The organism is Veillonella parvula (genome assembly GCF_001553335.1).
Classification (GTDB): Bacteria; Bacillota; Negativicutes; order Veillonellales; family Veillonellaceae; genus Veillonella; species Veillonella parvula_S.
The window spans coordinates 214925-330267 of record NZ_KQ960791.1 but is presented as its reverse complement, the minus strand read 5'-3'; the positions used below and the strand labels follow the sequence as shown (position 1 = coordinate 330267).

General features: G+C 39.0%; 107 protein-coding genes, 1 tRNA gene, 1 pseudogene and 2 riboswitches (1 of these 111 cut by a window edge). Of the genes and pseudogenes, 20 read left to right on the top strand and 89 right to left on the bottom strand.

Annotated elements, in window-relative coordinates:
* The 15 genes from menB to HMPREF1865_RS05305 form a co-directional block, all read right to left on the bottom strand.
* Positions 1–544, bottom strand: partial view of a 1,4-dihydroxy-2-naphthoyl-CoA synthase gene (gene menB, locus HMPREF1865_RS05375; RefSeq protein ID WP_004693709.1) — the 5' portion only. The gene continues 299 nt to the left of window position 1, outside the view; the window shows 544 of its 843 coding nt (coding positions 1–544); it begins with the start codon at positions 542–544; the stop codon falls past the left edge of the window.
* Between the two features lie 4 nt (positions 545–548).
* Positions 549–1409, bottom strand: coding sequence for a 2-succinyl-6-hydroxy-2,4-cyclohexadiene-1-carboxylate synthase (gene menH / locus HMPREF1865_RS05370; protein ID WP_060919450.1), 861 nt, complete (start codon positions 1407–1409; stop codon positions 549–551).
* Positions 1406–3295 (bottom strand): 2-succinyl-5-enolpyruvyl-6-hydroxy-3-cyclohexene-1-carboxylic-acid synthase, encoded by a 1890-nt coding sequence (gene menD, locus HMPREF1865_RS05365; RefSeq protein WP_060919449.1) that lies wholly within the window; start codon positions 3293–3295, stop codon positions 1406–1408. The genes menH and menD overlap by 4 nt, the downstream gene beginning before the upstream one ends.
* A 40-nt stretch (positions 3296–3335) precedes the next feature.
* Positions 3336–4478, bottom strand: a complete 1143-nt coding sequence (locus HMPREF1865_RS05360) for an isochorismate synthase (RefSeq protein WP_060919448.1) — start codon at positions 4476–4478, stop codon at positions 3336–3338.
* Between the two features lie 262 nt (positions 4479–4740).
* The gene (gene purD, locus HMPREF1865_RS05355; protein WP_060919447.1) at positions 4741–6003 is read right to left on the bottom strand and encodes a phosphoribosylamine--glycine ligase; all 1263 of its coding nucleotides are present in this window, start codon (positions 6001–6003) and stop codon (positions 4741–4743) included.
* Between the two features lie 145 nt (positions 6004–6148).
* Complete coding sequence (gene purH, locus HMPREF1865_RS05350) at positions 6149–7678, bottom strand: bifunctional phosphoribosylaminoimidazolecarboxamide formyltransferase/IMP cyclohydrolase (protein WP_060919446.1); 1530 nt, start codon at positions 7676–7678, stop codon at positions 6149–6151.
* A 24-nt stretch (positions 7679–7702) separates the two neighbouring features.
* Positions 7703–8326 carry a phosphoribosylglycinamide formyltransferase gene (gene purN, locus HMPREF1865_RS05345; protein ID WP_060919445.1) on the bottom strand — a complete coding sequence of 208 codons (624 nt, stop codon included), beginning with the start codon at positions 8324–8326 and terminating at the stop codon, positions 7703–7705.
* Complete coding sequence (purM, locus tag HMPREF1865_RS05340; protein WP_060919444.1) at positions 8307–9380, bottom strand: phosphoribosylformylglycinamidine cyclo-ligase; 1074 nt, start codon at positions 9378–9380, stop codon at positions 8307–8309. Before purM ends, purN begins: the two co-directional genes overlap by 20 nt.
* Complete coding sequence (gene purF / locus HMPREF1865_RS05335; protein ID WP_008602814.1) at positions 9367–10785, bottom strand: amidophosphoribosyltransferase; 1419 nt, start codon at positions 10783–10785, stop codon at positions 9367–9369. The genes purM and purF overlap by 14 nt, the downstream gene beginning before the upstream one ends.
* Positions 10786–10796: 11 nt before the next feature.
* On the bottom strand, positions 10797–11525 hold the full coding sequence (purC, locus tag HMPREF1865_RS05330) for a phosphoribosylaminoimidazolesuccinocarboxamide synthase (RefSeq protein WP_004693728.1): 729 nt from the start codon (positions 11523–11525) through the stop codon (positions 10797–10799).
* A gap of 102 nt (positions 11526–11627) precedes the next feature.
* A complete protein-coding gene (purE, locus tag HMPREF1865_RS05325) occupies positions 11628–12119 on the bottom strand; it encodes a 5-(carboxyamino)imidazole ribonucleotide mutase (protein WP_060919443.1) in 492 nt (163 codons plus the stop codon).
* 434 nt (positions 12120–12553) lie between these two features.
* Positions 12554–12994, bottom strand: coding sequence for a hypothetical protein (locus HMPREF1865_RS05320; RefSeq protein ID WP_004693734.1), 441 nt, complete (start codon positions 12992–12994; stop codon positions 12554–12556).
* 11 nt (positions 12995–13005) lie between these two features.
* On the bottom strand, positions 13006–13452 hold the full coding sequence (locus HMPREF1865_RS05315) for a hypothetical protein (RefSeq protein ID WP_060919442.1): 447 nt from the start codon (positions 13450–13452) through the stop codon (positions 13006–13008).
* A 27-nt stretch (positions 13453–13479) separates the two neighbouring features.
* On the bottom strand, positions 13480–14055 hold the full coding sequence (locus tag HMPREF1865_RS05310) for a xanthine phosphoribosyltransferase (protein WP_004693737.1): 576 nt from the start codon (positions 14053–14055) through the stop codon (positions 13480–13482).
* Positions 14056–14309: 254 nt separating this feature from the next.
* Complete coding sequence (locus tag HMPREF1865_RS05305; RefSeq protein ID WP_004693739.1) at positions 14310–15215, bottom strand: LysR family transcriptional regulator; 906 nt, start codon at positions 15213–15215, stop codon at positions 14310–14312.
* A gap of 267 nt (positions 15216–15482) precedes the next feature.
* Between HMPREF1865_RS05305 and HMPREF1865_RS05300 the strand changes: the two genes are divergently transcribed.
* The 3 genes from HMPREF1865_RS05300 to HMPREF1865_RS05290 all read left to right on the top strand — a co-directional run bounded on the left by HMPREF1865_RS05300 (position 15483) and on the right by HMPREF1865_RS05290 (position 20931).
* Complete coding sequence (locus HMPREF1865_RS05300; RefSeq protein ID WP_060919441.1) at positions 15483–19223, top strand: phosphoribosylformylglycinamidine synthase; 3741 nt, start codon at positions 15483–15485, stop codon at positions 19221–19223.
* Positions 19224–19388: 165 nt separating this feature from the next.
* Entirely contained in the window at positions 19389–20624 is a 1236-nt protein-coding gene (locus HMPREF1865_RS05295; protein ID WP_060919440.1) for an FprA family A-type flavoprotein, read from the top strand.
* A 216-nt stretch (positions 20625–20840) separates the two neighbouring features.
* A tRNA-Ser gene (locus HMPREF1865_RS05290) sits at positions 20841–20931 on the top strand.
* Between the two features lie 96 nt (positions 20932–21027).
* On the opposite strand, the gene mmuM is transcribed toward HMPREF1865_RS05290, so the two are convergent.
* The 3 genes from mmuM to HMPREF1865_RS05275 all read right to left on the bottom strand — a co-directional run bounded on the left by mmuM (position 21028) and on the right by HMPREF1865_RS05275 (position 25204).
* Entirely contained in the window at positions 21028–22053 is a 1026-nt protein-coding gene (gene mmuM / locus HMPREF1865_RS05285) for a homocysteine S-methyltransferase (protein ID WP_081094606.1), read from the bottom strand.
* A 76-nt stretch (positions 22054–22129) separates the two neighbouring features.
* Positions 22130–22915, bottom strand: a complete 786-nt coding sequence (locus tag HMPREF1865_RS05280) for a basic amino acid ABC transporter substrate-binding protein (protein ID WP_038125788.1) — start codon at positions 22913–22915, stop codon at positions 22130–22132.
* A gap of 351 nt (positions 22916–23266) precedes the next feature.
* The gene (locus tag HMPREF1865_RS05275; protein WP_060919439.1) at positions 23267–25204 is read right to left on the bottom strand and encodes an OPT family oligopeptide transporter; all 1938 of its coding nucleotides are present in this window, start codon (positions 25202–25204) and stop codon (positions 23267–23269) included.
* A gap of 248 nt (positions 25205–25452) precedes the next feature.
* Between HMPREF1865_RS05275 and pepT the strand changes: the two genes are divergently transcribed.
* Positions 25453–26676 carry a peptidase T gene (gene pepT / locus HMPREF1865_RS05270; RefSeq protein WP_060919438.1) on the top strand — a complete coding sequence of 408 codons (1224 nt, stop codon included), beginning with the start codon at positions 25453–25455 and terminating at the stop codon, positions 26674–26676.
* Between the two features lie 79 nt (positions 26677–26755).
* On the opposite strand, the gene HMPREF1865_RS05265 is transcribed toward pepT, so the two are convergent.
* From HMPREF1865_RS05265 to HMPREF1865_RS05210, 12 genes are all read right to left on the bottom strand, one after another.
* Positions 26756–28042 (bottom strand): MFS transporter, encoded by a 1287-nt coding sequence (locus tag HMPREF1865_RS05265; protein ID WP_330987042.1) that lies wholly within the window; start codon positions 28040–28042, stop codon positions 26756–26758.
* Between the two features lie 223 nt (positions 28043–28265).
* Entirely contained in the window at positions 28266–28859 is a 594-nt protein-coding gene (locus HMPREF1865_RS05260) for a hypothetical protein (RefSeq protein ID WP_060919436.1), read from the bottom strand.
* A gap of 148 nt (positions 28860–29007) precedes the next feature.
* Entirely contained in the window at positions 29008–29946 is a 939-nt protein-coding gene (locus HMPREF1865_RS05255; protein ID WP_060919435.1) for a hypothetical protein, read from the bottom strand.
* Between the two features lie 54 nt (positions 29947–30000).
* Positions 30001–30732 carry a hypothetical protein gene (locus HMPREF1865_RS05250; RefSeq protein WP_021147756.1) on the bottom strand — a complete coding sequence of 244 codons (732 nt, stop codon included), beginning with the start codon at positions 30730–30732 and terminating at the stop codon, positions 30001–30003.
* Between the two features lie 251 nt (positions 30733–30983).
* Positions 30984–31640: a hypothetical protein gene (locus HMPREF1865_RS05245; RefSeq protein ID WP_060919434.1), complete on the bottom strand. Its 657-nt coding sequence runs from the start codon at positions 31638–31640 to the stop codon at positions 30984–30986.
* Between the two features lie 8 nt (positions 31641–31648).
* Positions 31649–32605 carry a flotillin-like protein FloA gene (floA, locus tag HMPREF1865_RS05240; RefSeq protein WP_004693762.1) on the bottom strand — a complete coding sequence of 319 codons (957 nt, stop codon included), beginning with the start codon at positions 32603–32605 and terminating at the stop codon, positions 31649–31651.
* Positions 32606–32641: 36 nt separating this feature from the next.
* Complete coding sequence (locus HMPREF1865_RS05235; RefSeq protein ID WP_060919433.1) at positions 32642–33106, bottom strand: NfeD family protein; 465 nt, start codon at positions 33104–33106, stop codon at positions 32642–32644.
* A 197-nt stretch (positions 33107–33303) separates the two neighbouring features.
* Positions 33304–34587 carry a uracil permease gene (uraA, locus tag HMPREF1865_RS05230; RefSeq protein WP_008715436.1) on the bottom strand — a complete coding sequence of 428 codons (1284 nt, stop codon included), beginning with the start codon at positions 34585–34587 and terminating at the stop codon, positions 33304–33306.
* Between the two features lie 128 nt (positions 34588–34715).
* The gene (locus HMPREF1865_RS05225) at positions 34716–36041 is read right to left on the bottom strand and encodes an FtsW/RodA/SpoVE family cell cycle protein (protein WP_060919432.1); all 1326 of its coding nucleotides are present in this window, start codon (positions 36039–36041) and stop codon (positions 34716–34718) included.
* A 1-nt stretch (position 36042) separates the two neighbouring features.
* Positions 36043–36702 (bottom strand): tRNA (guanosine(46)-N7)-methyltransferase TrmB, encoded by a 660-nt coding sequence (gene trmB / locus HMPREF1865_RS05220; RefSeq protein WP_060919431.1) that lies wholly within the window; start codon positions 36700–36702, stop codon positions 36043–36045.
* A gap of 201 nt (positions 36703–36903) precedes the next feature.
* Entirely contained in the window at positions 36904–37590 is a 687-nt protein-coding gene (locus HMPREF1865_RS05215) for a carboxymuconolactone decarboxylase family protein (protein WP_038125785.1), read from the bottom strand.
* 329 nt (positions 37591–37919) lie between these two features.
* The gene (locus HMPREF1865_RS05210) at positions 37920–39677 is read right to left on the bottom strand and encodes a 1-deoxy-D-xylulose-5-phosphate synthase (protein ID WP_060919430.1); all 1758 of its coding nucleotides are present in this window, start codon (positions 39675–39677) and stop codon (positions 37920–37922) included.
* Between the two features lie 187 nt (positions 39678–39864).
* Here HMPREF1865_RS05210 and HMPREF1865_RS09570 point away from each other — a divergent pair.
* Positions 39865–40034: pseudogene (locus HMPREF1865_RS09570) on the top strand (MerR family DNA-binding transcriptional regulator); the annotation flags it as partial.
* The gene (locus HMPREF1865_RS05205; RefSeq protein ID WP_196484505.1) at positions 40023–40385 is read left to right on the top strand and encodes a MerR family DNA-binding protein; all 363 of its coding nucleotides are present in this window, start codon (positions 40023–40025) and stop codon (positions 40383–40385) included. The pseudogene HMPREF1865_RS09570 and the gene HMPREF1865_RS05205, both read left to right, overlap by 12 nt.
* Positions 40386–40473: 88 nt before the next feature.
* Here the strand turns inward: HMPREF1865_RS05205 and rpsR are convergent, their stop codons facing one another.
* From rpsR to HMPREF1865_RS05175, 6 genes are all read right to left on the bottom strand, one after another.
* Positions 40474–40704, bottom strand: coding sequence for a 30S ribosomal protein S18 (gene rpsR / locus HMPREF1865_RS05200; RefSeq protein ID WP_004693795.1), 231 nt, complete (start codon positions 40702–40704; stop codon positions 40474–40476).
* 39 nt (positions 40705–40743) lie between these two features.
* On the bottom strand, positions 40744–41142 hold the full coding sequence (locus tag HMPREF1865_RS05195; RefSeq protein ID WP_004693797.1) for a single-stranded DNA-binding protein: 399 nt from the start codon (positions 41140–41142) through the stop codon (positions 40744–40746).
* A gap of 19 nt (positions 41143–41161) precedes the next feature.
* The gene (gene rpsF / locus HMPREF1865_RS05190) at positions 41162–41446 is read right to left on the bottom strand and encodes a 30S ribosomal protein S6 (protein ID WP_004693799.1); all 285 of its coding nucleotides are present in this window, start codon (positions 41444–41446) and stop codon (positions 41162–41164) included.
* Positions 41447–41588: 142 nt separating this feature from the next.
* Positions 41589–42773: a multidrug effflux MFS transporter gene (locus HMPREF1865_RS05185; protein WP_038149718.1), complete on the bottom strand. Its 1185-nt coding sequence runs from the start codon at positions 42771–42773 to the stop codon at positions 41589–41591.
* A gap of 321 nt (positions 42774–43094) precedes the next feature.
* Positions 43095–44270, bottom strand: coding sequence for an MBL fold metallo-hydrolase (locus tag HMPREF1865_RS05180; RefSeq protein ID WP_060919429.1), 1176 nt, complete (start codon positions 44268–44270; stop codon positions 43095–43097).
* 9 nt (positions 44271–44279) lie between these two features.
* Positions 44280–45377, bottom strand: coding sequence for a hypothetical protein (locus HMPREF1865_RS05175; RefSeq protein WP_081094605.1), 1098 nt, complete (start codon positions 45375–45377; stop codon positions 44280–44282).
* 338 nt (positions 45378–45715) lie between these two features.
* On the opposite strand from HMPREF1865_RS05175, the gene HMPREF1865_RS05170 reads away from it, so the two are divergent.
* Positions 45716–46945: an LL-diaminopimelate aminotransferase gene (locus tag HMPREF1865_RS05170; RefSeq protein ID WP_060919428.1), complete on the top strand. Its 1230-nt coding sequence runs from the start codon at positions 45716–45718 to the stop codon at positions 46943–46945.
* Positions 46946–47198: 253 nt separating this feature from the next.
* Here the strand turns inward: HMPREF1865_RS05170 and HMPREF1865_RS05165 are convergent, their stop codons facing one another.
* On the bottom strand, positions 47199–49421 hold the full coding sequence (locus HMPREF1865_RS05165) for an autotransporter outer membrane beta-barrel domain-containing protein (protein WP_060919427.1): 2223 nt from the start codon (positions 49419–49421) through the stop codon (positions 47199–47201).
* A gap of 291 nt (positions 49422–49712) precedes the next feature.
* Between HMPREF1865_RS05165 and HMPREF1865_RS05160 the strand changes: the two genes are divergently transcribed.
* Positions 49713–50684 carry a diaminopimelate dehydrogenase gene (locus HMPREF1865_RS05160; RefSeq protein WP_060919426.1) on the top strand — a complete coding sequence of 324 codons (972 nt, stop codon included), beginning with the start codon at positions 49713–49715 and terminating at the stop codon, positions 50682–50684.
* Positions 50685–50794: 110 nt separating this feature from the next.
* Here the strand turns inward: HMPREF1865_RS05160 and HMPREF1865_RS05155 are convergent, their stop codons facing one another.
* On the bottom strand, positions 50795–51967 hold the full coding sequence (locus tag HMPREF1865_RS05155) for an SAM-dependent methyltransferase (protein ID WP_060919425.1): 1173 nt from the start codon (positions 51965–51967) through the stop codon (positions 50795–50797).
* Positions 51968–52321: 354 nt separating this feature from the next.
* Here HMPREF1865_RS05155 and ychF point away from each other — a divergent pair, with 354 nt between their 5' ends.
* Positions 52322–53428 (top strand): redox-regulated ATPase YchF, encoded by a 1107-nt coding sequence (gene ychF, locus HMPREF1865_RS05150; protein WP_060919424.1) that lies wholly within the window; start codon positions 52322–52324, stop codon positions 53426–53428.
* Positions 53429–53506: 78 nt separating this feature from the next.
* On the opposite strand, the gene HMPREF1865_RS05145 is transcribed toward ychF, so the two are convergent.
* From HMPREF1865_RS05145 to HMPREF1865_RS05105, 9 genes are all read right to left on the bottom strand, one after another.
* Positions 53507–53743, bottom strand: coding sequence for a CsbD family protein (locus HMPREF1865_RS05145; protein WP_008715418.1), 237 nt, complete (start codon positions 53741–53743; stop codon positions 53507–53509).
* 64 nt (positions 53744–53807) lie between these two features.
* On the bottom strand, positions 53808–54047 hold the full coding sequence (locus HMPREF1865_RS05140; protein WP_004693817.1) for a GlsB/YeaQ/YmgE family stress response membrane protein: 240 nt from the start codon (positions 54045–54047) through the stop codon (positions 53808–53810).
* 156 nt (positions 54048–54203) lie between these two features.
* Positions 54204–54911, bottom strand: a complete 708-nt coding sequence (locus tag HMPREF1865_RS05135) for an NAD(P)H-dependent oxidoreductase (protein WP_060919423.1) — start codon at positions 54909–54911, stop codon at positions 54204–54206.
* A gap of 40 nt (positions 54912–54951) precedes the next feature.
* Positions 54952–55278, bottom strand: a complete 327-nt coding sequence (locus HMPREF1865_RS05130) for a winged helix-turn-helix transcriptional regulator (protein ID WP_024061401.1) — start codon at positions 55276–55278, stop codon at positions 54952–54954.
* 56 nt (positions 55279–55334) lie between these two features.
* Positions 55335–55862, bottom strand: a complete 528-nt coding sequence (locus HMPREF1865_RS05125) for an SRPBCC family protein (RefSeq protein WP_024061402.1) — start codon at positions 55860–55862, stop codon at positions 55335–55337.
* Positions 55863–56002: 140 nt separating this feature from the next.
* The gene (locus HMPREF1865_RS05120; protein ID WP_008602895.1) at positions 56003–56260 is read right to left on the bottom strand and encodes a putative Se/S carrier protein; all 258 of its coding nucleotides are present in this window, start codon (positions 56258–56260) and stop codon (positions 56003–56005) included.
* Between the two features lie 110 nt (positions 56261–56370).
* Positions 56371–56970 (bottom strand): sulfurtransferase-like selenium metabolism protein YedF, encoded by a 600-nt coding sequence (gene yedF / locus HMPREF1865_RS05115; protein ID WP_060919422.1) that lies wholly within the window; start codon positions 56968–56970, stop codon positions 56371–56373.
* 135 nt (positions 56971–57105) lie between these two features.
* The gene (gene selD / locus HMPREF1865_RS05110) at positions 57106–58137 is read right to left on the bottom strand and encodes a selenide, water dikinase SelD (RefSeq protein ID WP_060919421.1); all 1032 of its coding nucleotides are present in this window, start codon (positions 58135–58137) and stop codon (positions 57106–57108) included.
* 9 nt (positions 58138–58146) lie between these two features.
* Complete coding sequence (locus HMPREF1865_RS05105) at positions 58147–58350, bottom strand: DUF951 domain-containing protein (RefSeq protein WP_004693828.1); 204 nt, start codon at positions 58348–58350, stop codon at positions 58147–58149.
* A 750-nt stretch (positions 58351–59100) separates the two neighbouring features.
* Between HMPREF1865_RS05105 and rbr the strand changes: the two genes are divergently transcribed.
* Positions 59101–59646: a rubrerythrin gene (rbr, locus tag HMPREF1865_RS05100; protein WP_004693830.1), complete on the top strand. Its 546-nt coding sequence runs from the start codon at positions 59101–59103 to the stop codon at positions 59644–59646.
* Positions 59647–59801: 155 nt separating this feature from the next.
* Here rbr and thiM read toward each other — a convergent pair whose 3' ends face one another.
* From thiM to thiW, 3 genes are read right to left on the bottom strand one after another with little or no spacing between them, the layout of a single operon-like run.
* Positions 59802–61322: a hydroxyethylthiazole kinase gene (gene thiM / locus HMPREF1865_RS05095; RefSeq protein WP_060919420.1), complete on the bottom strand. Its 1521-nt coding sequence runs from the start codon at positions 61320–61322 to the stop codon at positions 59802–59804.
* Between the two features lie 13 nt (positions 61323–61335).
* Positions 61336–62169, bottom strand: coding sequence for a bifunctional hydroxymethylpyrimidine kinase/phosphomethylpyrimidine kinase (gene thiD, locus HMPREF1865_RS05090; protein WP_060919419.1), 834 nt, complete (start codon positions 62167–62169; stop codon positions 61336–61338).
* The gene (gene thiW / locus HMPREF1865_RS05085) at positions 62169–62648 is read right to left on the bottom strand and encodes an energy coupling factor transporter S component ThiW (RefSeq protein ID WP_038125779.1); all 480 of its coding nucleotides are present in this window, start codon (positions 62646–62648) and stop codon (positions 62169–62171) included. The genes thiD and thiW overlap by 1 nt, the downstream gene beginning before the upstream one ends.
* 63 nt (positions 62649–62711) lie before the next feature.
* A riboswitch (TPP riboswitch) is annotated at positions 62712–62806 on the bottom strand.
* Positions 62807–62887: 81 nt separating this feature from the next.
* Positions 62888–62993, top strand: a riboswitch (TPP riboswitch).
* A 52-nt stretch (positions 62994–63045) separates the two neighbouring features.
* Between thiW and cytX the strand changes: the two genes are divergently transcribed.
* Positions 63046–64245, top strand: a complete 1200-nt coding sequence (gene cytX / locus HMPREF1865_RS05080; protein WP_060919418.1) for a putative hydroxymethylpyrimidine transporter CytX — start codon at positions 63046–63048, stop codon at positions 64243–64245.
* A 135-nt stretch (positions 64246–64380) separates the two neighbouring features.
* Here cytX and HMPREF1865_RS05075 read toward each other — a convergent pair whose 3' ends face one another.
* The 3 genes from HMPREF1865_RS05075 to modA form a co-directional block, all read right to left on the bottom strand.
* Positions 64381–65010 carry an ATP-binding cassette domain-containing protein gene (locus HMPREF1865_RS05075; protein ID WP_038125778.1) on the bottom strand — a complete coding sequence of 210 codons (630 nt, stop codon included), beginning with the start codon at positions 65008–65010 and terminating at the stop codon, positions 64381–64383.
* An 8-nt stretch (positions 65011–65018) separates the two neighbouring features.
* A complete protein-coding gene (gene modB, locus HMPREF1865_RS05070) occupies positions 65019–65687 on the bottom strand; it encodes a molybdate ABC transporter permease subunit (RefSeq protein ID WP_060919417.1) in 669 nt (222 codons plus the stop codon).
* Between the two features lie 239 nt (positions 65688–65926).
* Positions 65927–66715, bottom strand: a complete 789-nt coding sequence (modA, locus tag HMPREF1865_RS05065) for a molybdate ABC transporter substrate-binding protein (protein WP_008715397.1) — start codon at positions 66713–66715, stop codon at positions 65927–65929.
* A 383-nt stretch (positions 66716–67098) separates the two neighbouring features.
* Here modA and HMPREF1865_RS05060 point away from each other — a divergent pair, with 383 nt between their 5' ends.
* Positions 67099–68088, top strand: a complete 990-nt coding sequence (locus HMPREF1865_RS05060) for an AEC family transporter (RefSeq protein WP_008715395.1) — start codon at positions 67099–67101, stop codon at positions 68086–68088.
* 57 nt (positions 68089–68145) lie between these two features.
* Here the strand turns inward: HMPREF1865_RS05060 and HMPREF1865_RS05055 are convergent, their stop codons facing one another.
* The 10 genes from HMPREF1865_RS05055 to glmS all read right to left on the bottom strand — a co-directional run bounded on the left by HMPREF1865_RS05055 (position 68146) and on the right by glmS (position 77652).
* Positions 68146–69021 carry a DMT family transporter gene (locus HMPREF1865_RS05055; protein WP_230949601.1) on the bottom strand — a complete coding sequence of 292 codons (876 nt, stop codon included), beginning with the start codon at positions 69019–69021 and terminating at the stop codon, positions 68146–68148.
* A gap of 110 nt (positions 69022–69131) precedes the next feature.
* Entirely contained in the window at positions 69132–69422 is a 291-nt protein-coding gene (locus HMPREF1865_RS05050; RefSeq protein ID WP_060919415.1) for an ArsR/SmtB family transcription factor, read from the bottom strand.
* 185 nt (positions 69423–69607) lie between these two features.
* A complete protein-coding gene (locus HMPREF1865_RS05045) occupies positions 69608–70054 on the bottom strand; it encodes a universal stress protein (protein ID WP_004693853.1) in 447 nt (148 codons plus the stop codon).
* Positions 70055–70223: 169 nt separating this feature from the next.
* The gene (locus HMPREF1865_RS05040) at positions 70224–71495 is read right to left on the bottom strand and encodes a hypothetical protein (protein ID WP_060919414.1); all 1272 of its coding nucleotides are present in this window, start codon (positions 71493–71495) and stop codon (positions 70224–70226) included.
* A gap of 8 nt (positions 71496–71503) precedes the next feature.
* Positions 71504–72259, bottom strand: a complete 756-nt coding sequence (locus tag HMPREF1865_RS05035; protein ID WP_004693856.1) for an amino acid ABC transporter ATP-binding protein — start codon at positions 72257–72259, stop codon at positions 71504–71506.
* 152 nt (positions 72260–72411) lie between these two features.
* Complete coding sequence (locus HMPREF1865_RS05030) at positions 72412–73068, bottom strand: amino acid ABC transporter permease (protein WP_004693858.1); 657 nt, start codon at positions 73066–73068, stop codon at positions 72412–72414.
* A 123-nt stretch (positions 73069–73191) separates the two neighbouring features.
* Positions 73192–74004 carry an amino acid ABC transporter substrate-binding protein gene (locus HMPREF1865_RS05025; protein WP_012863876.1) on the bottom strand — a complete coding sequence of 271 codons (813 nt, stop codon included), beginning with the start codon at positions 74002–74004 and terminating at the stop codon, positions 73192–73194.
* Between the two features lie 259 nt (positions 74005–74263).
* Positions 74264–74740, bottom strand: coding sequence for a hypothetical protein (locus HMPREF1865_RS05020; protein ID WP_008602920.1), 477 nt, complete (start codon positions 74738–74740; stop codon positions 74264–74266).
* Positions 74741–74776: 36 nt separating this feature from the next.
* Positions 74777–75763 carry a tryptophan--tRNA ligase gene (gene trpS, locus HMPREF1865_RS05015; RefSeq protein WP_008715380.1) on the bottom strand — a complete coding sequence of 329 codons (987 nt, stop codon included), beginning with the start codon at positions 75761–75763 and terminating at the stop codon, positions 74777–74779.
* 56 nt (positions 75764–75819) lie between these two features.
* Positions 75820–77652 carry a glutamine--fructose-6-phosphate transaminase (isomerizing) gene (gene glmS, locus HMPREF1865_RS05010; RefSeq protein ID WP_060919413.1) on the bottom strand — a complete coding sequence of 611 codons (1833 nt, stop codon included), beginning with the start codon at positions 77650–77652 and terminating at the stop codon, positions 75820–75822.
* 524 nt (positions 77653–78176) lie between these two features.
* On the opposite strand from glmS, the gene HMPREF1865_RS05005 reads away from it, so the two are divergent.
* Positions 78177–79697, top strand: coding sequence for a proline-rich domain-containing protein (locus HMPREF1865_RS05005; protein WP_060919412.1), 1521 nt, complete (start codon positions 78177–78179; stop codon positions 79695–79697).
* Positions 79698–79818: 121 nt separating this feature from the next.
* Here the strand turns inward: HMPREF1865_RS05005 and HMPREF1865_RS05000 are convergent, their stop codons facing one another.
* From HMPREF1865_RS05000 to HMPREF1865_RS04940, 13 genes are all read right to left on the bottom strand, one after another.
* Complete coding sequence (locus tag HMPREF1865_RS05000; RefSeq protein ID WP_060919411.1) at positions 79819–80841, bottom strand: tetratricopeptide repeat protein; 1023 nt, start codon at positions 80839–80841, stop codon at positions 79819–79821.
* Between the two features lie 383 nt (positions 80842–81224).
* The gene (gene glmM, locus HMPREF1865_RS04995; protein WP_060919410.1) at positions 81225–82577 is read right to left on the bottom strand and encodes a phosphoglucosamine mutase; all 1353 of its coding nucleotides are present in this window, start codon (positions 82575–82577) and stop codon (positions 81225–81227) included.
* Positions 82578–82763: 186 nt separating this feature from the next.
* Complete coding sequence (locus HMPREF1865_RS04990) at positions 82764–84362, bottom strand: NAD(P)/FAD-dependent oxidoreductase (protein WP_060919409.1); 1599 nt, start codon at positions 84360–84362, stop codon at positions 82764–82766.
* A 216-nt stretch (positions 84363–84578) separates the two neighbouring features.
* Positions 84579–85505: a CdaR family protein gene (locus HMPREF1865_RS04985; RefSeq protein ID WP_060919408.1), complete on the bottom strand. Its 927-nt coding sequence runs from the start codon at positions 85503–85505 to the stop codon at positions 84579–84581.
* Positions 85502–86314, bottom strand: a complete 813-nt coding sequence (gene cdaA / locus HMPREF1865_RS04980) for a diadenylate cyclase CdaA (protein ID WP_004697909.1) — start codon at positions 86312–86314, stop codon at positions 85502–85504. The genes HMPREF1865_RS04985 and cdaA overlap by 4 nt, the downstream gene beginning before the upstream one ends.
* A gap of 117 nt (positions 86315–86431) precedes the next feature.
* Positions 86432–86746: an XdhC family protein gene (locus HMPREF1865_RS04975; protein WP_004693881.1), complete on the bottom strand. Its 315-nt coding sequence runs from the start codon at positions 86744–86746 to the stop codon at positions 86432–86434.
* On the bottom strand, positions 86736–87464 hold the full coding sequence (locus HMPREF1865_RS04970) for an XdhC family protein (protein WP_008602931.1): 729 nt from the start codon (positions 87462–87464) through the stop codon (positions 86736–86738). Before HMPREF1865_RS04970 ends, HMPREF1865_RS04975 begins: the two co-directional genes overlap by 11 nt.
* Complete coding sequence (gene yqeB, locus HMPREF1865_RS04965; RefSeq protein WP_008602932.1) at positions 87448–88260, bottom strand: selenium-dependent molybdenum cofactor biosynthesis protein YqeB; 813 nt, start codon at positions 88258–88260, stop codon at positions 87448–87450. Before yqeB ends, HMPREF1865_RS04970 begins: the two co-directional genes overlap by 17 nt.
* A complete protein-coding gene (locus HMPREF1865_RS04960; RefSeq protein ID WP_060919407.1) occupies positions 88257–88979 on the bottom strand; it encodes a nucleotidyltransferase family protein in 723 nt (240 codons plus the stop codon). Before HMPREF1865_RS04960 ends, yqeB begins: the two co-directional genes overlap by 4 nt.
* A gap of 6 nt (positions 88980–88985) precedes the next feature.
* A complete protein-coding gene (yqeC, locus tag HMPREF1865_RS04955) occupies positions 88986–89744 on the bottom strand; it encodes a selenium cofactor biosynthesis protein YqeC (RefSeq protein ID WP_060919406.1) in 759 nt (252 codons plus the stop codon).
* 41 nt (positions 89745–89785) lie between these two features.
* The gene (locus tag HMPREF1865_RS04950) at positions 89786–92083 is read right to left on the bottom strand and encodes a xanthine dehydrogenase family protein molybdopterin-binding subunit (protein WP_060919405.1); all 2298 of its coding nucleotides are present in this window, start codon (positions 92081–92083) and stop codon (positions 89786–89788) included.
* Positions 92083–92535, bottom strand: coding sequence for a (2Fe-2S)-binding protein (locus tag HMPREF1865_RS04945; RefSeq protein ID WP_004693892.1), 453 nt, complete (start codon positions 92533–92535; stop codon positions 92083–92085). The genes HMPREF1865_RS04950 and HMPREF1865_RS04945 overlap by 1 nt, the downstream gene beginning before the upstream one ends.
* The gene (locus HMPREF1865_RS04940) at positions 92535–93317 is read right to left on the bottom strand and encodes an FAD binding domain-containing protein (RefSeq protein ID WP_004693894.1); all 783 of its coding nucleotides are present in this window, start codon (positions 93315–93317) and stop codon (positions 92535–92537) included. The genes HMPREF1865_RS04945 and HMPREF1865_RS04940 overlap by 1 nt, the downstream gene beginning before the upstream one ends.
* A 155-nt stretch (positions 93318–93472) precedes the next feature.
* On the opposite strand from HMPREF1865_RS04940, the gene HMPREF1865_RS04935 reads away from it, so the two are divergent.
* The gene (locus HMPREF1865_RS04935) at positions 93473–94357 is read left to right on the top strand and encodes an epoxyqueuosine reductase (RefSeq protein ID WP_008715359.1); all 885 of its coding nucleotides are present in this window, start codon (positions 93473–93475) and stop codon (positions 94355–94357) included.
* A 147-nt stretch (positions 94358–94504) separates the two neighbouring features.
* On the opposite strand, the gene yfbR is transcribed toward HMPREF1865_RS04935, so the two are convergent.
* From yfbR to HMPREF1865_RS04920, 3 genes are read right to left on the bottom strand one after another with little or no spacing between them, the layout of a single operon-like run.
* Complete coding sequence (gene yfbR, locus HMPREF1865_RS04930) at positions 94505–95095, bottom strand: 5'-deoxynucleotidase (protein ID WP_038125773.1); 591 nt, start codon at positions 95093–95095, stop codon at positions 94505–94507.
* A gap of 25 nt (positions 95096–95120) precedes the next feature.
* Positions 95121–95978, bottom strand: coding sequence for a D-alanyl-D-alanine carboxypeptidase family protein (locus HMPREF1865_RS04925; protein ID WP_050756202.1), 858 nt, complete (start codon positions 95976–95978; stop codon positions 95121–95123).
* A 25-nt stretch (positions 95979–96003) separates the two neighbouring features.
* Positions 96004–96933 (bottom strand): mechanosensitive ion channel family protein, encoded by a 930-nt coding sequence (locus HMPREF1865_RS04920; protein ID WP_008602951.1) that lies wholly within the window; start codon positions 96931–96933, stop codon positions 96004–96006.
* 175 nt (positions 96934–97108) lie between these two features.
* Between HMPREF1865_RS04920 and HMPREF1865_RS04915 the strand changes: the two genes are divergently transcribed.
* Positions 97109–97885, top strand: coding sequence for an adenosylcobinamide amidohydrolase (locus HMPREF1865_RS04915; RefSeq protein ID WP_004697710.1), 777 nt, complete (start codon positions 97109–97111; stop codon positions 97883–97885).
* A 275-nt stretch (positions 97886–98160) separates the two neighbouring features.
* Here HMPREF1865_RS04915 and HMPREF1865_RS04910 read toward each other — a convergent pair whose 3' ends face one another.
* The 3 genes from HMPREF1865_RS04910 to HMPREF1865_RS04900 are packed head-to-tail and all read right to left on the bottom strand — an operon-like array spanning position 98161 to position 101404.
* Positions 98161–99138 carry an asparaginase gene (locus HMPREF1865_RS04910; RefSeq protein ID WP_060919404.1) on the bottom strand — a complete coding sequence of 326 codons (978 nt, stop codon included), beginning with the start codon at positions 99136–99138 and terminating at the stop codon, positions 98161–98163.
* Positions 99139–99176: 38 nt separating this feature from the next.
* Positions 99177–99944 (bottom strand): NAD(+) synthase, encoded by a 768-nt coding sequence (gene nadE, locus HMPREF1865_RS04905; protein WP_060919403.1) that lies wholly within the window; start codon positions 99942–99944, stop codon positions 99177–99179.
* 8 nt (positions 99945–99952) lie between these two features.
* A complete protein-coding gene (locus tag HMPREF1865_RS04900; RefSeq protein ID WP_060919402.1) occupies positions 99953–101404 on the bottom strand; it encodes a nicotinate phosphoribosyltransferase in 1452 nt (483 codons plus the stop codon).
* Between the two features lie 301 nt (positions 101405–101705).
* Between HMPREF1865_RS04900 and HMPREF1865_RS04895 the strand changes: the two genes are divergently transcribed.
* The 4 genes from HMPREF1865_RS04895 (at position 101706) to HMPREF1865_RS04880 (ending at position 106803) form a co-directional block, all read left to right on the top strand.
* Complete coding sequence (locus tag HMPREF1865_RS04895) at positions 101706–103154, top strand: aminoacyl-histidine dipeptidase (protein ID WP_021147705.1); 1449 nt, start codon at positions 101706–101708, stop codon at positions 103152–103154.
* A 424-nt stretch (positions 103155–103578) separates the two neighbouring features.
* The gene (locus tag HMPREF1865_RS04890; RefSeq protein ID WP_008602960.1) at positions 103579–104448 is read left to right on the top strand and encodes a CobW family GTP-binding protein; all 870 of its coding nucleotides are present in this window, start codon (positions 103579–103581) and stop codon (positions 104446–104448) included.
* Positions 104445–105980 carry a permease gene (locus tag HMPREF1865_RS04885; protein ID WP_060919401.1) on the top strand — a complete coding sequence of 512 codons (1536 nt, stop codon included), beginning with the start codon at positions 104445–104447 and terminating at the stop codon, positions 105978–105980. Before HMPREF1865_RS04890 ends, HMPREF1865_RS04885 begins: the two co-directional genes overlap by 4 nt.
* 58 nt (positions 105981–106038) lie before the next feature.
* Positions 106039–106803: a TIGR03943 family putative permease subunit gene (locus HMPREF1865_RS04880; protein ID WP_060919400.1), complete on the top strand. Its 765-nt coding sequence runs from the start codon at positions 106039–106041 to the stop codon at positions 106801–106803.
* 177 nt (positions 106804–106980) lie between these two features.
* Here the strand turns inward: HMPREF1865_RS04880 and HMPREF1865_RS04875 are convergent, their stop codons facing one another.
* Entirely contained in the window at positions 106981–107547 is a 567-nt protein-coding gene (locus HMPREF1865_RS04875) for a biotin transporter BioY (protein WP_060919399.1), read from the bottom strand.
* Between the two features lie 394 nt (positions 107548–107941).
* Between HMPREF1865_RS04875 and HMPREF1865_RS04870 the strand changes: the two genes are divergently transcribed.
* Entirely contained in the window at positions 107942–108529 is a 588-nt protein-coding gene (locus HMPREF1865_RS04870; protein WP_060919398.1) for a PepSY domain-containing protein, read from the top strand.
* A 481-nt stretch (positions 108530–109010) separates the two neighbouring features.
* Here the strand turns inward: HMPREF1865_RS04870 and HMPREF1865_RS04865 are convergent, their stop codons facing one another.
* The 6 genes from HMPREF1865_RS04865 to HMPREF1865_RS04840 form a co-directional block, all read right to left on the bottom strand.
* Positions 109011–110282, bottom strand: coding sequence for an O-acetylhomoserine aminocarboxypropyltransferase/cysteine synthase family protein (locus tag HMPREF1865_RS04865; RefSeq protein WP_060919397.1), 1272 nt, complete (start codon positions 110280–110282; stop codon positions 109011–109013).
* A gap of 289 nt (positions 110283–110571) precedes the next feature.
* On the bottom strand, positions 110572–111531 hold the full coding sequence (metA, locus tag HMPREF1865_RS04860; RefSeq protein WP_004697897.1) for a homoserine O-acetyltransferase MetA: 960 nt from the start codon (positions 111529–111531) through the stop codon (positions 110572–110574).
* A 43-nt stretch (positions 111532–111574) separates the two neighbouring features.
* The gene (locus HMPREF1865_RS04855) at positions 111575–112759 is read right to left on the bottom strand and encodes a MalY/PatB family protein (protein ID WP_060919396.1); all 1185 of its coding nucleotides are present in this window, start codon (positions 112757–112759) and stop codon (positions 111575–111577) included.
* A gap of 10 nt (positions 112760–112769) precedes the next feature.
* Positions 112770–113903 (bottom strand): trans-sulfuration enzyme family protein, encoded by a 1134-nt coding sequence (locus tag HMPREF1865_RS04850; protein WP_060919395.1) that lies wholly within the window; start codon positions 113901–113903, stop codon positions 112770–112772.
* A gap of 152 nt (positions 113904–114055) precedes the next feature.
* Positions 114056–114559, bottom strand: a complete 504-nt coding sequence (locus HMPREF1865_RS04845; RefSeq protein WP_060919394.1) for an ECF transporter S component — start codon at positions 114557–114559, stop codon at positions 114056–114058.
* A gap of 59 nt (positions 114560–114618) precedes the next feature.
* A complete protein-coding gene (locus tag HMPREF1865_RS04840; protein WP_060919393.1) occupies positions 114619–115023 on the bottom strand; it encodes a PACE efflux transporter in 405 nt (134 codons plus the stop codon).
* Positions 115024–115343: the final 320 nt, after the last annotated feature.

Below are 115343 nucleotides of genomic sequence, written 5' to 3'. Positions count from 1 at the left end.
ACAAGAACCATACTTCGCGAGCGCGTTTGTGACCGATCATACGAGCCAAGTAACCTGCGCCATAACCAGCGTCGAAGGAGCCTACACGAGGACCAGTTTGACCGAACTTAGCATTTTCAGAAGCGATTGTAAGGTCACATACGATGTGTAACACATGACCGCCACCGATAGCATAACCATTAACCATTGCAATAACAGGTTTAGGGATGACGCGAATTAAGCGTTGTAAATCGAGAACGTTCAAGCGAGGCACATTGTCTTCACCTACATAACCACCGTGACCACGTACGCTTTGGTCACCACCAGAGCAAAACGCCTCTTTATCTTCGCCCTTACCGTGGTTAGCACCAGTCAATACGATTACGCCTACTTCGTTATCTTCACGAGCTACTGTGAAAGCATCAATTAACTCCATTACCGTTTTAGGACGAAACGCGTTGCGCACTTCTGGACGGTTAATAGTAATCTTTGCAATGCCATTATATGTTTCGTAAATTACATCTTCATAATTACGATCCAATACTTTCCAATCAAATTTGCTCATGGACTTAACCTTTCTTCTGTAAAAAATCCAATACCGCTTGTTCAAAAATCTGCGGTTTTTCTATATGTACATTATGCCCCGCCCCTTCAACGATGACATGATTAAAACTTGGCAACTTGCCAAATACATCTCTTCCTATTGTAGTATATTTTGTATCTAATGCGCCACTCACATATAAACCTTTAACAGAAAATTTTTCTAATTTATCCCCTACATAAGGCATTACGCCCTGCCCTGAGCCACGCAACGTACAAGCTAATGCGTACGTACTATTATTGGATCGACGTAGATAGATTAATTCCTCTACCCCTTCTGAAAGTTGTTTTTGACTTTCAAAAATAGGAACCTCCGCCCATCGTGTAGCAAACCAAGCACCATCATGTTCTTCGATATTAACTGCTAAGTCTTCATCCGCCTTGCGGCGTTTTGCTCGCTTAGCATCAGAAGCGATGCCTACCGAGCCACTTTCAAGAATGAGACCTTTGATTTCACGTTCATACTCCAACGCATAGGAAAGTGCAATACGAGCACCCATGGAATAGCCCATGAGGTAATAGCTTTCACCAACCATATGATAGATAACTGTATGCAAGTCCTCTATCATTTGAGGAATGGTATAGGCCTTATCCTCATCAGGAATATCTGAATCACCATGGCCGATCAAATCGATACGGACCACGCGATACCCCGGCAGATTAATAGCATCCCAAGTATAGCTCGATTCAGAGAAGCCGTGTAAACATACAATAGGTTCCCCTTCACCTACCACAGTCAAACCGTAGCGGTACTCGCCCAAGTCAAAATACATACGCTGAGCTGGATTACATAAAGCATTATCTACAATACTGCAAAAATACTGACTCATAGTAATGCCTCCATATCAACTGAAACTTTTGTATATTTCTTATGTAACTGTCGACTATATTCCCGGTCTGTAGGTATTTCAATGATATGAACGCCAGATTCCGTGCTAACTTTAGCTAATACACGACTCAATTCATCAGGATTAATAATCTTAGTATAACCACAGCCATATAATTTAGCTGCTCCACTATAATCTAAGCCTTGTGACGTAGAGAACAAATAATCAAAATGCTTTGTTCCCTTTTGCAGTAAATATTCAAAAATACCGCCTCCATCGTTATTATGCAAAATAATCGTCAAATTTAGATTTTGCGTTTTAGCGACCGCTAAGCCGTTTAGATCATGGAACAAAGACAAATCTCCCGTTACAAGATATGTAGACTTACCATTTGTGGCAAGACCTAGTGCAGTTGAAACGGTGCCATCGATACCATTAACACCACGATTACCGTAAAGAACGGCATCGGACTCACCAGAGAACCAGAAGTAATCAAAGTCGCGAATGGTCATACTATTTGCCACTAGCACTTGGCTATTATCAGGAATATGCTGTTGCAACTCGCGTATCGTGCGACCTTCAAAAGAACTTGGTTCTTCTATGGCTGTACTTAGTTGAGCTTTACCAGCTACTTCTAAACGTTGCCATCTATTAAGATATGCATTAGATTCGTTCTTTACAGCGAACAAATGCGTAAACATATCTATGCTTGCTTGCATATGCATGGTGGTTTTCCCCGTTGGATTCATAGAGTCCATTGTGGGATTTACCTCAATATACTCCACATTATCCCAACTTGCTACCATTTGCTGTACCCGTTTCGACACAACGATTTGGCCAAACTGAATCACACAATCCGGCTTTAGTACAGGCCATAATTCTTTATCCGCTAAAAATGCATCATATGTGGAAATCACAACATCAGAGACTTGTTTATCCTGAGTCATATTTGTATCATTACTACGATTGCTAGCAACTTCATGATTGTCATCAATAGCACCAGCCTTATGACAGCGTCTTACATTAGACAATGGGTCCGCCAAGATAGGAGCTTGTAAATTCTCCGCAAAGGAATGAATAGACTCAACTTCATCTACATTAATTTGTGGACCAGCTAAAATAAGGACTCTCTTATACTGTGCAAGCAATAGATTAAAGTTATTAGCGTTATTAGCGTTATTAGCACTATTATCAGTAGTATTTTTAGTATAACTTACGTCACTTACATTACTTACATTACTTGCATTACTTGCATTACTTGTATTACTTGCATTATTACTTCTATTCTGGTAGCTGAATACATCACCGTAATTAGGTTTAAACACTTTGTAAGTACTACGTCCCACTTCAAAGTGCTTACGATCTAGTTCAGGCACTAATGGCTCAAAGAGCGGTACATTGATATGCACTGGCCCCTTTTTGATGTCCATAGCTTTCATATACGCCTTGCGTGCTACTTGTCGTGGATATGTGTAGTAATGCTCATCTTGGGGCACCGATAATTCTTCATAATAGTTTACATCTGTACCAAAGATTTTTTGTTGATCTACTGTTTGTGGAGCCCCTGTATGTAGCAAGGTATAAGGTCTATCGGCAGACAATACAATAAGAGGTACCCCACTATATTGAGCCTCTAAAATAGCGGGCAAATAATGAGCCACTGCGGAACCGGATGTACAAACTAACACAGTTGGTTCTTTATGAGCCTTTGCAATGCCAAGCGCCATAAAGCTAGCAGAGCGCTCATCTATATTCATATATGTTTCAAAGCCTTCATACTCCGTGAAAAGCATAGCCATCGTCGTAGAACGAGAACCAGGGCTAAACACAGCATACCGGACTCCGAGTTGGTAAAACTCATCTACCAAGGCAGCAATATATTCGTTCATTATATTCCCTTTCAACAACATCTAAGGGTTTGGAAATTTATTATAACGCATCCAAAATGGTGCGCATTTTATTATTAGTTTCTGCGTACTCTTCATCCGCATCAGAATCGGCTACGACGCCACATCCTGCATAGGCATAAAGAACATTATCCATAATGAGGGCAGATCGAATAGCAACGATGACAATGCCGTCCCCCATATCTTTCATAAAGCCAAAAGGTGCTGCATACATGCCGCGCTCATGAGCTTCGTACTTTTGTAGCAATGCCAACGCCTTTTCTCGCGGTTCACCACCGAGAGCCGGTGTAGGATGTAGCAACTTTGCCCATTCCACGAGGGATTTTGTGCTATCCTTTGCAGTAATAATGGTGCGCAAATGATAGAGATGCGCCAGCTCCATGATACCCGTTTCACCTATTATAACCTCCGGAGTAATAGATTTCATGATATCCACAATACGGTCACGGACGATATTATGTTCAAAGAGATTTTTCTTATCCGTTAACAGTTGTTCCTTAGTCCACGCATTTGGTCCATGTTTAGGCGCTGTCCCCGCCAAGGCATAGCTGAGAATTTCACTACCTCGATGGCGAACTAGAATCTCTGGCGATGCACCCACAAAGGTGCGTCCATCCTTTTCGTAACCAAAGATAAAGCAATTTGGATTATTATCTACTAAATTTGCTAAAATACTTGCCACATTGTATGGTGTTTCACTAGTAAACTGTACCTCTCGAGAAGAAACGACCTTCGTCATTTCACCACTACTAATACCATCAGCGATAGCGTTCATCAAACTATCCCAAGCCGCCTTATCATCACTGGTTTCCTTGTAGTTATGGCGAACTCGAGGCACCTCGAAATCTGTAATAGGGACGCTTTCACCAGCGTGCAAGTAGAAAGACTCCCCATTTTCTACGATATAGTAATGGGTGAAAGCAATCATTTCATGGCCCATGCCAGCCCATTTAGGGTCCTTAGAGTTTTCAAAAAAAGTATCTCCATAAAACACGTAAGCGTAATTATGGCGATCTTCATCATCTTTGACCGTCGCCAAACGTTTAGCGCCTACAACGATGCGGTCACTTTGACGATCCACCCAAAATACGCGTTCTTCGTTGGGAAAATTCAGCCAAAAGGCTACCGGACTATTCAGTTCTAACGGTTCTTTATTATATATCATAGTTGTATATCGCTATTAAGAAATAAAATAGACTATAGTAAAAACACCTAACGTGTAGAAGATTTACTTCTACACGTCAGGCGTCATCAATAAGTTTCCAAATTTTTGAGATGAGCCTAACGCCATCACACGTCGATGGGCCCTCTTTATATCTAATTTATTATATCATAGGTAACAGTTAAAAGGTAGAAAATAAAACCTCTACACCGCATGCGTCGTGCATGAATGTAGAGGTTTTCATTATATTCAAAATGTTGTTACTTTATTTAAAAGCCTTAGCCCCAATATCTGTACGATATTGCATGCCTTCAAAGTCGATATGCTCTATACGTCCATAGGCTCTATCAAGTGCCGTTCTAAGGTCTTTACCAAGGCCAACAACACCGAGCACACGACCGCCATTAGTGACATAGTTTTCACCAACAAGCTTTGTACCAGAGTGGAATACGATGGTTGTGTCATATTGTTTAATATCTCCACTGATGACATCGCCCTTTGATGAAGTTTCAGGATAACCCTTAGAAGCAAGGATAACGCAAGCCGCTGAGGAATCTTTCCATTTCACCATATTAGAGGTTAATGTGCCCTTAGCACAGACCATCATAATCTCACCTAAATCACTATCCAGTAGCGGCAATACAACTTGTGTTTCAGGATCACCAAAGCGCGCATTGAATTCTACCACCTTAGGACCTTCGTCAGTAATCATAAGCCCCGCGTAAAGGCAGCCTACATACGGCATGCCTTCTTTTTCCATAGCCGCTACCATAGGTTCTAAGATGGTTTTCATCGCTGCGTCCCGCAATGCATCTGTAAGAACGGGGGCCGGTGCATAGGTCCCCATGCCACCTGTATTAGGCCCTTTATCACCATCAAAGATGCGTTTATGATCTTGAGAGGCAATCATAGGAACTACGGTCTTGCCATCTACAAAGGCTAATAAACTAGCCTCTTCGCCTTCCATAAACTCTTCGATAACAACGGTGCTGCCTGCATCACCGAATCGATTACCACTGAGCATATCTTCTACGGCTGCATTCGCTTCATCGATGGTCATGGCTACTACAACACCCTTCCCTGCCGCCAAGCCGTCAGCTTTAACAACAATAGGAGCTCCTGTTTGGGCAATAAAAGCTTTCGCTTCATCTACCTTGTGGAATACACCATACGCAGCAGTGGGAATATTGTATTTTTTCATGAGGTCTTTAGCAAATACCTTTGAACCCTCTAGTTGAGCGGCTGCTTTGGATGGACCAAAAACTGGAATTCCCGCCTTATTAAGTACATCTGCTAAGCCCGCTACTAAAGGAGCCTCAGGCCCAACAACAACTAAATCAACTTGATTATCTTTCAAAAAGCTAATTAAATGATCGCTTTGTTGCCAATCGATGCCAACTAGCTCTGCACAATCTGACATAGCCGCGCTACCAGGAATAGCATATACCTTTGTTACGCTAGGGCTGATGGACAATCGCCACGCCAATGCATGTTCACGGCCGCCGCTACCGATTACACATACTTTCATAAGTCCTCCATCGGCGCCTAAACGCCATCAAATCCATAATAATATAAACACATAACGGGGCCACTCCAAACATCAATAATTGTTGACCGTTCAATAGATATTTTGCCCTAATAGTTCTTAACAATCCGCTAAAATTCTTAACTAGTTAATGTTTAAAGTGACGAATGTTTGTAAATACCATAGCGATGCCCGCTTCATCAGCCGCTTTGATGGACTCTTCGTCGCGAATAGAGCCACCTGGTTGAATAATAGCTGCAATGCCATGCTTTGCCGCTGTTTCTACGGTATCTCCAAATGGGAAGAATGCATCGGATGCTAATACAGCGCCTTTAGCGGCTTCCCCGGCTTGTTCAAGAGCAATTTTTGCAGAACCTACGCGATTCATTTGACCGGCCCCAACTCCAAGAGTACGCTTTTCATTAGAAATCAAAATCGCATTGGATTTTACATGTTTTACGAGTTTCCATGCAAATTCAAGAGCTTTCCATTGTTCCTCTGTCGGTTGTACCTTCGTAACAACTTTATAATTAACGCGGTCTTCTAAGATATCGTCTTCTGTTTGCACTAATAAACCACCAGACACCTTCTTTACTGTCACTTGACCAGATTCCGGCTTAGATAGTTCAATGAGACGAATATTCTTCTTAGCTTCAAGAATTTCTAATGCTTCTTTTGTGAAAGCAGGTGCCATAATAACTTCTAAGAAAATTTTGCTCATTTCTCCGGCAGTAGCTGCATCTACTTCACGGTTTAAGGCTACGATGCCACCAAAGGCGGATACGGAATCAGCTTCGTACGCATTTATATAGGCATCATGTAATGTAGATGCAGTAGCGGCACCACATGGGTTCGTATGCTTAATAATACATGCAGCTGGCTCAGTAAACTCCCATACCATATTCCATGCCGCTTCCATGTCTACAATATTGTTATAGGAAAGCTCTTTGCCATGTAATTGTTTCAAGGCCCCCATGCCATGAGCTGTACCAATTTCTTTATAGAATGCGGCTTGTTGATGCGGATTTTCCCCATATCTAAGATCTGTTACCTTCTCATAAGCACTCAAATATTCAGGAGGTGTAGGGCCTTCATTCAAGATTCCACTCATATAATTAGCAATGGCCACATCGTAAGCCGCCGTATGAGCAAAGGCTTCTTTGGCAAGTCCAAAGCGATATTCCTTAGTCAATTCACCTTGATCCTTGAGCATCTCTAAGATTTCATCGTAATGATTTGGATTTACTACGATACCCACAAAGGCATGATTCTTTGCTGCAGAACGAACCATCGTAGGACCACCAATATCGATATTTTCGATGGCCTCTTCTAAGGATACATTAGGTTTTGCAATGGTTTCGCGGAACGGGTAAAGATTGACTACAACAAGGTCGATTGGTTCAATACCATGTTCTGCCATAGCTTGTTGATGCTCCGCATTATCACGGATCGCCAAAATACCACCATGCACCTTAGGATGTAATGTCTTTACGCGGCCATCCATCATTTCAGGAAAATCAGTCAAAGACTCTACCGATTTTGCCGGAATACCTGCTTCAGTTATGACTTTAAGGGTCCCACCTGTGGAATAAATGGTTACCCCTAAATCAACTAAACCTTTCGCAAAGTCTACAATACCTGTTTTATCAGAAACACTAAGTAATGCATTTTTAATCATCTAACGTCTTCCTTTGCTTACACATCAATCTTCAATATATACAACACGACCTTTTATAGTGAGCTTATCCTCACAAAATAGTCGTAACGCCTCTTTATATGTTTTATGTTCAATAGGCAATAATCTATCACTCAGGGTATCCTCTGTATCCTCCGGTAATAAAGGAACCGTATTCTGCATAATGATAGGCCCCGTATCCATTCCGGCATCAACAAAGTGTACCGTACAACCGGTTACCTTTACTCCCGCATCAATAGCTTGTTGATGTCCATGTAGTCCCGGAAAGGATGGCAACAAGGCAGGATGGATATTTAAAATTCTATGCTCATAGTGCTCAATCAATGGAGCCCCTACAATGCGCATATATCCAGCCAAAACGATACCATCTATCTTATAGGGCTCTAACGCATCTAACTGGGCTTGTTCAAAGCTAGCTTTAGAATCATAGTCGCTACGCTCGATGACAATGAGTGGGATATTCCAAGGTTTAGAACGTTCAACAATCCCTGCATCACCGTGATCTGTAATGATAACTACAAACTCACCATTAATATATCCTTCTTGCATGGCTTTATAGAGGGCTTCCCCATTGGAGCCTCTACCGCTTGCGAATAGAGCTAGACGTTTTTTAACTACGGAACTGGTCATTAAATACCGCCCCTTTTACAACAACTGGTCCTTCGCCTTTAACGATATGACCAATTTCATATACCGCTTCATTACGACTTTCAAGATTTGCCTTTACTCGATCCACATCCGCAGCGTCCACTATGAGGATCATGCCAATGCCCATGTTAAAAGTACGGTACATTTCATGCCAATCTACATTGCCCCATTCTTGTAGCTTTTCAAAAACTGGAAGGCGAGGCCATGTATCACAATCGATCTCTGCCGTTACTCCCGTAGGTAAGACGCGAGGAATATTTTCATAGAAACCGCCGCCCGTAATATGAACCATACCTCTAATTAAATCTTCTTTAATCAACGGTAATACAGCTTTAGGGTATAAGCGCGTTGGCGTTAATAATTCTTCTCCCAGTGTTTTGCCAAATTCAGGAATATCTTGATCAATGGAGAAACCCTTATGATCAAATACAATTTTACGAACTAACGAGAAGCCATTAGAATGAACCCCAGAAGATGGTAACCCAAGAATAACGTCTCCTGCCTTGATACTTTCACCAGTAATCAATTTAGAACGATCTACGATACCAACGGCAAAACCAGCTACATCATAATCCTTATCATCGTAGAAACCTGCCATCTCAGCAGTTTCACCGCCTAGTAAGGCGCAGCCAGATTCTTCACAAGCCTCAGCTACACCACGTACGATATCCGCCACTTTTACAGGCTCTAGTTTGCCAACCGCAATATAATCAAGGAAGAATAAAGGTGTAGCACCTTGTACGAGGATATCATTAACACTCATAGCTACACAGTCTTGACCGATAGTATCATGTTTATCCATCATAATAGCGAGACGTAATTTGGTGCCCACCCCATCTGTACCAGATACGAGCATAGGATCAGACATAGCATAACCAGCTAAGGAATAGAGTCCCCCAAAACCACCTAAATCACCAACAACACCCGGTGTATACGTCCGTTTAACAGATTCTTTCATCAGTTCTACGGCGCGATTACCTGCATCGATATCAACACCTGCATCGCGATAGGTTAAACTAGTTTTATTCGAGCACATATTTGACCCCTTCCTCTTGGTCCGCAGGAACCGCTACACTATAATCACCATTGAAACATGCAAAACATAAATCATCTGGCTTTACATCGGATACAGCACGACATAGGCCTTCACGAGACAAGTAATGTAATTTATCAGCCTTGATAAAATCTCTAATTTCATCCACTGTATGAGTAGCTGCTATAAGTTCTTTACGCACTGATGTATCAATGCCATAGTGACAGGAATACTCAATAGTTGGAGAACTAATACACATATAAATCTCTTTAGCACCAGCCTCTTTTAGCATTTTCACAATGATACCACTCGTAGTACCGCGCACAATAGAATCATCAATAAGGACGATACGCTTGCCTCCAACAATATGTGGCAATGCATTTAGCTTCATACGAACAGCTAATTCTCGTTCCTCTTGATTTGGTTTAATAAAGGTACGACCGCTATAACGGTTCTTAACTAAACCTTCCGCAAAAGGGATACCCGATGCACGAGCATAACCTAATGCAGCTGTTGTACCGGAATCTGGAATGGACATTACGATGTCTGCATCATACTTAGTTTCGTTATATAGTTCGCGGCCCATATTTAGCCGAGATTGATATACGGATTGACCATCGATATGACTATCGCCACGTGCAAAATAGATGTATTCAAAGACGCAAAGTTTTTTGTCGATTTTTTCTGGTTCCGCATACATAGTACTACGCACACCAGAGTCATCGATGATAACCATTTCACCAGGATCTATATGACGAATAAACTCTGCCTTAATCGCATCAAAAGCACAGCTTTCACTAGAGAGCACATAACCATTTTCAGTTTTACCTAAACAAAGTGGTCTAAATCCTTGAGGGTCTCGTACACCTACCAAAGAGTCGTTCGTAGTAATGACTAAAGAGAACGCCCCTTCAATTTGACGCGCCGCATCGGCAATCCGTTCCGCTTGTGTTTCTGCTTTAGAACGGGCTATCAAGTTTACGATAACCTCAGAATCCATCGTCGTTTGAAAGATGGAACCATCGGCTTCGAGGCGTTTTCGAATAGATAAGGCATTCGTTAAGTTTCCATTGTGAGCCACCGCAATTTGACCGCCTTGGTAGTGAATAACCAAAGGCTGGATATTACGCGGATTATTGGACCCGGTCGTAGAGTACCGCACATGACCAGTCCCCATATAGCTTGGCAAAGATGGTAATTCTTTAATAGCTTCAGTCAACAAGCCCATGCCTTTTTTCAGTTCTACATCATGACCATCGGTAACAGCAATGCCCGCACTTTCTTGACCACGATGTTGGAGAGCAAATAGTCCCCAATATACATAGCGTGCTACATCAACGGTCCTATCATAGATGCCGAACACACCACACTCTTCGTGCCATTTATCAAAAACAGAATCGTAGTTCATCTTCCCCCCTATTAGGCACGCTCACCTGTAAGACGGAATAACATTTCCTTATATGCTTCTTCAATATTACCAAGATCTCGACGGAAACGGTCTTTGTCGAGTTTTTCACCAGTTGTAGCATCCCAGAAACGGCATGTATCAGGAGAAATTTCATCACCCAATAAAACTTCACCATTATGGGTACCAAATTCTACCTTGAAATCTACAAGGGTCACATTTTTAGTAGCCAAAAATTTCTTCAATATATCATTTACCTTTAAAGTAATTGTAGAAATTACATCAAGTTGTTCTTGAGTAGCCCAACCAAGTGCTGTAATTTGGGATTCATTGGCAAATGGATCGCCTAATTCATCATTTTTGTAGCAGAATTCAAGGATTGGATGTTTAAGTGGTGTACCTTCTTCAATGCCAAAGCGTTTAGCCATCGAACCTGCCGCAATATTACGAACAATAACTTCAAGAGGAACTATTTTCAATGCAAGTACTGTTTGGTTGCGATCATCTTCACGACGAACGAAATGAGTTGGTACGCCTTCTTTTTTCAACAATTCAAAGAAGAAAGAGGAAATTTTGTTATTCAATACGCCTTTACCAAGGATGGTGTCATGTTTTTCACCATTAAATGCAGTGGCATCATCTTTGTAATGAACGATGTACTCATCTTTGTTATCTGTTGCATATACTTGTTTTGCTTTGCCTTCGTACAATAATGTTAATTTTTCCAAATCGATGTTAGCCATGATCTTTCTCCTTTATCATAAATTAATGATACAAACTATGTAATAGATATCTAAATAAACTGTTTTTCTTAACCAATATTTAATCGCCGATGATTTATATGATTAAATATGAATAGCACCTTGTAATTCTGCATTGTCTGCTAAGACTTTTTCAGCCATATCTTTACGATATTCTTGATATTGTTCTTTCAGGTCTTTATTGAAAGCTGCCCCAATTTGTACTGCAAAGAGCGCTGCATTTTTAGCACCATCTACAGCCATAGTTGCTACAGGCATGCCAGATGGCATTTGTACAATAGCAAGTAGAGAATCAATACCTTTTAATGCGGTTGCATTAAGTGGGATGCCGATAACAGGTAGTGTAGTGAAGCTCGCCACCACACCAGGTAGGTGAGCCGCTGCGCCTGCACCAGCAATAAAAGCGATAGCCCCTTCATCTTCAAGTCGTGTAACAAAATTCTTTACAGCCTCTGGGGTACGATGAGCTGAGGCAATAACCATTTCATAGGGAATGTTAAATTCATCAAGTACGGCAGATGCTTTTTTCATTGTGTCCAGGTCAGACTTGCTGCCCATGATAATACCGACCTTCATAGATCCTCCTAATAAAAAAGCCCAGCCGAAACAGACTGGGACAAATGCGCACAAGTAGCCTCCGTAGACTTGCTTTGAATTTGTTGATTTGCATAGTTCACGGTGCTACCTCCTTCTTGTACTCAAATTGTAACACCTAACATTTACAAAATCAATACTATTTTCGAATATTTTTTTATTAAATATTTTTATTATTCGTTATATTCCGAACTATTATAAAAAGGTAGATTGCATCATATAAATTAAACTTAAATAAATCTGCAAAATAGAATACTGCCTTTGCAATCTTATAACAGCATAAATTTATTCTATCAATCATAATATTTGTATGGTTTTGCTTATCCATATAAAAAAGCGGATAACCCGGTTAAAAACAGGTTATCCGCTTTTCATAATTCCGAACATTAGACCACTTAACTTGTATCTATTATTGATTAGTGAGTACCACTTTCAAAGGCAGCTTTCAATTCACCTACAGATTCTGGAATATAATCTACGATAGAAGACATCAATGCATACATCAATGCCGGCTCGAACGCATCATCACCACACATATATACGCAATCCAAGTATAGGCTAGAATCTTGTTCATCAATATATAGTTTATAATTTTTATATGTCGCATTGTCACGATTAATTAATGCATTCAAAGCATTCATATTTTGTGCTGTTACCTTTTCAGGTCCTAACACTAAACGAACTACACTATAAATACTGTTATCGAGAATGACGAATAAAGGCATATCCCATAAAGGAGACTTGATATAAGAACGATATACTACTGTACCATCTTCATCATCAAAATCCTTCCGTTCAAAAGATATGATTTCTTCTTCTTTCAAGAACTTATCAAATAATAAGGATTTAGGATTCATAACAACCTCTATTAAGCTAAACCAGCTACTTTAAGAATATCTTTATGTACAGCATCTAAATGCGGTTGAATTACTTCGAGCAAAAGATTTACTACTACAGTAGGATCAAATTGTTCATTTAAACATGGCATAGACACATCCATATAAATATTATTGTCTTCAACGCTCACATAATATTTTGACACTTTATAATCTTGATTTAACGTGTTAAGCTCTTTCAACACGGCAGGAATCACTTTTTCATCAATAGATGTTGTTGTGATAGCAATGCGTGCATAAGTGAACGCAGAATCGTCTACAACGATGAACACAGGTAGACTATGCTCATGAACATCCAAACGACCATGATATACAACTGTATTAAGATCGTCTGTCATTTCTTCCTTAGTAAACCAAGTGTTGCCGCCTTTGTTAAGATCAGCAACGAGTAAGTCGAATTTTTCTGCTTTTTTATTCATAATTCCCTCAAACAATAATCAGACTAATTAGTCTTCGATAAACACACAACCATTATCTTTGAATTCTTTAATGCGAACTAAAGACTCTACACGATAGCCCGCATTTTCGAGGCGTTCACGACCAGGTTGGAAGGATTTCTCGATAGCAATCGCCATTCCTACCACTTCATCACCTGCGTCTTGAACCAATTTAGCAAGGCCCATAGCAGCCTCGCCAGATGCCAAGAAGTCATCAATAATCAACACTTTTTCACCAGCTGGCAAGAATTTTTTAGAAATAGTGATATCATAATTCTCTTCTTTTGTATAAGAGTACACAACACTATGATATACATCATCTACCATAAGGATGGATTTTTTCTTACGCGCAAATACCAATGGCACGTCCAGTTCAAGCGCGGCCATCAACGCCAACGCAATGCCAGATGCTTCGATGGTAACAATACGTTGTACACCTGCATCACGGTAACGATCCGCGATTTCTTTACCAATTGCCTTAAACAATTGTGGATCGATTTGATGGTTTAAGAAACCATCTACTTTTAGCACTCGATTATTGAGGACAATTCCCTCTTCACGAATGCGTTCTTTTAATAATTCCATGTGCTCATACCTCCGCATAACTATCTTTAAATTTTAACGTAAACAACCCCTTAGGGTCAACCTATATCTAGTAAAAGTCTTATAATATAATCCATAAATATCATTGCAAATAAGACTTAAATATTTTGTATATGAATTATATAACTCAACTGCTTTATAGGAATATAATATAGCACGGTAAAACTTACACTAATATATAAAAAGACACACTTTAAGAAAGTTTCCTAAAGTATGTCTTTAAACATGTCTTTTTCTTATAAAACTTTATCTCGAGTACTTTCACGATTAACTAGCAAGGACGTAAATCTTGCAGCCCCTTCAGATTGAGGAACCAAGCGAGAACGCACAAGCACAATGTCCCGTGTTGGTACTGGAATATCTGTATCGATACGCACAATCGTCCCTTCTTGCATTTTTTGTTGCACCACATGGTTAGGCAACATGGAAATACCCATATTAATTTCTACAAGATCTAGTAATACATCGACGCTACCCAATTCAAAGCGAGGCTTACGACAAGCACCATGTGTTACATCGTCAAAGAATGTACGACTAGCAGAGCCTTTATGCAAGAGTAAAATAGGCTCGTTAAGAAGGCGCCCTTGATCAAAGAACCCTGCCCCTTTATAGTCAGGACCGCCAACAAAGACATCTTGAATTGTAGCTAGCGTAGTTACCTCTAACTGAGGATTATCTCTCAATCCCTCATAATCATTAACCACAGCTAATTGCGCCTCTTTATTGAGTACCAATTCTACACAATCAGGAGACGGACGATTGATAATATGTAAGCCAATTTCACTTTCTTGTAATTGCCATTTATGGAAATAAGGCAATAAGAAATGGCGACACAAAGTATCTGTGGCAGCCAAATTTAAACTTTCATAAGCTTGGCTAACGCGTTCTTGTAATTGGGTAACTCCATTATCAAGAATGGAGAAAGCTTTAGCTACCGTATCAAACAACTCTTTGCCTTCTGGCGTGAACCCTACAGATTTTGTAGTACGCACGAAGAGGGGCATATTAAGTTCCCCTTCTAATTGTTTAATACTTTGACTAATGGCGGATTGGGACACGCCTAATTCTTTTGCGGCACGGGAAAAGGATAAATATAAGCCTACCCCTAAAAAGGTTCTATATAAATCTGCAGATACTGCCATTTTATTCACCTCTGTTATATACTAATAGTAACGTCTTACTTTTAAATACACATATCATTACCCTATTATAACTATAGACTCTCAATATATAATGAATATGTAGAAATCTTCATGAAAGTTAGGTCTTATGACCTTCATGAACTTTTCATATTTATTAGTATTTCTAATCTTTTAATTAGTAAGATTATCTTTACTTATAAGTCTAGACCGACTATACTTAATTTGTCAATATCCCATAGGGAATTATATACATTACAGGAGGCTACAATGGCTATACAACGATTATTCGTAACAAAACGAGAATCTTTCAACCTAGAAGCGCAACGCATGTTACAAACCTTACAACAGGAATTATCTATGCCTGCTACAGATGTGACTATCTATGAGCGATACGACATCGAAAATTTAGATGCAAAAGATCTAGAGTCTGCTAAAAATTTAATTTTTTCTGAACCTCCTGTAGATACTGTATTAGAAGAAATTCCAAGTGTACAAGGCTTTGTATTTGCTGTTGAATATGTGCCAGGTCAATACGATCAACGTGCTGATAGCGCAGAGCAATGTATTTCTATGCTCACACTTACATCCGGCCACATCGTGCGTTGTGCTCGCGTATATGCTATCGAGGGCACCTTTACAAAAGAACAAGAAAATGTCATTAAGGCCTACTACATTAACCCTGTTGATTCCCGCGAAGCGAGCCTTGACGTACCAAATACCTTAGCTCTCGATTTAGAAGATCCAAAACCGGTGGCAACAATCGATGGCTTTACTACGATGAGCAATGATGATTTAGAAGCTCTCATCAAGAACTACGGTCTTGCTATGACATTAGCAGACCTTCAAATGATTAGACAACAATACGCAGAGGTGGAACACCGCGATCCTACGATTACAGAAATTCGCCTCTTCGATACATATTGGTCTGACCATTGCCGTCACACTACCTTTATGACCGAGTTAACAGATATTACCATTGAAGACAGCCGCTTCACCGGTTCTATAAAGGAAGCCTTCGAAGAATATATGGAAGGCCGTGCTGAGCTCTACACGACTAAGAAAAAAGCTCGCTCCCTCATGGACATGGCTACATTGGCTGTAAAAGAATTACGCCACGCTGGAGGACTTACAAATCTCGATGAATCTGATGAAATCAATGCATGTACAATCATCGTCCCTGTCGATGTAGATGGCAAGACTGAAGAATGGTTGTTACTATTCAAAAACGAAACTCATAACCACCCTACTGAAATCGAACCATTTGGGGGCGCAGCTACCTGCTTAGGTGGTTGTATTCGCGACCCATTGAGCGGTCGCGCCTACGTATACCAAGCTATGCGCATCACAGGCTCTGGCGATCCACATACAAGACTTGAAGATACATTGGAAGGCAAATTACCACAAAGAAAGATCACCCAAGAAGCAGCTCGTGGTTACTCCTCTTACGGCAACCAAATCGGCCTTGCTACAGGTGAAGTAAAAGAATATTACCATCCTGGCTACGTAGCAAAGCGCATGGAAATCGGCGCAGTTATCGGTGCTGCACCTCGCAACCAAGTTCGCCGTGAGGTACCAGTTGCAGGCGATGTGATAGTATTGCTAGGTGGTAAAACTGGCCGTGATGGCTGTGGTGGCGCTACAGGTTCCTCTAAAGAACATACTGTTGAATCTCTATCCACATGCGGTGCAGAAGTCCAAAAAGGCAATGCTCTTACAGAGCGCAAAATCCAACGCTTATTCCGTCGTGGCGAAGTAACGACACTTATCAAACGTTGTAATGACTTTGGTGCAGGCGGTGTATCTGTCGCTATCGGTGAACTAACTGATGGTGTATCAATCAATCTCGACTTAGTCCCTAAAAAATATGCTGGCCTTGATGGTACAGAGTTAGCCATCTCTGAATCCCAAGAGCGCATGGCCTGTGTCATCGCTGCTTCTGATGTAGAGGCATTCAAAGCTTACTGCGACGAAGAAAACTTGGAGTGCACAGTTGTAGCTAAGGTAACTGATACAAATCGCCTTGTTATGAACTGGAATGGCGAAACAATTGTAGATATTAGCCGCGACTTTTTAAATACAAATGGTGCTAGTCAACAACAAGAAGCTATCGTAAAAGCTCCTACAGATCGATCCTACTTCTTACGTGGTTCAGCTAGTGCAGATAACTTCAAGGAAAAATGGCTCGCAGCTGTATCCGATTTAAATGCAGCATCCCAACAAGGCTTAGCAGAACGCTTTGACAGCACTGTGGGCGCCAATACAGTCCTCATGCCATTCGGTGGCAAATTCCAAAAAACGCCTACCCAAGGCATGGTTGCTAAATTACCGGTTCTAAACGGTGAAACTACAACGGCTAGTATTATGACTCATGGTTTTGTGCCTGAGTTATCTGCATGGAGCCCTTATCATGGTGCGCAATATGCAGTACTTTTATCTGTAGCAAAATTAGTAGCTCTTGGCGGTCGCCGAGAAGACGCATACTTAACATTACAAGAATATTTTGAACGCCTCAACTCCAAAGAATCTTGGGGTAAGCCAGTAGCAGCTTTACTTGGTGCTTATAAAGCACAAAAAGAACTTGAAATCGGCGCTATCGGCGGCAAGGACTCTATGAGCGGTACATTTATGGATCTTACCGTTCCCCCTACCCTCGTATCCTTTGCGGTTGGTACAGCTCATGTAGATAATATCGTGAGCCAAGACCTTAAAGGCGTGGATCACCGCCTCGTATTCTTCGATGTACCTCGTACATACGATGACACCCCTGATTGGGATCGATTCAAAGAAAACTGCGATATACTACAAGAACAAATTGAAAAAGGTCGCGTTTACTCTGCCTATGTAGTTGATCAAGGCGGCATTCCTGAAGCAGTCACTAAAATGGCCCTTGGCAACAATATTGGTGTTAAATTCGATAAATACGCTGAACGTGGTATCTTCCAACCAGCCCTTGGTTCCTTCATCGTTGAAGTAGATATTACGGCTGTTAATTATCTTTTAGAGTTACCTGATGTGAAAGTTATCGGTGTAACCCAAGCCACACCTGTTATCGAATGGGAAGGACAATCTGTTTCTCTCAAAGAAATACAAGCTGCTTATGAAGCACCTCTAAACGATATTTTCCCTATGCATGCACCAAACGGCTTTGGTGAAGCAGTTGCTTATATTCATGATCAACACGCTAAACCTCGCAGCACTTCCCTAGGTGCCAAACCAAAAGTTCTTATTCCAGTATTCCCTGGCACTAACTGCGAATTTGACTCTGCTCGTGCCTTTGAACGAGCTGGTGCAGAAATAGATATCGTGCTCATTCGCAACCAAACTCCAGAACAACTAAAAGAATCTATCGACGTAATCAGAGCTAAATTAGCAGAGTCTCAAATTCTTATGTTCCCAGGAGGTTTCAGTGCCGGTGATGAGCCGGATGGTTCTGGTAAATTCATAGCCACCCTCTTCCGCAACCCATACCTTGCAGAAGGTTTAGAAAACCTCTTGTACAAACAAGATGGCCTTGTATTAGGTATTTGTAACGGCTTCCAAGCGCTCATCAAGTTAGGCTTATTACCTGCTGGACATATTGAAATGTTAACTGCAGATCATCCTACATTGACATACAATACTATTGGTCGTCACTTATCTCGCATGGTTAATACGAAAGTTATTTCCACAAAATCCCCTTGGATGAGTGATGCCAAGGCAGGTGAAATTTACACAGTACCAATTTCTCACGGCGAAGGTCGCTTTATAGCTTCTCCTCAACAAGTGTTGGAGTTCAATAAAACTGGCCAAATCGCTACACAATATGTAGACTTTGATGGTATCGCCTCCATGGATAGTCGCTTCAATCCTAACCAGTCTGTAGCTGCTATCGAAGGTATTTATAGTCCTGATGGTCGCGTATTCGGCAAAATGGCACACTCCGAACGCTGTGGTGCAGGCATCAGCAAAAATATTCCTGGCCAATTAGAAATGCCAATCTTTACATCTGGTGTAAAATACTTCAAATAATTGGTCACTATGAACTTTCATGTGAAAGTCTACTTCTTCAAGTAGGCTTTTTCAATATTGATTTTTTTCGAAAATATTAGTATTATAAATTGATACTATATTTACAGACATGAGTTCTCATGTAAAGCTATACATACCTAGTGTGGGTTAAGAAAGGATTTTATTATGCATTGTGCTCAGAAAATGACTCATAATATCTACTGGATTGGTAGTAATGACTGGACAACAGAACGTTTCGAAAACTTATTTCCTATTCCAAATGGTGTTAGCTATAACAGCTATTTCATCGACGATGAAAAGACTTGTGTGGTAGACTCTGTAGATGCTGAAATTCGTGAAGAGTACTTCGACAACTTGACTCACCTCTTAAATAGTCGTGAACTTGATTACATCGTCGTAAACCATATGGAGCCTGATCATTGCCAAACATTATTGGAAACATTGGAACGGTATCCAAATTGTAAAATGGTAGGTAATGCTACAACATTCCGCATGTTTGAGCAATTCTATAACACTCCAAAACCAGAACAATACCATCAAATTAAAGAAGGCGATGAAATCTGTTTAGGTAAACATACTTTGGTTTCTTACACTATGCCTATGGTTCACTGGCCTGAAGTAACTTGTACATACGAAAAATCTACAGGCACATTGTTCTCTGCAGATGCTTTTGGTACATTCGGTACAGTTAATGGTAATATCTTTGCTGATCAAACCGATTTCGTAGCTACATACGAAGAAGAAGCTCGCCGTTACTATACAAATATCGTTGGTAAATATGGACCACAAGTACAAAATGCGCTTCGCAAAATTTCTAGCCTTGATATCAAACGCATTGCTCCACTTCATGGTCCAATCTGGCGCACCCCTGAATCTATCCAATATATCACACACAAATACTTACATTGGTCCAGCTATACAGCTGAGAAAAAAGGTGTTGTTATTGCTTTTGGTTCCATGTACGGCAATACTCGTGCTATTGCTCAACAATTGGCTAAACAACTCTCCAAACGTGGCGTTACAGATATCAAAATTTACGATGTTTCCAAAACTAATGCTTCCTACATCATCTCCGATGCTTGGAAATATACTAACTTGGTAACTATCGCACCTACATATAACTTGAATCTATACCTTACTATGGAAAACTTTATTCATGAATTAAAAGCCCTTAACTTCCAAAACCATAAAGTATCCATCATTGGTAACCACTCTTGGGCTTCCGCTGCGATGAAAACAATGGTTTCCCATTTCGAAAATGACTTCAAAGACATTGAAATCGTTTCCGAACCACTAGATATCAAATCCTCTTTGAAAGAAGAAGATCTTCCATTAATTGAAAAAATGGCAGACGATATCAAAGCATCCATTGAAGCTGCTGAAATTAAAGACGTATTCTAATACAAGAGCCGCCTTTTTAGGCGGCTTTTCTTTTTATATACCAGATTTTATACGCCTAAAACCAAGCTATGATTTTTGGTTTATATCCATTTATTGAGATCAAATACTATATTTTAAAAGCCTTGTAAATATGCAATAATTCTACTATTTTTTTGCTTGACATAAATCTAACTTTTTCATATACTATACAAGTACCTGTTACACAACAGAATACATGGAGAGGTGTCCGAGCGGCTGAAGGAGCATGATTGGAAATCATGTGTGCGGTTATCCCGTACCCAGGGTTCAAATCCCTGTCTCTCCGCCATAGTAAAAGCAGTGCTTTCGCACTGCTTTTTTATTTGCATATAAAGAAAAAGCTATTCGAATTATACTCGAATAGCTTTTTGTATATCACACTATATTAGTTGTGAATTTTCTTTGCAATATCACCGATAATTTCAGGTGTTGTTCTACAACAGCCACCAATGATTTCAGCTCCAGCTTTTCGCCATACCTCAACGTAGTCTACAAATGAAGCAGCATCGCCATACCAAGTTTTAGTTTTACTATCATAGCTTTCACCAAGATTAGGATATACAGCAATCGGTTTATCTGTAACAGTACGAATATCTTTTATCAATGATTCTACATATTCCGGTTTAGTACAATTAATGCCAATCCCCGTAATAGGATGTACCTTATCGATCATTTGTGCACATTTAATAATGGTTTCGCCACTAGAAACATGATGCCCATCCTTACAGGAAAAAGAAATCCACCCGGGAATACCTTTTGATGTAAACGGATCAGACATAGCTCTCGCAATAGCAATCGCTTCAGCATAAGACGGTATAGTTTCAAAGGATAATATGTCTGGATGTTCTTCGCAGAACAATGCTAGCCGTGGAATATGGAATATCTCTAAATATTCTGTTTGCACATCAGGATAACCACGGTATTCAGAGCCATCCGCCAAGAAAGCGCCATAAGGTCCTACAGAGGCTGCCACCAACGGTTTAGGTAAAGCACCTTCAGAAAAATATCTAACCCCCTCAGGAGTCTCTTCGCCAAGTTTAATACCACGCAATGTAAGCGCCCCACTCGCCTTTGCTTCTAAAAACTCATTACGAGCTTGCACGGCTAAACGAACAGATAGTTTAACGAGCTCTATCGCTTCTTCCGTTCCATAACCTAAACCTTTAAAGCCTGCTACTGTCGCTTGATAGCCAGAGCTTTGAATGATATCGGCACCCGCAGCTAAATAAGAAATATGTATTTTCTTGATGATATCTGGCTGATCCATGAGAACCTTAGCAGACCACAACTTATGTTGAATATCACAGCCATAACGCTCTAATTCGGTTCCTAAAGCTCCATCTAAGACGAGGGCGCCCTTTTCCTTAATAATATCTAAAAATGCACTTCGTTTAGCCATCATATCACCCATTCTATACATACCTCATATAACACGAGGCTTACCTAGCATATTATATCAAATAATACATTCTGGTACTATCTACAAACTATTTTAATACCTCTGCTGGAGGCTCCTTACCAAACCATTTCTTATAAATTTCTGCGTATTTACCGTTTGCTTTGATCTTAGCCAAACCATCATTGATTTTGTTAAGCAACTCTGTATTGCCTTTTTTCACAGCAATACCTAGTGGTGCTGCATCATAGTCCTCTCCAGTAACCTTTGCGATACCTTTGCCCTTACCATTAACATAATATTCGTTTACTGGTGTATCATTGATAACTACATCGACGCCTTTATTTTGCAATTCTAAGAACGCATCGACAATGATATTAAACTGACGTACATCAGCATTGGGAATCTTGCTAGCAATCTCTGCACCAGTAGAGCCGATGGATACACCAATGCGTTTACCTTCTAGATCCTTAAAACTGTTAATATTGGTGTTATCAATGTTCACAACGAGACCATTACCTGCAATATAGTACGGTTTACTAAAATCAACGGATTTTGCTCGTTCTTCAGAAATAGTCATATCCGAAATAGCGATGTCGATGGTATTACTTTGTAATGCTGGTAAAAGCGCATCAAAGTTTAGATTTTGAATATCTGCTTCTATGCCCTCTTCGTTTGCAATCGCATTGATAATATCAATATCAAATCCAGCTAATTTACCACTATCTTTATCTTTAAAACCAAATGGTGCATAGGTCGCATCAGTACCTACGCGCCATGCCTTCTGACTATTACCTGCATTACCACAGCCTGCGATTAATAAACTACTAGCAATGGTGAAAGCCCCTAATAGAGCTGCTATTTTCTTAAATTTCATATTATTATCCTTACTTCTCTCTGTTCTATCTAGAAACAGAGTTCTTCTTAACCAACTAATATATCTATACTTACACTTATGAGCATAATAAAAATAATACCTCTAAAGGTATTATAGTTTTATGATAACATTCGATATATTACGGGTCAATAAATCCAACTATACCAATAGGTATTGAATTGATATAGTTTTTAGCTATATCGAAAATAACATTCCTAAGTATATAAAAAGACCGCCTTTACCAAGCATAGATGAAACTTGATAAAGGCGGTCATCTCCAAAATGGAGGATTCCTGGTTATTTATAGAATAAATAAGCTATTCAATTCATTTAGGATATATAGTATGTAATTTATTTAGCATGTTTAGATTTTATATACATAGCTACCTTGTACAAGAACGTACAGAGTAATAAATACATTACGATACTGAGATATGTCGCTTCAGGTGTTTCTACCCAAGCTTGAGCAAATACATCAACACCTGCAATACGAAGCACTGCACTGAACAAGGAGCCAATAGCACCACCAGCTACGAGACCAGAGGCAATTGTACTACCTTTGGAGAAGCGAAGATCTGCCAATTCTTTGTCTTTTGTACTATTTTGTACAAGATACGCAATCAAACCTCCGATAAGTAATGGTGTATTGATTTCCATTGGCAAGTATGTGCCCAAGGCAAATGCCAATGGTGGAACTCTTACCATCCACAAGATAATTGCAAATAATGCGCCAGCCATGTATAGAGGCCATTGAGCACTACCACCAGTCATCATTGGCTCAATGATGGCAGCCATAGCGTTCGCTTGAGGTGCATTTAATGCGTGATCTCCTACAAATCCATAAGCATCGTTCAAAAGAATCATAACCCCTACAGAAAGTACGGCACAAAGAATAGTACCAACGATTTGCCATTGTTCCATTTTCTTAGGTGTAGCACCTGTCATATGTGCCACCTTAAGCTCAGACATGAAGTTACCAGCCATCCCAATAGTAGTACCGATAAAGGATGCCATCATGAGGACTGCAATCATACCGACCTTACCAGTCATACCTGCTGCGGTTAAGCATACAGCGGAAATAATAATCATAAAGATTGTCATACCTGAAACTGGTTCTGTACCTGTATAAGCGATGGAGCTAATCCCCACTACAGACAATAGGAAGGACATAATAAGAACGATTAAGAACGCTACAATTGTTTGTCCGAAGCTTTCAGCATACATAAAATGGAAGTATGCTGCAAATAAAACTGTACATAACAAGATACCAGCACCAATCCAAGATGTAGGTACGTCACGTTGTGTACGAAGCAAATTAACATCTACAGTTTTAGAACTAAAGATGTCAAGCACTGCATTTTTAACAACATTTGCTACCACTTTAGACATTGTAATTAGACCGATGATGCCTGCCATAGCGAGCATACCGATACCAATATGACGAACATAATCAAGGAATACCTTACGAATTGGGGCCTCCCCTAATGGAACTGCATGGCCGCCAATTTGCATGATATGTTCAGGCGCTAAATAGTACACAATTGGAATACATACAAACCAAGAGAAGAAGGAACCGGCTGCAATGATAGCCGCATAGCGAAGGCCCGTGAAATAACCAAGGCCAAGCAATGCTGCATCAGTATCTACCGCTGCGGTTAGCTTAGTTTGATCTGCAAGGGCTGCCCCCCACTTAAAGGTAGCAGTGCGAATAACCTCTTGCCACCACCCCAAACTATTAAGAATAAAGTCATACACGAGAGCAATTAAACCAGAGCCAAGCATAAGTTTTGCTTTGCTACCTTCATTACTCATCAATACTTCCGCTGCAGCACGACCACTTGGGAACGGATACACATAGTGCATTTCCTCAACAAAATAGCGACGGAACATAACGCATAATAAAACACCTAAAACGCCGCCAAGAATGATAGGAATCGCCATTTGTACGAATGATACATCTGTTACATTCCAGATGTAAAGAGCTGGCAAGAAGAACATAGCCCCTGCTAATGTGTTCGTACTAGAACTAGCGATAGCTTGAATGTGTACCGTTTCGGCAAAAGCATTTTGCCGCTTTAAAATAACTGCTGTACCCATAGCAAGTACAGATACTGGTGCAAAGGCATCTACTGTTTGACCGATTTTCAAACATAAATAGCCAACAGCCAGTGTGAAAACTGCCGCATAGAACAAGCCCCAGAATACTACATATGAATTAATCTCTACGTAATCTTTCTTAGGATCTAACACCGGTTCTATGGGTGGAATGGAACGAACCTCATCCGACATAGTAAAACCTCCTCACAGAAAAAGTACAAACGTATAACTATTCACCTTTATACTAACACGGTACTACACATGGTTCAATGGTTTTCTATGCACTATGCGAATAAAACAATACACCCCTATAAATAATTATTTTGCATTTTGGGCGTCCCTGTTCTACAATGAAAGTATATTAAGAATCTCTATTATTATGTAACGGTATCGTATACTGCCCTGTATAACACGTATGTTTACTTACGAGGAGGCTCATTATGGAATCAATGGTCGAACGTTTTGTACGCTATACGAGCATAAATACACGGTCTAATGAGGAAAGTACAACCATTCCTAGTACTCAAACTCAAGTAGACTTTGCTACGAATGTGCTCGTTCCCGATTTAAAGGCAATAGGTTTAGATGAGGTTATTTATAATCGTGAAAATGGTTTTGTCATCGGCACATTACATGCTAATACTGATGAGAAAGCTCCTTCTATCGGCTTCATTGCCCATATGGATACAGCTGATTATAATGCAGAAAATATTAAACCTCGTATCGTAGAAAACTATGATGGTAGTGATATTTGCCTTAACGAAGAACATCAAATCTTCACCCGTCGTACAGATTTTCCTAACCTAAAAAATTACATTGGCAAGTCCTTAGTTGTAACCGATGGTCTAACACTTCTTGGTGGTGATGACAAGGCTGGCATCTGTGAAATCATGGAAGCCCTCGCCTATCTCGTATCTCACCCAGAAATTAAACATGGTAAAATCATGTGTGCTTTCGGTCCAGATGAAGAAATCGGTACTGGTGCTGACCACTTCGATGTTAAGCAATTTCCTGTAGACTATGCTTACACTATCGATGGTGAAAGCCTAGGCCAACTCGAATATGAAACCTTTAACGCTGCTGGCGGTACAGTAACCCTCAAAGGCGTATCCGTTCACACAGGTACTGCCAAAGGCATTATGATCAACTGTGCTAAACTAGCTATGCAATTTGACGCTTTATTACCAGGAGCAGCTGTTCCTGAGCACACATGTGGTCGCCAAGGTTTCTTTATGCTCATGAGCATGGAAACACAAGTAGATACCGGTAAAATGAACTATATTATCCGCGACCATAATAAGGAATTGTTCGAAGCAAAAAAAGCATTCTTCTTACAAGCAGGTCAAACATTGAATGAAATATATGGGCGTGAAGTATGTGAGGTCTCTGTAAAAGACCAATACTATAACATGTACGATATCATCAAAGACAATATGGAATGCGTAAACGTAGCCAAAGCAGCAATGAAAAAAGCTGGAATTACACCTATTTGTGATCCTATTCGCGGTGGTACAGATGGATCCAAAATCTCCTTCATGGGCATTCCTACACCAAATATTTTTACAGGCGTAGAAAATCTACATGGTCGTCATGAATTCGCATGTATCGATGATATGAAAAAAGCTGTTGAAGTTATCGTTAATATTGTAAATATTGAAAAATAATAATATTAGCAAAGCAGTACTAGATAACCAAAAAGGACTATACGAGCCTAGGCTCGTATAGTCCTTTTATTTTTACATTTTACGCAAGCTTACCATTATGTTTACGATTCCTAATTTCTTCTTCTTCAGCGCGAGCTTTCAACGAGAGGTCTCTTTCAGTCCCCACATAACGACCATATAATAAATAATAAGCAACTAGTGCAAGGAGCGCCACAACAACGGTTACATGGAACATACTAGTATAACCTACAACCTCTTTAACAGCGCCTAAAATATAGGGGCCAAAGCCTAGCCCCATATCCAAGGCAATGAAGTATGTGGATGTGGCAACACCAATACGATGAACAGGTACTATTTTAACAGTAACAGCTTGTCCGTTGGACATAAATGTACCATATCCAAGGCCAACAAACACAGCCGATAAAAGCACAAGCCATGTAGAGTGGGCGATGGATAATAAGAAAATACCAAGTGCTAAGGATACAAAACAAGGATAAAGAACAAAGTTTTCCCCTTTCATATCAAACACAATGCCAAGCAATGGTCTTGTTATAGTAATAACTACAGCATATACAACAAAGAAGAAGGTACCTGCCATAATAAGATCTAGATCTTTTGTGTAGGCTGCCATAAAGCCAATAACACCAGAGTAGGCAAAGCCGACTAGAATGGAAACAAGACTGATTGAATTCATCCGGGGTTCAATGTAGTCCGAGATTCTAATACCCTTATGTGCTTCTGATTCGATACCAAGTTTAGGTTCATTAAATTTCATGATGACAGAGCCAATACCGCAAAGGATGATAAGTGCAACACAGAATGCGATGATAAAATCATAACCAAGACTATGAAGCATCAAGATACCTAAGAATGGCCCTACTGCAGCGGCAAGAGAGGTAGATAAGCCATAATAGTTAATCCCTTCCCCACGGCGTGACGTAGGAATAATAGCAGCAATGATAGTACTTGTAGCAGTAGATGTAATACCATAAGCAAAACCATTTAAGAAACGAACACTATCAAGCATTAGTAAATTAGGTGTGTAGAAATACATAGCCGTTGAAATCAAGTAAATCAATAACCCTAAATAGAGCATCTTGCGACACCCTAGGATACTGATAAACCGCCCTGCCAACAAACGGGCTACAACGGTGCCAATAATATATATACCAACAGCAAGTCCCGCTTGACTAGCCGTAGCATGAAGATTATCTTTTGCTACAACCGCAATAATAACGATTAATAAATAATAAATTAAAAATACTAAGAAATTAATCAAAGTATCAAGGACAAAGGATTTTGTCCACAAGGCCTCCTTAGCCTTATCCATATTATCAACTCCATTTTTTAAATTATTGTCAACCAGTTTGCGACAACGGTTAATTATAAACCTCTCATTATAAAAAACAAGAATTAAAATATTATATATCTCATCAATTTTATTTATAATAAACTACATATTCACAATAAACAAGCATTAATCTCCATTTTAATATCTCATATATTTTTACGATATAAAAACACCTTCAATAGCGACAGATGAGACCAAAAGACTCAAAGCCAACTATTAAAGGTGCTACTTTAAATATTTATTTTGTTTTTAGACCACAAGCTTTGAAGAAATTCTTGTACGCTTCAGCCTTTTTCGGTAGACTCAACGGATAGGCACGTGATGTAGATGGCAAACGTGTCAATGTCAATTCCCGACCATTAAATACAAAAGGAATTGTTTCACCAGTTTTAGGTAATTTAACCTTTTCTGGTAAAAGGCTCAATAAAATCTCCGTAGCCTTGCCGCCTGTTGTACCAATATGCTTACAGTCAGGGATTTGCTCCAGTACGTCCGCAAGTGGAACTGGTTCAACGACCTTAAGAAATGCATCAGATGCATTCCCCTTTTCGCGAATAGCTTTCAAAACAGTAGGACAAGATGCAATTCCAGCTTCAGACAAAAAGGCTTTAATCTTCTCAGGATCCATCGCTTTTTCCTCACCATTTCTAAAATGATCCTTTTCATCAAAGAATACGAGGCCAAAAACACGCCACATATCATTTTGGAAATTTGGATAATGGAATTCCATAGCACGTTTTGATTGTTCTGGAGGAAATGTGCCCATCATCATGACTGTTGCCTTCTTTGGTAAGAATGGAGGGAATGGTCTTATTTCAATTGTTTCTGCCATATAGCATCAACTCCTTTCACATTCTAATATGAACTTAATTTTCAATACAATATATGGGATATATCACACATTATAATCCAATTAGCTCCTAGGTGAAAGCAACTAAAGAACTTATTAAAATATATCAATAGACTTACATTATCTATTATTATTGGCCAATTGGTTGAGAAACTAAGGTATTAATATGATCAAAACCAACTGGTGTCGGAGATACGAGATACAAGCAAATTACAGCAGCCACGGCAAAACCGATTGCTAAATAAGAGAAACTGCCATTCCGAGGAAATTCATACATACCAAAGAGGCGTATCCCTATAGCAGCACCAATAGCTGTAATTAAAGACGGTATAGAAAAAATGTTATAAAAGCCGAATACTACCATAAGTCCTGCATAGCCACCTACTACAGTAACCATAGGCAACATGCGATCCATTGGATTTGGAATGGATCGCGTTAGTGCAGCTGGATAATATGAAGCCTCTACGCCAAACATGCCTAAGAATATATTAAAACCAGCCCAAATGCTATCCCATGCGCTTCTAAAAGCATCTCTATGCTTGCCGGCATACCATGCAAAGTCCGTAACGATTAAAATGGCTAAGCCTACACAGACAAAGTAGAATTCACTAGGAATTTTAGGGCCTATATAAGCACCTACAGCTGTTACAATGGCACTCAAAATCGATGCTACTATTACGCGCTGTAAACGAGGCCGTTTATTTTCAGGAATGCGTTTATACACAGTAGCCAATAACTCTAAAACAAAGCAAGCCATAAAAACAGCAATGCCTGCAGCAGGAATAAAGAACGCGCTTACCAAACTCAAAATGAAGGGAATGCACAAGCGCCATTTAGGGAATAAGACAAGATCTTTATAATCTAAACGAATATCTTGTGTTTCCATAGTGAAGTTGTTGTACACCACAAAGAGCAACATAAAAGCGATTACGTCAACCGCAGTGGCACCCCAAATCAATAAGGTTGGTACTACAACCATTGATAAGGCTACCCCAGAAAGGCGAGATAAGCCAGCAGCCACTAAGCCCAGTAATAAAAACGGTGTTAAAGCAGATATAATTTCGAGCATAATATTCCTCCCATCATTGTATAAATTTAAGTATATAGTATCTACCACACTACATCAAGGAGAGATATATTTTTTCATAGCTAGACGCTTTCGCACAGCAGAGGTAGAGCATCCCATCACCTGTGCAATCTTTGCAACTCCATAACCTTGTGCACGGAGTTTTTTAATCTTATTTTCGTCTAGATCAAGAGTATTTGCCCTTATTTCTATACCTTGCTCTCGCAAATACATTGCCACTGTAGAACCACGTATCCCATAAGCCAGTCCAATGTCATCTGTACTCATGTGATGATGAATATATAAATAAGCCATCTCCTCTACGCGCATAGGCTTTCGAACTTTAGGAAGTAAGCAATTTCCCATATGCCGCAATACATGGTGAACTTTCCATCGCGATATACCATACATACGAGCAATAGCATCTGTACTATTTCCACTTTTATAAGCCCTACATATACGTACTACATCTATAGAGACGTTTTTATTTGATTGCTGACAAACCAATCCATATTCCTTCAAGCGATTCGCCATCGTCGTAATAGACACATCATAACGCTTTGCTAATGAATGGAGCGACCACTTACCGGTCTCATACAAAGCTTGTACATGAACCATATTAATTTCTTTCTTCAGAGGCCTCCGTTCGATATCGTACGCTTTCATACGGCGCATGATGGTATCAACACTACATTGAAAATAATCCGCCACATCGCGAACGCTCCATTGTTTCTCTATATATAATTGCTGCAACAGCTGTTTTGGTATAACACGCACATTTCGATACATAATTTTGCCCTTCCTTATAAACGAACTCCTTCCCCTATTATTGTGAAAGTTTCACTAGGAAAAAACAATAAAAAAAGGTTCCTAATAGTCACATAGGTGACCAATAGGAACCTCTTTCAATATGTAATTATATGCCCCACATTATGATATGTGACAGTATGGTTGCTATACCATATCAGTGCACAATCCGTTATTATTTATGTTCTAATAAAACCATAATTAGTTTATACGCTTATAAATAGATTGCTTCATTAGCGGTATCTACGTTCAAGAGCTTTAGGTTTACTTAAAATGATCGACCATTTCATGCCCTCTTTTAAAGCATGATTAGATTTACGACCGCGAGTTGAAGTCGCAGCTAGAGCAGTAGGTGCAGTTGTAATACCTACATTTTCAACAAGAACTTGTCCTTCTTTAGCTGCTTTATCTCGTTTAAACTCAGCTAGTCTTTCACTTAAGGTCGGCCCCGTAACAGCTTCTCTATCTAAGCGAGTCTTACTGGTAGTATAACTTGGAGTGCTACTGGAACTTTTCATTGATAAGGTTTCAATATCTCGTTGAGCTGCTGCAGCCTCTTCATTGAAATGTATGTCCTCCATAGTTTGCGATGGAGCTTCTGGTTGCTGATTTACAATCGGTTTATCTTCATAAGAGTCCCGATAAAAGTCATCAACCTTAGACAAATCACCCATAGACGGTTCATCTACCTTGCGTTCTATGGAGATGCCATATTCGCGTTCCATATCTTCCCAAGTTCCGCCACCAGAGCTTTCATACTCATCATACTCTTCAGACTCTTCAGTATTCTTATTTTTTATAATGGAAAAAGCAATGTACGCGATGATACCTAAAACAAAGATTGGATTATGCGAAAAGATGGATAGCACTGGAGACAAAATAGAGTCCATAGCTACTCCTATTCACCATCTGCTAAGTTTTCACGCATTTTAGTGTCTGCAATAATATTGTTCATATTGTAGTAATCCATAACGCCAAGATTACCATTTCTGAAAGCTTCTGCCAATGCTTTAGGAACTTCAGCTTGTGCTTCCACAACCTTAGCTTGCATATCTTGTGTTTTAGCACGCATTTCTTGTTCTGTCGCAACCGCCATTGCACGGCGTTCTTCGGCACGAGCTTGAGCAATTTTCTTATCTGCTTCTGCTTGGTCAGTTTGCAATTGAGCACCGATGTTACGTCCCACATCTACGTCAGCGATATCGATGGACAAGATTTCGAATGCAGTACCCGCATCAAGGCCTTTACCCAACACCGTACGGGAGATGTGATCTGGATTTTCCAATACATCTGTATGTTCTTCAGAGGAACCTACAGTCGTTACGATACCCTCACCTACGCGGGCAATAATTGTGGCTTCACCAGCACCACCAACGAGGCGATCGATATTCGCACGTACAGTAACACGAGCACGAACTTTCAATTCGATACCATTTTTTGCTACCGCAGAAATAATTGGAGTTTCAATCACTTTAGGATTAACGGACATTTGAACCGCTTCCAATACATCACGACCGGCGAGGTCAATAGCTGCGGAACGTTCAAAAGTCAACGGAATGGATGCCCGTTCAGCGGCAATCAAAGCATCTACAACGCGGTCAACGTCACCACCTGCAAGGTAATGCGCTTCCAACTGATTTACATTCACATCAAGCCCCGCTTTATTAGCTTTAATCAACGGCATTACAATTTGAGACGGATTTACGCGACGCAAGCGCATACCTACAAGTGTAAAGATACCAACATTAACGCCCGCTGCTAAAGCAGATACCCAAAGCCCTAATGGCACAACATATAAGAATACCATAATACCAATCAGCAGAATGGGAATCAAAATTAAAATACCTACATCCATAATAACCTCCATAATTTACGACGATGTTGTGAAAGCTTAATCTCGCTTTCTAACAATATTGCGACCACCTACAACTCGAAGAACCACAATAGGTGAACCGGCATCGATGAAGTCACCTTCGGTTACAACATCTACCAAATTACCATTAATCTTAGCAATACCTGCAGGGCGTAGTGTTGTATGAGCTACACCTTCCTTGCCAGCCAAATCTTCTAATACATCATTAGATACATAACCGGCTTTTGTCGTAGACCGTTGCCCTAAGGTAAACAATTTCCCTATCCATGTCTTTTCAAAGTGATTAAAGAACACAATGATAATGACAATTAACAAGGCTGTTAATCCTAGCACGGCATACAATGCTACCGTACCTTCCCCAAGAGCTACATAAACGCCCCATAGGAATGCGCAATAACCGATAAGACCTAAAATACCGCCTGGTACTACGAGTTCTATAGCCATCAAGGAAACACCGATAGCCATCCATATTAAAAACTCCATAGGCCCTCCTCTCTAAAATTAGTTTTATACAACTTATATATTTATTATACAATATTGGAGATAAATTATAAAGATACTAAACAAAAACGACTACTTTTACAGATACAATCTGATTCAGTAGTCGTTTATTATATTGAATACAAGTCAATTCACCTTAATCTCAAGGTTCTATGCCAAGAGCTTAAAGTCGTATAAAGTTATACTTCTGTTTTTTTCAATTGGTCATTGCCAACGCCTGTTTTTTGAAGGATCAACAAGCAAATGCTCATCGCCATACCTACTACAGTAGCAAGACCCATTCCTTTTAAAACTACAGGCCCAACCGCAAGTTCTGCACCGCTAAGACCTACTACAAGGATAACGGATGTAAGAATCATATTAACAGGGTTTGTATAATCCACCTTACGTTCTACAAGCATACGCAACCCAGATGCTGCGATAATGCCGAACAAGAGAATAGAAACCCCACCCATAACAGGTACTGGGATAGCATGAATAAGTGCTGCCACTTTACCAACAAAGGATATAATCATCGCAAGAACTGCAGCACCACCAATTACCCATACGCTAAAACAACGAGTAATGGCAAGTACGCCGATATTTTCACCATACGTCGTATTTGGTGTAGCACCAAAGAAACCAGAAAGAATATTTGCAAGGCCATCACCAAGCAAGGATCTTTGTAGACCAGGCTCTTTCATCAAGTCTTTAGCGACGATATTACTAGTAACAACTAAATGACCAACATGCTCTGCAAATACTACAAAGAGCGCCGGCATAATCATGATAATCGCATTGATATCAAATACAGGCATGCCATAGAACTGAGGCAATGAAAGCCACGGAGCAGCTTCTACACCAGAGAAGTCAACAACTCCCATCACAGCAGACAATACATAACCGGAGACAACACCGATAAGAACAGGAATAACAGCTAAGAAACCACGGAACACAACAGTTCCAAGCAAGGTAACAACTAAGGAAAACATAGAGATAATAACAGCTTGGCTATGGCTCATGCCTAAATCTTGATTACCGATAAGGCCAGACATACTCATCGCTACTGGCGCTAATTCTAAGCCGATAATAGCTACGATAGCACCCATTGCCGCTGGTGGAAATAATTTATCAATCCAACGCGTACCAATATAACGTACGAGAACAGATAAAATTACAAAAGATAGACCAAATACAACGAAGGCCCCTTTTGCCGCTTCATAACCAAGACCAGCAGATAACACACCTGCTACCGGCGCAATAAAGGCAAAGCTAGAGCCAAGATATGCTGGAATCTTACCCTTACACACGAATAAATATAATAATGTACCAATACCATTCATAAACAATGCCGTTGCAGGGTCTACTTTTAATAAATACGGTACCAATACAGTAGAGCCAAACATGGCAAATAAATGTTGAAAACTAAGTGGTAACATTCGGCCCCATGATGGGCGTTCTTGAATATCAATATAATCTTTCATCGTTTCTCCTCACACACAATATAACGATGCTAAGTTCATATAGTACAGTCCTTAAATATACTCTATGAATTTACACAAACAGATTTATCTTATGATACATACGTTAGATATTAACGTTCAAATCTAGTCTATCTACGAGTCGACTTTTTAGAAGGCCGTGGTTTAAACGGTCCAGGCATATTTGTCTTATTAGTACGCGTCGTAGCAGCAGGCTTAAAACGACTTTGTGTTTCTTCACGCAAAGATGGTAATGGTTCAGCTGTACCAACTTGTTTTACCCCTTCTACATTACGACGACCAATGCTTGCCAACAACCCAATAGCCATGAAATTCATCAATAATGAAGAGCCACCATAACTAACAAATGGTAATGGTACCCCTGTTACAGGCATGATACCGCATACCATGGCGATGTTAAACAAAGCCTGACCACTGATAAGCAATGTTATGCCCATTGCTAACCATTTTCCGAATTCATCACGAGCCTTATTAGAAATGCGGAACCCAAAATAGGTAAAAGCTGCAATCAGAACGACAACAAACACTGCACCAACGAAACCCATTTCTTGGGCCCATACAGCAAAGGCAAAGTCCGTATGTGCTTCTGGCAAGTAAAAATACTTTGATGTACCTTGCATAAAGCCTTCGCCTAAAATACCGCCAGAACCTACGGCCAACAGCCCTTGAACTGTTTGATACCCCATATCCTGCGCATGAGGCCAAGGATCAAACCAAGATTGAATACGTTCCCAGCGATATGGCGACATACGAGCTGCAATAAAGCCAAGAAATCCAGCTATCACAAAAGCTCCGCCAAAGAATTTTCCATCAAAGCCCGCTAAGTAAATGAGCACAAAGGAAAAGCCAAAAATCAATACGGTCGTGCCCATATCTGGTTGCAAGATTGTTAAGCCTGCAAATATAATTGGCCATATTAACATTGGCAACATATAACTTATACGTTCACTAAAATAACCTTGTAAATTAATGAGAGGGTTAGTATGCTTTGGTTTTCCCCATTTCCGCATGGTACTCAATTTAGCCGACGTCCATATCAAGGCAGCCAATTTCGCAAATTCTGAAGGTTGAATCGATACAGGCCCAATAACAATCCAACGACGTGCACCATTAATGACTGCACCAATCACAAGAACCAAAATCATACCAATTAGTGTAGCAATCATAATTCTTTGCAACATGTGAGGCTTCTGTAACTGACGGTAATCGTAACGATACAATATAACACCTGCCGCCATAGACAAAAACAAGAATGTCATATGTTTTAAAAAGTATCCTAATAATCCCGTATTTTCATAGATAGAGCTGATATACGTAGCACTAAAGATATTTACACTGCCTATAATTGTAATGAGAAGAATAGGTAAGAGCATACCTTGTAAGTCATTTTTAAAGAGTGAGCCCCACCGACTATCCCCCTTATTCGGTGTTTGCATGTTAAGCCTCCTTTTGAACTTTTGGCTTAATTGCTTCTAAGCGAAAAATAGGTTGTCCTTTTTTACTAAATTTCTCTTCATACTCAGTTTTTACATTTGGAAGGTCTGTGCTATGTAAATCATACGTTATATTTTTAAGCTCCCAACCACACGCTTTAAACTCTTCAAGAGAGAACATGAACAACCCTTCATTATCTGTCTTAAAGTGAACTTCTCCACCATCTTTCAAAAGGCGGGCATAACGATCGAGGAATGTATGATATGTAAGGCGGCGTTTTGCATGTTTAGCCTTAGGCCAAGGATCACAGAAGTTAATATAGAAACGATCAACTTCTCCAGGTGCCACTATCTCTTCGATACCTGCAATATCAAATAGAGAGACCTTTGCATTGTTTCGCTCTCCTTCAAAGATTTTTTGTACTGCATAATAGATAACACTCATTTGTACTTCAAAACCTACGAAGTTAGCATTTGGATACGCTTCAGACATCCCCGCAATAAAGCGACCTTTCCCCGTCCCTAGTTCCATATATAATGGGTACTCAGGATGTTCAAATAATTCACGCCACTTGCCTTTAAACTCTTCTTGGCCAGACAAAATGATGTGAGAGTCATATTCGTGGATAGCTTCATCAATCCATGGTTTTCTACGAAGGCGCATACTTTCTCCTAACATCTATTTTTAATAATATATTTATATTTGTTTATATTTATTATTACAGGTCATATACCTATCTTATTAATTATAGAAAAGGGGACCTTAAACGTCAATTACATTCTATGGATTTAACCCTAATCATTAAAACTGTGAAAGTAGAAGCCATAAAAAAAGACCTACTTCCGAAAGAAGTAGGTCTACATTTTATTGGAAAATCATAGCTTCTAAATTTTCAATTTGATATTGACTTAGGCCAAGTTCAGATAAACTCTTTTCAGCTGCAGTAAAAAGATTATTTTTACCAACTCGAGTACCTAGTGCTGCCGCAGCGACCAATTCACGGTCCAATTTACCTAAACGTGAACGATTACGATTTTGAGGTTTTGGTTTTTTCATACGGAACGTATTATATTGAACCCCCTCTTTTGTTTCCTCAGCTTTCGGCTTTGTTAAAGGTGCCCCATTAGTGCCATTCCCCAATAAAGCACTAAGTCCTGTTTGCTTTGGAACCAATTTTTCGTACTCATCGCCAAACTCAGGGCGTTCATCACGTAATTGATCAAATGTAGCTAAAGCAGCATTCATTTGTTTCAAGCCAGCAGCAGAGTAAAGTTGACGAATAGCAATACTCACCTCTTGTGGCGTCAACGTGCCTCGCTCAATAGCAGATGCAATTACACTCTTTAATGCACCTTGATCACCAGACGCAGTATAGCGGCCGATTTCAACCAAGTCTTTCTGACGTGCATTAAGCTCTTTTGGCGTATATATATTTATCTCAGATATAGAGGGTGCCTGTTTAGAAGGTTGTTCTCCCGCCCCATTAGCCTCAAACATATAGCCACCGGCAACGATGGCCACGGCTAATGTTAAGGTTAATACTCTTTTCAAAGTCTTACAATCTCCCTTATCATTAATACTAATTGTATAATACTGCAATAGTAGCGTATATTATCAATGGATTTATTTTACTGTTCTACTGTAATACATACTGTAGATATTATTATATAATACTTCATCTAATTTTTATAGTCCTATTCGAAAAAAATCTATAATCTTTTAATAAATTATATATATTTATCTATAAAAATTATATATTTATAAACCACACTTAATTATAGAATGAAATTGAACAAATAAAAAAATAACACAGTAGAAATCTGCCAATTCCAGATTTCTACTGTATTTACAGAGAATTATTTATTTAATATTTTATCAAACTAAACAGATAACACTTGTTTTGCATCAGCCACAATTTGTTCTAAAGAAACGCCATTTTCTCGTAACAATTCAGTTGCATCATAACGATCGTGAAATTCTTTAGCAATACCATAGTTCTTAACACGCATGTTAGATGGTCCATAAAAACTAGCTACACGCTGGCCCCAACCGCCTTCAACTACACCATCTTCTAACGTAAATACTACAGAATGATTTGCTTTCAATTCTTCTAGTAGTTCTTCATCAAGGCCAGACGCAAATTTAGGGTTAACCACAGTTGCATTAATACCCTCTTTAGCCAATTCATCGGCCACTTGATTAGCCAAATGGTAAAAATTACCAAGACCTAATAAAGCAATCCCTTCACCACGGCGAGTCACTTCAGATTTATTCAAGATGCTATAATCCGTTGTATCCGCTACACCTGTAGTTGTGAATTCACCTACAGGAACACGAATTGCTACGGGATGCTTATGTTGATGCACAGCATATTCAGTCATAGCCAATAGCTCTTCATTATTAGTAGGTGCTAAGTATACTAAATTAGGAATGCTAGTAAGCATAGGAATATCAAAGAACCCTAAATGAGTTACATCGTTCATACCATACACGGAGGCATAGTGATTGATAATAACAGCACTATTGTTATTTACACAAAGATCTTGTACCAATTGGTCATAAGTACGTTGTAGGAAGGTACTATATACATTAAATACTGGTTTACCACCATTTTTAGCAATACCAGAACTCATTGCGATGGCGTGTTCTTCTGCAATACCTACATCGATGTATTGTTTGCCTGCCGCCTTACGCCATTCAGGAGTAAAACCAAAACCTCCTGGTGTACCTGCATTAATAGCTACTACCGTTGGGTCTACCTTAATTTGCTCCATCAAGTAATTAGCAATGGTACCAGCATACGTTGGACCAGTCTCCTCTTCTTTTGGTTTGCCTGTTTCTAAATCAAAGGGCATTGTCCAATGGAAGGCTTCTTTATTTTGCTCTGCAATGGCATAGCCCTTACCCTTTTGCGTAACTATATGTAACACGATTGGATGATCAATGTCTTTTACAGCCTTAAATACATCAATCAAGGTTTCCAAATCATTACCATCTGCTACGAAGCGATAATCTAAACCAAGAGCCTTAAAAATATTGTTAGGGCTTTCACCGTTAGACTCGCGCAATTCACGAAGGCCACGATACAAACCACCATGGTTTTCTGCAATGGATTGGTCATTGTCGTTGACGATAATAATCATATTACTGTTTAATGTTGCGGCATAATCAAGACCTTCAAAGGCTTCCCCACCAGATAAAGAACCATCACCAATGATGGCGATAATATTTTCAGAGTCTCCCTTTAGATTTCGAGCAGTAGCCAGGCCAGATGCTAAGGAGATCGATGTAGAGGTATGACCAATGTTAAAGAAATCATGCTCACTTTCAGTTGGGTCCGTATAGCCTGTTACATCATCATAATGGTCGTGATCTAAAAATGCTAAGGCACGTCCTGTAACCATTTTATGTGCATACGATTGATGGGATACATCATATACGATTTTATCTACAGGAGAATTAAATACATAGTGCAAGGCCATAATCATTTCTGCTGCACCCATAGGTGGCCCAAAATGGCCGCCGTGCTCAGAAACCTTTGTCATGAGAGCTTGACGAGCTTGTGCTGTCAAATCTGTTAATTCAGAAATAGATAAGCCTTTTAAATCAGCTGGAGATTTTACATCAATTAAGTTCATGGTAATCCTTTCAATACAAATTATAATTACTTCAACTACAATCACTATACATCAAATAGTATAAAGATTATAAAGATTGTCACTAAAAATAACTAGTGTTATACTTCAAGTATGTACCAAGTATAAAACTTAAAGTTAGGTTTAAGTCAATACACCTTACATTTACAATTTTTATATCTATCTATAAATGAAATATATATTAGGAGGTTCAATGACATATACAGTTGGCGAAATTGCAAAAAAACTAAATATAGCACCTTCTGCTTTGCGTTATTACGACAAGGAAGGCTTATTGCCCTTCGTAGAACGTTTAGAGGAGGTATCCGTATATTTCGAGAAGAAGATATGGATTGGCTAGAATTAATCGAATGTATGAAACGTACGGGTATGCCTATAAAAGAAATCAAACATTTTATCGACTGCTGCGTTGAAGGCGATAGCCGCATCAACGATCGATTATCTATTATTAGAAATCAACGAGATCGTGTGCTAGCAGAAATTGAGCACCTACAAGCTCGCTTATCTATGCTAGAGTTTAAAACATGGTTCTATGAAGAAGCACAACGTCGAGGCACTTGCAGCTTTTATGAAACAGCAACCCCTGATGATATCCCACTTGAGTATCATAAATATTTCGAACGCAAATGGCGCGCCGATAAAGAAGCCGCCGAAAATGGTGAACCACCTAAAAAATATAAAGCTGTATAACAAAGAGGAGCTATCCAACGGATAGCTTCTTTTTTTGTATAGCAAAAAGGCGGTACAACCAAATGGTTGTACCGCCTTGATTCATCAATTATTCAGCAGTGAATGGCAATAAAGCAATTGCACGTGCACGTTTGATAGATGTAGTCAATTTGCGTTGATGTTTTGCGCAAGTACCGGAAATACGACGAGGTAAGATTTTACCGCGTTCAGTCGTAAAACGACGAAGTTTAGCAACATCTTTATAGTCGATTTGATCGATATGGTCTGCACAGAAAACGCATACTTTTCTTCTTGGCTTTCTGCCTCTATCTCTTCTCATTGCGAATCCTCCTTTTCGAATTAGTAGGAGTCCCTGACACTAGAACGGGATGTTTTCGTCATCGCCGCCTGTACTGAAACTATCAAAATTGGACCCACCTTCGAAAGAATTAGTATTCATATCAAGGGATTGGCCCACAAAGTTCGCTACCACTTCAGTAACGTACCGTTTTTGACCGTCCTGAGTCTCGTAAGAACGAGTTTGCAAACGACCTTCTACAAAGCAACGACTGCCTTTACGAAGATTGCCTGCCGCTTCACCAAGTTTACCCCAAGCAACGCAGTTGATGAAAGCAGTTTGTTCTTTCGTCTCATTTGTTGTGGAATCAATATAGGTGTTTGTGGCAGCTACTGTGAAAGTTGCTACAGCACGACCAGTTTTGGTATAGCGTACTTCAGGATCACGAGCTAAATTACCTAGAATTTGTACAGAGTTCATGTTTTCCTCCAGGCTTTAATTATGCTTCGTGTTTAACAATTAGATGTCTTAGGACTTCATCGTTGATTTTCAATACACGATCGATTTCTTTGATTTCAGCAGGAGCTGCTTCAAAGTTGATCAATACATAGAAACCGTCAGTGAATTTCTTCACCGCGTAAGCAAGACGACGCTTGCCCCAACGATCTACCTTTTCTACTGTGCCGCCTACACGAGCAATTAAAGCTTCTACTTTTTCAATAACAGCGTTAGTTGCTTCCTCTTCAGCTGGTTTCACAATAAACATGACTTCGTATTTGTTCATACAAAATCACCTCCTCTTTCGGACTAATGCCCCTATCGACACATAGGGGTAGGAAGTGCTTACCATCAATAAGCCTTACTATTATAACCTAAAAAAATGATGAAAGCAAGGATTCAAATTAAAACCCTCGCTTTTACCAATATTATATACGATTATATTTTTCATCCTCAGGAAAGGCGATAATAGCGCAGATAATTACAAATATGGCTATTACCCCCATCATAGGATAGGCCGTATCATTTGGTAAAAAGGTAAGTATCAACGATGACACAATACCACTACCATATTGCATGGCACCTAATAGTGCCGCCCCAGATCCAGCCATTCTACCTGCTCTATCTAAAGCTAATGCATTAGTTACAGCGGCAATGATACCATTCATGGAGAAGAATAAAAAACAACCAATAACGATTAACCACAATGAATGGTAACCTAAGAACATCAAGCCCATAACAATGGATACACAAACAGCAGCAAATAGTGTGGCATATTTCAATAGTCTATCAAGGCGTATAGCACTAACAATACGACGATTAATGGCACTTAACAACATAACACCAATAATATTAACAGAAAAGAGATAACCAAAATATTCTTTGGGCACTTCATACACATCTATATATACATAAGGCGATCCCGTTAAAAACGCATAAATGGCAATATAAAATGAGCTAACACATAGGGTATATTTCATAAAACCTTTATTGCGTAATAAAATCCAATAGTTATTATAGGTATGACCTATGGACTTTTTGCTCCTCTTCTCTACGGGATGTGTTTCCGGAAGCACTAATACGGCAACGAGCATTAAAAGTCCTATACCAACAAGCAACCAGAATATAGAATGCCATGTATACCATACAAGTAAATGTCCGGCTAACATTGGGCCTGCTATAGGCGCTATAGCCATAACAATGGCCAATGTAGACAACATTTTAGCCGCCTCAGTCCGACCATATAAATCCCGAATCATAGCCCGTGACAACATCGGTCCTACACAGGCACCAAAAGCCTGAAACACACGCCAAGCTAGTAATTCTAGCATAGACGAACTTAGGGCACAGCCCACAGACCCTATGATAAATAAGACTATCCCTATAATCAGTGGCTTCTTACGACCAATTTTATCACTAACGGCGCCCCAAAAAAGCTGAGCTAGCGCAAACCCAATTAAGAAACCTGTCAACGTAAGCTCCGCATCACCATTGAGGTCACGCCCCATCTCAGGCATAGCTGGCAAATAAATATCCGTAGACAACGATGTAAACGCCATCAAAGCACTTAATATAGACGTAAAAAGCCATCCCTTATTGCTAATCGTCAGCATAAAGACACCACTTTCATATAAAACCGCACTATAATATGTATTCATTTAGATTATATCAGAAATAAAATTAATGCTATATAAAGTTTTGATTTTTTCAATAAAAAAGCGTAGTAAAATACTACGCAAAAATTGGTCTATAGTAATATCACTCTTTGCACTATTCAAATAGTATAAAGACAAAAGCCTAACGCAACAGAGTATACAAAATACTCGCACACTAGGCAATCCTAAAAAATGTTTATAAGATGAGCCTAACGCTACCACACGTCGATGGCTCTCTTTTTATTTATTATACAACATAAATAGAATTTCTTAAAGGAATTATATGATAAATGGCTCTTTATCATTAACGACATAAACATTTCTATTAGGCAGTATTCTCTTTAGTTTTTCAGGGATATCAGTATGAACCGGAATAACAAAATCAGGATCAACCATTTCTATGAACTGAACTAAATCGTCCTTTGAGACATGACCACTAGCATGACATATATAAGATGGATATGTATCTAACAATTCTTTCAATGCTAAATTCTCCTCAATATATCCTGTCCACATGGAATATATAATACGTACATCATCTTTAGGGAACTCTTTAATTTTAGAAATAAAATTTTCTGTCCCTCTTACTAAAGATACAAATCCATGTTCCATATAGTATTTAGGATGCCTTCCTTTATCAATAACTAATGGGCTATCATGTCTACGATACAAAGAACTTTCATAATATACATTATTAATCACAGTATCTAATATTCTTTTCTGATAAGCATCACAAATGAGTACTTTATCAGTTGGCATATTCTGCCAAATCCCCATAATACGGTCAATATTCGTAGAGGAACACATAACAAAAACATATTTTCCGTCTTGAATATAAGAAGAAATATCATCTAATACAGCTACTTCAGCTATAGGGTCATTGGCATCTCTAGATAATGAAGTTCCTTCTGTAATTAATACATCAACCTCACCTATATAGGTCTTAACTAACTTCTCTAATACATGTTGACGCAGCCCATGCATCCGGAAATCACCTGTATATAAAATGTGTTTACCTTCAGCCTCAATAACAAACATATAACTATCAGCGGCACTATGGTCAATAACCAAAGGTCTAATGCGTATGTCGCCAATAGAAAAAGCTTCTCCTCCACGAAATGTATTAGCACCTAATAATCGTAAATATAAATCTTTATCTTGATATTCAGCACCTATTATGGCTATTTCCTTACTTAACGCACCTATATACACTGGAATTTCTGGTAATACAGAAGTTAGTTGCCCTAAATGATCCATATGATAATGAGAAATTACAATACCATCACAATTAGATATCCCTTTTGTAACGCCGTCTATATCCAGATTTATAGGTGTGTACTTTTCATCTAAACTTAATTCATTACCAAAATCTAACATAATCCGAGTAGATGCTGTACTAATTTCTATAGCACTACCACCAATCTGATGTGTGCCACGATGAACAACAATATTCATATTCAACCTTTACTTAGAAATGGTAAGCAATGTTTCTGCTCGATAGAAACGATCCAAATTTTCTGACCAATTATCTACTTTATTTTTATAAGGCGCTTTACTTACTTTTTGAGCTTGTAATACAACAAAACGGATTTGTTTTAATTCAGGCTCTTGTTTCAAAATATTTTCGCATAAAGATCGTAATTGATTACGTTTACTAAGGTCCTTCAATTCTTTACACTCTTTATACTGTTGTGACACAACAGTTTTGGACGGATAGTTAGGTTTATCCACTGCCACTGGATCAATACGAAGCAACAAATTAGTCTCTGCCCCACCATCATCATCTGTACAAGATTTTTCATCAAATAAAATTACTAATTCAGCCTTATCAGTGTGCTTATATTTAGGTAATTCTTTCTTTAGAGCCTTTATGCCAGCGTGATCAACATCAGATTTAATCTGTTTTAAATCAAGCAGCTTATAATATGTATAAGCTTCTAAAACACAGCGTAGTAAAGTTTCCTCACTACCAGATGGACGATATTTTAATTCAATTACAGAATAACATTCGTCATCAGTGTTATAGCCTAATAAGTCTATTTTTCCGTAAGAATCATTTTGTGTCGCCTTTAATGGTGTTTGATAATCAAAGATATAGCCTAATCCATCAACCTCACGTTGATAAAACAACAATTTCGCTAAAATTTCTTCTTTACGATTTGTGCCTTGCAGCTTTTTCATATCTACTATTTCGGAAGGAGAATGATTTGTATCAAAATGATTAGGTCGTACTGGCTTTAAGTCTGTCCATGTCTTTAAAAGATTTTTTGATAAAAGAGTACTGGCAATAACTTCACTATAGCGGTTTTTGTCCGCTTGCGACGCTCCTTGTACATAGCCTTTGTAATTTACAATAGATGACTTATAAAATTTTGCTGCAAATCTTTTTATATCTCCATCGTTATCTCTTTGCTTTACTTTTTTTATATTAACAGTATCTTCTGTTGTATCGTTCTTATGTTGCCCAAAAAGGGTTTCCAACTCATTAATTTTATCTTTTCGATTAATACTCTGATTAATACTCTCACAAATTATTTCGTATATCTCTTTACAATTCAACATTATAAATTCTCCCATGATAACAACTTACACTACTACACATAAGTGCTTAAAACGGCCCATATCTTACACAAAGTACTATTGTGTTTTATTATAAATTCATTATATCAATAACCATTTTATGAGTAAACAATGAAGAGACCTATTCAACACTAATAGTCTCTTTATCTATATATACTTTAATACAATTAACGAGTAATAAATTCCCCATGATACGACCTTTTATAGTGATAAACTAAAACAATATTTATATAAATCAGAAATTCTATAGAAAATCCTTGCGTCATTATTCTATATAATTTACTATATATAGAGAAATCTGATTATAAAAAGGAGTCATCATGGCTAATATCAATGAAAACTACTTAAACCTACAAGGTTCTTATTTATTCGCTAATATTGCTAAAAAGGTAAATGAGTACCAAACTGCTCATCCAGATGCAGATATTATTCGTCTTGGTATCGGCGATGTTACATTACCTCTTGCTCCAGCAATTATCGATGCTATGAGTAAAGCTGTTCAAGAAATGGGAAAAGCAGAAACATTCCGAGGTTATGGCCCTGAACAAGGTTATGACTTCTTACGTCAAGCTATTATTGATGGCGATTACAAACCATTGGGCGTAGATATCGCTATTGACGAAGTATTCGTTTCCGATGGTGCAAAATCTGACGTTGGTAATATCCAAGAGTTATTCAGCGAAGATAACATCATTGCTATCACAGATCCTGTGTACCCAGTATACTTAGACTCCAACGTTATGGGTGGTCGTACTGGCGAAGCTGTAGAAGGCATCTTCCAAAAGGTTGTATACCTCCCTACTTACGCAGAAAATAACTTCTCTCCAGAATTCCCGTCTGAACGAGTAGACATCGTATACCTTTGCTCGCCTAACAATCCAACTGGTACTGTTTTGAGCCGTGCTCGTTTAGCAGAATGGATCAAATGGTGTAAAGATAATGATGCCATTTTGATGTTTGACTCCGCTTACGAAGCTTTCATCAGCACAGAAGATACTGTAAAATCTATCTACGAAATCGAAGGGGCTCGAGAAGTAGCTATCGAGTTCCGGTCCTTCTCCAAAACTGCAGGTTTCACTGGTACACGTTGTGCTTATGCAGTAGTACCTAAAGAGGTCACTGGCAAAACTAAATCTGGTGAACGCCAACCGCTAAACCCTATGTGGAATCGTCGTCAATGTACTAAATTCAATGGTGTTCCTTACATCATCCAACGCGGTGCTGAAGCAGTATACACAAAAGAAGGCCGCGAACAAACTCGTGCTAACATTGCATACTACAAAGAAAATGCCCGCATCATCAAAGAAGGTCTTGAATCTATCGGTCTTACTGTATACGGCGGTGTGGACGCTCCATATATTTGGCTAAAAACACCTGGCAATATGACTAGCTGGGAATTATTCGACAACTTGCTCGAACAAGTTCAAATCGTATCTACACCAGGCTCTGGCTTTGGCCCTCATGGTGAAGGTTACCTTCGTTTGACAGCATTCGGCAGTCGTGAAAATACAATTCGCGCCGTTGAAAGAATCAAAACATTACAATTCTAATATAATTATGTCTATATTTAGATTTAGATTTAGATCTTGATTTAGATTTAGATTACATTTAATTTGAGACATCTAATTTAAAGTAGTTTATATCTATAAAACTAAAAGACCGATTACAGTCCTTCAATAGGAATGTAGTCGGTCTTTTTATATACCCTTACATATATGAATATTTAATTCTAGTATTCCTTAACACTATAGTACTAACAAATAACATCCCCATATTATTTGCCTCTGCTATTTTTACCCTTAATTAAAAGTTATGACGAATCCCTGCGTCAATGCGATAGGAATTGTCTACGATAGCACCAAAGTTTTTAGTGAAAGTCCCATAAATATATGTATTAGGACGTATGCTCCATGAACCACCTAACTCAACATCTAGCCATGTATCTTTAAGATTCACTTCACTGCCTGTAGTTGGCTCACCGGTCATGCTATAAGTAGCTTTCATTTTACCAGAGAATTCATGCGCTAATGCTGCTTTGAGGAAAAGGTTGCTATTCTTACTTTCCTTGCCAATGCCTACACCGATACGACCAATAACGGAGTTTACCGCATCAGAGTTAATGTGCACTGTGCTACCTGTATTTGTACGAGCATCAAAATTTACACCAGACAATCGACTAAGCGTCAATTCTGCGTTAGGATCGATATAAAAACCATTGTCTTTCTTGATTCGTTTACCATATTCAACGCTCAAAGAGGTACCTGTATTGTGGTAATCTCCGCTCAAACTTGTACCCAAGCTATTGCGTACAGTGAAATCATTTTTCAAACGACTTACTTTACCAATCACATCCAAATAATGACCATCATTATATTGTTTTGCACCGTATAATGCTAAACCTGCGGTTTTACCAGACCCTGAACCTAAAGCGTAATCGCTATTGCTTGTACCATATAACAACGCTCCACCAATAGTCCAATCGCCGTACAATGTATCATAGCCTATTTGCGCCATGTTATAGGTTTGATTTACATAGGCGCTGTCTGTAATTTTAGATTTACCTCCGATATATTTCCCCCATACGCCATGCTTATTGGAGTTGAGTCGCACATCACCGAGGCGACGTTGTAAGTCATTCGTATCGGCTTTCATTTGCATCACAGAGGAGGCTAACGCACTCTTAGCACCAGATACAACTTCGCTTTCACGCGCTGTCACAACCGCTTGGTTAGTAATACTAGGTTTTCCATCAACAGTAAAGCTATCTGTACCAAGCTTAGTGGAATATGCAGGACTAATAATGCCTGAATCGACTTGAACATTCACATTTAAATTACGTTCACCCTTAGTAAAGCCGGTATATGTTAATTTATTAGCCAACTGCTGCAAAGTACCTCTTGAGTTATCTACATTTACAGACCCTTTAAGTGCATCTACCGAACTGCGCATAGTCACAGAAGAACCTTTATCAGCATGGTTGATAACGACTTTGCCCTTACCTTGTGCAGTCGCAGGGGCTCCTTTTTCATAGTCGATAGCTGCATGACCAGCATAGTTGTTAATAGTAATAGGTCGTGGATCTACGGCTTGGATAATACCTTGACTATTTATATCTTTACCACCAATAAAATGTTCTACACGACTACCAGTATATAAATAGTTTGCATTATTAGGACGACCTTGTGTAGGATATACGCGTTCAGCTCCTAACCATTCATTGCGCCAAGTCGCACCATTTTGTAAGTACAATCGTAGACCACCATGGTACGGATTATTGTTGCTTTCATCAAATTCATTCAACACACCACCTACCAATTTAGAATTTGGTGTTGTTAAACCTAAAGAAATTTCAGATCCATGATTATGTGGGTTCTTTTCAATACCATAGTTTTTATCTAAGAATCCTATATTACCATACATCTTCACATCATTCGTTCCCGGATGTAAGCCATCCATCCCCGTATTTACATAAACAAAACCTTCTTCAGATAATGCAGAGTAAGTATCAGAGGTATCTAAAGGATATGTTTTTATATCAGCCCCACCTAGTATGCGAATATATCCATCTTTATTGGCTTGCAAACCAACGCCAACAGCATCGACTTTAGCATTACCCTTTACGGTAATTCGAGTATCATCGTTATTGCCATCACTAGTAAGTCCACCATAACCAGCATAGATACCGCTCATATAATAATGTGCCAAATCAGGTCTACGTTTCGCGCCACTTTCTGCAGGTGCTGGATTTTTAACTGTTACAGTTACATTTTTATCGATAGCAACTTGTGTCCCATCAAGGGCGTAAATACCTGTAACATTATTATGATATTTTGTTCCATTTACCCCTAAACCTGATACATTAACAGTTAAGTCATCTGTATAATGTCTCTTTTCCCCCCACAAATTAAGACCAATGGATTTCCCATCTGTATGACTTTCCACAGTTGTGGCTGATACCATGGTAAAAGCATTAGCACCTGTTACGATTAATGCAGCAATAACAGCAGCTTTTACATTTCTTCTCATGTTATACCTCCTTAACACTTCAACTATGAACATAACTAGCTAATATAACCAATTTAATTGTATCTAGATTCAGGGTATATGTGTCAATTTCTACTCAAATGATTTTTTATTTGTCCCCTATAACAACACGATATATATCGATACAGTTGTGCACAAATTACTTGTTTAAATTAGATATTAATTATTTTCTATACCATCTAATAAATTCTATAGAAAAATATTAAAAGCTATTAATTTTATGCTATAATAAATATGTTAATTATTAAATTTCAACTTATATAGGAGGCTAATATGAATATTCGTATTGGTATCGTTGGTTACGGCAACTTAGCTCGTGGCGTAGAAGCATCTGTTCAGTTACAACCTGATATGGAGCTCATCGGCGTATTTTCTCGCCGTCAAGGTATTGAAACTGTATCTGGTGTACCTACTTACACGATGGAAGATATTCCTAACTTTAAAGGCAAAATCGATGTAATGGTTCTTTGCGGTGGTTCTGCAACAGATCTTATCGAACAAACACCAATGATAACAAAATACTTTAACTGTATCGATTCCTTCGATACACATGCACGTATTCCTGAACACTTCGCTAATGTAGATAAAGTAGCTAAAGAGGCCAAAACTGCTACATTAATTTCTTGTGGTTGGGATCCAGGCATGTTCTCTTTGCAACGCGTTTACGTGGAAGCAATCTTACCAAAAGGTAAATCCTACACATTCTGGGGTCGCGGTGTATCCCAAGGTCATTCCGATGCCATTCGCCGTATCGATGGTGTTCTTGATGCTCGTCAATATACTGTGCCTAAAGAACAATACCTAGAAGCTATCCGTAACGGCGAAACTCCAGATGTTGATGGCTATAAAGGTCACCTTCGTGAGTGCTATGTAGTAGCGGCTCCTGATGCGGACAAAGCTAAAATCGAAAACGAAATCAAAACTATGGAAAACTACTTCGTAGGCTATGAAACTGTAGTCAACTTCATTTCCCAAGAAGAACTTGATCGCGACCACAAAGGCATTCCACATGGTGGCTTCGTTCTTCGCTCTGGTGAAAGTACAGAAGGCACACGTCACGTTATTGAGTATTCCTTGAAACTTGACTCTAACCCTGAATTTACAGGCTCTGCACTTGTTGCTTACGCTCGTGGTCTCTACCGACTTGCTAAACACGGCGGCACAGGTTGCTATACAGTATTCGACATTCCACCAGCTTGGATTTCCACACAATCTGCTGAAGAATTAAGAGCACATTCTCTATAATAGAGCGAGGTCCTCATCGACTTAATAGATGAGAGCCTTTTCATACACATTAAAAGAGACCATCTTAAGATGGTCTCTTTTTTGTCCTATAAATCTATTTTTACTCTTAATTAATACCAACGTGTTAATGGCAGCTCGTTCGTAACACCTTTTGTCATCAAAATTTGATGCAAGTCCATATTACCGATGTAGAAACCTGCCGCACATCCACAAAGATACAGATCCCACATGCGTACGAATTCACTGCCTCGTTTCGCTTCTACTTGCTCACGGACGCCTTGGAAATTGTTATACCAATGCATTAAAGTCTTATAATAGTGATACCGTAAACTTTCAACATCGATGACATTCATATCATAATCATAAGCGAGACTGACCATTTCGCGAAGGGACGGCAAACATCCACCCGGAAAGATATATTTACGAATCCAGGCACTTGTTTCCTTTTCAGAGGGATCACTGATGTAGTGAAGCAGGAACAAACCACCGTCTTTAAGCATATCCGATGCGTCCTCCATATACAGAGGAAAATTAGGCCGACCAACATGTTCAAGCATGCCGATGCTGACAATACGGTCAAAGGTACGCCCGGAAGCCGCTACGTCGCGATAATCTATAAGTTCAATCTCAACCTGTCCTTCAAGGCCATATTCTTTAATGCGTTCCTGTCCTTTTTTCCATTGTTCTTCGGAAAGAGTACACCCATAGCCCTTAACCCCATATTTACGAGCCGCTTCAATGAGAAGGAATCCCGATCCGCAACCAATATCAAGTAAAGTCATACCCTCTTTTAAGTACAATTTATCGAGAATATGATGAACCTTTTGATATTGCGCATCTTTGAGACTATCATTCTCATGCTTAAAATACGCACAGGAATAGCTCATGGTTTCATCGAGCCACAATTTATAGAATTCATTGCCTAAATCATAATGGGAAGATACTTGTTGTTTTTGATCTTTCTTTTTAAGACCTGCATTAAAGAGCGAGCTAAGTACCTTACGATTGATAGAGTCCTTACCTACATGACCAAGGACTACACAAAGGGCTTTAAACAAATCCCCTTCAATTTCGATATCTTTACGCATGTACGCTTCACCGAGGGCGAGTTCTGCGGATATTAACAAATCCTTCTTGGGAATATCGCGATTAACGATGACGGTAAACTCGGATTCTCCGTCACCGATTGTATATTCATTATCTCCAATTTTTACGGTAAAACAATGATCATTAAAGCGTTCTAAATAATGGACTAAGAAACTATCAAATAGCTTGGAAAACATACTGAACTTCCTTTCCTATTAGCTTTCACTATATAGGTTTAAAAATATATACATTAACATTATTGGATACATTCCATACCCTTATTAATATATATACCTATAAATTATATCAATATAGTTACGGCGAATAAAAATCTATATTAATCCTATATTTTAATATGAACTTATCACATTATTTAAGTAATATATTTAACTCTATTTATATTATAGCACTTTGAAATAATCTATTTTATATTTATAGAGTAACTCCATCCTATTAGTATGGTATAATATTTATTTGATAAGGTTTATAACAAACTATTGCTATAAACTTTCACAAAGAACGAAATCAATTTATTAATAAAAGGTGGTACCATGAGCACAAATTTAGAAGTAGGCATCGTAGGCCTTCCAAATGTTGGTAAAAGTACATTATTCAACGCTATCACAAAAGCGGGCGCTGAAGCTGCCAATTATCCATTCTGTACAATTGAACCTAACGTAGGTGTCGTTGACGTTCCAGATAATCGTTTAGCTGTATTGGCTGAAATGTTCGCTTCCAAACGCATCCTTCCTGCTGCTATGCGCTTCGTAGATATTGCTGGCCTCGTAGAAGGTGCATCCAAGGGCGAAGGTTTGGGTAATAAATTCCTTAGCCATATCCGCCAAGTAGATGCGATAGCACAAGTTATTCGTTGTTTCGATGACCCTAACATCACTCACGTTTCTGGCTCTATTGACCCAATCCGTGACATCGAAATCATTAATACTGAGCTCTGCCTTGCTGACCTTGAGTCCGTGGAAAAACGCAAACAACGTATTGAAAAAATCGCAAAATCTGGCGACAAAGATGCACGTGCTGAATTACCATTGTTAGAACGCATCATCGAAGGTCTTGGCGAAGCGAAACCTGTTCGTGCACAAGGTCTTGAAGAAGAAGAATTGGAAATGATCAAAGAGTTAACATTGCTTACAGCAAAACCATCTCTTTATGTAGCCAATATTTCTGAAGATGAAGTATCTGATTACTCTTCCAACGAATATGTAAAACGCGTAGAGGAATATGCGAAAAACGAAGGCGCTGGCATCGTTGTTGTGTCCGCTCGTATCGAATCTGAAATTGCAGAGTTATCCGAAGAAGAATCTGCTGCATTCCTTGAAGATCTTGGTCTTGAAGAATCTGGCTTAACAAAACTTATCAAAGCAAGTTATGCACTTTTAGGTCTTATCAATTACTTCACAGCTGGTGAAATGGAAGCTCGTGCATGGACAATCGTAAATGGCACAAAAGCACCTCAAGCTGCTGGTAAAATTCACTCGGATATTGAAAAAGGCTTTATCCGCGCTGAAATCGTATCCTTCGATGACTTACAAGCTTGCGGTAGTCAAAACGCGGCTAAAGAAAAAGGCCTTGTACGCCTTGAAGGTAAAGACTACGTTATGAAAGACGGCGATGTAACCCACTTCCGCTTCAATGTATAAACAAACTTATATAACAAAAACCAGTAAATCTCAGGATTTACTGGTTTTTTTATTACTAATTATAACCTTTATATAATATTATTTATCGTCTTTATGAAGAACATTTTTGACGCCACTAATCGCACCATCTACAGCATCTTTAACATCTTCAGCTGCTTTTTTGAGATCTTCAGCAACATCATGTGCAGCCTCTTTAACTTTTGCAGCTGTATTTTCTACAGCGCCTTCTGCTTGCAATTCTTTGTTATCAGTTAATTTACCGGCATTTTCTTTTAATGCACCTTTAGCTTGATTTAATTTATCTTCTAATGCCATAATTATGATCCTTTCATATAAAATCATTTATAGCTATGTTAGCTATACTTTTAAAAATAGATTACTATCCCTTTTTCCCGAAGAAAAACGAAACAACAGCAACAACAATTACAGCACCAAGAACAGAAGGAATTAATGCCATGCCAGCTAAGCTAGGACCCCATGTGCCAAATATTGCTTGACCTACAGACGAACCAACTAAACCAGCAACAACATTGGCAATAACGCCCATTGCTCCACCTTTGTTAGTGATGGCTCCTGCAAGAAAACCGATAAAACCACCAACAATAATTGACCATAACATACGATCACTCCTTCCTATTTAATCAATATATTTATAATATCCTACAAAAAAAACGAACTTTATAAATATTATAAATAATATGTATATTTATAATATAACATTCATTTCTAAAGATTAAATGAAGAAATTCGATATAGATATAAAAGTCGCAATCGATTAAACTACTGTAACAATTTCATCCATTGTGCGACGTGTTTTATTGCGATGCGGTTCTTCATCTCGATATCCAAAGGCAGCCATCACAGCAATGCCAAAGTGCTTTGTATCAAAAAGACCTAATTCATCACCTAAAAAAGCTGTCATCTTATCTTGATTAAAGCCTTCCAATGCACAGGAATCAAGACCTTCGTAAGCAGCCATAGTCATCATGTTAGCCATTACAATATACGCTTGCTTAGAAGACCAATCAAAGGCAGCACGATCAGACTCAAATGTTTTATAGTCTTCAGTTGTGAACTGAGCATATTTTTCTTTATAAATAGCATCGACTTCAGCAGGTAATTGTTTCACCTCTTCTTGAATGTAGCGTACATAAGGGGAATCAAATTCCAAATCCACCTTTTTACGTGTTAAGAACACTACGAAATGACTCGCTTCAAGACCAGCTTGAATACCCCAACCATAAGATTTCATCTTTTCACGGATTTCAGGATTTTGAATAACTAATAATTGGTAAGCTTCAAAACCTAAGGAGGTTGGAGACAAGCGCGCCGCTGTTAAGATACCTTGCCAATCATCATCAGAAATCTTTTTAGTACTATCAAATTTCTTACATGCATAACGATATGTCATAGCGTACTCTAAATCTTTACGATCAAATTTAGGGGCTGTTAATTTTACATTTTCTATTTCATATTTGCTCATATATAACTCCTTATCTAAATGATATTACATAATAAAGGACTTACTTTATCATATCACCTTTGTAGATTCGTCCCCAGTCACACATGGCCATGATAATAGGACGTAGCGTTTCGCCAAATTCAGTGATACTATATTCCGTCTTTGGTGGCACCACTGGATAAATCTCTTTGTGGATGATACCTTCTGCTTCTAAATCCTTCAATTGTTGTGAAAGCATCTTAATCGTCGCTTGAGGAATGAGTTTTTGTATCTCATTAAATCGCAACGTTCCATCTGTCATCAAATGATACAGAATAATAGATTTATACTTACCTCCTACTACACTGAGGGATGCCTCTACAGGACAATTAAATAATTTTTCTTCCATAGAAACCTCCTCACTTAATAGTATCACGAGCCTTAATTAGCAACAAATAGTTTCTATTATTTATTAACACTTTTAGCAGCACTTACCAGACCATCAAGCCAATCTTGATGACCATTAAGCATCGGATTTGGTTTAGCTATATGTAATTCTTTCGCAGGCTCACCTACTTGCGTTTCTTGTGTCAAAATACGAACTACACCATAATCAAGCTCTTCCACAAGCCATGCATGAATAACATCTAGTCGCTCAGCAGTGCCAACTTCACCAGCCCAACCATGCCAAGAAATTCGACCAGGTTGATTTTCACTAGGTGCTACATATTCTACAACCTCTGCATCCACAGGGAAACCAAAGGTTTTAAAGAAGAAACGTGTATTAGATATAAGATGTGTATCTTCTTGATTAAGCATCTTAATATCGCTAGAGTTGCTGTAGTAAGAAGGCCATGTAGCAGCATTTGTTAAGTATTCCCATACAGCCTCTACAGTGATACCTTTTACAATCACCTCATTAGATACATAGTTATCAGTTAAACCTGGTAAGTATTCTTTTGGCCAGTTAATAGCATTCATTGTTGTATTCATAATAAACTCCTTTTATAGTATCAATTTTATTAGTTTTCAGCTGATGATGTCAGTATAAACCATATGGTATATTCCAACAAGAACGCACAAAAAAGTCACATAGTTACAAAAAAGTAACTATGTGACTTAATTTTTATCTACTAAGCTTCATATGGTACGGCCAGTTCGCCTTTTTCATACCAAAACAGTCCCGACGTACTAATCTTATGTTCTTTTAAAATAACCTTAACTTGCTCAACAATACTCGGATCTATTTCTATAGATAAACCACACATATCATAAAGCTCTGGAGGTGTAGCCATCAATTGATGAGGCACATCTAATTCTATTAATACCTTGTCTGCCTTATCCCCAAAATAATAGGATGTAAAGACTATAAGTAATTTCTTATTTTCCAATGCCTCACCTCCCTAATAACTACTATGTTTTAGATTTATTATTCACTAAGTATAAACTTAAATATGAAATCCAATCAATCACGACAAGTTAAAGTCTATATTGCTAAAAATCATAGCTTAATAATATTATCCCCTACAATAGAGTCGGTAATGGCATACATATTAGTAATACTACCTACGCTCAGCTCATCTTTTACACCGAAATAATCAAGACAAATGCCGCATGCTGCAATTTCTACACCAAGCTCAGCTAATTTCTTGATATTTTCCAAATGAACCGAATCATTGACTACCATCTTAACACTGCTATTGATGAAATAAATCTTAGAAGGCTTTACGTCAGCTTCAAGCATACATACCCAGAAGGTTTTCATCAAATTTCGGCCAAGCTCTTCACTACCTTCACCAAGATAATCCTTCGTCATCAAAATGACGCGATTTCCATAGTTCATAGGTTCACAACTTACTTCCGTTACCGGATTTGCATTTGGTGTCATAGTAAGATAAAAATCCTTGCCATCTTGGCGAATAGCTACACCATAACCACGAGACTTACCAAACTTCTCTACATTATCGCGGCTCACTTCATTATCTACAATTGTAGTAATAACAGCATTTGGATTCGCATCACTTACCTTCTTAGTTTCAATAACAGGTTTTGGACACAAGCTACCGCGCACATCTACCGTTAATTCCTTTGTATTGCTCATCATACACCTCTATATACATTATATAATTTGTGAAAGTATCAGCTATCAGCTATCAGCTATCAGCTATCAGCTATCAGCTAATAATAATTTAATTAAATATCTATCCTCAATAGTATAGACCTGATTTTTATAATTTTATTCTGTAACACGTACCGCTAAACCACTGAAGCTTTCAACAGTACCCACAATAGCAGCACAGTCAATGCCCGCCTTATGAAAGGCCTGAACAAGCGGCTCACCTTCGCTAGCAGGAACAGAAAATAGTAACCCGCCAGAGGTTTGAGGATCGAATACAATATCCGTCCATACAGGATCCAAGTCCTCATCAACTTGTACTTCAGTTATAGCCTTGCGATTACCATAAGATGCAGCCGGAACTAACCCCATTTGAGCCGCCTCGATGACATCATCAAAAAGAGGGATATCGTAAACCTTAATATGAATCGTCACATTAGAAGCACTCGCCATTTCTACGGAGTGTCCCATGAGGCTAAAACCCGTAACATCTGTACAAGCATGAACTGTAAAGTTATGTGCCACCTCAGCCGCTGCACGATTTAAAGTACTCATACTAGTGACGGCCTGTTCCGTGCCTACAGGGAATAAATCTGCTTTCAACGCATTATTCATAATACCTGTACCAATCCGTTTTGTTAGCACCAACACGTCCCCTACTTGAGCACCTTTATTTTTCCAAATCTGATGGGGATTTACTTGACCAGTCACAGACATCCCAAAGATAGGTTCCTTATTTTCAATGCTGTGTCCACCTACGATGGCTGCACCAGCCTCGGCTACAATCGAACCAGCCCCATTTAACACATCCGTCAAAACACCTTGCTCGACGAGAGGAACCGGAAAGCCTACGATATTCATCGCCGTTAAAGGAGTTCCACCCATAGCATACACATCGCTTAGTGCATTGGCAGCTGCAATTTTACCGAATAAACCAGGATCATTAACCATAGGTGTAAAGAAATCTAAGGTTTGCACCAATGCAAAGCTATCCGAGATTTGATATACACCTGCATCATCGGCACCAGTCATATCTGCGAGAACATGCTCGTTAGTAACGGGTGTTACAGCTTTTAGCACACGGTTCAATATATGAGGCCCAATCTTACACGCACAGCCTCCACTTGTCACATAATCAGTAAGTCGTACCATAATTTCTCCTTACTCATTTTCCGGCAATCGAGAGACGATTTTCTTAACAGCCTTTTCAAATTTAGGGCGCGGCATCAAAAGTTGATGACCACAGCCATTACATACGATGAGGAAGTCTGTGCCGATTCGCTTAACTTCCCACTCGTCACTGCCACAAGGATGTGATTTTTTCATCTTCACTACATCGCCTACGTAATATCTAACAAATGCCATGGCGCCTCCTTTAACTTCTGTCAGTATTTATATATTTATTATACATAAAATAGTTGGTTCTATAAATATATCCTGATTCTATAGTTCAATCGTCTATTATATAACCATAAAATTTTCACCCTAAATATATAATGTACAGATTTGATGTGTCTGTTGTTCTTATAATTAAAACCATAACACAAGAAAAATAGTATTATATAGTCACCAAAAGATCACAAAAATGTTTAGCTTAATCATTATATTTTATAGGAAAATATTAGTACATCTAAAGAAATCAACATTAATAACTAAACAATAATGATTTTTCATTTAGTTATCATTCTCAATATCAAAATAGAGATTTTTTATAAATCCCATACTATTCAATCTTTATAAACCCACATTTTTACTGCATTGATAATATTTATCATTTAGAAAATTTTCGAAATAAATTTTACAAAAAGACTTGCATTTCTCATTTAGTATGTTACAATATAGTCAACAATGATTATTCGTTAAGTATACGGATAACACATTGTATATAAAACTGTTAAGACGGCAAGTGCCGAAATACACAAATAAGTAAGTACTATTTTAAGAGTTAGGCAAGTGTCTATTTGATCTAAGAATAAGTTTTCTTACTAAGGCGAAGTCGCCCTCGAAATTGATAGAATAAGTATTCTATTCCATTGCATTCACAACCAAGTGGTTATGAATATATACGTTAAGTAACAATTTTGAAAATTATCGTAAGTACAAAGGAGTATTAAAATGGCAGAATTAAAAGGTTCTAACACTGAAAAAAATCTTCAAGCAGCATTTGCTGGCGAATCCCAAGCATTCCAAAAATATACATTCTACGCTAGTGCAGCTCGTAAAGCTGGCATGAACGAAATCGCTGACTATTTCGAAGAAACAGCTCATAACGAATCTGCACATGCTAAATTGTGGTTCAAAGCTCTTCATGGTGGCGATATTTCCGCTGATATCGAAGCTAACCTTCGCGATGCAGCAGCTGGTGAAAACTACGAACATACTACAATGTACAAAGAATTCGCTGACGAAGCTGAAAAAGAAGGCTTTGCTAAAATCGCTTTCCAAATGCGCGAAGTTGGTAAAATCGAAGCTCGTCATGAAGCTCGTTACCTTGCATTAGCAGCTCAAGTATCCGGTAACAAAGTATTCCACAATGACGAACCAGTAGCTTGGATCTGTGCTAACTGCGGTTACGTACACGTTGGTGAAGAAGCTCCAAAAGTTTGCCCTGTATGTGCACACCCACAAGCTTTCTTCCACCGTTTCGTTGAATCCATCTAATCTATAAGTACGACACTAACTAGATTAATAACCTGTAAGTACAGATTTTAATAAAACTATACCTGTAAGTACAATCTAAACTTACAGTAAGTACTGACAACTTCCTTAACAAAAAGACGATGACATTTGTCATCGTCTTTTTTTGCATTCTTTTGCTAGATTTTTATTTTATCTACTAAATTTTTAAATTCTTCTGCTGCTTCATATGGATTATCTGCATGAGCAATAGCAGATATTACGGCTACTCCACTGGCACCAGCTTGCAAAACAGGCGTTGCGTTAGCTAACGTAATCCCACCTATACCAACACAAGGTAATGTTAAGCCTTCTGCTCGTAACTCAGTAATACAATCTGGTCCGCATGGCTCTTGTGCATCAGGTTTGCTACTTGTAGCATACATAGGACCTACACCGACACAATCTGCATACACTACATCAGTCTTATGAAGTTCCTCCACAGAATGAATGGATATACCAACAACCTTATTTCCTACAAGATTACGAACGTCTTCTAAACGCATATCCTCTTGTCCTACATGAACACCATCAGCATTAACAGCCACTGCTAAGTCTACATCGTCATTAATAATATAAAGCACATTATACATAGCACAAATTTCTTTTAACTGCTGAGCTAATTCTAGTTTCTGTTGTCCTTCTAATGTTCCTGTGCCCTTCTCTCTAAACTGAAAGCATGTCACGCCACCCCGACAAGCAGCTTCAACAGTATCTAGTAAATGTCTTTCATTAAAACCTACATCTTGCGTACCACTAATAAAATATACCTTTAATTGATCGGGTACAACTACGGGCCGTATTCTATTTCCAGATAAAAGCATCGCATCATCGAATTCATATAAGGCATCCATAAATGCCACACTAAAGCTGCCAGGTTTTACACCGCTCACCTTAACCGCACTTTCACCAGCAAGTCCATAGTAAGCCAGTGCATACGCAAGAAACTCACCGATAGACATGTTATGCATAAATGGATAATAGGAACTAAAGAATGCAGCTAAGACAGCCCCTAATAGACAGCCGGTCCCTGTTACCGCTGTCATGATTGGATGACCATGAGGAACTGCAAATACACGAGTTCCATCAGAAACGTAGTCCTCTTCGCCCGTTGCGACAACAGGACAATTAATTTGGCGTGCAAGACGATACGTTATAATTGCGCTATCCTCAACTTGTGCCCCATCTACGCCCTTACCAGAGAGAGAACTGTCAATCTTATGATTTGTATTAAGAGCATCATAGATGGCTTTAATTTCACTTTGGTTCCCTCGTAGCAACGAAATAGCACCGGTTTTAATCAAGTCTAAAACAACAGATAATCGATAAGCCCCAGCGTGACAGCCCACAGGGTCTAGCACAATAGGTACCTCATGAGCCTTCGCTAATTTAACAGCCTCTTTGTAATAAGTAACCTTATCTGGTGTAACGGTCCCAATGTTAATGAGTAAAGCCGCAGCATGAACGATAAGGTCTTTTAAGTCTTCGCTGCACTCACTCATTACGGGTGATGCACCGATGGCTAGTAAACCATTAGCCGTAAAGGTCCGCACCACATCATTGGTAATACAAATAACAAGAGGATTTTTTTTGCGTAGAGTCTCTAATATATTCAGTTCGGGCCAATTTGAACCATTTATATTTGGATTGTTGTAGATCATATAACTATCTCCTCTAGTCATTTTTCAAAAGTTCATCCATCGTTTGAGGGCCATTTACCAATAAACCATAAGCCATATGATTAACAGGCCCACAGCCATGACCAAGAGCAGGGTTATGTTTAATAGCTAGAGCGATATAGTCCTTTGCAATACCAATAGCATCCATTACATCACGTCCTTTAGCGAGCTCTGCCGTAATGACTGCTGAGAAGGTGCAGCCCGTACCATGAGTATGAACAGTATCATATTTAGGACTTGTCCACGTACGCACATCTCCATCTTTGGTGAAAGCATAATCCGTAGCATCATCTCCAATATGGCCGCCTTTTATAATAACCACTCGAGGTCCTAATTCATGTAAAATACGCTTAGCTGCTGTTGTGATATCACTTTCACAAGTAATAGACATGTCCGCTAACACCTCTGCCTCGCTACGATTAGGTGTAATGACTGTGGCGACCGGAATGAGTTTCGATTTTAAGAAATTCACGGCCTCATCCGATACAAGTCGATCACCACTAGTAGCAATCATAACGGGATCCATTACATAAGGAATATTCTTGCTTACATAAGGATAAATGAGGTCCATCATCTCCGGTAAAGCAATCATGCCCGTCTTAACGGCTTGTGGTGTAATATCTGAATATACATCGTGTAACTGTTTTTCTATGCTTTCTAACGATAGGTGTTCTACGTGATGTACACCCGTTGTATTTTGAGCCACCACAGAAGTAACAACGGCCATGCCGTATACATTTCGACTTTGGAAGGATTTTAAATCAGCCATAATGCCAGCGCCACCACTAGGGTCAGTACCGGCAATTGTTAATGCAGTATGTAGTTTCATTATGCCTCCTTGTGTAACAGATTACGTCGAGATAAGATTTGTAATACTACGAAGCCAATGCAAGCACCTGCAATAGAGCTCATGGAAAAGGATGTAATCAAGGTCAACAATGCCAATGGTTTGCCTAGTAGGAAATGAGCAATTGGATAGCTTACAAGAGCACCAATAAGTCCAGTGCCAATGATTTCGCCTAAAGCCGCTGCCCAGATGGCGTTGTATTTTTTATATAAATACGCAGATAACCAAGCGCCAATCATACTACCTGGAAAGGCTAATGGAGAGCCTAGTGCTAGTACATTACGTAAGCAAGAAGTACTAAAGGCTGCGCCTACAGAGAATCTCGCCCCAACTATAACGGCTAAGATTACATTTATCATATGTTGAAATGGAAAAATACGAGCAGGGCCAATAGGAATCGACGTAGTCGATAAGACGACACCTAAGGCCACACATATGCTAGCAATAATCATTTTTTTCATAATACCTCCAAGTAAATAAAAATGAGACCACCTCAAATGGAATGGTCTCGTAATAGTTTGGTATCATGTTTCATTCCACTTCCCTACGCCAGTATTATCTGGATCAGGTCTAGGGTTTTGAATGGTCAATCTCAGCAAAAGCACCCCTAGTGGCAATATATTTTTATAATCTAGTTATAACATTATTATACAATCTATGCAACAAAATAATTGACGGTTCCCGTAGCACCTCGTATAATGAAGCCATAATGGGGTGCTCACACAAGTGGGCTGAGAGTAAGCTAAAGCTTTAACCCATAACCTGATTTGGATAATGCCAACGTAGGGAACATAGAGGATTAATGGCCGAGTTCCTGTGAGCTCGGCTTTTTCTATGACTTCCTGGCAAGGAGGACGTATGAAAAATACACACATCACGCAACCACAATTTGCCATGATATGGTTCGGTGCCGCTTTATCGATTGCGGAAATTATGACCGGTACCTATCTGGCCCCCTTAGGACTTACACAAGGTCTCTATGCCATCATCTTAGGTCATATTATCGGCGGCATCCTGCTATTTGGTGCGGGACTCATCGGTGGCCGCTTGCGGCAAGGCAGTATGAACACGACAGCCTTTAGCTTTGGCCCACTAGGGGCAAAGGGCTTTGCCTTTTTAAATATGCTCCAGCTCATCGGTTGGACCAGCATCATGATTTACGATGCCATGTTAGCCTTACAAGCACTGGCACCTCTATCACCTATGATTTGGACCATTGCCATCGGGGCCCTCGTCATTTTGTGGCTCTTCATCGGCCTCCACAATACGGGCTATATTCAAGCCATCGTATCTATTCTATTGCTAGGCCTCACCCTCTACATGGGCACGCACATGATATCGCAGTGGCCTAGTGAAGGTGGCCTTCTAACTAGCGGAAACATGAGTTTCATCGCTGCTCTTGAGTTATCTATTGCCATGCCACTATCTTGGCTACCTCTCATCAGTGATTATACCCGTGAAAGTAAACATCCTTTCACCGCATCACTCACAAGTGCTACGGTCTACACGGTAACGAGTATCGTCATGTATACCTTAGGTCTTAGTGCCGCTATTTTTGGCGGTGGCGACTCCATCATTACTATCATGATGAATGCAGGACTTGGTCTTGCTGGACTCATCGTTATTATCTTCTCTACCGTTACTACAACCTTTATGGACGCTTACTCTGCAGGTGTTTCTAGTACGACTATCTATAATAGTGCATCTAGTAAGGGCATTGCAGTTATTGTTACCATCGTTGGCACTATTGCAGCTATCTTGTATCCGATGGACGATATTACAGACTTCTTATACCTCATCGGATCTGTCTTTACCCCAATGATTGCCATCTTGCTAGCGGACTACTTTATGAATCGTCAACAAGTGCAAACTCTATCGGCTTTTTTAGTACGCGGCACAATTTGGGCTGTATCGGTCGGTTTATATCACTATATGTTACACAGTGAAAGCACCGTAGGTGCTACATTACCAGCCTTTACAATGGCCTTTATCATAACTACTATCATTGGTTTCGTAAGTAAAGCAGTAAAGGTCTCTACAGAAGTTAAACAACCATAATAGGATATATACAACAAGCATCCAAGATAGGAGACTAACTAAATAGGAACTGCTATATAAACAATAAAACCCCTTTAGGAGCAATAACTCGTATGAAGGGGTTTTGTTATTTAGATTCTTTTATTTACATTATTGTTATTTAGATATTTGAATTTGGCCTTCTTCACAGGTCCAGTGCCGATCTCCAACCATTTCGGCTTCGCTTTCATCATGGGTAACCCATACACAAGGTACATCCCACTCGCGAATAATGGACACCAAATCTTCGCGCACATGCTTTCGCAAGTTCCAATCTAAAGCAGATAAAGGCTCATCAAGAAGCAAGATAGTCGGTTTAGAGTAGAGCGCACGTCCCAAAGCAACTCGTTGCTGTTCGCCACCAGACAGACTGCCAGCCTTCGTTTTGCGATATTTCTCAAGGCTTAAACGCTGCAATAGACTATTGCACATGTCAGGTGTGCCTCGTTTGCTATAGGTAATATTATGTTCCACAGACAAATGAGGGAATACGATGTTGCCTTGTGGCATATAGCCTACCTGACGTTTTTGAGCGGGAACCCAAATCTTATTATCTCGATCCACCCACGTTGTTTCATTACAGTGAATACTACCTGTAGTGGGTTTTACCAGTCCTGCAATGCATTTAATGAAAGTACTTTTACCACTGCCAGATTGACCTGTCAAAACGGTAATACCAGAAGGAAGTACCCCATCGGCTTTCACAGTCACAGAAGGTCTAGCTACGGTAAAGGAAAATGTAATCATCGGACCTCCTAATTATTATCAATGTGACGGAACAAGGACCCCTTTGTGATGAGGTGAATCCCACTCAACAATGCCAATGTGAGAACACATATATATATAACTAATTCAAAGGCATCCATGTACTGCCCTGCCTCTACATAAGAGTAGATAGCAAGTGGCATGGTGCGTGTTACCCGTGGAATATTACCGGCAATCAAGATTGTAGCTCCAAATTCGCCCATAGCACGACAAAATGCTAAAATACTGCCCGTCAAAATGCCTTTCCAAGCGAGTGGTACAGAAATAGTAAAAAAGATACGTAACTCTGAAGCACCTAATGTACGCGCTACGTCCTCCATATTATGATCGACGGATTGCAATGCTGAACGCACCGTTTGATAAAACAGCGGAAATGCAATTACAGAGGAGGCTATCACGGCACCGGATGCAGCAAAAACAACACTCATATCATGAGCTTCAAGCCAAGCACCAAACGCATAACCTGGAGTAAATACCATAAGTAACGCAAAACCAACAACTACCGGAGGCAGTACAAGTGGCAAGGTAATAAGTGCATCAAGAATGGCAATACCACCCCACTTGCAACGGTTCATCCAGTAACAAGTCGCTAAGCCACTTAAAATAACTATAATAAGAGCTATACTTGCCACCCATAGCGACAGCCATAATGGACTCATGTCACGCCCCCTTTCTATACACAACAACTCTAAAGTATGTGCTATATCTATTAATTCAAAAATACTTTTCAAACAAATTATATGCACAAAATCATATCATATGCTAGATTATTAAGCACTCATCACTACAAATGAGTAAAAGAAAAAGCATACAGTGAGCAATCATAAGATTAGTAATATCAATAATATCTCTATTGTATCATAAGAAAACGCTAGCCCTGAAAGCTAGCGCTTTACTCTTATTTAGAAGTAGAGAAACCGTATTTTTCTAATACTTTTTGGCCTTCTGGGCTCATTACGTATTGGTAGAAGTCTTTTGCCAATGCGTTGTCATATTTTTTAATAATACCAATTGGATAGATAACTGGATCATGGGAATCAGCCGGTGTTACTGCAGAGATTTCAACTGCATCGCCCGCTGCGATAGCATCAGTTTTATAGATGAAACCAGCATCTCCAGCACCTTGGCTAATGGAAGCTGTTACAGCTTTTACATCTTTAGCGTATACTACATTAGGTTCTACCTGTTCCCAAACGCCTAGTTTTGTTAATACTTGTTTACCATAGTTACCAGCTGGTACTGTTTCAGGATTGCCCAATACGATACGCTTTACTGTAGCGATTTGATTTAGCTCAACCTTAGGTTGACCTTTTGGAACTACGAGAACGAGTTCATTAGTTACGAATGGTTTTACATCAGTTACCAAATCTTTTTCTTGTAACATTTTCATATTTTTCTCGTCAGCAGAAATAAATAAACTAGCTGGTGCACCTTGTTCGATTTGTTGACGTAATGTACCAGAACCAGCGAAGTTAATAGCGATTTGATCATCCGCTAAGTTATGGCTTTTTTTGTAAGCATCAGCCAATTCTGTAAGAGCACCTTTGAGGCTTGCTGCAGCTTGTACAGTAATCTTTTCAGATGTGCTTGGTTTAGCTGACTCAGCTGGTTTACTTGCATCATTGCCACAACCGACTAAAAAGGCAAGCATGAAAACGCTCATTAACACTAATAAAATTCGTTTCATAATTCCTCCTGTGCATCCCTTAAAACGCCACACTGTAAAAGCTATGGTAACACCTAGAGACACCTCGTGTACTAACAAACTAAAATATACAATATATTCATATTATACTATAAATCGATGGTTAAAGTCGTATATCCAAAATCACATATTGCATAGATATTTCTGATGATTATGATAAGTAATTATAATCGATAAATTTTTAAGCCCCAAACAATAGATACTATGGTATGATAATACTACAAAGGATAAAAATATTTTAAAAAACTTATTCACTTACAGCTTATATAAAACAACTGTATATTTACTACATATAGTTATATGATTAATTAAAACTATGCCTTATATATTAACTAATATATTAAAGAAAAACTCTAGGTGAGATGATGAATCTATTCGAATTAGTAGGCCATATTTTTATGAATTCTATGGTCCCTATCTTAGTACTTATAGGCGTGGGATTTATATTAGACAGAAGATTTAAACTCGATCTATATACGCTGAGTAAACTAAACTTTTATATATTGTTACCTACCTTTATATTTCGAGCGATGTATGAAGCTAAACTTAACTCAGGTACTTTGGAGATTGTATTCTGCGCGCTCTGTGTACTCATATTAAACTCCATCCTTTCAGATGTGGTAGGTAAGATGCAAGGATATGATGTGGCTAAGATTGCAACCTTAAAAAACTGCGTTATGTTTAATAACGTTGGGAATATGGGTGTCGCCCTTGCTATCTTTGTATTTACTAACATTCCATACGTCATCGATGGTGCTACCCCCTATGCTAATCTAGGTTTAGTGAGTGTTGTATCTATCATGATCATACAAACTATTAGCAGTAATACCTACGGTTTCTACCAAGCGGGAGCAGGACGATTAACCCCTCGGGATGCACTAAAAGTCGTATTCCACATGCCCATGGTATATGCTATCCCACTGGCGCTACTTTGCCACCTACTCCCTTTCGATTTACACGGTCTCTTCTTCTTTGCACCGCTCAATATATTTGCCAATGCTTTCGTTGGCGTCGCTATGATTGCCTTGGGTGTTCAAATTAATAGAACACCGCTAAACTTCTTTAAGATGGATGTCATGCTTGCTACTACATTACGGCTCATTGTAAGTCCACTCATAGCCGCTGGTATTACCATACTATTCATTATGTTCTACGGTCCTATGCATCCAATAGCGGCACAAACCATCATCATAACCTACAGCGTACCTACGGCTATCAATATGTCTCTTATTGCTATTGAAATGAAGAATAATCCAGAATATGCTACACAAATCGTAATGGGCACAACTATTTTATCCGCTATAACTATGCCACTGTTTATTACTATAGCCTATTATCTATTCCCATTATATTAAAATAAAAAATCATAGTTATAAAAAATCACTCATAGCCATATGACTATGAGTGATTTTTTATGCCTTAGCATTTAGCCTTGTTAAACAAGTTACACAAGCTGTAACAATTATAGCACCAATAATTTCATTCAAGGCTAAATTATGATTAAGAATAACTACATCTAAAGCTAAAGTAACTATTGGTCCCATTGCACTAATAACGGCTGCAAGAGATGCATTAATTCTTTTAAGACCAAAAGACATCAAGTATGAAGGAATGATAGAACAAAAAATGGCCAAAAATACTAAATAAATCATAGTATGAGTTTGAAGCGTTAAAAAAGTAGTAAAATTTTTGCTATCAATTATAAAGCCAAAAAGTAAAAGTACTGTAGTTATACACATATAAGTACTAGTAAAAATAGTAGGACTAATATTCGAAACAGCCCTCTTACTATAAATAATAAACAACGCCCAAAAAACGGCAGAAAGTAAAACTAGTGAAATACCTATTAAAGTGTCTATAAGGTGGTTATCAACGGTAGGATTAAACATAATTGCTAAGCCTAGCACAGTAGATACAATTAGAACTACTTTTGAAAATGTAATGCGTGATAAATCTGAAGATAACAGAAAAACGTAAATTGGAAATGTAAATAGAACAGCACGTTCTAATGAGGCAGATATATATAATAATCCTATAAAGTCAGCTATAGATGAAGATAAATAAAGAATAGCTCCAAAAAATGAGTATTTAAAAACCTTACTTTTATTCACGCTATTCCAATCAAAACGAATCATTGGTATAAGAAAAAAAGGTAATGATAAAACAGCCCTACACACAAGAACATTCAAGGGGCTCAGTGAATCTAAATAAATTAATTTTGCCCATATAGATTTTGTTGATAAGAATACAGTAGCTAAAAATACCACTAATATTCCTATATTTTTCATTAACAGATTCACTTTATATACTTCTCCATAATCAGATACAACTCAGATTAAATATAAAAACACATTTCGTCCTAAATAGGACGAAATGTGTTCATGATACCAAAATGTAATTATTGATGAGCTACGTGTTCCATCCCCATGCGAACTAAACATTCAACATGATCATCGTTTAGAGAATAGTATGCTGTTTTCCCATCTTTACGATATGTAACAAGGCGTGCTTGGCGCAATACACGCAATTGATGAGAGATAGCAGATTGTCCCATCTCCATGGTTTCTGCAATGTGATTAACACACATTTCACTTTCTAATAATAGCTCTACTATTTTAAGGCGTGTAGGATCACCCAAGATTTTAAACAGTTCTGCTAGCTTCAGCAATGATTCTTGTTTGTCGGTCATATAATCCCCCTTTTTCAATCCTATCCATTCTTTTTTGTAGCTCTTCTGTGTCACTAATCGATACGTCTTAACGTATAACGCCAATATGTATGGCATACATATAAACATTATATCATTTTTAACATAAAAAAGAGACTTTGAGAAACCAAAGTCTCTTTTTTTATCATATCTATATAAGATATAAATTATTTAATGATTAATACAGGGCAAGTGGAGTGGCTAGTTACATAGCTACTTACGCTACCCATGAATAAGCCTTTCAAAGGGCCAAGACCACGGCTACCCATTACGATGAGATCAGCATTGTATTTTTTTGCCACTGCAAGTAGTGCAGGACCAGGGGAGCCAACTTCGAAAACACTTTTAACTTTTACGCCTGCAGGAATTTCTTTCACTACATCATTAAGAATTTCCTTACCAGTTTCTTCCATATCCTCAGCAATTTGCTCAGATACGTATCCACCAGAAATTGGTGTTTGATCAAAATTGGAAATAGCAGACACAATATTTGCAACGTGAACAACAATCAATTCAGCTTGGTTGCGATCCGCTACAGCGAGAGCATGTTCCAACGCACGTTTAGCATTTTCAGAACCATCAGTAGGTACGACAATAGTTTTGTAGGTAACCATAATAACCCCTCCTATTCCTAATCCCTCAAAGGGGATATGATCAAATATCGTTTAGCCTATACTAATATATTCTAGACCATCAAGGAAAACTCCTCTTTTTTCTGAGGATTTATTACATTATAGCACAAATCGTACAGAATTATACAAATAAAAGAATATTATGCGTATATTAAAGAACTTGAGACGATTGGTTTGTATTGAGTGTAGTCGTCAATTTAAAGCCATCTAATATATCTATAAGTTCCTGAGTAGCAAGATTACTACCGGATGGACCAATCATTCGAGCTACTGCCACATTACCTTCATTGCCAAGAATAATCGTTGCACCAAAGGATACTGGTTCCGCTACAGATGTATCAGACGTATTTGGATTTTTCATATGGCCCGCCAAATAGAACATCACATTACCGTCAATGATATGCGTTTCATAACGAGTAATCGTGGCCTTGTTCACATCAACCAATTGTTTAAGATAATAATCACCAAGCATCTGCTTAGCCATCATAGTTGGCATGCCGGAGCTAACAGCTTGTACTGGGATTGTAAAAGACTCAATATCGAGGCGTACATTATGTTTAGTGAAAGCAATCTTGCCCTTTTCATTAAGACGGGTAAAACCTTTCGGATAGGTAAATTTGATCCCTTCTACAACACTGATATCGCTTGTGCCGGTTAGTATTTTTTTAACCCCTTTAATAGCATTAGAACCACGCTTATTGATTAGTTCAAAGGATGGAATGGTATGCTTCATCAAACCTAGTTCCATAAACTCTGCACGAACAGGAGCATAGGTGCTAGACAAATTGTACCGATGAGTTGGATCTTTTTCCATGATAAATTCTGCTTCAAATACAGACTGAACCGGCTCTGTAGATGTCATATCTGCATAAGATTTTGGTGTACTCTTATCCCAGCGTGCGGAAACTGCACCTTTCTTAGTAAAGAACCCACCAACAATATCGTTATGCTCAAAGTTATTGCTATGTTGGCGCCAAATATTCAAATACTCCTCATTAGACATGCCCTTAATAGGTACACCATACCAAGTTGTATTCCATTCTTTTTGAGATACTCCTTCTTGCGGTGTATTATTGCGCTTAGTAAAAGATACTGTATAGGAATCCTCTTGCGTAGGGCCCGCTAAATTGAAGGAATACCCTTGAATATGTTCGCTTTCACTACGCACATCCATATCTATCATAACACCATCAGCTACACGCCAAGGAATCGAGAACATATAACCATTTTTGTAATCCTTTACCACCGTGTTCATCTTAGTAGCATAGGATTTGTATTGTTCTGGCAAAATAGATGCGGAATCCTTCTGAGATTCCACAATAGATAAAGGTGTATCAGGCGTCTTCTGTAAACCTTCCGCCATAATAGAAGTCGTTCCCAAAGCCATAACAGCTAAGGTTGCCGCAAATAAACGTAACTTCATAGAACCTCCTATAACATATTATCCAAAAACGCTTTCGTTCTTTCGTTCTGCGGATGATTAAAAATTTGTTCTGGTGTTCCTTCTTCTTGGATAACACCATCAGCCATAAAGATAACACGATCCGATACTTCACGAGCAAAGTTCATTTCATGAGTTACGATAATCATCGTCATGTGATCGTCCGCCAATTGTTTAATCGTCTTAAGAACCTCACCAGTAAGCTCTGGATCGAGAGCAGATGTGGGTTCATCAAAGAGCATAATTTCAGGATTCATCGCTAACGCACGAGCAATAGCTACACGCTGTTGCTGACCACCAGACAAGCGAGATGGATACATATTACGTTTTTCCCATAGCCCTACTTTATTGAGTAATTGCTCTGCAATCGGTGAGATTTCATCATCTTTCATACCTTTTACCATACGTGGAGCAATCATAATATTATCTAATACCGTCATATGCGGGAACAAGTTAAAAGATTGGAATACCATCCCCATACGAAGCAATAATTCATGCTGAGTTTGAGGAGAAGCATATTTTACAACCCCATTTTCAGTACTAGCAAGAACCGTACCATCAACGGTAATAGAGCCTCCATCAATTGTTTCTAACTGGCCCAAGCAGCGTAAAAATGTGGATTTACCTGAACCAGAAGGTCCAATAATAGAAACGATTTCTCCTCTATTCATTTTAAGCGACACATCGCGCAATACTGATTGATTATTAAAGCGTTTTTCAATACGCTCCATATTTACAAATGTCATAAGTACCTCTTACGTCGTCATATTAAGTATATAACCAGCACCTCAAGTAAAGATATCTCATCTACAAAATCGCATCTATAGCATCAAATAAAAGTATCTCACCTATAAAACTAGCTACATCATTACATACGACAAACTACCATAGAATTAGATTAATCTTCGTATACAGCAAATCTTCGTTCTAAGTAGTTGAAGATATTCGTTAAAATAAAGGTAAAGATCAAGTAGAATAATGCTGCCACGAGGAATGCAGAAATATCAAAATCACGTTGTACGATAGATTTTGTAATACGCAAGATATCATTCATCGCCAATACATACACGAGAGATGTATCTTTCAATAAGTTAATCGTCTCATTCGCAAGAGGAGGCAATACACGTTTAAACATTTGTGGCAAGATGATCTTACGCATAGTTTGTGCATAGGTAAAACCAAGCACTTTCGCCCCTTCGTACTGACCTCGAGAGATAGATTGAATGCCCCCACGGAAAATCTCACATAAATAAGCTGCGTAGTTTAATACGAAGGTAAGAACTGCTGCCGTGGCATCATCCATTTGAATGGCACCGTCTGTGATGATTGGTAATGCATAATAGACGAATAAGATTTGTAGCATCAACGGTGTGCCCCGCATTAAATATACGAACGCATCGACAAGCTTATCTACTAAAGGCAATTTAGATAGGCGTAACATAGCCATTAAAATGCCACCAGGAATAGATAAAATCCATACAATACAGAATAGCGATACGGTTACCTTTAAACCATCAGCGATGGTTGGGATAATCTGCAATAAATAATCTAACATGAAAGACTCCTTCAAAACACGACTAGAGAAGGGCCATCTGGCCGCTTCTCTAGTGTACATTTCGTTCTTTAATTATCAGTTGTACCTACTGACCATAGTACTATTAGTATATCACGAATTGTACTATTTAGCATCGCTCTTATCTAAGTCTGCGCCTGAGCCTAACCATTTTTCAGCAATTTTATCAGCAGTACCGTCTTTTTTCATTTCAGCTAAGATACCATTAATTTTGTCACGCAAAGCAGTATCATCTTTGCGGAAGCCAACAGCGAAATTATCAACACCGTAGTCAGTACCTTCTACGATTTTGTATTTACCAGGTTCTTTTGTCATAAGATAACGAGCGATTACACCGTCAGCAATAACAGCATCAACACGACCAATACCAAGATCCATGAAGGCACTTACAAAATCCGCATAGGATTTTGTTTCTTTAACAGTCTTACCGCTTGGGTCGTTTTGCAATGCTGCTTCACCAGTACTAGCTTGTTGCACGCCTACTACCTTACCAGCTAAATCGGCTTTACCTTTAATGGAATCATCGTCATTACGAACAATGACATATTGTTTATCCTTCATATATGTATTGGAGAACAAAATATTTTTCTCCCGCTCAGGAGAAACTGTTAAGCCATTCCACAACGCATCAATTTTTTTTGATTTTAGTTCCGCTTCTTTACTAGACCAGTCGATAGCTTTGAACTCTACATCCATGCCAGCACGTTTAGCTGCTTCTTTAGCCATGTCGATATCAAAGCCAACGATTTCACCTTTTTCATCTTTAAAGCCCATTGGAGGGAAACTATCATCTAAACCGATAACAACTTTCTTAGGCAATTCTGTATTAGCTTTTTTAGTGTCACCGCCACAACCTGTTACAAATGCCATCATAGACACGGCTGCAAGGCCAACGGCCATCATCTTTTTCCAATTCATAACTATCCTCCACGGCGATTATCGCCTATTTACTACTTAATAATATATTCAATACAGATTTAGATTCTGTACTTAATGATTGTATTATACTTTAGTTCATTAAAGTTGTAAATAGTTAATTCGATGAATTTTATATTTTTTATTTTAAAGACTCTCCACATATATAGTTTATGATTCTAGATTCATTTGATTTATGTTTCTGTAGTCCTATATTTATATTTCTGTATACCTATATTGTATGACGCTACGTACTTATACTTTATGACTGCGTATGTTTATGGATAGCCTCAATCATCGCCATTTTATCCTTATACGCCACCTGATGCAGATCAAGTGGTATCACATAGATCCCACCATGACCATTCATTGCTTGCAACTCACGCCATTCCTCAGTGAATCCAATAATATGCTCATAATCAACAAAGACGAAATATTCATCCCCATAGAATAAACTGTGAAAGTATTCTTTCACAGAAAAAGGCCTACGTTTTAACACGAGGCCCTTTTCACAGATAAAAGCTTGACTTTCACCTAATCTATGAAGGGTCCATAATATCACGAGCAACAACAGATAATACCATACACGTTCCGCCCAGTCTGAGGGCATATATTTTACAATCAACGCACACGCAACTAGACCGATGATGCGACCGGTCCACTGTATACCGCGATGTATTTCTAAGCTCTGTTGTACGGCACCTGATGAAAAGCGTTCCATCGCCTCTTGTTTCGTCATGGTTTACCTCACAAATTGAAAGTCTACTATATAATTTTATTTACGACACAAGCCCATAGCTTGTTCTACCTTACGGTACATTGCACTTGCTTTAGCATGCGCCTTAGCAGCCCCTTCATCAAGGATTACATCCAATTCAGGGCTTGTAATCAATTCATTGTAACGTTGTTGAATTGGTTCAAGGGTTGCTACTAAAAGGTCGGCAATATCGGATTTAAATACACCGTAACCTTTACCAGCGTACATTTCTTCGATAGCTTCGTAGCTATCTTTTGTAATAGCACGGTAGATTCCCATCAAGTTAGAGATGCCTGGTTTATTTTCTTTATCATAGCGAACCGCATTATCAGAATCAGTTTGAGCTCGTTTCAACTTTTTCACGATTAAATCTGGTGCATCCAAAAGACGGATTGTAGCATTTTGGTTATCATCAGATTTACTCATTTTCTTAGTTGGTTCTTGCAAGCTCATAACGCGAGCGCCACCTTCTCCTACCTTGATATCAGGTACTACGAAAGTTTCACCGAATCTACGGTTAAAACGCTCTGCTAAATTACGAGTCAACTCGAGATGTTGCTTTTGGTCTTCCCCTACAGGAACATAATTCGTACCATATAGCAAAATATCTGCCGCCATCAACGGTGGATACGTAAGCAATGCAGTTGGAATAGAATCCCCTTGCTTTTGAGACTTATCCTTGTACTGAGTCATACGCTCTAATTCGCCAACATAGCTAATAGATTGCATAACCCAACCGAGCTTAACATGCTCAGGTACTTCAGATTGAACAAACAATGTTACCTTTTTAGGATCAAGGCCAACCGCAAGGTACAATGCAGCCAAATTACGAGTGTTTTGAAATAATTCTTTTGGATCTTGCGGTACCGTAATCGCATGTTGGTTAACGATACAATAGTAACATTCATCAGTATCTTGATAGTCTAAGAAATTACGTAAAGCCCCCAAATAGTTACCAAGTGTTAACTCCCCACTTGGTTGGATGCCGGAAAATATAACTGCCATAATAGTCTCCCTATATTGAAATAAACCAACAGTGCCAAAGCACTGTTGGTTATATATTATTCTACGGTTACAGATTTAGCCAAATTACGTGGCTTGTCTACATCTGCACCGCGTGTAATTGCTGCATAATACGCCAATAGTTGCAATGGTACAACTGCTAAGATTGGAGCGATAAATTTATTCGCACGAGGCACATAAATTGTGTGGTCTACGTGTTTAGATAATTCTTCGTCACCTTTCATGCCAATACCGATTACAATAGCTTCACGAGCTTTTACTTCACGGATGTTGCTGATCATCTTATCATAAACATCCTCTTGTGTAGCCAATGCGATAACAGGTACGCCCTCTTCGATAAGAGCCAATGTACCATGTTTCAATTCGCCACCAGCATATGCTTCAGCGTGGATGTAAGAAATTTCTTTCAACTTCAAAGCACCTTCCATCGCTACTGCATAGTCGATAGCACGGCCCAAGAAGAATGCATCAGATTTGAAGCCATAATGTTTAGCAAAGGCTTTCATATCTTCGTCTACTTCAAAGATTTCATGAATCAAGGATGGTAAGTTTTTAACGCCGCTAAGAATTTCTTCGGCTAAGGCTGGATTCAACTTGCCATTCAATTGACCAAGGTATACAGCGAACAATAAGCCCGCTACTAATTGAGTAGTGTACGCTTTTGTGGACGCTACAGAAATTTCAGGGCCAGCCCATGTGTAAACTTTGTTATCTGCTTCACGAGAAATGCTGGAACCAACAACATTGGTAATAGCCAATGATTTGGCACCAAGGCGTTTAGCTTCTTTCAAAGCCGCCAATGTATCGGATGTTTCACCAGATTGACTAATAACAATACATAATGTTTTATCATCAGTCAACGGATTGCTGTAACGGTATTCAGATGCTATTTCCACATCAACTGGAATACGCGCCAAGTTTTCAATATATTGTTTTGTTACAAGACCTGCATGGTATGCAGTACCGCATGCAACGATGAGAATTTTATTGAAAGCTGCTACATCTTCAGCAGTCCAATTTAGCTCATCAAAGATTGCTGTTTTACCATCTTCAGAGATATGTGTACCAAATGTATCGCGAACAGCTTTAGGTTGATCATGAATCTCTTTCAACATGAAATGCTCATAACCACCTTTTTCTGCTGCTTCAGCGTTCCAATTTACATGGAATACCTCTTTATCAACAGAGTTACCTTCACGGTCGAATACGGATACATTATCACGAGTTACGATAGCTAATTCACCATCGCTCAAGATGTATGTATCACGTGTGTAGTTAATGATAGCTGGAATATCGGATGCTACAAAGTTTTCACCTTTGCCAAGGCCGATAACCAATGGGTTTTCTTTTTTAGTACAGATAATTTTGTCTGGTTCATCAGAGCAGATGATTTCAAGAGCATACGCACCATCAACACGAGCTAGCATGCGGCGTACTGTGCCCACGAAATCGCCATCGTACATATCCTCTAACAAATGAGCTACAACTTCTGTATCAGTTTCAGATTTGAAATGGTACCCTTTTGCAAGGAGCTCTTCTTTCAAAGGCATGTAGTTTTCAATAATGCCGTTGTGTACAACAGCAAATTTACCATCTTCAGATGCATGAGGGTGAGCGTTCATATCGGATGGACGACCGTGTGTAGCCCAACGTGTATGACCAATGCCTACAGTTCCTTCATTAAGATCTGCTTTCACAACTGCCTCAAGATTAGCAAGACGGCCAACCTTCTTTTGAATTTTAATTACATTTTCAGGGCCGATAACAGCAATACCTGCAGAGTCATAACCACGGTATTCTAACTTTGCCATACCGTCCAACAAGAAATCAGATGCTTGATTAAAGCCAATGTATCCTACGATACCGCACATACGTATATCCTCCTATAACTGGGGGTATTTCTAGCCCCAGCAAAAACTAAGGCTAACTAATTAATGTTCTAGATTAATATTCTATTTAATGTATTAAATATTAGTTCAATACAATTCATTCAGATATACTTTGTCCCCATCGTTACCGATGGGCTTTTTAATACCTGTTACGACATGAATATGCCGGAAGAGCATCCGCTGATGACTCGATCACTCTTCACCTCGTCTACCCTAACGACTGCCTTCGCGGGTACTTGCGCTATTCGCCTTTACGAATTTGGAATTCCTTTCTGTGATATACGGCAGAATCAGTACAAAATAAAATATGTACTGACGTATATTATACTAAAAATATCGATAAAAAGTAAACCATCACAGATAATTCAAAAAGAATAAAAAAGATTGATTCTATGCTTCACGTCCTTTTCATTGTAAGAAATTATACTTCTATCATTCTAAATTTTACACAATTAGATTTTGTTGTATTTTCAAAATGTATGTATATAATTTGGGAGATGATAATCATGAATAAAACAACTATAAAGAAGCAACATAAAATTAAAAAGAACAGTTTGTCATATAGAAAATTGCGTCGTTGGGTATTACCTGCAGTCCTTGGTGCAGCTCTGTCGACATTAGCGGTTATCCCAACCTTAGCCGCAGAGACTCAAACTAGTACCAACGTAGCAGTTGTAACCTCAACAGAACAAACTAAAACAGTACCATCCGCACAAGGAAGCACACCTCCAAACGGTGCACCTCACGGCAAACCACCTGCAGGTCAATCACCTACAGGCACGTCTAACCAAATACCTCCAAATGGAAATCCTCCTTCTGGCACTCCTAACGGTATGCCTCCAATGGCTATGCAGAATGGAGCCCCTAATGGAATGGCACCACAAGTTGAAGTAGATCCTAGTACTTTTAAAGGCACAACTATCGTTACAGAAAACAAATCCATTGCTCACGAATCGATGACAAACACAACGGCTGATCAGAATGCTTTCATCGGTAAAAATAAAGCGGTAATTGATATTGAAAATAGCGTTTTCGATAAAACAGTCGACACTACAAGCGATGACAACAGCAATTTCCACGGTCAAAATGCAGTAGTCCTCGGTATCGACGGGAGCCAAATCAATATTAAAGGCAGTAATATTACATCTAATTCTAAAGGCTCTAACGCAGTCTTTGCCACTGGTGAAGGCTCTGTTATCAACGTAGAAAACACTAATATTCACACAAAAAGCGATTCCTCTCGTGGTTTAGATGCCACTTACAAAGGCACTGTAAATGGCAAAAATCTAACTATCACCACTGAAGGTGCTCACTCTGCCACACTTGCTACAGATCGCGGAGAGGGCACTATCACCGCAGAAGCAGCCAAACTTACGACATCTGGCGAAGGCAGTCCTGTTATCTACTCCACGGGTAATATTATAGTGAACAATGTCAACGGCATAGCGAATAACAGTGAAATTGGCGTCGTAGAAGGTAAAAACTCCATTACCCTTACAAACTCCAATGTAACAGGCTACAAAGATAATGGTTTCATGCTATATCAAAGCTTCTCTGGTGATGCTGAAAGCGGTATTGCTCGTCTGAAAGCAGAGAATAATACACTTACAACTCACGCTACAGGTGCGTTCCTCTATGTAAACAACACTACTGCTGAAGTAGACCTTTCTAACAATGCCATCTCTATGCCGAACACTTCTACCCTAGTGAAAGCAGCTGCCGACTCCCGTTGGGGAAAAACTGGTGAGAACGGCGGTCATCTTACACTCCGCACATCTAATCAAGAACTAAGCGGTAATATTATGGCTGATTCAATCAGTACCATCGCTCTAGACATGACAAATGGATCTAGCCTTGTAGGCGCTGTAAACACAGACAATGCCGCTAAAGAAGTAACTGTGAAACTCAGCAAAGACTCCAATTGGATACTCACAGGCGATAGCTATGTAAAATCTTTGAATAACGAAGACACCACAGGTAGTAACATTCACTTGAATGGATATAAACTCGTTGTGGCTGATAAATAATAATAAAAGCACTACTTTGAATTATTCCAATCCAAAGTAGTGCTATTCTTTTTCAATCAAAATTATAAAAGACTTCAACTATATAAATATTCTTTTGACCTATTACTATGAAGTTAGCGTATTATAAGTTATGAGTTAAACGGTCTATCAAATAGCATCCATATTCTGGCCATAGTTGCAATTCAAGTATAGGTATAAAATTTTCATTTTTAATCTTATACACCAATATATCTAAATCTTCAATATCCTCTTCCCAACTTTTTATACAGTTTTGTTTTTCTTCTTCATTAGAAAAATCTTCATCTACTTTTGTTTCCTCAAGAGACAATATTAATTCTTCTCTCTTTTCAGCAATTTCTTTCTTAAAATAATCATGCTGATTATTAAGCCAAAGAGCAAAGTAATACGGAGGTCCAGAAACAATACAATCTACTTTTGCCTTTTCACATTCCTCTAGAAATAAGGTATACTCACCTAATACATAATAAGCTTCATATACTTGAAAATCATGAATAATGTCAGAATCATAATATTTGTCTTTATATTGTTCATCCTGACCAAGCTTAATTTGTTTTAAACAATTCATCGCTTGATCTTTATAACCCAAATACACATCACAATAAGCAATAGAGAGTAATAATCGCATTCTATTTGGGTAGTCTTTTAATAACTCTTCAAAAGTAGTCTTTGCTTTCTCATATTCCTTAAGCTCAAACAAACATACTGCATAGCCAAAGTTCATTTCATAATCGTTGGATACTGTTGTTCCCTTCTCAAAGGCACGCAAGCTTTTCTTTAAGTCCTCTACAGAACCATTCTCTCTATAAGCTGAAAAATGATATAAAGCCAGCCCTCTGTAAGTCTCTATATATGGGGACTTTAATTTTACAGCAGCAGATAGATAGTCATATTCTTTTATATTCCCCTCATCGCTATAATAAAAAGCCAGATTAGTATAAACCTTAGCTTTTTCAGCATCACTCAATTTATCTCTATATTTTTCTAAGAAGGCCTCTAATATAAGCTGTGAATTTCTTTCTCTCCTTGATTGTGACTTAGCATATGCAAGCTCACAAGCAGAATCTACACTATTTGGACACTCATTAAGGAGATTTTCAAGCTCCCGTTGATTTACAATCTTCATACGACACCTTAACTATTTACCAGTAAGACTTAAACTATATAGCTATAATAACATAATCACTCCCTATATACGTACTTACAATAATACCAACATGGCTCTTAACTATATGTGAGATGAATTACATCATCTCTTCTCTCCTCCTCTCTATGCCAGAAATAACTCTTATGAGTAGAAATGGTTTAGTGTAGAAATATCCGCGAGATAGTAATGGTTCCATTCGGTAACCATCCTAAATAAATATAAAATAAATACCCTCCTATATATGTTGTTCCTGCAGCGACTTTACGTAGGACGGAGCAAAGGGACATATATAGGAGGGTATACCTTTGATATAAATTGTAGAATGGAACCAAACGAAGTAGTATCAAACTACTCATTAAGAGTTAATCCGCAAGCCCTTGTTCTCTACCAATAATATCAGCAATTTCTTGGCACAGGGATTGTAGTTCTTCTTGGTTAGGCCCTTCAGCCATGACACGGATGAGTGGTTCTGTCCCGGATGCACGTACTAAGACGCGACCTTCGTCACCGAGCTCTCCTTCAGCTGTTACGATAGCAGCTTTGATAAGATCATTGTCTTCCCAGCCAGTTTTTGTAGCGACCCGAACATTTACAAGAACTTGTGGGTATTTTGTCATAATGCCGGCCAACTCAGAAAGAGGTTGCTTTTTCTCCTTCATAAGAGCCGCCACTTGAACAGCTGTTAACATACCGTCACCAGTGGTGTTGTGATCTAAGAAGATTACGTGACCAGATTGTTCACCACCAATGGAAAGATTATGTTCACGCATGTATTCCAATACATACCGATCACCAACAGCAGTGGAAACCGTTTTCATACCAAGTTCTTCTGCTGCTTTATGGAATCCGATATTACTCATAACGGTACCAACTATGGTATCACCTTTAAGTTTGCCTTCTTCTTTCAACTTAAGAGCGCATAACAACATAATTTGATCGCCATCGAGAACTTGACCTTTTTCATCAACCAATAAACAGCGGTCAGCATCACCATCATTAGCAATACCAAGGTCTGCATTATGTTGTTGCACAGCTACTTGTAATCCTTCGATATGCGTAGAACCACAGTGATGATTGATGTTCAAGCCATCTGGATTCACATTAATATTGATGACTTTAGCCCCTAGTCCAGACAAAATTTCTGGACCTACACTAGACGCGGCACCATTGGCACCATCATAAACGATAGTCAACCCTTCAAGGGACGTATCGATTGTGTGACGTACAAAGTGAGCATATAAATGAGCCAAGTTACTATTAAACTCAATTTTACCTATACCATCCCCTGTAGGACGTGCTAATTCATTATCTGCACTTTGACGAACATATTTTTCCAATTCATCTTCCACTTCATCAAGTAATTTATAGCCATTGCTATCAAAGAATTTAATGCCATTATCTGGATATGGATTGTGAGATGCAGAAATAACAGCACCCGCATCAAACCCTTGTTGACGTACAAGGTACGCTACTGCTGGAGTTGGGATAACGCCTGCAATCACTACATTACCGCCAACAGAACAAATGCCCGCTGCTAATGCACTTTCAAGCATAGAACCAGAAATTCGCGTATCACGACCAATCAAAAACGTAGGATGTTCCTTTTCCTTACCAAAATGCGTTCCTACCGCACGACCTAAATGATAGGCTAATTCTGGCGTTAAAAACTCATTAACAACACCACGTACACCATCTGTACCAAATAAACGAGCCATAATTATCCTCCTCTAAGGATTTGTGAAAGTTTCACAAGTCTATATATCTACCGTGTGTATCATTTCAATAATTACTGTTGTGTATTATATCACAATATAGAAAGCATACCTACTATAAAGTCACATCTATATTACATAAATAGTATGAATCTATACTGTAATTCAATTCATCAGTATAATTCCCCACTAATTAGGTTTAGCGTATTTTGCCATACATAAAATGGCTGTTTCCGCGCCATCAAGAGCAGCACTCATAATTCCCCCTGCATAGCCAGCCCCTTCACCCATAGGATAGAAGCCTCCTACAGTAGGAGAAATACGTTCTTCATTGCGTCCCATACGAAGCGGTGCAGAGGTGCGCGTTTCAACGCCTGTCATACACACCGCAGGATTATCGAATCCACGGATACGACGGCCCCAGTATGGCAAGGCCCGCTCTAATACGGATGTGACGAACGGTGGCAAGCAATCATGTAAATCGCAATTCACGACACCTGGCTCGTAGCTATATATACTATTTTGTACACTGGGTGCTTGTGAAAGCCCTAAAAACTGCCCTACTGTTTGTGCAGGTGCATGGAAATTAGATCCGCCCAACTCATAGGCCTTTTGTTCCCATTCTCGTTGGAATGCAACGCCATCTAATGGATGAGTACCAAAGTCATCTGGACCTACGTTAACCACGATAGCACTATTAGCAACACCGCTGTTCCGAGCGTATAAGCTCATGCCATTTACGACAACGCCACCTTCTTCAGAGGCAGATGCTACTACTTGACCTCCTGGGCACATACAGAAGCTATATGCAGTACGGCCTGATTCTTTATCGTGGTATACGAGAGAATATTCTGCTGCGCCGAGACCCAAGCTAGATGGTTCCACGCCATATTGGGACTCATCGATTACAGCTTGATCATGTTCAATACGAACACCGATAGCAAAGGGTTTTGCCGTCATTTCCACATTGCGTTTATGAAGCATCTCGTACGTATCACGTGCACTGTGGCCTACTCCAGATAAAACAACAGTGGTTTCGATGCGATCACTACCATTAACTTCAACGCCTACAATACGGTCATTTTCAATAAACAAATCTGTTACCTTCGCACCGAAGCGGACTTCACCACCCCATTCGATGATGCGTTCACGCATGGCTTTTACCATAGTACGCAATTTATCTGTACCTACGTGAGGTTTATGTTTATATAATATTTCTTCAGGCGCACCAAACTCAACAAAGTATTTAGATATCTCATGTAAACGCGGATGGGTAATGCGAGTTGTCAACTTACCATCGGAAAAAGTTCCTGCGCCACCTTCCCCAAATTGTACGTTGGATTCAGGTTTAAATACGCCTTCCTTCCAAAATGTTTCTACATCATGACTACGTGTATCTACATCTTGACCGCGTTCAAGTACGATGGGACGATAGCCTTCACGAGCTAAATAAAAGGCTGCAAGCATCCCTGCTGGCCCAAAACCCATAACAACAGGACGATGTACTAATGGTACATGTCCATAAACAATAGGTTCTGGATCTTCTGCAGTAAATACAGATACATCCTTTTCTTTACCGAGTTTTTTCATGATTTGAGCTTCGTTATGAACCTCAACAAACAAGGTATATACAAAAACAATATTTGGCTTCTTACGAGCATCTACGGCACGTCGAACAACGTGAATCGTTTCAATAGCACCACGTAATGGGGGATATTTCTTTTCTACAATATCTTTGATATCCGACTTAACCGTAACAGCCACGCGGAGATTTATTATTCTAATCATATCTTTCCTATTAAAGCCTCCCTTTTAGGCGAGCCTACTTCTTTAATCTTTGACCAAAATTCTTTACCACTTGATCTGTAAGAAAATAGTCATACATCTTTATTATACAACACTACCATAAAAGCTAATATATAAATCATAAAAAGACCCTAATAGAGAAATATTCACTCTATTAGGGTCTTTGTCGCAAGATTTCAAAGCCTCACAAAAAACTTATCATCCATTAAGTACTTTCTTTTGTATTTCTACTTTCACCCGTACCGTTGTGGTATTGCTATTAACTCCATTCGGTAATACTAAATTATAGTTACCCTGTACAGTTTCAGTAGCACCCGATACATCGATAGGTTCCGTTTGTATTTCTGTAACGGAATCAATCATTTCTTCACGACCTGTAACTGTTAGTTGCGTTGGTGTAGCAGACGTGGATTTAACTTCATAACCTTCTGCTACTGTACCAACAGTCGGAACAGTAATAGGAACCGCCTTTTCTTTACGTAATAAGTTGAGTTCGTATTGTGCTTGGCCTTGGTTTGGATTAATATGTACATCCAGTACATTACCTACCGTATCCCAAGCTTCTAAAGTACTAACAGCGCTAAAATTCTTCGTTTGACCAGCCACATTGACTTTCATCACAACCTTGCTCACTGCATTAACTTGTTGCTTACGACCAGAAACAGTTACCTCTTTCGGCACAATCGTTACCGATTTCAAAGCAATATCATCAGAGAACTTGCCGATTGGAACTATTTCAACAGGAATCGTTTTCTCTGCATATTCATCAACATTGATGATGATGTTATCTGGTTTAACCTCCACAAGATTCATCCCTGCCGGAGGCGTAAAATTAATAGTTACATTATTTTGACCTGGTTTTACACCAGATGCATCAATATAAGCCCGTAAATTATCTGATTTTATAGACATAATGGTATCACGTGGACCAGCCAGAACAACACGGACCACATCTGGTGCATCTTCTATGATATAGCCAGAATTGAGATTTTGAACCTGAACAGGTATTGTATAGGTTACTTCCATCACAGGGTTCTGATCGCGCATAATAAAGAACCACATGACGATAGCCGCTAGCAAGGATAATAATTTAGCAGGCCAATTGCGTTTCAAATGAATCATCATTTATTTGCCCTCCATTTCCACATACTAGTAATGGTTTGACGAGGGCGTTCCATAAAGGTGCGCAATGCCTCTTTAATTTGATCCTCTGGTAAATGGCGATAAATATGACCGCCATATGTATAAGAAATGGTCCCTGTTTCCTCACTGACAACGACTACAACAGCGTCAGTTTGCTCAGACAAGCCAATAGCTGCACGGTGACGTGTACCTAGTTCAGTACTCAATGTGCGGTCCTCAGTCAACGGCAACAAGCAGCCCGCTGCACGGATTCGCCCATCACGAATAATCAAGGCCCCATCATGAAGCGGTGTACTAGGAACAAAGATATTTTTAATCAACTCGCGACTCAATACAGCATCGATAAGAATACCAGTATCTACAAAGTCATTAAGACCTACTTCACGTTCAAAAACGATAAGTGCCCCAGTATGTTCACGAGACATAACGCGAGCCGCAGCCATCACTTCATTAATGGCCATATCCATTTCTTCTTCGTTTACATTTTGTGCCTTGCTGAAGATTCGTCCACGCCCCAATTGTTCTAGAGCACGACGCAATTCTGGTTGGAATACAACGGGTAACGCAAAGAGAAGAACGGTCATACTTTGTTGCAAAATCCAGTTGATAACGTATAGATTTAACAGATGACTTAATAAATTTAAAATTGCCAACATAACGAGACCTTTTAAAAGAGAAACGGCCCGTGTATCTTTAAGCAATTTATATAAATAGTAAATACCAATAGCAACGATTATGATATCAACGATATCAAGAAGCCTAAAGGTATGTATAAGTGCGTCAATATGCATAAAAATAGCTCCTTATACAAAATAATAAGGTACAATCAATTCTTTGACTGTACCTTATATTTTAACTCATTTTGAGAGTACTGTAAATTTATAAACAAACGCTGAATGAGATTTTTATTAGATGTTTTGTGTTTCAATCCAAACATCCATTTGGCCCCCACAAACCATGCCTTCTTTAACAGCTACGTCATCATCGAGATGAACATCGATACGACGGTGAGCTTCTTTTTTATTCAAAGAGTCCACCGCACTTAGGCGGATTTCATTTTCCGCACGTCCGCCGCCGATAGTACCAAAAATAGATCCATCAGGAAATACAACCATAGATGTACCAGCTTTACGAGGTGTGGATCCACAGGTATATAAAATAGTGGCTACTGCTAAGGTTTCGTTTTTACGTTCACTAAGGTATTCAATAAACTCACGATTCATGGATCACTCTACCTTTCCGCAATGAGCCGCCTTTTTTTCCACGCACCACTGCCAAATATTCACTAACGATAGATAATGCAATTTCCTCAGGCGTTTGAGCTCCTAAATCTAGCCCAATAGGCGCATATACCATATCTAACTCATCTTGAGTCCATCCCTGCTCACGCAACACTTCAAAGGCGTGATGGATGCGTTTTTGGCTACCCATAACGCCCATATAGGTAGGCAAGTACCCTCGTAATTGTTCTAAGCATATATTATCGTACTCATGAGCACGTGTCACAATGATAAAACCAGTATATTCATCAAGAGGTAAATCGTTCTTGAAGTTTTCTAAAGGTAAGCATTTACGTATGACACGTTCATCAAAGAATTCAGGAACTACATATTCTGGACGGTCATCTACGACTGTAACACGACATCCAATAAACAACAGCAAATCTGTAATAGCTCGGCTAACATGACCTGCGCCTAATACGAGAACTGACGGATCATTTTCTACAGGTTGTACGAAACACTCCATTTCGCCTACCATGCATAGAGAATTTAGCTTTGCTTTATCTACAGTAAACCCTTCAATAGGAGTTCCGTATAGAACCCTTCCATCTTCAGCATAAATAGTCTTATCCCCTTGACGAGGACCGGATAGAACAGTAACCATCACAGTAGTTTCAGTAACCTGTAGACGATCTTTCATCACATCATAAATTGTTTCCATCTAGATTCCTTTCATAATCCCAAGCGGTAACAGCCTCTAATACACCTCCACCGACAGCAAGGGATTTATCTGAAATACTATAGCAATGAGACTCTTCACAACGAGCATCCACATCAGCCAACTTAAAATGATCTGATACGATGAGCCCACTTTTTAAAATGCCTCGTAGAATACCTGTAATTTTCGCTCTTACTGGTTCTTCATCAACATAACCAATTACTTCATTAGCTTGTACAGAATCCCCAATATGACGTTTTGCTGTAAATAGTCCAGCCTTTGGAGAATGAATAACACGCTCATGAGTGTAGCCACCTACATTTCCAGGGATACCCGTATTAGGTTGAGCTGGTCCATCATAGATACAGCGACCTAATGAATGACCACGCATCGTTTCAATGACTACATCTACATCTTCTCCAGCAATAAATCCAGGGCCCACACCGATAACGAGATCTGCATCATCCCGTTTTGTACCAAGATTCTTTTTACTCAAAATAGCATCGACTACAATCTCTGGTTTTAAAGTGTCCAATAATTCCTCATATGAGCTAGTGACAACGGGGATGATTTCCTGTGCCAATGTATCCTTCACTTCACTAAGAGACACATGACGAGCAACAAAACGTTCCAAAATCATTTCTCCACGATGAACCGCATTACCGTAACATACTTCGCGGCGAATCATGGTAGGAATCGCTATTTCACTAATTACAACGGGATAGCCCGCCCGTCTCAATCTATATACAGCGCCGGAAGCAATGTCTCCGCCTCCACGCATGAGTACCAATGGTTTCATAATGCCTCACTTTCACGATGTTTCAAACGCTCAAAATCATCGGGTGTATCGATATCGTCGCCAATATCATCACTAATCCATAATTTCACGACATGGGCTTTACCATCACCATGAATAATGGTCTTCCCCCCTTGATCCCCTTGAATCTGTTGTAAATAATCAAACCAATGAGAACCAAAGAGAACGGGATTTCCCGAGTGATAATTTGCCCCATAATGTGGAACGACGATAGTTTTCGGATGAAAGTTTTCATTAAACGCACGAATGACCTCGTGTACAACAGCACTCGTCAAAAGTGGTTGATCTCCTACTGAACAGAGAATACCGTCTAGCGGTATAGGCGCCGTATTCACCAAATGATGTACTCCCAACGCTATGGATACGCCTTGCCCCAGTTCAGGATGGTCATTTCGAAGGGCTTCAAAACCATAGCTTGTGACAATAGGTTCTAGTTTCTCATGATCATCACCAGTAACTGCCACAAAAGGTAGCTTACACGATACAGTAGAAGCTACCTGTCCACCCCATCCACCTTGAAGAGCCCCACAGACCGCATCTAGAACAGTCTTGCCACGCCAGGGTAAGAGCTGCTTATTACATCCCATACGCTTGGATTGCCCTCCCACAAGGAGGACAATGCCAATATGCAAAGGATGATGGTCTATGGGGTCTCTCATGGGACTAAAAGCGGTGTTACAATTTGCTTTCACATTAGTCATGAGTACCTACCGACATTGAATAATGCGACGGATTTCACAACTTGCTTTGTATCCATCAGCCAAAATGATAGCCGAAATATCGCTATCAACAATATGATCAATAAAATCATCGATAATGCGATGTTGCACTGTTTCATAACCAGTACAGAATAGTATTTTCTTACCTTTACTGTATTGGAATAAACCTTGCCTATGCAAAACAAGATCAGCCAACATACGAGGAGTTACAATAGCCCCCATATCGCGTTTTACAATATCTTGAACCAGCTCGATATTATGTACGTGTTCATCATCTAACGGGGCCCCTAGCATTTGTAGATTCACGAGGCCAATCGTAGTCTTTGTAAGAGATGGAATGACAGGTTCGGTCGTCTTAGGTGCCTTGAGCCATTTTTCCTTCGCCCCATCTGCTTCTACAACAATTTGCCAATTGGGATGTAACTTGGATAAACCATCGATAAGATCACAATCTAAGGAGTCTACTTTTGTTCCTGTAATTCCAGCGAACCACGCACCACAATAGCCATGTAAAAGTCGGTCAGTACAATACTCATCAGCTTCATTAATATTATGAGTATAAATCGGTTCATAATGAGCCACCTGAGACTCATAAAGTCGAGTCGTAGTCGTAACTACGATGGGCTGACCTTTCAGCCGTCCATATTCTACTAGTTTTGAAAGCACAGTCGTTTTACCGCCTGCCCCAACAAGGGCAACGATTCCCGGCTGAATCAATCGATTCCAATAGGATGTTTGTGATGTCATAGAACCAGGCCTCCTTAGAAAGTAAAAAGAACTAGAAATCTCTATACTTTATATTTCTCGTCCATAGCCATAAATACCTTCTCAGGTGTCATAGGTAATGTACGAATATCCGCACCAACTGCATTTTTAATGGCATGTTGAATAGCAGGGCACCCCGTATTGATGACAACCTCACCAATAGATTTTGCTCCGAAACCACCTGTAGGCTCGTAAGATTCTACAAAGTCTGTATGTAATTCACCAATATCCTGACGGGTTGGGATTTTATAAGTCATAAGATTGTTTGTTTCCAAACGACCATTGTTGGAATAGCGTACATCTTCATATAAAGCCATGCCGATAGCTTGTACCACACCACCCTCAACTTGAACGCGAGCCAATTTAGGGTTGATAACCGTACCACAATCAACACAAGAATAGAAATGAAGAGGAATAACCTTACCTGTTTGTTTATCTACCTTCACCTCAGCAATAGATGCCATAAATGGAGGTGGGGACGTATGACTGCCCCATGTAGCAAAACCAGACAATTGCTCCGCATTAACACCAACTAATAATTTTGGTGCCAATTGATGGATATCCATTGTTTTAGCACCATCTTTTGTGGTAGCTACAACGCCGTCAAAGTCAACGTTTTCAACGTCGGTTTCAAAGAATTGAGCGAATTTAGCAATAATCTTAGTGCGCAATTCTTCTGCTGCCATCTTAGCAGCAGTACCTGTTACATAGGTTGTACTAGATGCGTAGGACCCTGGATCGAATGGTACGATATCTGTATCTGATTCAATAACAGTCATATATTCCATAGGACAGCCGATTACTTCACAGGCCATTTGAGTCAATACGGTATTAGACCCCATGCCCATATCAGAAGACCCAGTATACAATGTATAATTACCATCGTCACCAAGGCGAATTTCAACAGACGCCACATCGATATTTGCGACACCAGAGCCTTGTAATGCTAAAGCCATGCCAAGTCCACCGCGATAGCGCTCATCGATATCCCAAGAATGAGGGCGTTCATCCCAACGAGCCATTTCTTTTACGCGATTTACGGTATCTTGGAAAAGACCAGAATCAAGATATTCATCTGGAGCATATACTAAGCTTTGTTCACCTTCCGCTATTAAGTTCTTCTGACGTAACTCAGCTGGATCAATCCCCATCTTATCAGCTAACTGGTTTACTGCACATTCTAATGGCCACAATGCTTCTGTTGCACCATACCCACGGAAAGCACCACCAGGAGTTTGGTTAGTATACACACCCTCTGTACCATAATGAACAGCAGTCGCTTTGTTGTACAAAGGTACAGATTTATGTTCGCCAGCCGTTGTAGTAGTGAAGCAATGAGTTGCATGTGCACCAGCGGCTGTGATGGAGTCCATATCAATAACTTTAATAATGCCATCTTTTGTAGCACCTACACGGATTTTCCATTCACGAGCATGACGTGTAGTAGAGCAAGTTTGTGCTTCTGTACGATCGTATAAGAGATAACAAGGTTTTTTCAATGTCCACGCTACAAAGGCCGTCATAATTTCTGTACAAGCCGTTTGTTTAGAGCCGAAACCGCCGCCGATACGAGGTTTAATAACACGGACTTTTGTGGCCGGAATACCGAGTGCACGAGCGATGTGACGACGTACATGGAATACGATTTGCGTAGAGGATACGATAACTACACGACCTAGCGCATCTATATATCCAAAGCTTTGGAATGGTTCCATCGCTGTTTGGCGTGTGGCCTGGTCAAAATATGTACCTTCTGCCACGTAATCACATTTAGCAAGTTCTGCTTCCACATCTCCTACCCGTTTGTGATAGGATACGCAAATATTACGTTTGTAATCTTGACCTACAGGGATATTGTTATGAATATCATCTTCAGGATGTACTATAGTTTCATGATCGATAGCAGTGTGCATATCAAGTACAGGTTTCTGTACTTCGTATTCAACTTTGATAAGCGGCATTGCTTTAAGCGCTGTAGCTTCATCTTTTGCTACGATAAGAGCTACTTCGTCTCCAACATAGCGAACTACAGGGTCCAAAATGAGCGCATCATAAGCGGATGGCTCTGGATATGTTTGGCCTGCTAATGTGAATCGCGTATTAGGCACATCTTCATAAGTAAAAATAGCTTCTACGCCAGGAATCAATTTAGCTTTAGATGTATCAATAGATTTGATGCGCGCCTGAGCATGAGGGCTACGAAGAGCCTTAATAACGAGCGCATCTTTGGGAACAAAATCGCCAGTATAAGACGGTTTACCAGACAAAATACCTTTGGAGTCAACTTTGTCATAGGATTTTCCAATATGCTTATTCATCATTATAGGCCTCCTTCTAAGAATTTACGAACTCCTCGAAGTTGTGATTCATAACCAGTACAGCGACACAAGTTACCTATGAGGTATTCGCGAATCTCATCATCGCTAGCCTTTGGATTTTTGCGTTTCAAATTAATAGCACTCATCATCATGCCAGTTGTACAAAAACCACACTGATCTGCGCCTTCACTTGCGATACAAGCCGCTAATAATTCAGCTTCCTCTTGTAAGCCTTCTAATGTAGTAATTTTATGGCCTGGCGCACGAAATGTAGGGTATGCACAGGACAAAATAATTTCGTCATCCACCCATACAGTGCAAAGGCCACAGTTTGTAGTGTCACAGCCACAGCGGACACTGTAATAGCCAAGATTACGCAATGTATCTAGCAACATCTCATCAGTTGGCACATTAACAGTTACATTTTTGTTATTAATATTAAGTACGAGTTCCATTATTGTGCCACCTCCTTAGCTAAGCGTTGAACCATTGCTTTTACCATTTCCATGCGATATTCTTTGGACGCATGAGAGTTAGATTGATACACCAGTTCTTCAGATGCCAATTGACCTGCCTCTTTTGCGGCAGATAATCCTTTTTCTGAAAGCAAGGCACTTGCTTTAACAGCTAATTGAGGTACACCAGGTCTTGTACCGATATACAATTCAACCCCTTTTTCATCATGGCGAAGAGCACCTGTCAATAACGGGAAATCACCACGAGAAATGCGAAGGGCTTCAACAGCTACAGGTACATCTACCTTAGGGATGCGAATCTCCATGAGAATATCACGTTCTCTATATGCCATATAATCTTGCATGGACATACGACCGCCTTTGAAGGTAACGATGTCTGCATGCACTGCCAATAGCGCAGGGATGATATCAGAGAAGCCAAACTTACTTGCTACAGAACCGCCCATGGTAGCAGTATTTCTAAATTGAACGCCAAGAATCTCCTTAACGCCTTTAACTACGGCACCGCCGCAGAATTGTTGTAAAGGCTCAAAGCGTTCCACATCTCCTTGTGTCGCCATAGCGCCAATTACAAACTCCTTATCTTCTTCACGAACATAACGCAAATCAAGACTCGCCATATCAATCACTGATGGCCAAGTACGTCGTCCTAGACGCAGCCAACAGCCGCCTGCTAGCATAGGAGCAGTTTTGTTCTTTGTGGCTAATTCATAAGCCTCTTCCACCGTCTTCGGTTGTAATACTTTCATAAATGCTAACATAATCTGTCCTCTCAATGGTATACTAATACTAACAGAATTACGGTGCTAACTATAAAAATACAGTTCTCACCAAACTACAAACTTAACAAAAAACTATAAAATCTCGTGCATTTCTTATACTTTTATTTTACCAATTATTTACCACTAAATCTACGATGAAAGATATAAATTTACAGGAAATTTGCAAAGAATTACATATTTATGAATTTGGAATTGCCTCATGGCCACTACCTGAACAGGCCAAAACTATTTTATTTGAAAGCAATCCATGCCCCTTTACTACGGAAGATGTGGAGGCAAGACTACTAGGAACGACTCAGTTTATGCCCAAAAGTGCCATCGTTTGTCTATTCCCGTACCATGTACAACACAAAGGCCATGCCAATCTATCGCGCTATACATGGTCAACAGATTATCACCTGGTCATTAATGAATATTTAGAACGTCTTATTGAAAGATTACAAATAATTGATGACTCGGCTCAGTTCTCCATTCATTGTGACACCTCGCCTTTAGCAGATCGGTACATGGCCTACTTAGCAGGTCTCGGCTTTTACGGAAAGAACAACTGTTTTATCAGCCCTAAATGGGGTTCTTATGTCGTTATTGGTACGATTTTAACAACACTAGAACTCAAACCAAATGCCCCTCTTGAGCAGTCCTGTATAGGATGTAATCGTTGTATTACAGCATGCTTAGGCCAATGTTTGGGCCATGACGAATTTAAATTCGCGACTTGTAAAAGCTACTTAACTCAGAAAAAAGGAGAACTCACCGATGAAGAGGAGCAGATTCTCGCTAAAACACCACTCGTATTTGGTTGTGATGTGTGCCAAGAGGTGTGTCCTCACAACAAAGATATTCCAACTACGCCCATCCCAGAATTCCAACAGATAGAACCGTATATTAATATAGACGAACTAGAAACACTAACGAACAAAGAATTCAAAGCAAAATACGGTCATCGAGCCTTCTCGTGGCGAGGTAAAAAAATACTAATGAGAAATCAAGAGATTATAGATAGAAAAAATAAACTATAATTATTACACGATATGCTGCTAATGGTCACACAAGTAGATTGTCATTAATACTCACATAAGCAAACTGTTACTAATAGGCACATAAGTAGAAGAATCTATAATTACATAAAACTAAAAAAGACGACCTCTGGTCGTCTCTTTTAGTAATTATTTAATTTCGTAATAGTTCAACTCATCCAAACTCTTACCAAGAGCAGGGATATATAATTCAATAAACATATCTACCTCAGGCATATTTAGAGTTTTCAACTTAGCTAAGATAGAATCATGTGCCTCTTTAAACTCATCATTCCCTGCCTTGAGCTCTTTGACGCATTTCATATAGGCTGAAATTGTATCGGCAGCCTTAACGAGAGGCCATTCTGGACTAGTCTCTGCATCAACAAGTATAGGCTTATAAACAGATTGTAACCGGTCTGGCAAGGTTGATAGCATTTTTTCTTGCGCCAAAGTTTCAACCTCACCATACAGTTCACGCAACTTTGGATCAAAATACTTGATTGGTGTCGGCATATCTCCTGTAAAGATTTCACTCACCTCATGATACATAGCTATGACAGCTACCTTATTAATATCTACATTTCCACCGAAGTATTCATTTTTTATAGCTCCCAAATTGTGGGCTACCATAGCCACTTCAAGGCTATGTTCTTGAATATTTTCTATTTCCGTATTTCGCATGAGGCTCCATCGATTGATAAAGCGCATGCGTTTTAAAAATGCAAAAAATGAACTCATATATCCCCCATTACACAATAGGTCCTTAAATTACCCCACGAAGTTTAAAGCCATAATCAAGGAATTGTACCGCTTCATCCCAACGATTATCATCGTTTAACATGACTACAATCATAGTATGGCCATTACGTGTGGCAGACGCAATCAAACATTCTCCTGCTGCATTTGTAAAACCTGTTTTCAAGCCATTTGCACCAGGATATTTGTTGCGAATGAAGTGGTTTGTAGTACGAATTGTTTCTGGTGCACGGTTTTGGTACGGCACCTTATAGTAATCATTGGCAACTTTGTCACGGAACATTTGGTATTTCATGCCATATGCGGCAATCATCGCTAAATCACGAGCCGTAGAATGGTGACCCTTTTGTGTTAATCCATGAGGATTCAAGAACACACTATTCTTTGCCCCCGCTTTTGCAGCAATGCGAGTCATATCCTTAGCAAATTTATCCACAGAACCACTTACATTTTCGGCTACTACAACGGCCGCATCATTACCACTAGCAACCATCATACCTTCAAGAACACCTTCCAATGTAATCTGATCGCCTACGCGAACCCCAAGGTTTGATTCTTCCATGCTCGTTGCATAGCTACTTATAGTAGCTAATTCATCAAGCTGTGTGCCCTTTAATTCTAAGGCAGTTAACAAGGTGACCATTTTTGTAGTACTAGCTGGATGCATCCACTTATCTGGGTTCTTTGCAAATAAAATTTCTTTTGTATCTGCATCAATTAGGACTACGGCCTCACCAACAGTAGAAGGAGGTGTAATGTATGCAGCTTGAGCAACACTAGCACCTATAAATATGATTCCTATAAAAGTTATGGCCAATACCAATTTCTTATAAAACATATGAATATTCGTCGTTAAAAGTGTCATCACTCTCGTTCTACCTTCCAGTATCTTAACTTTCAAGACTATCATCTAGTGCTACATTTGTAGTAGTTGCTTTCTTTTTTGTCCCTTTAATTTCACCTGTCGATGTATCTACATTTTGAATATATACTACACGTTGAGGATATGGAATATCGATACCATATTTATCAAAGGCATCTTTTACATCAGACATGATGCTATATTGAACATCGAGAAAATCATTCGACTTAACACGAGCATAAGCAGCAATTCGTACAGAATTATCTCCAAATTCAGAAATACCTATTTCCATATTCTTCGGATTAAGGACACGTTTATCTGCTGCAAAAATATTTTTTAAGATTTTTATTGCCTCATGATGATCATTATTATAACCAATGTCAAACGTAAATGGGATAACCCGTTCTGTAGTATAAACAATGTTAGTTACAGCTTGTGATGTAAGAAGAGAGTTAGGTATGTATACATTCTTTTGATCTTTTGTAGTAATAACTGTATACATAAATTGGATTGATTTAACACTGCCGACTACATCACCCACCTGAATAACGTGACCCGCTCTAAAAGGTTTGAAGATAAGAATTAATAAACCAGATGCTAAGTTAGAAAGGTTATTCTGTAAGGCGAGACCAATACCTAAACCAAAAGCACCAAAAGCAGCTATAAAGGATGTTGTAGGAATACCGATTTGGTTTAAGCAAATCAATACTAACCCTACTAGCAAGGCATAATTAATAATTTGAGTGATAAAGCTCATTGCTGCTGAGTCATAGGAAGCTTTTGTCATAATGCGCACTGCAAAAGCTTTTACCCATTTAATAGCATATCGCCCTATCCAAAATAAAATTAGTGCTAATAAGATATTTCCAGCTTGTGCAAAAAACCAGTCCCTTATTTGAATTAATATATTAGCGTCTTTAAAAAGAAATTCAGAAACAGCACTTAAGAAATTAGCCATAGTAACCATCCATAATATAAATCTATACAATCACAAATATCTATCACAACATAATAGCAATATAATAACGGTAAATATATATGCTATAATTTTACATATGCATTTGCAATACGATAATAAAGATATTATATCGTTATATTCCATATATAACAATCATAAAACTAGGGAGACTTACATGTTCAAAAATCTATACGAAGCACCCCAAGAGCTCGCTACTGGAGGCTATGTAACTAGAGAGTTACACTCCGTTACGGTACACTTTGACGATATCCACTATTCTCTTTCGAGCGGACAATTAAATGGTGGCTATCACCATACGCTAGCGGTACGCAACCAACAGCTAACATATCAAATCGAAACAGAAAAAGATTTACCCGGTGGCTCTGTAGCCGATTATTTGGCTCAAGAATTTGAACATATTGATACTCCTGTTCATTTTAGTACAGCACTTCTCACGTCTGCCACAATGCATCTACACGCCTATGCCAAAGTTGAAGAACATGATACTATTGTGGAAACTATCGTGACTGCAGGCTATGAAAAAACGGCACATCGCGCAGGTACAGGCTATTGTTACGAAGAGCGTGATGGAGACTTCATAGTGCCAGGCACAATCAATATCCTCGTATTTACAAATAAAGCTTTAACAGATAGCGCTATGGTAAAAGCTGTTATGACAATTACCGAAGCAAAAACCGCAGCCCTTCAAGATTGGAATGTTGAAAGCGTACGCCTCCATCCGTTTATTAATGAAGATATTCCTGATGCAATTACAAAAGAACGAAAAACATCTGCCACAGGTACCTCTACAGATGGTATCATTCTCACCATTGATACAAATGGAGATATCTTAACAGATGCTGGTTCCTTTTCACTATTTGGAGACACCTTAGCCAAGGCCGTCTATGTAGGCGTACAAAGAGCACTAGAAAATGCTATCGGCGCTGAATAATCCTATTTTGTAATATACAAAAATATCTAGAATGATACCCCAAAAATTATTATTCAATACCCCACTCATATATGAAAAATATAATACAAATGAAAAACCGCACATCCTAGGCGATCGGAATGTGCGGTTTATTGCATATAAAACTGTTACATATAGTATAATTTTTGAAAATGAATATCAAATTAAAATTTGAGATATTTTCTCAAATTTTTCAAATTAATTATTAGATTCAAAGAATTATTATGTTTCATATGTTCCATGAGTATTATGTGCCTTTAATATTCATGGAAGAATTGTTGTAACTTTTTAAGATTTTTAGTTTTTGTAAGCCCTAGCATCAATAAAATACGCGCTTTTTGTGGACTTAAAGTATCACATACTAGATAGTTTGCCAGTGCATCTTGTGGCACTGCAGATACCATACCACTACCGGTACGAGAAGCACGTACCGTTGGAAACTTTGTATTCTGTGTGATTTGACGTACGTTTTGTGGGATTGTACCATGACCAAGACCTGTTAAAATTAAACCGTCAGGATTTGTAGCAACTACACTCATAGGCACCATATCATCCATACCACCATAGCAGGTCATTATAACTACACGAGGTAACTCAGACAATTTACTCACATCAAATACAGAGTCTTGAGTATGACGTCGAGTAGACACTTTATAATAGTGGGCAACACCATCTTGTACAATACCAAGATGCCCCACTAATGGACTATCAAAAGTCGCTACATTAGTAGTGTTGCATTTAGATACATCCCTTGCCCCATCAATGTAGCCATTTAATACGACTATCACACCTTTACCTACAGACGATGGTGTTCTCGCTACTTGGATTGCTTGCAATAAATTAATTGGCCCGTCTGCACTAATAGCACCAGCAGGTCTCATAGATCCAGTAATAACAATTGGCTTGTCTGTATGAACTGTCAGATTCAGAAAATATGCTGTCTCCTCCATGCTATCTGTGCCGTGAGTAATGACAACACCACCGATATCCTCTCGATTAACCAATTTTTGCACCAACTTAGAAAGTTCTAACCAGTGATTTACGGTAATATCGGAGCTTTCAATATTACTAAACTGAGTATATGTATAAGGACCATACGGTTTTGTGCCAGGTACAGAGGCTAAAATTTCGTCAAGGCCTAATACCCCTGCCGTATAACCTGTTAAATCCGTATTTGAAGTACCTTTTCCAGCAATAGTTCCTCCAGTACCAATCAAAGCGATTTTTGTCTCCATATTGCCTCCACTATAAATCAAGATTTTCACCCTATCAATTAAAGGTTTGGGTCAAATGACGGCATCAACTCTAATTTATGCTTATTAATTCGATTCAGATAGTCGATTCGCTCTTTTGTTGGCTGATCTTCAATTTCACCAGTTCTGATATAACGATCCAGTATAGCATAGGTAAATCCCAATTTATCCTCATCGGACTGACCACTAAGACCATCACTTGGCACCTTATCAACTAGGTGCAATGGAATATCAAGAAGTTTTCCTATTTGACGAACTTCTTCTACTACGAGTTGTGCGAGAGGGCTAAAATCACCCGCACTATCTCCGTATTTTGTAGAGTATCCTACGTAGTCTTCAGATCCATTACAAGTATTTGCTACACGAGCACCATTTGGTAAATTTTGTCCTACTGCATAGAGAGTTGCCATCCGGAGACGAGGCGGCGTATTAATGGCAGCATCTTTAGATAAATTGGTTCTCCCCGTTACAGCATCATACCCCTTAGCCTGAACGATAGCATGAGTTAGCGCCTCATAGGCAGCACCAATATTGACCGTCATGTGCGGAATTCCTAAATAATTTACCACTGTCTGAGCATCATCAATATCGGATTGCACTCCATTTGGCATAAGAACACCAACTACGCGATCTGCACCGAGAGCTTCTTTGCAAAGAGCCGCCACGATAGTCGAGTCCTTACCACCTGAAATACCAACTACAGCACTACAGTTAGGACCATTTTTACCAAAATAATCTCGAATCCATTGAATGAGGGCATCCTTTGTAGCTTGTGGATTTTCTAACATAGGCCCTCCTACTTTTTCCGATAAATACGGTTCAATAAATCCATCTTCAATTGATAGTAGCTAGGACTCATATCAAGGTAGTGACGATGTGGATTTTCAAAGCGTTGCTCTTCAGGCCAAATTTCATTAGCTAATTGATCTTGCACATATGCTCGAATTTCCTCTAGGGTTGGTAAGTCCACAACTAATTTACCATCCTTGATAATAAGCTGCTTCATCTCTTTAAAAGTGCAATTTTCAAAATATAATTCACGCCAAGGTTGCTCAGGATCGATATAACGATATGGTTCCTCTGTATCAGGTACCTCTCTCAACAATGTTAATAAATCTGCAATCGCACGTCCTTTATCATTATAAACACGATATACCTTTTTAAGACCTGGATTAGTAATTTTTTCTACACTTTCAGAAATCTTGATACGCGGTTCCCACATACCATCTTTCTCGATGCTAGCAATCTTATATACCGCACCAAATACGGGGTCACTCTTAGAGGTAATGAGGCGCTCCCCTACACCAAAGATATCAATAGGGCCACCTTGTATTAGCAAAGATGTAATTGTATACTCGTCTAGGCTATTTGATGCCATGATTTTACAATCCTCTAAACCTGCATCATCTAGCATACGTCGTGCTTTTTTAGCCAAATACGCAAGGTCACCAGAATCTAGGCGAATTCCTTTTAAGCGTTTCCCCATTGGCTCCAATACATCCTTTGCTACCTTAATAGCATTGGGCACGCCAGAGTTTAACACATCATAAGTATCAACGAGGAATACTGCATTATCTGGATACACTTCGGCATAGGCTTTGAAAGCATCGTATTCAGAACCATAGTACATAACCCAGCTATGTGCCATGGTCCCGCTGACAGGAATGCCAAACTGTTGCCCTGCTAAAACGGTTGCAGTGGACTGAACACCACCAATATAAGCGGCTCTTGCACCATATACAGCAGCGTCTACATTATGTGCACGACGAGCACCAAAGTCAGCCACAATACGCCCATCCGCAGCGCGAACGATGCGATTAGCTTTTGTGGCGATAAGAGATTGATGGTTCATCATAGTAAGTACTGCAGTTTCTATGATTTGTGCATCTATGAGAGACGCCACAATTGTAATTACAGGTTCATTAGGATAGATGATAGAACCTTCTGGGAAGGCATATACATCACCAGTGAAAGAGAAATCTTTTAGATATGCTAAAAATTCTTCACTAAAAATACCCTGACTCCGTAAATAAGAGATATCACTTTCATCAAAGTGTAAATTTAAAATGTACTCAACGATTTGTTCGAGACCACCAAAAATAGCAAAACCGCCCTTGTCTGGATTACGTCTAAAGAAAACATCAAATGCGACGCGATCCACATTTTTTAATTTTGTAAAGTAGCCATGTGCCATAGTCATCTCATAAAAATCCATAAGCATGCTAATATTGCGGCTTTCATGTTGCATTAGTTCACCAACCTTCTAAGATCTATAGAAATTTAGTTAATTGTTATTCGTTATTCGTATACCCTCATTATACAATATTATTCCTATATAGCTAGCACCTAGCATAAGCTATCCTAATAATCTTTATTGTGATATAACTATATATATACAACAATAATTTATATAGTTCGTATGTATGAAAGAAGCTAGTCTAGACTGTAAAACAAGCGACCATTACGCTATAATATTTTATTTTATATTGTTTTAAAAGCTTTCAATAATACATACATATCTATTTTACATGAGAATGAAAGGTACCATTATGGAAACAATCGTTCAAGCAAAACGCGTATTAGAAATTTTTAAAGAAATGAGCCAAATCCCTCGTGAGTCCGGCAATGAAAAAGGCATCAGCGATTACATCGTGAACTTTGCTAAAAATTTAGGTCTTGAAGTTCATCAAGACGAAATCTTTAATGTAGTTATCAAAAAAGCTGCATCTCCAGGTTATGAAAACCGTCCATCCATCATTTTACAAGGTCATATTGATATGGTTTGTGTTAAAGACCATGACTCTAACCACGACTTCTCTAAAGATCCAATTGCTAATATCATCGAAGGAGAATGGATGCACGCAGACCATACAACATTAGGTGCCGATAATGGCATGGGTGCTGCTATGATGCTTGCTCTCCTTGAAGATGAAAGCCAACAACATGGACCAATGCAATTATTATTCACTACCAACGAAGAAACTGGTATGGATGGTGCCTTTGCCATTAAAGAAGGTCAAGTAACTGGTGACTACTTACTCAACCTAGATACAGAAGTAGAACATGACTTCACCGTTAGCTGTGCTGGCGGCTGCCACGTACATGTAAAAATTCCATTGTTACGCGAAAACAATTTACCAGGCTATGATGCGGGCTTATCCATTACAGTAACTGGCCTTAAAGGGGGGCACTCCGGCATCGAAATCAACGAGCAACGAGCTAATGCAAACCAAGTACTAACCCGTGTACTCTATGATATTCAACAACAATATCCTATTAGCTTAGCGTCTTTCGAAGGTGGCGTTAAACATAATGCAATCCCGTCTAAGGCAGTAGCTGTACTATCCGTACGCTCTGAAGATGTGGCAGCCATTAAAACATTGCTCGCATACCAAGAAAAACAATACCAACACGAATATAGCGTACAGGATCCAGGCCTTACATTTGTAGTTGAAGATGTTCCTACTCCTGAAATAGTATATGCAGAAGACACAACAGAAGCACTTATTACATATATCTATCTTGCACAAGATGGGGTTCATTCTGTAAGTAAGTCTATCCCAAACCTTGTAGAAACATCTAATAATATTGCTATCGTACGTGAAAATCAACATACCATTGAAATACTCATTTCTATTCGTAGTTCCAATAGCAATAGTCTTGAATTCTTAACGAAAAAAATGATGCTTCTTGCAAAAGCACTTGGCGTAGCTGCAGAGCGTACAGGTGGATATCCAGCATGGGAATACGACAAAGGCTCAAAATTGGAAGAACAAGCGATTTCCTTGCATAACGAAATGTTCGATACACCAGCTAATGTAAATGCTATTCACGCAGGTCTCGAATGTGGTTTGTTAAAAGGCGTATTGCCAAATACACAAATGATTAGCTTTGGGCCTACTATCGTAAGTCCTCATACACCATCAGAACGCGTTCATTTACCTTCTGTTGAAAATGTATATGTGTACCTCAAAGCATTATTAGCAAAATTACAATAAAATAAATAATTACTATATTTTTGATGTATAATTTGTTATACTATAAGCAAATAACACATCAAGTTACGAGACCCATGTAATAGTGACTCTCCAACCCTCCTACAAGTAATTCAGCCATCTCTCCAACTGAATTATCTTGTAGGAGGGATTTTTTTCATAAAAATTTTTCAACTACATAAATAAATATTTATTCATACAGGAGTATTCTTTCATATATGAACAACATGGAATGCATCGTTTTATTTATAAATAATTATGAATATCAACTACATGTGCCAGTATACTCATATATAGTATATAATCTATAAATTTCAGAGAAGGCTGTTAAACTCTGATAAACTTGCTAGTTTCCATATACCCCATAGAGTATTTTCTGTGTTATCCTATAGGTGTATACTGTGTTTACATTACGCAGGAGGTATATATGATTCCAATAGTTATCATATCCGGATTTCTAGGTTCTGGAAAAACAACATTCTTACAACATATACTAAAAGAACATACATCGAAAGATAAAATTCTTATTATAGAAAACGATTTTGGTGAAACTAGCCTCGATGCTGCTAATCTTGCAAAAACAGGGGCCACAGTCCGTGAAGTAACATCTGGCTGTATTTGCTGTAGCTTACAAGGAAATTTCCAACAAGCACTACTTGATATTCTGCAAAATTACAAAATCGATATGATCTACATCGAGCCATCAGGTGTTAGCAAGCTCAGTGAAATCATCCATACTTGTAACGACGAGGACATTGCAAAATCTGCTTACATTCACGCATCAATAACGACTGTCGATGCTATGCAAGCACCAATGTTTATCAAAAATTTTGGTCTTTTCTTCAAGGATCAAATCACTCATAGTGATGCGATTTTTTTGAGCCATACAGAAGATATTCAACAGACAAGCATTACAAAACGTATGATTCGCGACCTCGCGCCACATACACCAATTCATGAAGAAGCATGGGATACCATTGGTTTGCGTGATTACATCAAGCGCCTGTATCATTGTCATGATGATCACTGCTTACACGATGAACATTTATTTATGAGTCATACCTTTAAGGATTTGCGCACCCTTAGTCTTGCACAATGGAAAACCATTTTAGAAGGCATGCCTGATACAGTGCTTCGTGCCAAAGGGATTGTACCAACCACGGAAGGTCCTCACGAACTCCAATACGGCACTCATTACTGTTCGCTTTCACCTAGTGAAACTAATGACTATAGTTTAGTCGTTATCGGCACAGATTTTAATGTACCAATGGTACATAACGAAGTGTGTCAATCATGATACCAGTTTATATCGTTACAGGGTTTATTGGATCCGGTAAAAGCACGTTCATAAACGAACAATTACAATACCGTAAAAAGCTAGGCGGTACCGCAATAATCAGCGCCGAAGAAGGCAGTGAACCTCTCATCAAAGAGCCCTTACAACTCAATGCGGATGAACTCAGTGCCATTGTTCCTAGCGATATCAAGTCTTACGAATTGATAGCCTGTAAAATCGGGGATTATTTAAAACGACTACAGCCAAAAGAGCTATGGATTGAGTGGAATGGCATGGTAAGCTTTCATCAACTAGAAGCCTTACTATATAGCGATATATTAAGCCACCTATTACAAGTAGAAAAGGTATTGTATATTTGTACCGATCAATTTGTTTCAACCATACTCCCTGGTTTAGGTAATGATGTAATGAGTCAATTGTATAGTGCAGATTGTATTATCACAGAATCCAATACACATCACGCTTTACTACGTACCTACAACGGAGAGGCTAAAATTATAACAGCTCCTACACCAGAAAAAGTAGAACAACTGTGCCGGAATTCCACATGGGGACTCATTCCTAATCTATTAGTTATTGGTATTACAACCTATATACTGTTGGTCACAGCTTTTCGCCATGACATCCCCTATTCCATTCACCAATGCTTCGCCATAATCACGGGCCTCATCATCGAGGCCATTCCATTCCTTTTATTAGGCACGGTAGGCTCAACGATTATTCGCTATTTCGTACCACAACGAGTATTACTAAAACTGTTAGGTGACCATTCTTTGAAAAGCTATGGGGCTGCTATGGTCAGTGGCTTTGCCTTGCCAATTTGTGACTGTGCCATCATCCCCTTATTCAAGGCGCTAATAGATCGAGGCATCCCTTTATCAGTAGCTCTTTTATTTATGCTCGCTAGCCCGATTATCAACCCTATCACCATTCTTTCTACATGGTATGCGTTTCCTGACAATCCCATGCTCTCCGTATGGCGTATCGTTTTAGGACTAGGTGTTGCCTTGTTAGTAGCCCTATCGTTCCGATTTTGGCCTCCAGCCACATCTATTTTGAAAGCAAGAACACCACAGAATCTTAGCTACGAAGAAATCGTTTTAGAAACAACTAAAACTAAACATATCGATAAAAAAAGATTGTTAGTCCATATGGAACGAGAGTTTTCTCAACTCTTATTCTATTTTTCCATGGCGGCAACTGTACTATCTATAGTTCAAGTGTATGGCAAGCCTTGGCTTCTCAACGCAGGATTAACCTTGCCAGAATTTACAGCCATTCCAATTTTGCTGATGTTAGCATTCTTCTTTTCAGTCTGCTCTACATCAGATGCCATCATCGGTAAATCCTTGAGCACCTTATTTCCTATTAGCTCCGTAATGGGCTTTCTCATCTTAGGTCCGATGCTAGATATCAAAAACGTATATATATTAAAGCAATATATGCCTACCTCATTTATCATACGATTAAGCATAACGATTGCCGTTATGTCCTATATGGCAGCATTAGTATTCAAATTCTTTCTTAGCTAATTTACAAATTTTTATAATCATTATCTCAGTTCTTAATTAATTAAAAGGAGATGATTTCATGACATTAGGACTGAAAGATCGCTTTTCTATCGTGAAAGGTCTATTGTATCTCATCTTAGGTATCTGTTGTATTTACCTCATTGTGACAGGTCGTTATTTGAACTATATTGCACCGCGTTATGAACTTTTACTAGGTATTAGTGGCGTTGCCCTTATTTTAGGTGGTCTAGCGACGATTATTTGGGCACCGTCAAAATACTACAAGCATAACTGGAAATCTATCGTTCCGATTATTATTCCTATTATGTTGCTCATCGTTCCTCCCGTTCTTGTACCCTCAACAGGCGTTCATGGTGCCACTCGTGTAAACGATGATACTAACAATTTTGACTTTACAAACGATGCTATTGGAGAGGTTGTCACTGTTAACAGTGAAAGCAAAGAGCCAGGAATTTCCAAGGACAAAAAAGAAATCGTTTTGAACTCAGACAATTTCTATCAAACCATTGTAAAAGTTGGATCTAATGCTGATCAATATAAAGACTACACAGTTTATATGACAGGCTATGTGAACCGCGAAGATAATACATTAAAATCTAACGAATTTACTATTTCTCGTATGGCTATGGCTTGTTGTATTGCTGACGTTGCCCCTATTGGCATGACAGCCTATAAAACAGATGGTGATAGCTTACAAAATGAACAATGGGTATCGATTGAAGGAAAGATTTCTACGCGAGACTTCCACGGTCGTAAACAACCATATGTAGAGATTACCAAAATCAAATCTGCAGAACCTATTTTAGGCTATGTATACCCTTAAGAATTACATAAAAAACGAGGCTTAACGCCTCGTTTTTAATAGGAATGATTCTGTTGAATAAAATAACGTATATTTCATAATTCAATATCTATATGAATCTACAACAGATTAATTCCTTATAATAGTTATTCTATTTATTCTAGTTATTCTAATTATAATAGTTATTAAAACGTTCTATTAGTGCTGTAATTCTTTAATAATTCTCTTGCCAAGAGATGCTGCTACAGCGCACAAGAAAATGTCTGGGCCAACTGGGATTAGGAAGCAAGTAATAATGACAGCTTCCACACCAATCGGCTTACCTAAATACAGATTCATAATAAAGTATAGGTACACCATGCCAAGTCCATATACAATTAATAGATTTAATATAGATCCGGCTAGCAAACGTTTAAACGATAGTGTATCCATTGTCTCTGCAATGCGTCCTACTACATACGCACCAACCATAAAGCCAATTAAATAACCAAAGGTAGGTTGCAAAATATAACTAGGACCACCACCAGATGTAAAAATAGGTACCCCAACAAGGCCTAGTACAATATAAATGCCAACACTAGCGGCACCTAAACGACTACCTAAAACAATGCCCGCTAATGTAGTAAATAAGATTTGCAATGTAAACGGACAATTCGGTAATGGGACCCGTATGAAAGCACCAACGGCGATTAGCGCCACAAAGAGTGCTGTCATCGTTAACTGACGGGTGGTAATGCGAGTTTGTTTTGATACAGTAGAGCTCATGGTATACCTCCATTCATAACAGACCTAAGCAGGAATTTGTGCTATCAATGGAGAATAAAAGTCCAAGATAACACGGAAACAAACTACTAACTATCTAAATTAAAGCACTTGTATTTTTAATTGTCAACTATAATGGTTGACTTTTAGTTTACTATATAGTCTAATACTATATATACTATGTTTTTAGTACTTTTTAATTTTGACTATAGCTAATAGTTATTATCAATAGTTCATAATAACTAAAAGATATACTCATCTTCATACAAAAACTACTAAACTTCACTTATCCTTCATATAACAAGATTAAATTATACGTGAGTAGATTGAGTAAAATCTACTTTCACAAAATCGTAACTAAACGAAAATTATAATTTGGTATCAGGAGGCATTGCTTATGAAAAATGTTAAGAAAGTATCCAAAGTACTATGTGCATTTGGCGTTAGTACAGTATTATTAGCAGGTGTAGTTGGTGCAGCTAGCAACCATGGTTACAACAACCATAGCAACTGGAACGGTGTTGGTAGCATTGCTCCATCTGCACAAGCAAACTATTCTGTTGATTACATGGGCGCTGTTACAGTATTCCAACAACAATTCCCTGGCGCTACTGTAAAATCTATTTCCTATGATGCAAAACACAATCCTTACTATGAAGTAGAAGGTTATTATGGCAACCGTGAAGTAGAAATTAAAGTAGACGAAGCATCTGGTCAAATCGTTGGTAAAGAAGTAAAAGGTTACTCCAAAGCTTCTAAAACAATTAACGTTCAAAACATCATCATTCCTGAAGTAGCTGAAACAAAAGCTATGGAAAAAGTTGGTTCTGATTTCCAAACTATGGATTGGACCGTTGAACGTGAAAACGGCAGAGTTGTATATGAATTCGATATGACAACTGGCGGCGGTAAAAATGCGGAAGTAAAAGTAGACGCTACATCCGGTAAAGTTATTAGCGCTAAAGTTAAAAACACAAAATACTAAGATTTCTATTTCATCAAGTGAAACCCTATCCTAACCCACTTAGATGACACACTACACATATAACACACATACTATACCCACTGTATCCTTTGGATACACTCTCTAACACACTCTCAGAGAGTCCGTAACACTAACCACGGGCTCCCTAATATCCTATCTCACACAATAGGAAAATGGTCTGTGCACACACCACAGACCAAACGTTACACACACTATACTCCCTTAAAGACCTTGGATCATTAAATCCAAGGTCTTTTTATGTCCATTCTATCAAGATTATATTACACTTACACAACATTTCATTCTTATAAAGACAACAACACACTAATAACAAAAAAGCCTCCCAGCGGGAGGCCTTTTGCATAAGTTTTATAGGTTTAATAGTTATGTGTTCTATTTCTTAAGCAAAGTTCAGCTTAAGGATGTCATTTGTAAGTTTTGAAGGTTTGATCTATAGTTTTCCAAACAAGAGGTACGAAAATTATGCTTTATCTAAAGCTTGTGCTAAGTCTTCGATGATATCATCGATATTTTCAAGGCCGATAGATACACGGATCATATCTGGTGTTACGCCAGCAGATTTTTGTTGCTCTTCATTAAGTTGTGCATGTGTTGTGGATGCAGGATGAATAACAAGAGATTTAGCATCTGCTACGTTGGCAAGATTGGAGAAGATTTCCAAAGAATCAACTAGCTTAATACCGGCTTCTTTACCACCTTTTACACCGAATGTGAATACTGCACCAACACCTTTAGGGAAGTATTTATCAGCTAATGCTTTGTATTTGCTGTCTTCTAATTCTGGATAGCTTACCCATGCTACTTTAGGATGTTTGCTCAAGAAATCTACTACTTTACGAGCATTTTCTACGTGACGTTCTACGCGCAAGGACAATGTTTCAATACCTTGCAAGATTTGCCATGCTGCAAGTGGAGTAATGCATGCACCAGTATCACGAAGTAATTGAGCACGAATTTTTACAGTGAATGGGATTGGCAAATCACCAAATACTAATCCATTGTAGTGTTCGTCACCTTCGGAGAAGCCATGGTATTTACCAGAAGCTTTATAGTCGAATTTACCAGATTCTACTACTACGCCAGCCAATGTTGTACCGTGACCACCAAGGTATTTAGTAGCAGAGTGTACAACTACGTCAGCACCATGTTCTAATGGACGGAATAAGTATGGAGATGCAAATGTATTGTCTACAATCAAGATGATATTGTGTTTATGTGCAATATCAGCTATAGCTTGTACATCGATAAGATTAATACCAGGGTTACCAATAGATTCGATATAAACGGCTTTAGTCTTTTCATCGATAGCTGCTTCAAATTCTTCCAAATGATCCGGATTTACGAATTTAGTTTGAATCCCCAAACGAGGCAATGTAGCAGTAAACAAATTATAAGTACCACCATACAATGTGGATGCAGCAACAATATTATCACCAGCATCTGCTACATTTAAAATAGAGTACGTAACCGCTGCAGAACCAGATGCTACTGCAATACCAGCAGCACCGCCTTCAAGTTGTGCAACACGAGAATCCAATACATCTGTAGTAGGATTACCAAGACGAGAGTAAATACCACCAGGATTAGTCAATGCAAAACGACCTGCGGCTTCCTCAGCATCTTTAAATACGAAAGATGTAGTTTGATAAATCGGTACTGCACGAGAACCTGTTGGATCCACCGTATGACCAGCGTGTAATTGTAATGTTTCAAATCTGTATTGTTTACTCATTATAATAACTCCTTTATATTAACTATATTTTAAGTTCGTTCTTTATGCCTAGTATATTACTATGCTTTAAAAGTTATGTCTACTATTTTTTATATTCTTTTCTCCATAACTTTAAACTATGGTGGACAAAGGAGGATAAAAGCTTTTACCAAAACCGCTAAAGCGAACTAAGTCATTTATGAGAAATAAAATCCCCTAATTACTTCCAAAGAACTAGCTCCCTTGAGAGATGTTAGAAGTAATTAGGGGTACATAGTACTATCAATAGATTAGAAATAAGTACTTACATTTAGATGTAAGCGCCTAAATTTTTATCCCGTTCAAATTTCATTTTTTGGATTTGTTCAATGATGTATGGTGTTTCTTGATAAACGTAGTAGTTTAACCAGTTCGTAAATAACAATGTACTTACAGAGCGCCAGCGCACGATGGGACGTTGTTTTGGATCATTATCCGGGAAGTAGTTTTCAGGAACCGCAATATCCATACCTTTTTTGATATCCCGCACGTACTCACGGTTAAGTGTGTCCCAATCGTATTCGGCATGACCAAATACAAAGATATGTTTATTATCTAAGCTACGAACGATAGCAGCACCTGTTGGTTCAGACCCAGCCAAAAGTTCCAAGTCACGATTTTCCTTAATTTGTTGCAACGAAACTGTGGTGTGACGAGAGTGTGGCATCCAAAACTTTTCATCGAATCCACGCATGAGCACTGGTCGATCATTATAAATATCGTGTTCATAAACACCGAATAATTTCTCATCCATAATAGATTTGTTAATACCAAAGTGATGATATAAACCAGCTTGAGCTCCCCAACAGATATAGAAGGTCGAATATACATGTTCTTCGCCCCAGTTCATGATTTCTACGAGTTCAGACCAATAGTCTACCTCTTCAAAAGGCATTAACTCTACAGGAGCACCGGTAATAATCATACCATCAAAGAACTGGTCTTTTACTTCATCAAAGGTGCGATAGAAAGTTTCTAAATATTGTTCATCTGTATTTTTAGCCTTACGAGATGCGGTATGTAATAATGTTAAATTAACTTGCAATGGGCTATTACTGAGAGCACGCAAGATTTGCGTCTCCGTCACTTCTTTTGTAGGCATCAAATTGACAAGCAAAATTTGCAAAGGTCGGATTTGTTGATTTTCCGCCCGTTCAGTATCCATAACGAAAATATTCTCTTGAGCTAATTTCGTTATGGCCGGTAAATTTTTTATTACTTTAATAGGCATAATGTCACCTCTACATATTCTACAACTTGATAACCTAATCTAATTAAAAGCCCTTAGCCTCATAGGCACGGCGCCAAGATTCGAGCCCTTCTTCTAATATTTTACGAGGACAAGCAACATTAATGCGTTCAAAGTCCTCCCCATCGATGCCAAACATAGAACCCGTATCGAGCCATAGCTTGGCATCATTAACGATCCATTCATCTCGCTCTTTAGGGCTCAGCGGCAATTGAGAACAATCTAGCCACATGAGATATGTCCCTTCAGGCCGATACACATGGATTTTTGGCATATATTTTGCTATATAGTCGATGGTGAATTGAATATTATCTTGAATATATTCTTTCAATTCATCAAGCCAAGGAGCCCCCACTTTGTAAGCACCTTCACAGCCAACGATCCCCATCGTATTCAACTGGCTATAGCCAGCACGATCGATTTCTTTGATAAAACGGCGGCGTAAGGAATCATTAGGAATGAAAATATTACTTACTTGTAAGCCTGCAATGTTAAAAGTCTTACTAGGCGCTGTACATACAACACAGTGTTCTGCATAGCTTTCACCAAGGTCCGCAAATACCTTGTGCGTATGCCCTTTCCATACAAAATCCGCATGAATTTCATCGCTCACGATGAGCACATTGTGTTTAATACAAATATCGCCGAGGCGTTTTAACTCGTCTTCAGTCCACACGCGCCCTACTGGATTATGGGGGTTACACAAGAGGAATAATGTTATATTCTCCTCAATGATTGCACGCTCGATGCCTTCAAAATCGATAGTGTATTTTTCGTCGCCTTTGATGAGTGGCACATTGATGAGACGCCGATTGTTGTCATCAATAACCATGCTAAATGGGTAGTACACCGGTTGGTTGATGAGTACACCTTCACCCTCCTTGGTGAAAGCTCGCACCGCCATCGCCAAAGCAAATACAATCCCAGGCGTTTTAACAAGCCATTTTTGTTCTGGAATCCAGTTAAAACGAGTACTAAACCAATTTTGTAACACATCAAAGTATTCGTCGTCGGACTCGGTATAGCCGAACACACCATGGTTTACGCGGTCTAATAAGATTTGCTTCAATTCAGGGGGAATTTCAAAGTCCATATCCGCTACCCAGAATGGCAACACATCCGCAGGTTTACCGCGCTTAACAGCAAAATCGTATTTTAAAGATTTTGTGTGCGTTCTATCTAAAATTTGATCAAAGTTATATTGTCCCATAGGAACTCCTTTATTTATTAAAAGCTTGTTCCAAGTCTGCAATCAAGTCTTCAGTATCTTCAATCCCTACAGATAAACGCAACAAACGACGTGTAATACCTTTACGTTCTGCATCTTCCGGTTTTAAATCTGGATGTGTTTGCGTTACAGGATATGTCAACAAGGATTCTGTACCACCAAGACTTTCAGCGAATTGAATAAGCTTAATACCTTCTAATACTTGTTTAGCCGTTTCTTCGCTATCTACTTCGAAGGATAGCATGCCTCCAAAGCCTGTTGTTTGGGCTTTATTGATTTCATAACCAGGATGTTCTGGAAGGCCTGGGAACAAAACTTTAGTTACTTTTGGTTGTTCTTTTAGCCATTCAGCAAGAGCAATGGCATTCTTTTGATGTTGCTCCATACGTAGAGCTAATGTTTTTACACCGCGAATAACGAGCCAGCTATCCATAGCAGATAAACATGCACCTACGGTTTTATATGTTAAACGCAATTTTGCAGCGATTTCTTCATCTTTTACAATAGTAAAACCAGAGATTACATCGTGATGACCACCGATGAATTTTGTACCACTATGAACAACAATATCGGCACCCAAGGTCAATGGTTTTTGGAAGTATGGGCTCAAGAAGGTATTGTCGATGATTACTAGCGCATTGCGTTCGTGAGCCAATGCACAAAGTGCACGAATATCGGTTATCTCCATCATAGGATTTGTTGGTGTTTCAATATATACAGCCTTTGTATTCGGTTTAAAAGCTGCTTTCACCGCGTCAAGATCAGAAGTGCCTACATACGTAAACTCGATACCATTTTGCTCGTAAATATTCGTGAACATGCGGATAGAGCCACCGTACAAGTCATCACCCAAGATGATATGATCCCCAGAGGAGAATAGATGGAATACTGCGTCCACAGCTGCCATACCGGAGGAAAATGCCAATGCATCTGTGCCTTCTTCAAGGCCAGCGATCAATTGTTCCAAACGGTCACGCGTTGGATTAGACTCGCGCGAATATTGATAACCTGTTGTATCCCCCAACTTTGGATGGGAAAATGTACTAGACATATAGATTGCAGGGGAAATTGCACCAGTGCTATCTGGTTTGCCACTGCCGTGAACACATTTTGTATTAAATTTCATTCCTATCAACTCCTCATATTTGTATACAATATATTAATTATAAAAGTAGACAATGATTACGGTCAACAAAAATGGGCACTCATAGGTCTTGAGTGCCCTTAAAAGGTCATATATATTTTGAATGGGTTGTCATAACTCTAAGTTAAGTTGACCTAATTTTTAGTGCGTTTAGTAATAAGTAATGCCAAAATTATACCTAATGACGAAGTTACCAATTGCGGCCAACTAGATACGAAAAGCATGGTATTTACAATCTTTGGTGGAAATTGGAACAAGGAGAAGAACAAGGAATACCCTCCAAAGAGTACGCCGGCTTTTACCAAAGCAGCCACAATGATAAGCAATGCCTTTGGTTTATGTTCTAACCAGTGGGCTACGAATACATACGCAGTCGTACCAAGAGCCGTAATCAAAATAAATGGTGGCAACGGCAACATACCTTGTAAATGCGCTACTACTGGAGCAATCCAGGCGATGACGAGTCCATTCTTCCAACCATAGCGCCACGTTGCAAGCACAAATGTAGCAGATGTAATGGAACCGATGAGGAACATACTCACCTGGTTTGGAATAAATGGAAACATGAGGCGCAAGCTTTGCGCCAATAAGGCAACGGCCAACAAGAGACCTGTACCTGTAATAGATTTTGTAGACATAAGAACCTCCTACTATACGATATAGATTTTTCAAGAGGTACCTACCTCATATATTAAAACTAAGCTTCTACAAATAATAAACGTGCCCGATCATATACCCAATTATAAACATACGTATAACCTAATATGACTAATGTCATCGTTATATCTGTAACAAAGGCCATCCAAAAGCTCATATGCATCATGTACATAATAATAGGCACTGTGGCAAGCATAAACAAACCTTCAAACAACACTGCATGAATTGTGCGGATTACAGGCCCTCGCGCTAATCGGTCACCTAGTACTAGTTTATCAAATATCCAGTTAAACACAAAATTCCAAACCATCGCCAACAAGGAAAAAATAATCATCAAGACCAAAGGCTGCCCCTCATGCGGAACAAACTGCATCACCAAACAGCCAATCAAAACACAGCCCAGCTCATATAAAATCGACTGTACAACACGCTCTGTAGCAGACATAATAATAAACCACCTCCATCAGAAAACCCAAAAAAGATATTTACTATCACATCAATATTATATTTATTATTTTAGATTTGTCGAGTTCTGTCGAGTTTTGCCATTTTCGGATATAAAGGAAGCTACTCGTAGTGTTCTTTAAACTCGACTTGCTTTTCCCAAAGTGAGTATTGCCATTTCAGGATAAAAGAAGCCGCCATATGTCTGTCCAGCGACTTGCCCTCCCGAAGTGAGCTATGCCATTTTCGGATATAAAGGAAGCCCCTCGTAGCGTTCTGTAAGCTCAACTTGCTTTTCCCAAAGTGAGTATTGCCATTTCA

Excerpts from the sequence above, each read along its gene's own strand:
- menH (WP_060919450.1), bottom strand. The coding sequence starts at position 1,409 with ATGAGTCAGTATTTTTGCAGTATTGTAGATAATGCTTTATGTAATCCA.
- menD (WP_060919449.1), bottom strand. The coding sequence starts at position 3,295 with ATGAACGAATATATTGCTGCCTTGGTAGATGAGTTTTACCAACTCGGA.
- HMPREF1865_RS05360 (WP_060919448.1), bottom strand. The coding sequence starts at position 4,478 with ATGATATATAATAAAGAACCGTTAGAACTGAATAGTCCGGTAGCCTTT.
- purD (WP_060919447.1), bottom strand. The coding sequence starts at position 6,003 with ATGAAAGTATGTGTAATCGGTAGCGGCGGCCGTGAACATGCATTGGCG.
- purH (WP_060919446.1), bottom strand. The coding sequence starts at position 7,678 with ATGATTAAAAATGCATTACTTAGTGTTTCTGATAAAACAGGTATTGTA.
- purN (WP_060919445.1), bottom strand. The coding sequence starts at position 8,326 with ATGACCAGTTCCGTAGTTAAAAAACGTCTAGCTCTATTCGCAAGCGGT.
- purM (WP_060919444.1), bottom strand. The coding sequence starts at position 9,380 with ATGTGCTCGAATAAAACTAGTTTAACCTATCGCGATGCAGGTGTTGAT.
- purF (WP_008602814.1), bottom strand. The coding sequence starts at position 10,785 with ATGAACTACGATTCTGTTTTTGATAAATGGCACGAAGAGTGTGGTGTG.
- purC (WP_004693728.1), bottom strand. The coding sequence starts at position 11,525 with ATGGCTAACATCGATTTGGAAAAATTAACATTATTGTACGAAGGCAAA.
- purE (WP_060919443.1), bottom strand. The coding sequence starts at position 12,119 with ATGAAGGTCGGTATTATCATGGGCAGCAAGTCTGACCTGGACACAATG.
- HMPREF1865_RS05320 (WP_004693734.1), bottom strand. The coding sequence starts at position 12,994 with ATGAATCCTAAATCCTTATTATTTGATAAGTTCTTGAAAGAAGAAGAA.
- HMPREF1865_RS05315 (WP_060919442.1), bottom strand. The coding sequence starts at position 13,452 with ATGAATAAAAAAGCAGAAAAATTCGACTTACTCGTTGCTGATCTTAAC.
- HMPREF1865_RS05310 (WP_004693737.1), bottom strand. The coding sequence starts at position 14,055 with ATGGAATTATTAAAAGAACGCATTCGTGAAGAGGGAATTGTCCTCAAT.
- HMPREF1865_RS05305 (WP_004693739.1), bottom strand. The coding sequence starts at position 15,215 with ATGGCAGTATCTGCAGATTTATATAGAACCTTTTTAGGGGTAGGCTTA.
- HMPREF1865_RS05300 (WP_060919441.1), top strand. The coding sequence starts at position 15,483 with ATGGCTATACAACGATTATTCGTAACAAAACGAGAATCTTTCAACCTA.
- HMPREF1865_RS05295 (WP_060919440.1), top strand. The coding sequence starts at position 19,389 with ATGCATTGTGCTCAGAAAATGACTCATAATATCTACTGGATTGGTAGT.
- mmuM (WP_081094606.1), bottom strand. The coding sequence starts at position 22,053 with ATGGGTGATATGATGGCTAAACGAAGTGCATTTTTAGATATTATTAAG.
- HMPREF1865_RS05280 (WP_038125788.1), bottom strand. The coding sequence starts at position 22,915 with ATGAAATTTAAGAAAATAGCAGCTCTATTAGGGGCTTTCACCATTGCT.
- HMPREF1865_RS05275 (WP_060919439.1), bottom strand. The coding sequence starts at position 25,204 with ATGTCGGATGAGGTTCGTTCCATTCCACCCATAGAACCGGTGTTAGAT.
- pepT (WP_060919438.1), top strand. The coding sequence starts at position 25,453 with ATGGAATCAATGGTCGAACGTTTTGTACGCTATACGAGCATAAATACA.
- HMPREF1865_RS05260 (WP_060919436.1), bottom strand. The coding sequence starts at position 28,859 with ATGGCAGAAACAATTGAAATAAGACCATTCCCTCCATTCTTACCAAAG.
- HMPREF1865_RS05255 (WP_060919435.1), bottom strand. The coding sequence starts at position 29,946 with ATGCTCGAAATTATATCTGCTTTAACACCGTTTTTATTACTGGGCTTA.
- HMPREF1865_RS05250 (WP_021147756.1), bottom strand. The coding sequence starts at position 30,732 with ATGTATCGAAATGTGCGTGTTATACCAAAACAGCTGTTGCAGCAATTA.
- HMPREF1865_RS05245 (WP_060919434.1), bottom strand. The coding sequence starts at position 31,640 with ATGGACTCTATTTTGTCTCCAGTGCTATCCATCTTTTCGCATAATCCA.
- floA (WP_004693762.1), bottom strand. The coding sequence starts at position 32,605 with ATGGATGTAGGTATTTTAATTTTGATTCCCATTCTGCTGATTGGTATT.
- HMPREF1865_RS05235 (WP_060919433.1), bottom strand. The coding sequence starts at position 33,106 with ATGGAGTTTTTAATATGGATGGCTATCGGTGTTTCCTTGATGGCTATA.
- uraA (WP_008715436.1), bottom strand. The coding sequence starts at position 34,587 with ATGAAAGATTATATTGATATTCAAGAACGCCCATCATGGGGCCGAATG.
- HMPREF1865_RS05225 (WP_060919432.1), bottom strand. The coding sequence starts at position 36,041 with ATGCAAACACCGAATAAGGGGGATAGTCGGTGGGGCTCACTCTTTAAA.
- trmB (WP_060919431.1), bottom strand. The coding sequence starts at position 36,702 with ATGCGCCTTCGTAGAAAACCATGGATTGATGAAGCTATCCACGAATAT.
- HMPREF1865_RS05210 (WP_060919430.1), bottom strand. The coding sequence starts at position 39,677 with ATGAACTTAATTGATGTAAAATCTCCAGCTGATTTAAAAGGCTTATCT.
- HMPREF1865_RS05205 (WP_196484505.1), top strand. The coding sequence starts at position 40,023 with ATGGATTGGCTAGAATTAATCGAATGTATGAAACGTACGGGTATGCCT.
- rpsR (WP_004693795.1), bottom strand. The coding sequence starts at position 40,704 with ATGAGAAGAGATAGAGGCAGAAAGCCAAGAAGAAAAGTATGCGTTTTC.
- HMPREF1865_RS05195 (WP_004693797.1), bottom strand. The coding sequence starts at position 41,142 with ATGAACTCTGTACAAATTCTAGGTAATTTAGCTCGTGATCCTGAAGTA.
- rpsF (WP_004693799.1), bottom strand. The coding sequence starts at position 41,446 with ATGAACAAATACGAAGTCATGTTTATTGTGAAACCAGCTGAAGAGGAA.
- HMPREF1865_RS05185 (WP_038149718.1), bottom strand. The coding sequence starts at position 42,773 with ATGCTGACGATTAGCAATAAGGGATGGCTTTTTACGTCTATATTAAGT.
- HMPREF1865_RS05180 (WP_060919429.1), bottom strand. The coding sequence starts at position 44,270 with ATGAATATTGTTGTTCATCGTGGCACACATCAGATTGGTGGTAGTGCT.
- HMPREF1865_RS05175 (WP_081094605.1), bottom strand. The coding sequence starts at position 45,377 with ATGTTGAATTGTAAAGAGATATACGAAATAATTTGTGAGAGTATTAAT.
- HMPREF1865_RS05170 (WP_060919428.1), top strand. The coding sequence starts at position 45,716 with ATGGCTAATATCAATGAAAACTACTTAAACCTACAAGGTTCTTATTTA.
- HMPREF1865_RS05165 (WP_060919427.1), bottom strand. The coding sequence starts at position 49,421 with ATGAGAAGAAATGTAAAAGCTGCTGTTATTGCTGCATTAATCGTAACA.
- HMPREF1865_RS05160 (WP_060919426.1), top strand. The coding sequence starts at position 49,713 with ATGAATATTCGTATTGGTATCGTTGGTTACGGCAACTTAGCTCGTGGC.
- HMPREF1865_RS05155 (WP_060919425.1), bottom strand. The coding sequence starts at position 51,967 with ATGTTTTCCAAGCTATTTGATAGTTTCTTAGTCCATTATTTAGAACGC.
- ychF (WP_060919424.1), top strand. The coding sequence starts at position 52,322 with ATGAGCACAAATTTAGAAGTAGGCATCGTAGGCCTTCCAAATGTTGGT.
- HMPREF1865_RS05145 (WP_008715418.1), bottom strand. The coding sequence starts at position 53,743 with ATGGCATTAGAAGATAAATTAAATCAAGCTAAAGGTGCATTAAAAGAA.
- HMPREF1865_RS05140 (WP_004693817.1), bottom strand. The coding sequence starts at position 54,047 with ATGTTATGGTCAATTATTGTTGGTGGTTTTATCGGTTTTCTTGCAGGA.
- HMPREF1865_RS05135 (WP_060919423.1), bottom strand. The coding sequence starts at position 54,911 with ATGAGCAAATATGAAATAGAAAATGTAAAATTAACAGCCCCTAAATTT.
- HMPREF1865_RS05130 (WP_024061401.1), bottom strand. The coding sequence starts at position 55,278 with ATGGAAGAAAAATTATTTAATTGTCCTGTAGAGGCATCCCTCAGTGTA.
- HMPREF1865_RS05125 (WP_024061402.1), bottom strand. The coding sequence starts at position 55,862 with ATGAATACAACAATGAATGCTATTAACTGGCCAAAAGAATACTTACCA.
- yedF (WP_060919422.1), bottom strand. The coding sequence starts at position 56,970 with ATGAGCAATACAAAGGAATTAACGGTAGATGTGCGCGGTAGCTTGTGT.
- selD (WP_060919421.1), bottom strand. The coding sequence starts at position 58,137 with ATGGTACGACTTACTGATTATGTGACAAGTGGAGGCTGTGCGTGTAAG.
- HMPREF1865_RS05105 (WP_004693828.1), bottom strand. The coding sequence starts at position 58,350 with ATGGCATTTGTTAGATATTACGTAGGCGATGTAGTGAAGATGAAAAAA.
- rbr (WP_004693830.1), top strand. The coding sequence starts at position 59,101 with ATGGCAGAATTAAAAGGTTCTAACACTGAAAAAAATCTTCAAGCAGCA.
- thiM (WP_060919420.1), bottom strand. The coding sequence starts at position 61,322 with ATGATCTACAACAATCCAAATATAAATGGTTCAAATTGGCCCGAACTG.
- thiD (WP_060919419.1), bottom strand. The coding sequence starts at position 62,169 with ATGAAACTACATACTGCATTAACAATTGCCGGTACTGACCCTAGTGGT.
- thiW (WP_038125779.1), bottom strand. The coding sequence starts at position 62,648 with ATGAAAAAAATGATTATTGCTAGCATATGTGTGGCCTTAGGTGTCGTC.
- cytX (WP_060919418.1), top strand. The coding sequence starts at position 63,046 with ATGAAAAATACACACATCACGCAACCACAATTTGCCATGATATGGTTC.
- HMPREF1865_RS05075 (WP_038125778.1), bottom strand. The coding sequence starts at position 65,010 with ATGATTACATTTTCCTTTACCGTAGCTAGACCTTCTGTGACTGTGAAA.
- modB (WP_060919417.1), bottom strand. The coding sequence starts at position 65,687 with ATGAGTCCATTATGGCTGTCGCTATGGGTGGCAAGTATAGCTCTTATT.
- modA (WP_008715397.1), bottom strand. The coding sequence starts at position 66,715 with ATGAAACGAATTTTATTAGTGTTAATGAGCGTTTTCATGCTTGCCTTT.
- HMPREF1865_RS05060 (WP_008715395.1), top strand. The coding sequence starts at position 67,099 with ATGAATCTATTCGAATTAGTAGGCCATATTTTTATGAATTCTATGGTC.
- HMPREF1865_RS05055 (WP_230949601.1), bottom strand. The coding sequence starts at position 69,021 with ATGAAAAATATAGGAATATTAGTGGTATTTTTAGCTACTGTATTCTTA.
- HMPREF1865_RS05050 (WP_060919415.1), bottom strand. The coding sequence starts at position 69,422 with ATGACCGACAAACAAGAATCATTGCTGAAGCTAGCAGAACTGTTTAAA.
- HMPREF1865_RS05045 (WP_004693853.1), bottom strand. The coding sequence starts at position 70,054 with ATGGTTACCTACAAAACTATTGTCGTACCTACTGATGGTTCTGAAAAT.
- HMPREF1865_RS05040 (WP_060919414.1), bottom strand. The coding sequence starts at position 71,495 with ATGAAGTTACGTTTATTTGCGGCAACCTTAGCTGTTATGGCTTTGGGA.
- HMPREF1865_RS05035 (WP_004693856.1), bottom strand. The coding sequence starts at position 72,259 with ATGACATTTGTAAATATGGAGCGTATTGAAAAACGCTTTAATAATCAA.
- HMPREF1865_RS05030 (WP_004693858.1), bottom strand. The coding sequence starts at position 73,068 with ATGTTAGATTATTTATTGCAGATTATCCCAACCATCGCTGATGGTTTA.
- HMPREF1865_RS05025 (WP_012863876.1), bottom strand. The coding sequence starts at position 74,004 with ATGAATTGGAAAAAGATGATGGCCGTTGGCCTTGCAGCCGTGTCTATG.
- HMPREF1865_RS05020 (WP_008602920.1), bottom strand. The coding sequence starts at position 74,740 with ATGACGAAACAAGAGGCGATGGAACGCTTTTCATCAGGTGCCGTACAA.
- trpS (WP_008715380.1), bottom strand. The coding sequence starts at position 75,763 with ATGGCAGTTATATTTTCCGGCATCCAACCAAGTGGGGAGTTAACACTT.
- glmS (WP_060919413.1), bottom strand. The coding sequence starts at position 77,652 with ATGTGCGGTATCGTAGGATACATTGGCTTTAATCAAGCATCTGATTTC.
- HMPREF1865_RS05005 (WP_060919412.1), top strand. The coding sequence starts at position 78,177 with ATGAATAAAACAACTATAAAGAAGCAACATAAAATTAAAAAGAACAGT.
- HMPREF1865_RS05000 (WP_060919411.1), bottom strand. The coding sequence starts at position 80,841 with ATGAAGATTGTAAATCAACGGGAGCTTGAAAATCTCCTTAATGAGTGT.
- glmM (WP_060919410.1), bottom strand. The coding sequence starts at position 82,577 with ATGGCTCGTTTATTTGGTACAGATGGTGTACGTGGTGTTGTTAATGAG.
- HMPREF1865_RS04990 (WP_060919409.1), bottom strand. The coding sequence starts at position 84,362 with ATGATTAGAATAATAAATCTCCGCGTGGCTGTTACGGTTAAGTCGGAT.
- HMPREF1865_RS04985 (WP_060919408.1), bottom strand. The coding sequence starts at position 85,505 with ATGATGATTCATTTGAAACGCAATTGGCCTGCTAAATTATTATCCTTG.
- cdaA (WP_004697909.1), bottom strand. The coding sequence starts at position 86,314 with ATGCATATTGACGCACTTATACATACCTTTAGGCTTCTTGATATCGTT.
- HMPREF1865_RS04975 (WP_004693881.1), bottom strand. The coding sequence starts at position 86,746 with ATGAATCGTGAGTTTATTGAATACCTTAGTGAACGTAAAAACGAAACC.
- HMPREF1865_RS04970 (WP_008602931.1), bottom strand. The coding sequence starts at position 87,464 with ATGGAAACAATTTATGATGTGATGAAAGATCGTCTACAGGTTACTGAA.
- yqeB (WP_008602932.1), bottom strand. The coding sequence starts at position 88,260 with ATGAAACCATTGGTACTCATGCGTGGAGGCGGAGACATTGCTTCCGGC.
- HMPREF1865_RS04960 (WP_060919407.1), bottom strand. The coding sequence starts at position 88,979 with ATGACTAATGTGAAAGCAAATTGTAACACCGCTTTTAGTCCCATGAGA.
- yqeC (WP_060919406.1), bottom strand. The coding sequence starts at position 89,744 with ATGACATCACAAACATCCTATTGGAATCGATTGATTCAGCCGGGAATC.
- HMPREF1865_RS04950 (WP_060919405.1), bottom strand. The coding sequence starts at position 92,083 with ATGATGAATAAGCATATTGGAAAATCCTATGACAAAGTTGACTCCAAA.
- HMPREF1865_RS04945 (WP_004693892.1), bottom strand. The coding sequence starts at position 92,535 with ATGGAACTCGTACTTAATATTAATAACAAAAATGTAACTGTTAATGTG.
- HMPREF1865_RS04940 (WP_004693894.1), bottom strand. The coding sequence starts at position 93,317 with ATGTTAGCATTTATGAAAGTATTACAACCGAAGACGGTGGAAGAGGCT.
- HMPREF1865_RS04935 (WP_008715359.1), top strand. The coding sequence starts at position 93,473 with ATGAAAGATATAAATTTACAGGAAATTTGCAAAGAATTACATATTTAT.
- yfbR (WP_038125773.1), bottom strand. The coding sequence starts at position 95,095 with ATGAGTTCATTTTTTGCATTTTTAAAACGCATGCGCTTTATCAATCGA.
- HMPREF1865_RS04925 (WP_050756202.1), bottom strand. The coding sequence starts at position 95,978 with ATGACACTTTTAACGACGAATATTCATATGTTTTATAAGAAATTGGTA.
- HMPREF1865_RS04920 (WP_008602951.1), bottom strand. The coding sequence starts at position 96,933 with ATGGCTAATTTCTTAAGTGCTGTTTCTGAATTTCTTTTTAAAGACGCT.
- HMPREF1865_RS04915 (WP_004697710.1), top strand. The coding sequence starts at position 97,109 with ATGTTCAAAAATCTATACGAAGCACCCCAAGAGCTCGCTACTGGAGGC.
- HMPREF1865_RS04910 (WP_060919404.1), bottom strand. The coding sequence starts at position 99,138 with ATGGAGACAAAAATCGCTTTGATTGGTACTGGAGGAACTATTGCTGGA.
- nadE (WP_060919403.1), bottom strand. The coding sequence starts at position 99,944 with ATGTTAGAAAATCCACAAGCTACAAAGGATGCCCTCATTCAATGGATT.
- HMPREF1865_RS04900 (WP_060919402.1), bottom strand. The coding sequence starts at position 101,404 with ATGCAACATGAAAGCCGCAATATTAGCATGCTTATGGATTTTTATGAG.
- HMPREF1865_RS04895 (WP_021147705.1), top strand. The coding sequence starts at position 101,706 with ATGGAAACAATCGTTCAAGCAAAACGCGTATTAGAAATTTTTAAAGAA.
- HMPREF1865_RS04890 (WP_008602960.1), top strand. The coding sequence starts at position 103,579 with ATGATTCCAATAGTTATCATATCCGGATTTCTAGGTTCTGGAAAAACA.
- HMPREF1865_RS04885 (WP_060919401.1), top strand. The coding sequence starts at position 104,445 with ATGATACCAGTTTATATCGTTACAGGGTTTATTGGATCCGGTAAAAGC.
- HMPREF1865_RS04880 (WP_060919400.1), top strand. The coding sequence starts at position 106,039 with ATGACATTAGGACTGAAAGATCGCTTTTCTATCGTGAAAGGTCTATTG.
- HMPREF1865_RS04875 (WP_060919399.1), bottom strand. The coding sequence starts at position 107,547 with ATGAGCTCTACTGTATCAAAACAAACTCGCATTACCACCCGTCAGTTA.
- HMPREF1865_RS04870 (WP_060919398.1), top strand. The coding sequence starts at position 107,942 with ATGAAAAATGTTAAGAAAGTATCCAAAGTACTATGTGCATTTGGCGTT.
- HMPREF1865_RS04865 (WP_060919397.1), bottom strand. The coding sequence starts at position 110,282 with ATGAGTAAACAATACAGATTTGAAACATTACAATTACACGCTGGTCAT.
- metA (WP_004697897.1), bottom strand. The coding sequence starts at position 111,531 with ATGCCTATTAAAGTAATAAAAAATTTACCGGCCATAACGAAATTAGCT.
- HMPREF1865_RS04855 (WP_060919396.1), bottom strand. The coding sequence starts at position 112,759 with ATGGGACAATATAACTTTGATCAAATTTTAGATAGAACGCACACAAAA.
- HMPREF1865_RS04850 (WP_060919395.1), bottom strand. The coding sequence starts at position 113,903 with ATGAAATTTAATACAAAATGTGTTCACGGCAGTGGCAAACCAGATAGC.
- HMPREF1865_RS04845 (WP_060919394.1), bottom strand. The coding sequence starts at position 114,559 with ATGTCTACAAAATCTATTACAGGTACAGGTCTCTTGTTGGCCGTTGCC.
- HMPREF1865_RS04840 (WP_060919393.1), bottom strand. The coding sequence starts at position 115,023 with ATGTCTGCTACAGAGCGTGTTGTACAGTCGATTTTATATGAGCTGGGC.